We start from the raw sequence: 114651 nt of genomic DNA on the forward strand, positions 1-114651 counted from the left end.
CGTTAAGAGTGAAAAGGGACCAGAGATGAGCATCATCGAACCATCCGATATCGGGTTTCAGCCTGCGCATCAGGCTCAATTTGGTCATGCGATGCACGGCACCTCAACTCAATCCTACATCAGACAGTCCCGTGCTGCGCGGCGTCTGGCGGATCTGGCCCGTTCCACACCGTTGAACCTACAAGTGCAGGCCAATTGGCCGGTCCGCTCCATCCTGCTACGCATTCTTGGTGGAGGGATGGTGCTCGGCTCCACCGGGCTGTGGCTGCTGCCCGATGCTGGGGTCGATCCGCAGATGTCGTTGATCCGGATCGGGGTTTCCATCGCCTTCCTCTTTGTCGGGCTGATCTTGCTGACCACACATCATCCCGACAGTCAGCCGGAGGCGTGTTTCGACCCGGTCCGTTGCGAGCTGCGGATTCTGCGCAAATCCCGTAGTGGTGCCCCCCGCGTTGTCCTGCGCCGCAGCTACGCCAGCCTTGGCGGTGTGCGCCTTTCGGCCAATGCCATTGCGGTCCTCGACAGCGACGGGTCCGTTTTGATGGAGTTGCCGATCGACAGCACCGACACCCGTTTGCGGCTGCGCGATCAGCTCAATGGCGCTTTGCCCATTCTCAGCTGACCACTCACTAAGAAGCCGGCCTTATAGGTGGTGCCGTTGCTGCTCTGCCTCGGCCCATATCGTGTCACTATTCTGTGCCGCCACCCATCACAACTGCGCGAGAACCTGCCACTCTGCACAGATGCAGCTTTGGTTGTTCATCTGAACACAGATAGTGTTGGGTTTTGCGGGCTTCCCTTTCGGGCGAGAAAATCCTCAACTGGGAAGCGATGTTACACGGTCCAATGGAGCCAAGATTATGAAAACCACTCTTCTCGCTGCCGCCCTGATGGGCGCTGCCGCCACTACCGCTTTTGCCGCACCCGAAGCCTATAATCTGGATGCGAGCCACAGCCAGGTGGTGTTCAGCTACAACCACCTTGGGTTCTCGACGACCTATGGCATGTTCTCCGGGTTCGAGGGTGAGATTGCCTTTGATCAGGAAAACCCCGAAGCGTCCAGCGTCTCGGTCTCAATGCCGGCAAAATCGATGCTGACCGGTTGGGAAGGGCGTTTTGATCATTTCATGTCGAAGGATTTCTTTGGCGCTGATGACAAGGAGATGATCACCTTTACCTCCACCGGTATCAAGGTGACTGGCGAGAATACCGCCGAAATCACCGGCGATCTGACCCTGAACGGCGTCACCAAATCCGTGGTTCTGGACGCCAAGCTGAACCAGGTTGGTGATCACCCGATGGCGGGCAAGCCCTGGGCCGGTTTCGACGCCACCACCACGCTGCTGCGCTCCGACTACGAACTGGGCAAATTCGCCCCCTTCGTCAGCGATGAGGTCGATGTGAAAATCTCGGTTGAGGCAATGAAAGCCGAATAAGCCGGATGCCCGACGGCGGAATCACAAGACCCGCCGCCCAACAACTTGAAACCGCTGCCCCGACGGGGTGGCGGTTTTTGTCGTTGGAGCATGATGGTCCGCTGTGAGCCCAAAATTACAAAGCTCAAAGAGTGGCCATTTGGTCTTCTAACAGCTTTCCCCAAGTGAAGATTTCAAACGTCCTATGCTCTGGAAAGTAGAACGGATCATTGGTCACCAATTCTTCAACTTCTGCTTTACTGTCGACTTCAACGACCCATAAGGCTCCACAAAAAGCACCGTCAGGGTCAGGTTTCAGCCCACCACCTATCAGTAATTCAGGGTGTTTTTTCGCGTATGCCACGTGCGCGTCCCGAAGGTCCTGCCGTGATCGCACAGCAAGCATGTCTGCGGTATCCGTAAAGATTACAACCCAGCGTGTCATTGGCATCTCCTTCATTTGAGATTTACGATACCTTGCCCTGAAATCTGGAAGTAGGGCCAGTTCGTGTTCCTCGTAACTCCATGTCCTAAAGGCAGAGAAGTCCGCTCAGCCGACTTTGACCTCTGGTTTCGGTCCCGGTTTGGTACGCTGGCGCGGCCAACGGCGGCAGTGAGCCCAAAGTGCCGACCTATTGCGTCGCAGCTTATGTCCGCAATAAACTCCCAGAACCGGCAGATGCAAGTTGACGCAAAGTATATGGAGGCCGTAGCTAGTGACCGTTGAAGCAATTGAGAATCTCGCTGACTTTGTTGTTTGGTCCCGAAAGTGCTCAAAAAAATTTGGACTTCGACGCGCTACTCTTGAAGTTTGCTTTAGGGGTCAATCACTAACGGACTGGACACTGAAACCCAGCTTATACAGGGGGTTTGTCCCTCCAGAACTTGAACGCGAGCTTATCAGAGACTTCAAAACGCATGCTTCCGAGTTCTTGAGCAGCGATCAACGCTCAGACGTTGACTGGTTGTTTCTCGCTCAACACCATGGTGTCCCAACACGTCTCTTAGACTGGACCCTGAACCCTTTGGTCGCCCTTTATTTTGCTTGTGAAGACCACACACGCGGAGAAAACGGCAAAGTGTTCGCGTTAAACGCTTGGGAACTCAATAAAACCTCGTGTGGTATGCAAGCTGTGCCTGCTACAGACTCCGAGGTTTTTCAAGACTATGTCTTGCCGCTGAACGACAAAGCGGTTCAGCGGACCGTTCGCGCTCAGCAGCCTTTGGCCGTTCGTCCAAACTACCTGTTTCGTCGCTCAAACGCACAAGCTGGTTCGTTTACAATTCATGGATCAAAAACACAGGCTTTGGAGAAGACCCAGTTCGTTAGAAAAAACCACCAAGCTTGCTTGGCCCAAATTGAGATCAAAGGTGAGAAGAAACTCAATTTATTGAGAGAACTATATTCCTTTGGTATTCATAGGCAGTCACTGTTTCAATCAATAGACTCAGTAGGTGATCGGGTTAAGTTTCGATATTCAAACGACTACTTCGACAAGCGTAGATGAGGGAATAGGCTTCTCCTGGCCGGTGCCCGATGCTTCTCGAGAGGCAAGCAGCCATTGACCTCTATGGCCCAAATGGCAGCTTTGTCCGCATAGCTGACCAAGACACTGTATGGATACCCTCATCCATCAGCAGTGTGCCTGCTACAGCCCCCTCAGGGCGCGCGGCTGGCGGTCAGGTCGACGGCGATTGTCACCGCATAGGCCAGCGAGCCTTCGTCCTGCACACCGCGTCCGATGTTGAAATCCAGCCGGTTCACTTCGGCGCTGCCGGACATCACTGCGGTGTCACCGTTCAGATTGAGCGTGAAGGGCAGGCTCAGCGGCACCTCCTGGTCGCGGATGCGCAGGGTGCCGTCAGCGACATAGCCCTCCGCCAGCCTCTCAATCTCGGCACGGAACTCGGCGGTGGGGTAGCTGGCACTGTCGAAATAATCCGGACCCATCGCCTGATCGGTGACCGATCCCAGCATCAGCGAGGGGATTGCCACGGAGACGGTGACCGTGCCTGCCGGGCCGGGGGCGTCTGGCTCCTCAAACGCGATGCTCGCCTGCCATTGGTCGAACTGGCCGCGCACCTCGCTGCCCATCTGCACGATGGCAATGGCGAGAGTGCCGTCCTCAACCACCCAGCTACCAGCGGGCAGCGCCTCAGCGGGGGCGGCATCTGTGGCGACATCGTGGGTATGATCATCTCCGTGGGCGGCAGTGTCGGCTGGCCCATGGCTATGCGGCGCATAAAGTCCGAAGGCGCCGCCACCCGCCAACACCAGAACCCAGATCACCAGCGCCATAAGAAACGGCAGGGTACCATGAGGCGTCTCGGCCTTGACGGTGACCTTAGGCGTGCGCCCCGGCAACATCCGGCGCAGGGTGGCGTCACGGTCGACCACCTCATGTTTCAGGGCACCAGCGATATGCAGCCCCAGCGCCACCGCGAGGATCCAGACAAACAACCAGTGCAACCCGCCGAACACCGCAGCCACCGCCTCCGATTTCGGCACGAACGGCAGGCTCTGGCCAAAGGGCCACCAGATCGGCGCAAAACCTGTGGTTGCTGCATGGTGGATCCAGCCCGTCAGCGGTGCGGCAACCAGCGCACCGTAAAGCAGCCAGTGCACCACCTCCGCCAGCACCGTCTCAGCCCGTCGGTCGGGGTGGAGAGCGACTGGCTTGGGCTGGCTCAACGCCCAGAGAATGCGCAGGAGCGCAGTCAGAAACAGTGCCAGCCCCAGTGTTTTATGCAGTGAAAATAATAGCGCGGCGCGGGTTAGCGTGGCCTGTGATCCGTCAAAATCGGCGCTCTGGATATGATGCGCCAGATCATTGGCGAAGTACCCCAGCGGAAACACCGCCAGCATCAACAGGGCGGTCAGCCAGTGAAACCCCTTGGCAACGCTGCCATAGTGATGGGCGGTGTTGTGGCGGGCGACGGGAGAGCTGGCAGGGGAGGACACGTCAGGGAAAACCTTCTCTTCAAGAGTGACAGGATCACCCTATCTTCTCAGCCGGTTGAGACAACACGCATCTCTGTCACCTGATGCACAGGCTTGGTGCATCCGCGCAAGGCTGTGCTTGTACGCAGCGTCACCTGCGTCTAAACCCGGTGCAACGCAGATGTGCAGAGAAGATGAGGTCTCAGATGACAATTGCATTCGTGTTTCCAGGGCAGGGCGCGCAGACCATCGGCATGGGCAAGGCTCTCGCAGAGGCTTATCCGGCGGCCAAAGCGGTTTTTGACGAGGTGGACACCGCATTGGGCGAGGCGCTGAGCCAGCTGATCTGGGAGGGGGATATCGAAACCCTGACCCTTACGCAGAACGCCCAGCCGGCCCTGATGGCCACGTCGCTCGCTGTCATGCGCGCGCTGGAGGCTGAAGGCGTCAGCATCGACAAGGCCGCCTTTGTTGCCGGTCACAGCCTCGGCGAATATTCCGCATTGGCCGCAGCAGGGGCGATTTCGGTGGCCGATACAGCACGCCTGCTACGCACTCGCGGACAGGCGATGCAAAGCGCCGTACCAGTGGGTGAGGGCGCAATGGCCGCCATTCTGGGGCTGGACCTTGAGGCCGTGCGTGCCGTCGCTGAGGAGGCCGCACAAGGCGAGGTCTGTCAGGCCGCCAATGACAATGATCCGACCCAGGTGGTGGTCTCCGGCGCCAAGGCTGCCGTGGAACGCGCGGCTGAAATCGCCAAGGAAAAAGGCGCCAAACGGGCAGTGATGCTGCCGGTCTCGGCACCGTTCCATTGCGCGCTTATGCAGCCTGCCGCCGATGTGATGGCCGAGGCGCTGGCTGATGTGGCCACTACATCTCCCGCGGTGCCGCTGATCGCCAATGTCCGCGCCGATGCGGTGCGCGACCCGGATGAGATCCGCAAACTGCTGGTCGAACAGGTGACCGGATCGGTGCGCTGGCGCGAAAGCGTGCAGACCATGGCCGCAAAAGGTGTCACTGAATTTTGGGAAATCGGCGCGGGCAAGGCGCTCTCCGGCATGATCCGCAAGATTGACCGCAGCTTGACCAGCCGTCAGGTCGGTACGCCCGAGGATGTGGCTGCCATTACCGCGGGCTGAACGCGGAATTTTCATTAAATTCCGGCCCGTTTTTTCCAAGAAAACGGCGAACTGCGGGCCGGGGATGAGACAAAGGAAAACCATATGTTTGATCTGACTGGCAAATCTGCCCTCATCACCGGCGCGTCCGGCGGCATCGGTGGTGATATCGCCCGCGCGCTGCACGCAGCCGGTGCCACTGTAGGCCTCTCTGGCACCCGCGAGGCGCCGTTGCAGGAGCTGGCCGCCGAGCTTGGGGAGCGCGCGCATGTGCTGCCCTGTAACCTTTCCGATGCGGAGGCGGTCGAGGCGCTGCCGAAACAAGCCATCGCGGCGATGGGGTCCGTTGATATTCTGGTCAACAACGCGGGCATCACCCGCGACAACCTCTTTATGCGGATGAAGGATGACGAGTGGCAGAGCGTGCTTGAGGTGAACCTCACCTCCACCATGCGCCTGTGTCGCGGCGTGCTGCGCGGCATGATGAAGGCACGCTGGGGCCGGATCATCAATATCTCCTCCATCGTCGGGGCAACCGGCAACCCAGGTCAGGGCAACTATGCCGCCGCCAAGGCCGGTATGGTTGGCATGTCGAAATCGCTGGCCTATGAGGTCGCCAACCGTGGCATCACCGTGAATGCGGTGGCGCCCGGCTTTATCGCGACCGCCATGACCGACAAACTGAACGACGCCCAGAAAGACGCGATCCTGACCCAGATCCCCAGCGGACGCATGGGCAACCCTGAGGAAATCGCCTCAGCCGTGTTGTATCTGGCGAGCGCGGAAGCAGGCTATGTCACTGGCACCACGCTGCATGTGAACGGCGGTATGGCGATGCTCTGATCCGGGGGCTGATAGCTCTTTGGATGAGGCGCCAGAGGCCCGAGTCAGTTGCCCGTCTCCGGTTCGTCCGGCGGCGGGTTTTTCATTGTAGACGCCCGCTTCAATCGAGTGGATATGTGACGCGGATATCTCAGGACTCGTGCCAGATCCCGGCCCGCCTCGGTGGCGATTTGCCGGAGATTTCGGGTCATTTTGCGATGGGTTTGCGTATGATTGCCGGGAGTATCGGGCAAAACGCTGCCTTGTGGTCCGGTGTGTCCGGCTGAAACCCGCTGAAAAATAATGCAAAAATTGCGCCTGTGGCCGACATGGGATGAAAAACATCGCATACAAGTCTTGCATGTGCCGCCGCCTGTGGCCAAATGCTCATCCTGTTGCCTGAGCCTCAGGTAACAGGCTTTGGGTTGACGGTCGCAGTGATGCTGCGAAATCGTTTGCCTCTGCGTCGGTCTGTGTTATAGGCGGCGCATATTTGCCATCTGCGGGTCCCTGCCGGACCGGCAGGGGGCATGTTCCGCTGTGCGGGACACGATCGCCCGCATCGGGCACAACCACGCCGCCCCGAGCGGGCAAGGGCAGAACCGGGCGAAGGCCTGACAAACCGGGCGAATGCCTGAAAAGATGAGGAATTGACATGAGCGACGTCGCAGACCGCGTAAAAAAGATCGTTGTGGAACACCTGGGTGTTGAAGAAGACAAAGTGACCGAGAACGCGTCGTTCATCGATGATCTGGGCGCAGACAGCCTGGATACCGTTGAGCTGGTCATGGCCTTCGAAGAAGAGTTCGGCATCGAGATCCCCGATGACGCAGCCGAGACCATCCAGACTTTTGGCGATGCGGTGAAGTTCATCAGCGAAGCTTCCTGATCCCACCCAATCGGTGACGATCACAGACGGCGCTTTCCAAGCAGGAAGGCGCCGTTTTGCATTTGTGGCCGTTTCCGACCCATGCGAGGTCGGGTTTTCTCCTTAGGGGTGATCAGTCTCCGTGCTAGCCTTGGTGAAACTGCCGACGACAGGAGGGCATAGCGATGATGATCTACCCCACGATGGAGCTGAAGGACGGGCGCTGCGTGACGCTGGACAAGGGGCGGCTTGATACCGCCATGATCTGGCATGTGGACCCGGTGGCCACCGCTTGCAGCTTTGCGGCCGATGGCGCCGAATGGATGCATCTGACGGATTTTGATGCCATTGAAGGCGACAACCGCAATGCTGAGCTGGTGGAGGAAATCATCCGCACAGCGGGCATTCCCGTGCAGCTGGGCGGTGGGATGCGCAGCCGCGAACATGTCGAACATTGGATCGACAAGGGGGCAGGCCGCGTCGTGGTTGGCACATTGGCCGCGCAGGATCCGGAGGTGGTGCGCGCCTTGACCCGTCTTTACCCGGATCAGATCGTGCTGGCGGTGGATGTCTGGGAAGGTCAGGTGATGACCGATGGCTGGCGTCAGGCGGGCTCTTTCTCGCCTGAAGGCTTTATCGACGCCTTTGCCGATTGCCCCTTTGCAGGGATCATCATCACCGACATCGAAAGCGATATGAGTGATGTTGAGGCGCAGCTTGGCCTGATCGCCGGACTGGCAGAGAAGGCCCGCACGCCGGTGATCGCCAGCGGTGTCGTGCGCACCGCCGATGATGTGGCGCGGCTGAAATACATCGGCTCGGTCTCCGGGACACTGGTTGGACGGGCGCTGTTCCGCAAGACATTGACCCTGACGGAGGCATTGGAAGAGGCGGCCCCCAGCCGCGAACCCGTGGCCGAGTTCCGCTGATTGGGTTAGAAACGAGCTAAGATCAGGCGAGGGTTAGCGCCAGGTCAAACGTCGAAGCTCCAGAGAGGCTGCGTAGGCGACTGCGCAGCCTCTCGTCGTCTTACGTTGCTGGTCGCTGTCGCAGGTGTGGCTCATCCAGCGTCAGGAGGGCAGCGATGGTCTGAGTTCTGCGCGCCCGGGGTGTCAGCCGGAGACCGCGCTGTTTGGCTCCAGATCGGGTGACCTGTCGCCGCGCGCGATCCCACGCTTGGCAGATGACGATGCCCGGCGGAAACCAGCCAGTTGCCTTACAATATCTTTGGACAATCGATCCTTGAACTGAATGCCGAAATAATTGGCATTACACCATTGGATCTGGCCAGACAGGTCAACCTGAGGCACATCCTTGGGTAGATTCAACGAGATCATTTCCCCGACTGCACCGACGATATCGGATTTGATCTTTGCCCCTTCTTGACTGATGTCCAGTAGTGTGGCGTCTGCTTCCTCTTCTGCGTACAGCAGATGGCAGTCCAGATTGCAGGTATGCCGCTTGCGCCGCCGCTTCAGCGTGGTCATGCGTCGCTCAAACAGGATAAAGCAAAGCGCTCCCAGCGCCACCAATCCCAATGAACCCACCGCCGCAGTTGTGCTGGAAATTTGCCCAAGGGCGGGCAGCGCCCCCAGATTGCCCCCCATGTTTTCTTTTTTATGGGCATTCTGGCAAGGCATGCGGGCAAGCTCCCGACGGTAGGCCGCCAGCGTTTCACGGGCGAACAGCTTAACCGACGTCCGCTCTGCTGTACGCCGATCCTTGATTGACAAAACCCGTAGCAGGCTGCGCTGCTGGGCGATCAGATTGTTGGTGGCCTTGGACAGTTCACGCAGGTTTTCGCGCTGCATCCCACGCTGCAGCTCCGTCTTGGAGGTATTGGATAAAAATCGCTCCAGCTCCTGCACGGCGCGCGAATTGCGGCCGGTGCGCAGATATCCCAGCATGTCCTCACTTGCGAGAGTCAGGGTCATCAATTTATTGAACACCCGACACTCCCGGGCGGCGAGCGGTTCAACGCTCAGGAAAAGAGCAGTCACGATCACAAGGGCGAATAGGCTCACCCCCCACACGCACGAAGGTCGGCGGTGTGCCGTCCGCCGACCCTTCCGCAAATCGGGGTCTGATGACGCGGGGCGCCTGAATAATAAATGTATTTTCACCATTTACGCCTTGCCCCAGAGCCGTAGATCCAGACTTTGCGCCCTGCCAGGCAGGCGCGCATGCTGCGTCGCAGGTGTCGTTGAACCGGCATCACCCGGTGAGACGCGCTGCGAAACACCTTAAGAGTATATGCGTGGAGTTAATTGCAATCTAAGAGTGTCATTAAAATAGCGTGAAACCGCGCAACTGTTCCGGCTCTTGCACCTTTGCGCCAATCCAAGCTATTTGGTGACAAATTGCCGAGGCAAAGGAGGGCAAGAAATGCGTCGAGTAGTAGTCACCGGGCTGGGCCTGGTCACACCGCTGGCCAGCGGCGTCGAAGAAAGCTGGTCGCGGTTGCTGGACGGGCAGTCCGGCGCGGGTCCGATCACGCATTTTGATGCGGTCGAAAGCGGCGTTGCCACCACATACGCTTGCGAGGTTCCGCGCGGCGATGGCTCCGAGGGCACCTTCAACCCCGACGATTGGGTCGTGAAGAAAGACCAGAAAAAGATTGATGATTTCATCCTCTACGGCATCGCTGCCGCAGATATGGCTGTGCGCGATGCGGGCTGGACGCCTGAGGATGAGGAAAGTCGCCTGCGCACTGGCGTTATGATTGGCTCCGGTATCGGTGGTCTCAGCTCGATCGCGGACACCGCGGTGATGATCAAGGAGAAAGGCCCCCGCCGGGTCTCGCCCTTCTTCATTCCGGGCGCACTGATTAACCTGATTTCCGGTCAGGTCTCCATCCGCTTTGGCTTCAAGGGGCCGAACCACTCCGTTGTGACCGCCTGTTCCACCGGCGCCCACGCCATTGGCGATGCGGCCCGTCTGATCAAATCCGGCGATGCCGATGTGATGATCGCAGGTGGCGCCGAAGCGGCGATCTGTGAGATTGGCATTGCGGGTTTCAATGCCTGCAAGGCGCTGTCAACCAAACGTGCGGACGACCCCAAGGCCGCTTCGCGCCCCTACGACGCAGACCGCGACGGGTTTGTTATGGGCGAGGGTGCGGGCATCGTGGTGCTGGAAGACTATGAGCACGCCAAGGCCCGCGGCGCCAAGATCTATGCCGAGGTTCTGGGTTACGGCCTGTCCGGCGATGCCTACCACATCACCGCACCGTCCGAGGACGGCGAAGGCGGCGAACGTTCCATGCGGGCGGCGCTTGCCAATGCCGGGCTTGAGCCGAAGGACATCGACTATATCAACGCCCATGGCACCTCTACGATGGCGGACACCATCGAACTGGGCGCGGTTGAGCGGATGATGGGCGATGCCGCAGGTAAGGTCACCATGTCCTCGACCAAATCCGCTACGGGCCACCTGTTGGGGGCGGCAGGCGCGATTGAGGCGATCTTCTCCATTCTGGCGATCCGCGACCAGGTGGCCCCGCCCACCATCAACTTAGACACTCCGGCTGTGGAAACCGCCGTTGATCTGGCCCCCAATGCCAAGCGTGAGCGCGAGATCAATGTGGCGCTGTCCAATTCCTTTGGGTTTGGCGGCACCAATGCATCGGTCCTGTTCGGAAAGCCTGAGTGATGTGGCGCAGCCTCGCCTCTAATATGCTGACGGTCCTGGTGGTGATGCTGTTCCTTCTGGGCGGCGTCATCCTCTGGGGGCAGTCGCAATATACCTCGGAAGGTCCGCTGGAGAGCGCGATTTGCCTGCGGGTGCCGTCTGGCTCCAACATGTCGCGGGTCAGCCGTGATCTGGAAACCCAGGGTGCCATCAATTCTGGGCCGCTGTTCCGTGTTGGGGTGCGTTATGCCGAGAAAACCGGTGAGCTGAAGGCCGGCAGCTATCTGGTGCCAGCTGGCGCCTCGATGGAAGCCATCGTCGATCAGATCACCCGGGGCGGCGCCAGCAGCTGCGGCACTGAAATTGTCTATCGCGTGGGCGTGACCCGCGTGCTGGCAGAGGTGCGCGAGCTGGATCCGGCCACCAACCGCTTTGTTGAGCGCGCGGAATTTGTGCCGGGTGTCGATGAGGTGCCCGCTGTCTACAACGAGAAGAAAGCCGACGCCGACACCCGCTACCGCATTGCGCTGGCGGAAGGTGTCACCAGCTGGCAGGTGGTGGAATCGCTGAAGGCGATGGATATCCTCGAAGGTGAGCCAGGCGACCGCCCGGCGGAGGGGATGCTGGCACCGGACAGCTATGAGGTTTCCCCAGGGGACAACCGTGCTGAGATTCTGGCCGAGATGCAGGAACGTCAGGTGCTGCGCATCAATGCTGCCTGGGAGAGCCGCTCGGACCGCGCGGCGGTCACCAGCCCTGAGGAGATGCTGATCCTTGCCTCGATCATCGAAAAGGAAACCGGTGTTGCCGAAGAACGCCGTCAGGTGGCCTCGGTCTTCACCAACCGTCTCAATCGCGGCATGCGGCTGCAGACGGACCCGACAGTGATCTATGGCGTGACCAAGGGGGAGGGCGTGCTGGGCCGTGGTCTGCGCCAGAGCGAGCTGCGCCGGGCAACCCCCTGGAACACCTATGTGATCGAAGGGCTGCCGCCGACCCCTATCGCCAATCCCGGCATGGCCAGCCTTGAGGCAGCGGTGGACCCCGATCAGGGCGATTACCTGTTCTTCGTCGCGGATGGCACCGGCGGTCACGCCTTTGCGGTCACTCTGGAAGAGCACAACCGCAATGTTGCCAAATGGCGCGAGATCGAAGCCGAGCGCAACAGCAACTGATCGCAACCGCAGCATAAAATAAATCTGGAAAGGGACGCTTTGGCGTCCCTTTTTTCTTGCGCGCACCCGTTAACTCTATCGTAGGGAAATCAGGTGTTTCCTTAATAAATTCGGCGGCTTGCGCCCGATACTTCAGGTGGTGAATTTTGACTTTTGCGCTGCTTTATGCCATGCTCTCAGGGTAGCTGGAAAACTGACTGATCCGCCATGCGGAGGCCTCATCTGGGCCTGCGCATCTGGCTGGGTCCGTGGTTTTGCGGATGGAGGTCCCATCACTATGAGGCCCCAACCATGAGCAGTTACACACCGGAAAACCGGCTGGCAAAAACCGCCGATCTTCTGTTCTCACTCCACAGCTCCATTGAACGGCTCCGTCAGGAGGCGGAGCAGATGCTCGAACGGCTAGCCTGCGATGCAGAGGAGGGCAGCAGCACTCCGCGCATCGCCAAATTGGAAAGCCTGATCCGTGACAGCCAGAAAGTGGAGAAAACCCTTGTCGAACAAAGTGAACAGCATCAGGCCGCAGCCGGGCTCGACATCGAGAGTGCCCGCAGCGAAATCGAAGACCGGCTGGCTCGCCTGCGCGCCAGCCTCGACACAGACGATGTTTCTGGACCGGCTGAGTGATCATGACCTCTGCGCGATGCCCTATCTCTTTGATCTCTGGGCGCTGCCACATCAGCTGCCACCAGCGGGCGACTGGCGCAGCTGGGTCTTTCTTGGCGGGCGGGGGGCTGGAAAAACCCGTGCCGGCGCCGAATGGGTGCGTACGCTGGCCGAAGGGCCAACACCCTTGTCCGCTGGTCGCGCCCGCCGCATCGCGCTCCTTGGGGAAACCTACGATCAGGTGCGTGATGTCATGGTACAGGGCGACAGCGGCCTTCTTGCCTGTACGCCCCCCGATCGGCGCCCGACGTGGAAAGCCACCGAACGACGATTGATCTGGCCCAACGGGGCGACCGCACAGGCGTTTTCCGCCCATGACCCGGAGGCGCTGCGCGGCCCGCAGTTTGATGCCGCCTGGGCGGATGAGCTGGCGAAGTGGAAACGCGGGCAGGACAGCTGGGATATGCTGCAATTTGCCCTGCGCCTTGGCGATGATCCGCGCGTCTGCGTGACCACAACGCCGCGCAATGTGGGCGTGCTACGCGACCTCCTCGCCAGCCCTTCGACCGTGCAGACCCATGCCGCAACGGAGGCCAACCGCGCCAATCTCGCGGCTTCTTTCCTTGAGGAGGTGCGCAACCGCTATGCGGGGTCCCGCCTTGGTCGGCAGGAGCTGGACGGCATCCTGTTGCAGGATGTTGAGGGCGCGCTTTGGACCAATGCGGGGTTGGTTGCCGCGCAGATCGCAAAGGTCCCAACACTGGACCGGGTGGTGGTGGCGGTGGACCCGGCGGTGAGCGCGGGCAAACACTCCGACGCCTGTGGCATCGTGGTGGTGGGCGCAACCCTGCAGGGTCCGCCACAGGACTGGTGCGCCTATGTGCTGGCCGATTGCACGGTGCAGGGCGTCGGCCCGCTCAGCTGGGCGCAGGCTGCCATTGATGCGCGTGACCGCTACGGTGCCGACCGGGTGGTGGCGGAGGTCAATCAGGGCGGCGCGCTGGTCGAAAGCCTGCTGCGCCAGATTGATCCGCTGGTGCCCTTCACCGCGCTTCACGCCAGCCGGGGCAAGGGGGCGCGGGCCGAACCAGTCTCCGCACTCTATGAGCAGGGGCGGGTGCGCCACCTGCCGGGGTTGGGCGCGCTAGAGGATCAGCTCTGCCAAATGACTCCGCGCGGCTATCTGGGGCAGGGATCGCCTGACCGGCTGGATGCGCTGGTCTGGGCGGTGAAGGAGCTGATCCTGACCCCGGCCAACCGCCACCGAATGCCCCGCGCCCGCATGTTGTGAGCTGACCATGCCCCCACCGACAGCCCCGAAACGCCCGCAGTGATGCGGGCGTTTTTCGTTTGACCACAAAGGTTTGCCTCGGGTGTTGCGCGCCCGGCGCACGCCTTGCTCAAATCTTATTCAATTCCGGCCGTCATAAAGGATTGCAGCAAACAGGGGGCGGGATTTGCCCGGTCCCGCAAGTTCAAGCAAAGGAGTGGCCCATGGTCTTTGACCTCCTGCGGCGCAAGCAACGGCCCGTCGAAACCAAGACAAGCGCCGCCGCCCGTGTGGTGGCTTGGCATGGCAGCACCGGTGGCACAGGTTGGAGCCCGCGCGACAGCAGCTCATTGACGCGTAGTGGGTTTGCCGGCAATCCGGTGGGCTACCGTGCCGTCAAGATGATCATTGAGGCCGCCGCCGCGCTGCCGCTGGTGTTGCAGGATGGCACACAGCGCTACGACAGTCACCCGTTGCTGGCGCTGCTGGCCCGGCCGAATGCCGCCCAGGGCCGGGCCGAGCTGCTGGAGGCGCTGTTTGGCCATCTGTTGCTCTCTGGCAATGCCTATATCGAGGCGGTCTGTGACCCCGACGCGGGTTCCGCGCTCCCGGTTGAATTGCACGTGCTGCGCCCCGACCGGATGAGCGTGGTGCCCGGCAGCGATGGCTGGCCAGTGGCCTATGATTACAGCGTGTCGGGTCGCAAACACCGCTTTGATGTGACCATGCCCTGCGCTCCGATCTGCCATCTGCGCAGTTTTCATCCGCAGGATGACCACTACGGGTTGTCCCCGATGCAGGCAGCCGCCATGGCGGTGGATGTCCACACCTCCGCCTCGCGCTGGTCGAAGGCGCTTCTGGACAATGCAGCCCGCCCCTCTGGTGCATTGGTCTGGACCGGAAGCGATGGTCAGGGGTTGATGGCGGAGGATCAGTTTCGCCGCCTAAGTGATGAAATCGAAATGAATTTCCAGGGTGCACGCAACGCGGGCCGTCCGATGGTGCTGGAAGGCGGGTTGGATTGGAAGCCAATGGGTTTCTCGCCGTCGGATATGGAGTTTCACCAGACCAAGGACGCCGCCGCCCGCGAGATTGCGCTCGCGCTTGGGGTGCCGCCGATGCTGCTGGGACTGCCCGGCGATGCCACCTACGCCAATTACCAAGAGGCCAATCGCGCCTTTTATCGTCTCACCGTCTTGCCGCTTGTGACCCGCGTGGCGGCGACCCTGTCGGATTGGCTCTCGCGCTATCAGGGGGCTGCGGTGACGCTGAAACCGGATCTGGATCAGGTGTCTGCATTAGCCTCCGAACGCGAGGCGCAATGGCGCCGGGTTGCCAGCGCCGATTTCCTGACCGTGGCGGAGAAACGCCGCCTTCTGGGCCTGCCGCCACAAGAGGAAGGGGACCGCGATGACTGAGATCCCGATCCCGCCGTTTGAATGTTCTCCGGGGCTGCGGCTCTCCGCCCATGAACGCATCGCTGAGATTCAACGAGAGGCGATGAATCGTCGGCTCGACCGGCTGGAGATGATGATGGAACGGATGGAAAAGCGGCTCTGGCTCACTGTCTACGGCGTAGCCGCTGTCATTCTGGCACAGGCGTTCCAGTCCTTTCTGGTGGTGCAGTAATTTACATGAATTCAATCAGATATAAGGGGAAGGTGATGCGACATGATGAGCATCTGGAACATAAATTCGCGCGCTTCGGCGAGGATCTGACCATCGGGGATGAGACCGACGATATGGTCACCATCAGCGGCTATGCCAGCCTGTTTGGCCGGGTTGATAACGGCGGCGATCTGGTGCAGCCCGGCGCTTATCAAGCCTCGCTGGAACGGCTCTCCAGGGCCGGGATTGCGGTGAAGATGCTCTGGCAGCACGACCCGGCGCAGCCGATTGGCGTCTGGGATGAGGTCCGCGAGGATGCCCGTGGCCTGCATGTCACGGGCCGTATCCTGACCCGCACCCAGAAGGGGGCGGAGGCGGCAGCGCTGATTGGTGCCGGCGCGCTGGATGGTCTCTCCATCGGCTATCGTACCCGCCGCGCCACGGCGCGCAAAGGCGGCGGTCGCTGTTTGGCGGAACTGGACCTCTGGGAGGTGTCGCTGGTGACCTTCCCGATGCTGCCCACCGCCCGGGTAACCGCCACCGCACAGCCCGTGACAGCCGCCAAATCGACGTCCGCGGAGCCGGATCTGAGCGATCCCGGCGAGACACCGCAGATCTGGCGCGAGGTGATCGAGATGCTGCGCAACGGCGCCAGTCTCGCACCCCTCGGCTGAGCACAGCGCCGTTTCCCGTCTTCTCCAACCGACCCAAAGGACTGACAGATGAGCCACACCCAATCCCATAGCGACCCAACGGCCCACCCCGATGCGGCCCCGCAGGAGGTCAAGCAGGCCGTTGCCGACTTCGTGCATAATTTCAATGGGTTCAAAGACAAAATTACCCTGAAACTGAAACAGACAGAAGAGCGTATGACCATGCTGGATCGCAAATCTCACTTTGCCAATCGCCCCCCGCTTGCCGCCGCTGATGCGGGCGCGGCCCCCCATCAAAAGGCGCTGGATGCCTATCTTCGTTCCGGCGATGATGCCGCCCTGCGCGGTCTTGATCTGGATGCCAAGGCGATGAACACCACCGTCAATGGCGATGGCGGCTATCTGGTGGATCCGCAGACTGCCGAGAGCGTGAAAGCGGTGCTCTCCAGCACCGCCTCAATCCGGGCTGTGGCCTCCGTGGTGACGGTGGAGGCGACCTCTTATGACGTGCTCATTGACCATGGCGATGTGGGGCACGGCTGGGCCAATGAGACCGGCGCCGTGACCGAAACATCCACCCCGGTGATCGACCGGATCACCATCCCGCTGCATGAACTCAGCGCGCTGCCCAAGGCCTCACAGCGGCTGCTGGATGACAGTGCCTTTGATATCGAGGGCTGGCTGGCAGGACGTATCGCAGATAAATTCTCCCGTGCGGAGGCCGCCGCCTTCATCATGGGGGACGGTAATGACAAGCCAACCGGCATCCTCTACCACCCGGTGGTGGCCAATGACAGTTGGAGCTGGGGCAACCTCGGCTATATCACCACCGGTGTTGAGGGCGATATCGGCGATGGCGATGCGATCATTGATCTGGTCTATGCGCTTGGCGCGCAGTATCGCGCCAACGCCAGCTTTCTGATGAATTCCAAAACCGCAGGCCTGCTGCGCAAGCTGAAGGACGCTGATGGCCGCTTCTTGTGGTCCGATGGTCTGGCTGCAGCGGAACCGGCGCGGCTGATGGGCTATCCCGTTGTCATTGCTGAGGATATGCCCGACGCGGATGTGAACGGCTATGCCGTGGCCTTTGGCGATTTCGTGGCCGGCTATACCATTGCCGAACGCCCGGATCTGCGGGTGTTGCGCGATCCCTTCAGCGCCAAGCCGCATGTGCTGTTTTATGCCACCAAACGTGTGGGCGGCGATGTCAGCGATTTTGCTGCCATCAAACTGCTGAAATTCGGCCTGAGCTGACGCTTGGACCGATGGCGGGACTGGTTCTCCGGTTCCGTCTGCGGATGCGCGCCCCGGCCACTGTCGTCCAGCTGCTCCCCTTCCGTCCCACGGCAGCAGCCCGGCGCGCATCCGTGCCTCAATCCGATCCACCAGACGCAGCCCCGCGCGAGTAGCCCCTGAAAGAACAGCCGTTGGAGTGAAATGATGATGTTAAGCGAAGTGACACCGGTGCCAGAGGCAGCCCTGCCGCAAGAGGCGTTCAAGGCGCATCTGCGTCTGGGCACCGGGTTTGATGAGGCGGGTTTGCAGGAGGCGGTATTGATCAGCTTCCTGCGCGCGGCCATCGCGGCGATTGAGGCACGCACCGGCAAGGTATTGCTGGCGCGGGATTTTCTGCTGACGCTTTCGACCTGGCGCGATCCGCAGGTGCAGGCCTTGCCGCTGGCGCCGGTGCAGATGATCCAATCGGTCACGCTGGTTGGCTCCGACGGGGTCGAAGTGCTGCTGGAGGCCGGGCGCTACCGGCTGGAACCGGACAGCCAGCAGCCCCGGCTGCGCCCGGTTGGTGGGCCACTGCCGGTGATTGCCAGTGGGGGTGAACTGCGGATCCTGATCCGGGCCGGCATGGCCAACAGCTGGGCGGCGCTGCCCGGTGATCTCGCCCAGGCGGTGCTGATGCTGGCGGCGCATTACTATGAATTCCGCGATGATACCCGGTTGCAGGGCGGGTGCATGCCCTTTGGTGTGACCAGCCTGATTGAGCGTTACCGCGCCTTGCGGGTGAGCTTGGGGGTGGGGGCTGCTGGGGACCGTGGCTTTGGCGGTAACTTCGGGCCGGGAGCAGACGCATGAGCCGCCGCACCACCGCGCGCCGCGCATCCGCCGCCACACCACGTCTCAACCGCTGTCTGGCGCTGGAAGATCCACGCCGCACCTCGGACGGCGCGGGCGGGTTTCTTGAGGCGTGGCAATTGCTTGGCCACCATTGGTGCGAGATGCGCGCGCTCACCGGGCGCAGCACCGATCAATCCGGCACCAGTCTTTCGTTACAACGCTATCGGATCACCCTGCGCGCTCATCCCACTGGCAGCCCGGCCCGGCCACGTCCCGACCAGCGCCTGCGCGATGGCGCCCGGATTTTTCGCATCGATGCGGTGGCCGAAGGCGACCCCGATGGCCGCTTCCTGACCTGTTTTGCGACCGAGGAGACAAGCGCATGACCTATGCCCTGGCCCTGCCATTGCAGGAGGCGCTGTTCCAGCATCTGAGCGCCGACCCCGATCTGACCGCAGCGCTGAATGGCGCAGTTTATGATGCGCTGCCTGCCGGCACGCTACCGCAGACCTATGTGACCCTCGGCCCGGAGGAGGTGCGCGACCGCTCAGATCGCAGCGGCGCCGGCGCTCATCACCGGGTGGAGATCAACGTGCACACCGATACCGCCGGCTTTGCCGGGGCCAAGGCGATCGCGGCCTTGATTTGCGATAGCCTGACGGCGGCTGCGTCAGCGCTGACCCTGTCACGCGGGCGGCTGGTGGGGCTGTGGTTTGAGCGCGCAAACGCCAGCCGCAACACCTCCGGTGGCCGTCAGATCCGCCTGCGTTTTGCCGCGCGGCTGGAGGATATCTGACCGTCCAAAATAAGAGGTAATACAAATAAATCAGATAATTGCGCATCACAGTTGATGTTTTTGCGCCGTGCTGCCTGCCTTTTCAACCATAGGAGATCACCACAATGAGTGTCCAAAATGGCAAGGATCTATTGGTCAAAGTCGATATGACCGGCGACGGTCAGTTCGAAACCATCGCGGGGCTGCGCGCCACGCGTATCAGCTTCAACGCTGAAAGCGTCGATGTCACCAGTCTGGAAAGCCAGGGAGGCTGGCGTGAGCTGTTGTCCGGCGCCGGGGTGCGTTCGGCCAATATCTCCGGCTCTGGTATTTTTCGCGACGAAGGCACCGATGAGAGGGCGCGGCAGCTGTTCTTTGACGGGCTGACCCCGGCATTTCAGGTGATCATCCCCGATTTCGGCATTGTCGAAGGCGCGTTTCAGGTGACCGCCTTGGAATATGCCGGCAGCCACAATGGCGAGGCGACCTATGAGCTGTCGATGGCCAGTGCCGGGGCGCTAGTCTTCACGGCCATTTAAGGGAGGCGGTGCGGATGGATCCCCATGTGCAGACCGGCTCTGGTGCCAATCCCCACACAGGCGAGGTGGCGCTGGGGATCAACGGCCAGATGCTGCCGCTGAAACTGACCCTTGGCGCACTTGCCGCTTTGGAGTGCGAGTTGCGGACCGGGTCGCTTATTGACCTCGTGACCCGGTTCGAGGGCGGCGGCTTCTCCGCGGCCGATGTGCTGGCGCTGCTGGCGGCAGGGTTGCGCGGCGGCGGTCACACCCTCAGCGCTGCCGAGCTGGCCGCTGTCGATATTGACGGCGGCCCGATGCAGGCGGCGCGGGTCGCTGCACAGCTCCTGGCGCGCAGTTTTGCGCTGCCGGAACTGGTGACCCCATGACGCCCCAGCAGCGCCCCACAGATGGACAAGGAGCCGGGCTTGATTGGCCGGCACTGATACGAGCGGGGCTGGTTGGGCTGCGCCTCACGCCAGATCAGTTCTGGCGCCTCACCCCGGCAGAACTGCGGTTGATGCTGGGACAGGACATGGGCGCGGTGCCACTGGGCCGGGCGGGTCTGGATCAGCTGATGCAGGCCTTTCCCGACCCCGCAGCGCCAACACCCAAAGAAACAGGAGCAGTAAGCGATGAGTGACACAGGACTGAATGCGCTGGACCAGCAGAGCGAGGCGCTGAGCGACAGCCTCGGCGATGCGGCAGGTATGGCGGCCACATTCGATGCGGAGCTGCGCCGGGTGCGCGCGGCCTTCGTCGCCACTGGCAAGGATGCCGAGACATTGGAGCGCGGCATGTCCAAAGGGCTGCGCCGCGCCTTTGACGGGGTGGTGTTTGACGGCATGAAACTCTCCGATGCGCTGGACACCATGGCGCAATCGATGATCCAGACCACCTATTCGACCGCCATCAAACCCGTGACCAGCCATGTGGGCGGGCTGCTCTCTGACGGGGTGGGTAAACTGATGAGCGGCATTCTCCCCTTTGCCGATGGGGCGGCGTTTTCGCAAGGAAAGGTGATGCCCTTTGCCAAAGGCGGTGTTGTGACCGGGCCGGTGAGTTTTCCGATGCGCGGCGCAACCGGCCTGATGGGAGAGGCAGGCCCGGAGGCGATCCTGCCGCTGACGCGCGGCGCCGATGGCGCGCTGGGGGTACGCAGCCAGGGCGGCGGCGGCACCTCCGTTGTGATGAATATCCAGACCCCGGATGTGCAGGGGTTTCAACGCAGTCAGGGCCAGATTGCCGCCCAGCTGAGCCGCGCCCTCACGCGTGGCAATCGCAACCGCTGAACCGGAGGGCAGCAGATGAATTTTCACGAGGTCAGATTTCCCGCGTCGCTCAGCTTTGGCTCCATTGGCGGGCCGGAGCGCCGCACCGATGTGGTCACGCTCGCCAATGGGCATGAGGAACGTAACACCCCCTGGGCCCACTCACGCCGCCGCTATGATGCGGGGCTGGGCCTTCGGGGGCTGGAGGATATCGAGGCGCTGATCGCCTTTTTCGAGGCGCGGCAGGGCCAGATGTATGGATTTCGCTGGAAGGATTGGTCGGATTTCAAATCCGCCCGCGCCACGCAGGAGGTGGCCTTCGATGATCAGGTGATTGGCATGGGCGACGGGGAACAGCGGGTGTTTCAGCTGAGCAAGACCTATCGTTCCGGAAGCTATGCCTATCAGCGCCCGATTGCGAAACCAGTGGTGGGCAGCGTGCGCATCGGGATTGAGCAGGACGCCCTGCAGGAGGCGGTGGATTACACGCTCGACAGCACGCTGGGGACGATCACGCTGGCGCATCCGCCGGAGGCCGGTCTGGCGGTGAAGGCAGGGTTTGAATTTGATGTGCCGGTGCGTTTTGACACCGACCGCATTCAGACCAGCGTGGCGTCCTTTCAGGCGGGCGACGTGCCCAATGTGCCGGTGGTGGAGGTGCGGGTCTGATGGCGGGGGTGAGCGAGGCGTTTCAAACTCATGTAGCAGGCGGCCTGACTACGTTGTGTCGCTGTTGGCTGGTCACCCGCAGCGATGGGGTACAGTTCGGCTTTACCGATCATGATTGCGATCTTCGGTTCGAGAGTGCCGCAGAGGGCGAGGCTGGTCTGTTGTTTCGCGCAGGCACTGGCCTGACCGCGCGCAGCCTGCAACAGGCCACCGGGCTGGCGGTAGACAACACCGAGGCGCTTGGCGCGCTGAGCGATGCCGCCATCCGCGAGGAGGAGATCGAGGCCGGGCGCTTTGATGGCGCGGAGGTGCGCTGCTGGCTGGTGAACTGGGCTGATGTCTCGGTCCGCTGGTTGCAGTTTCGCGGCAGTTTCGGCCAGATCCGCCGTGCCGGTGGCGCCTTTGAGGCGGAGCTGCGCGGCCTCACCGAGGCACTCAATCAACCGATGGGGCGGATTTACCAGAAACCCTGCACGGCGGTGCTGGGCGATCGGGCCTGCCGCTTTGATATGACCACACCGGGCTATGCGCTGGAACGGGCCGCAGAGGAGATCCGCGAGGGGCAGTATTTCAGCTTTGCCAGCTTGCCAGGGTTTGAGCCGAACTGGTTCACCTCTGGCCGCCTCACGGTGATGAGCGGGGCGGCCAAGGGCCTGTGGGGCTGGATCAAACAAGATCGCCAGCAGGTCGGGCGGCTGGGACAGGACGCAAACGCGCCGGATCCGAATGTTGACCATCGCCAGCTGACCCTGTGGGAGCCGTTGCGCGGCAAGGTTCGGCCCGGCGATCTGCTGCATCTGGCGGCGGGCTGTGACAAGCGGCTGAAGACCTGCCGGTTGAAGTTCAACAATGGTGTCAACTTTCAGGGCTTTCCCGATATTCCCGGCGAAGATTGGGTGATGAGCGTGCCCCGTCAGAGCGGCACAAATACCGGCGGCAGCCGCAGATGAGTGGCGCGACGGGGGTATCCCGCACCGAATTGGTCGCGGCAGCACGGGGCTGGCTGGGTACGCCTTATGTGCATCAGGCGGCCACACGCGGAGCGGGGTGTGATTGCCTTGGCCTGATCCGGGGGCTCTGGCGCGAGATCTACGGGCAGGAGCCTGAGGCAGTGCCGGGCTACACGATGGACTGGTCCGAACCTCAAGGTGAGGAGGCATTATGGCAGGCCGCGCTGCGCCATCTCACGCCCAGACCCCTCACCGATGCGCGCGTGGGTGACGTCATCCTGTTTCGGATGCGCCGGGGGGCGGTGGCCAAACATATCGCGCTGCAAACCGAAACCGGCGCCATGCCGCGATTTATCCATGCCTATAGCGGCCACGGGGTGATTGAAAATGCCCTGAGCCACCCGTGGCACCGGCGGATCGTGGCGCGGTTTTCCTTTCCTGATGTTGATGCTGATGAGGTGACGTGATGGCGACCATTCTTCTTTCTGCGGCGGGGGCAGCACTTGGCGGCTCGGTTGGCGGGGCTGTGGCGGGCCTGTCGTCGGTTGCGATTGGCCGCGCGCTTGGCGCCACGGTTGGCCGCGCGATTGACAGCCGCCTGCTGGGCGCGGGCAGTGAGCCGGTGGAGACCGGTCGGGTGGAACGGTTTCGCCTGACCCATGCCAGTGACGGCCAGCCAATTGCGCAGGTTTATGGCCGGATGCGGGTGGGCGGACAGGTGATCTGGGCGTCAGAGTTCCGCGAAACCTCCACCACCAGTGGCGGCGGCAAAGGCGGCGGTGCGCGCCAGCCCAAGGTGACCAGCTACAGCTATGATGTCTCGCTAGCGGTGGCGGTCTGCGCCGGGGAGGTGGCCTCCATCGGGCGGGTCTGGGCCGATGGTGAGGAGGTGGCGCCGAAGGATCTGAATATGACCGTCTATCGCGGCACCATGGATCAGCTGCCCGACCCGGTGATGGAGGCGGTGGAAGGCGCGGGCGAGGTGCCCGCCTATCGCGGCACCGCTTATGTGGTGATGGAGAGCCTTGCACTGGAACGATTTGGCAACCGGGTGCCGCAGTTTTCTTTTGAGGTGCTGCGGGCGGAGCAACCCACCTCCACCACCTATGATCAGGATCTGGCGCAACTGGTCCAAGGCGTGGCGCTGATGCCGGGAACGGGGGAATACGCGCTGGCGACAACGCCGGTGCATTACGATCATGGGCCGGGACAGGCCAAACCCGCCAATTCGCACAGCCCCTCGGGGGAGACGGATCTGGTGACCTCGCTCACCACATTGGGGGAGGAGCTGCCCGCCTGTGGCGCGGCCTCGCTGATTGTGTCGTGGTTCGGCGATGATCTGCGCTGCGGGGATTGTACCATCAAACCCAAGATCGAACGCCAGCATATCGAGGGGGCAAATATGCCCTGGTCCGTCGCGGGGCTGAGCCGGACCGAGGCGGAGCTGATCGCGCGGCAAGAGGACCGGCCGATCTATGGCGGCACCCCCACCGATGCTTCGGTGATTGAGGCCATTCGCGCACTGCAGGAACAGGGCAAGCGGGTGATGTTCTACCCGTTTATCCTGATGGATCAGATGGCGGGCAATGACCTGCCTGATCCCTGGAGCGATGAGGTCGGTCAGGCGCATCTGCCCTGGCGCGGGCGGATCACCCTGTCGCGGGCACCGGGACAGCCCGGCAGCCCCGATGGCACGGCTATGGCACGGGATGAGGTGCAGCAGTTCTTTGGCACAGTGACGGCGGCGGATTTCACCGTGGCGGACGGTGCTGTCAGCTATAGCGGTTCGCTAGAGGACTGGGGGCTGCGGCGGTTTATTCTGCACAACGCCGCGCTTTGTGCGGCGGCGGGCGGGGTTGAGGCGTTTTGCATCAGCTCTGAGATGCGTGGGCTGACCCAGATCCGCGACGAGGCGGGCTTTCCCGCGGTGGCGGAGCTGCGCGCGCTGACGCAGGAGGTGCGCCAGATCCTTGGGCCAGACACCAAGATCGGCTATGCCGCCGATTGGTCGGAATACTGGGGCTATCAAAGCCCGGAGGGGGATCGCTATTTCCACCTTGATCCGCTGTGGGCGGATGAGGAGATCGACTTTATCGGCATCGACAACTACATGCCGCTGTCCGACTGGCGCGAGGGGGAGGATCATCTGGACGCCAAAGCGGGCACGCCCAATATCTATGACCTCAGCTATCTGCGGGCCAATGTCGAAGGCGGCGAGGGCTATGACTGGTATTACCACTCACCCGAGGCGGAGGCAGCCCAGATCCGCACGCCAATCACCGATGGGGCTTATGATGAGCCGTGGATCTGGCGCTACAAGGATATTCGCAACTGGTGGTCGAAACCGCATCACGACCGGATCAACGGGGAACGTGCCGCACTGCCCACCGCCTGGGAGCCTGAGAGCAAGCCGATCTGGTTCACCGAACTGGGCTGTGCGGCCATCGACAAGGGGACCAATCAGCCCAACAAGTTTCTGGACCCCAAAAGCTCGGAATCAAAGCTGCCGAAATTCTCTGACGGGCAGCGAGATGACATGATGCAACTGGCCTATCTGCGTGCCCTTCTGGGCTATTGGGGGGAGGCGGGGAACAACCCGGTCTCAGAGGTCTATGGCAAGCCGATGCTGGACATGTCCAACGCCTATGTCTGGGCCTGGGATGCGCGGCCCTTTCCAACCTTTCCCAATGCGGTGGAGGTCTGGAGCGACGGCGAGAATTACCTGCGGGGGCATTGGCTGAATGGGCGGGTGGGGCAGCGCACGCTGGCCTCGGTGCTGGAGGAGATCTGTGCGGCCTCAGGTGTGAGGGCGATTGATGTGAGTGACCTGCCTGCGCTGGTGCGGGGCTATGCAATCAGCGATGTCGGCGAGGCCCGCGCCGCCCTGCAACCGCTGCTGTTGCGCCATGGTGTCGATGCCATCGAACGCGACGGGGTGTTGCGGTTCCGCCTGCGCAACGGCCGACAGGATGCCACGCTGGATCTGGCGCATCTGGTCGAAGGTCAGGAGCTGGACGGGGTCATCGAACAGACCCGCGCTCCAGAGGCGGAGCTGGCTGGCCGTATGCGGTTGCGCTTTGTCGAATGGGGCGGGCGCCATGATCTGCGCGGCGAGGAGGCGATCCTGCCCGATGAGGCCACCCATGCCGTGAGCGACAACGAACTGCCAATGGCCCTCACCCGCGCCGAAGGGCGGCAGGTGGTGGACCGCTGGCTGAGCGAGGCGCGCATGGCCCGCGATACCCTGCGGCTGGAACTGCCGCCCTCCGCCATGGCGCTGGGCGCGGGGGATGTGATCCGCCTGCCGCTTGCGGGGGCGGTTGCCGAACCCGGCGCGGACAGTGGTGCGCAGGCGCGTTACCGGATTGACCGGGTCGAACAGGGCGCGGCGCAGCTGATCGAGGCGGTGCGGATCGAGCCGGAGAACTACCAGCCCGCGCCGGTGCCGGAGGAATTGCCCGGTGTTACCGCTTTTGCAGCGCCAGTGCCGGTGCTGCCGCTGTTCATGGACTTGCCGCTGATCAGCGGCGATGAGGTGCCCCATGCGCCGCATCTGGCCGTCACGGCGCAGCCCTGGCCGGGGTCTGTGGCGCTTTACGCTGCGCAAAGCGATGCCGACTACCTGCTGGAGGAGGTTCTGGCCGCGGCCTCTACCATTGCCATCACCAATACCGCACTGTCTGCGGGCGCGCTGGGCCGTTGGGAGCGGGGGGCAGATCTGGAGGTCGATATGATCTCCGGCCAGTTCCAGAGCCGCGACCGGATGGCGGTGCTGAATGGCGCCAATCTGGTGGCGATCGGGGATGGCACCCCCGGCAATTGGGAACTGATGCAATTTGCCGAGGCGGAGCTGATTGCGCCGGGGCGCTACCTGCTGCGCGACCGGCTGCGCGGTCAGCAGGGCAGCGATGCGCGGATGCCGGTGTCCTGGCCCAAAGGGTCCTATGTGGTGGCGCTGGATGGCACACCACAGCAGATTGCGCTGGCCGCCAACCAACGGGGGCTGAACCGCCATTACCGCATTGGCACCGCCCGGCGGTCCTATGATGACCCGAGTTATCTGCATCTGGAGGCAGCCTTCGCGGGTGAGGGGCTGAGGCCTTATGCGCCGGTACATCTGCGCCAGCAAGGCGCGCTGGGCTCTGGTGCGGTCGGGCTGAACTGGATCCGCCGCAGCCGCATTGATGGTGATCGCTGGGATCTGGCGGAGATCCCCTTGGGCGAGGATCTGGAGCGCTACCGCCTGCGGGTGCTGCGCGGCGGTGAGGTGCTGCGCGAGGAGCTGCTGGACCGTCCGGTCTGGAGCTATCCGCCAGCGGCGCAGGTGGCGGATGCAGTTTCACCCGGCGACCGGGTTGAGGTGGCGCAGGTCTCGGCCCGCTACGGTGCCGGGGCGGTTTCTGCCCTGCGGCTGGTCTGAGGAGGGGCGGGGATGCGACGGCCTGTCCTGCCCGGCGACATCACCAGCACCGCCCGCGCCCTGCTGGTGGTGGCCCCGGCGCAACGGCGCGCGCTGTGCCAGCGGATCTTTGCCGGGGCCGGGCAGGCGCTGCGCCATACGCGCCGCACCCGGCGGCTCTGCCCGGATTGGGGGGATGGCTCTCTGAGTGCGGCGGCGCGGAAATTCACGCTGGCGGATGAGCCGTTTTATGATGCGCCGGAGTACCTGGTCTGCACGCGGCTGGTGCTGGCCCATCTGGCCCGGCATATCCGCCTGACGCAGGAAGGTGATGATGCCTTCTCCCATGAGATCTGAAACTTGTGAAGGCTTCAAAAGGCGGAGAACCCGGGCTGCACAGGTGGTTTGCGCAGCTGCGCGCCTGCGGGAAAGCCGCCCTGATGGCAATGAAAACAAGGGGCTGGCAGTGTAAACCGATCTGACAGATCAGAACAATCAACAGATCCGATGGCTGTCATCACGGATTTGCGGTTGGCCTTTTTGCGCTTACACAGGTATTCTGGGCGCCAGCACAGGAGGCAGAGCCATGCTTGAGACGCGCCACGCCGTCAGTTCCGTTGATCCGGTTTGGGATCAGATCACCACCGAGGCGCAGGAGGCCGTGAGGCGCCAGCCGTTGATGGGCGGGCTGATTCATGCCTGCATCCTGCATCACACCTCGCTTGAGAAGGCGCTGTCCTATCGCATCGCGGCGAAGCTCTGCTCGAATGAGATGTCGATGGTGATCCTGCGCGAAATCGTGGACAAGGCCTATGGGGAAAACCCGGATTTGATCGCCGCTGGACGGGCCGATCTGATGGCCGTCTATGAACGTGATCCGGCCTGCCATCGCCTGTTGCAGCCGATCCTCTATTTCAAGGGCTATCAAGCGGTGCAATGTTACCGGGTGGCCCATTGGCTGTGGACCCAAGGCGATTACGACCTGTCCTATTTCTTCCAGATGCGAATTTCCGAGATCTTTGGCGTCGATATCCATCCGGCGGCGCGGATCGGCCGGGGCATCATGATTGACCACGCCCATTCCATCGTTATCGGTGAGACGGCTGTGGTGGGCGACAATGTGTCGATGCTGCATTCGGTGACCCTGGGCGGCACCGGCAAGGAAGAGGAAGACCGCCATCCGAAGATCGGCGATGGTGTGCTGATCGGGGCCGGTGCCAAGGTCCTGGGCAATATCAAGGTCGGCCATTGCAGCCGCATTGCGGCCGGATCCGTCGTGCTTCAGGAGATCCCGCCCTGCAAGACCGTGGCGGGCGTTCCGGCCAAGATCGTGGGTGAGGCGGGCTGTGATCAGCCCTCGGTGAGCATGAATCAGGTGCTCGCAGGCGGCAAACCCCCACAGTAACGCGGCTCTGTTTGCCTGAGACGGGGCAGCGGCCTGCCTCAGGCGCGCGGCTGTAGCTGCGGTGTCGCCAAGTGAGTATTTTTGGAAAGATGACGATGAAGAGGGGGCGACGTGGTCGGCCCCTTTTTTCGTGGGCTGGGCGGAGTTGTGCAGTTAATCGCAGGGGTGTTGCTATCGGCGTTTTTCGTCGGTGGCCGGGACGTCATAATGCTGTCCTCGTGTCAGCCCCATTTGCGATGTTGTACTCGGAGTGAATGGTGTAATTGGGCTGGCTGCGATCAATGAGCGGCTGCGACAAGTCGCGGTATCGCAGCAACCCTGCTGCCGCACCGCCGCATGGCAGCAGTGAGTCCATATCGACTGATGCTGCAGACCCAACAAAGGTCCGCTAGCGAGTTTCCGTCAAACTTGCCCAGTAATCAGGGATCAACTCAATCGTTTTTTTCAATTCCGGATCGCCTGCAGTTATTTGCTCACGGCGAACGCCTAGGGTGGCGCTTACTCTATTCGCTAACTCGAAAACAAGACGGCAGGTTACGCCTTGCCTGTCAGTTTCGGCCGGGTCGGGGCTATAGAAACATGTGACCCGTCCAGGCCCGAGCGCAGTGTCAGAGTATTGTGCGGTCAGTTCCGGTTCGTCTCGGTCAGATGGGCCAGGCGTCGCATCTCTACGTAGTTCAAATTGCATCGTCGGTATGTCGCGGCACCAGATACTATCGGCCTGATCTGGGCGGATTTCGCGACACCAATGATCCACTTTTTCTTGCGTGAGGCAGTAGTCGTTTCCCGAGCGACAGTCGTGCTCTACAGGTGAAACGTTGATGGTTCGAAAATTGATAGGGTCGCGACGTTCATGCAGGAGTACGTCGTTTGGCTTGGTGAAACCGGAAACGGGGTTGGTTAGGTTTGTTGAGCATCCGAATAGCCCAGCTTGAACATCCGGCGCACAGTCGTCGAATACGTGGAGGCGAGGACTCGCTGGAAAAGCAACCTGATGCTCCGCCAAGGTGCCCGTGAAATCCGCGCGGATGATTTCAGCGGCCCGAACATCTTGATCCTCAGCTAAATGGCGCTTTGCTATTTCACGCTGCGCGACTGGCCAAAGTGTTAGCGATGCTGTCAGCCCCAGGATTGCAATCCCAGTTGCCCATGAGGCCCACCTTGATCGCTGGTGCCCGATCCACAACACAATCGAAGCGCCAGCCATGCCGAGTGCAGCGCTGCTTGCCACAAATGGAACTAGCATGATGGGTCCAAGCGCGAAGAAAGCAAAGTTCAGAACCGAACCAATGCCCTGCACAGGAGCATTGGCTGGTCCCAGCAGCAAAACCAAAGGGACGACACCCAATATTACTCCCCAGTTGAGAGCTTTGCGCGGGTTTCGAATAAACCGCAGAGAAAGTACAAACCCGATGAGAAATCCAAGAAAAATATATAGAAGCATGTCGACCAATAACACTCTCGTAGGGCCGATACGCAAGGACTATTGGGTCTTTGACGAGCCCCAGTGTTCAAGAGCAGTCATTGGCGCAGCCGCAGCGAAAAGGCGCTTCGTCCGCGGAGTGGAGATCACATGATATTTAGCCGGTACAGGCAGAGCGCGTCCGGAGCGCGCGCTTCGGATACTGGTGCACACCCAATTTCGCCTCTGGTCTATCGCGGGATGCCCTTGTGGGCCATCTACACAGGTGCTGCCAACCCAACACCCGAGCCGTATAAAAAAGGACCGGAGCACTGCCCCGGTCCCTTCTATGTCTCCGTTGATTTACGGGGTTCAGGCCAGCATCATCATCGGGTTTTCGAGATTGTCCTTGATCGCGTTCAAGAGTTCCGCGCCAAGGGCGCCGTCGATGACGCGGTGGTCGACGGACATGGTCACGGACATCACGGTGGCCACGGCGAGTTCGCCGTCCGCACCCACAACCGGTTTCTTCACCCCGGCGCCCACGGCGAGGATGCCTGCGTGCGGCGGGTTCACGATGGCGTCGAAATTGTCGATGCTGAACATGCCGAGGTTGGAGATTGCGAAGGAGCCGCCCTGATATTCATGCGGCGCGAGCTTGCGGTCGCGGGCGCGTTTGGCGAGATCTTTCATCTCGGTCGAGAGGGTCGATAGCGATTTGGTGTCGCTGTCCTGCAAGACCGGGGTGAACAACCCGCCCTCAATGGCGACGGCGACGGCCACATCGGAAGATTTCATCTTCAGCACGCGGTCCCCGGCCCAGACGGCATTGGCGTCCGGCACGGCCTGCAACGCCAGGGCACAGGCCTTGATGATGAAATCGTTGACCGAGAGTTTGACGCCGCGGGCCTCCAGCTGTTTGTTCAGCTCGCCGCGGAACTTCAGCAGGGCATCCAGCTGGATGTCGCGGCGCAGGTAGAAATGCGGCACGGTCTGCTTGGCCTCGGTGAGGCGGGCGGCGATGGTCTTGCGCATGCCGTCCAGCTTGACCTCTTCAAAGGTGCGGCCTTCGTACATGCGGGCGACCTGATCGGCAGAGGGGCCTGTGGAGGCCGCTGCAGCCGGGGCTGCGGCGGGTGCAGGAGTGGCGGCTGCCGGGGCTGCGGCGGCCTGGGGTTTGGCGTTTTCCACGTCGGCCTTCACGATGCGGCCACGGGGACCGGAGCCTGTGAGGGCTGCGAGGTCCAGACCCTTGTCAGCCGCGATGCGGCGCGCAAGGGGGGATGCAAAGATGCGGTTGCCATCGGCACCCTGCGGGGCTGCCGGCGCGGGTGTTGCTGCGGCAGCGGCCTGAGCGGGCGCGGGAGCAGTGTCCTCGGACGCCGCAGGGGCGGCCTCGTCTGCTGCGGCTGCAGGGGCAGCCGGGGTGGTGCCGATGTCATCGGCGCTTTCGCCCTCTTCCAGCAGCACAGCGATGGGGCTGTTGACCTTCACGCCTTCGGAGCCTTCGGGGATCAGGATCTTGCCGACCACGCCTTCGTCGACGGCCTCAAACTCCATGGTCGCCTTGTCGGTTTCGATTTCCGCCAGCAGGTCGCCGGAGGCGACAGTGTCGCCTTCCTTCACGAGCCATTTGGCGAGCGTGCCTTCCTCCATGGTGGGAGAAAGCGCGGGCATCAGGATTTCTGTGGGCATCGCTGTCTCTCCTTACCGGTAGGTCACTTGTTTCACCGCTTCGATCACCTCATCGGTGGTGACCAGCGCGTGTTTTTCGAGGTTGGCGGCATAGGGCATGGGCACATCCTTGCCGGTGCAGGTGATGACAGGAGCGTCGAGGTAGTCGAACGCCTCCTGCATCACCACGGAGGAGATGTAGCTGCCGACGGATCCCTGCGGCCAGCCTTCCTCAACGGTGACCAGACGGTTGGTTTTCATCACCGATTTGATGATGGAGCCGGTGTCCATCGGACGCAGGGTGCGCAGGTCGATGACCTCCGCGGAGATGCCGTCCTCGGCCAGTTTCTCGGCCGCTTCCAGCGCATAGGTCATGCCAATGCCGAAGGAGACGATGGTGACATCCTCGCCCTTGCGCCAGATCCGGGCCTTGCCAAAGGGCACAGTGTAGTCATCCAGCTTGGGCACATCGAAGGATTTGCCATAGAGGATCTCATTCTCGAGGAAGATCACCGGGTTGTTGTCGCGGATCGCGGTTTTCATCAGACCTTTGGCGTCGGAGGCGGAATAGGGCATTGCCACCTTCAGGCCGGGGATCTGCATGTACCAAGCGGCGTAGTCCTGGGAGTGCTGGGCGCCGACGCGGGCCGCAGCACCATTGGGGCCACGGAACACCATGGGCGCGCCCATCTGACCGCCGGACATATAGAGCGTCTTGGCGGCGGAGTTGATGATGTGGTCAATCGCCTGCATGGCGAAGTTGAAGGTCATGAACTCAACAATGGGACGCAACCCGCCAAAGGCCGCGCCAGTGGCGATCCCGGCAAAACCATGTTCGGTGATTGGGGTGTCGATCACGCGTTTGGCGCCGAATTCATCCAGCAGCCCCTGGGAGATCTTATAGGCACCCTGATATTCGGCGACTTCTTCACCCATCAGGAAGACATCATCGTCGCGGCGCATCTCTTCGGCCATGGCGTCGCGCAGCGCTTCGCGCACGGTGGTCTGCACCACCTCGGTGCCCTCTGGCCAGTCGGGGGTGTCATCCACCTCCGGTGCGGCGGGAGCCGCGGCAGCAGCCGCGGGGGCCGCGGGCGCCGAAGGTGCCTCTGCCGTCGGGGCTTCATTGCTGGCCGCCGGGGCCGGGGCGGCATCGGGGTCGTAGCTTTCGCCATCCTCCAGCAGCACGGCGATGGGGCTGTTGACCTTCACGTTTTCGGTGCCCTCGGCGATCAGGATCTTGCCGACGGTGCCTTCGTCCACCGCCTCAAACTCCATCGTGGCCTTGTCGGTTTCGATCTCGGCCAGGATATCGCCGGAATTTACGGTATCGCCCTCTTTGACCAGCCATTTGGCCAGGGTGCCTTCCTCCATGGTCGGCGACAGGGCGGGCATCAGGATTTCAGTTGCCATATCGTGTTACGTCCCCTCAGGCGGTTTCTTGCGGCAGTTCGTCCGCATAAATATCGGTCCAGAGTTCTTCGAGCGCCGGTTCCGGGCTTTCCTTGGAGAAATCTGCGGATTTGTTGACGATGTCCTTGATCTCTTTGTCGATCGCCTTGAGGTCATCCTCGGTCGCGTGCTTGCCGGTGAGCAGCATATCGCGGACCTGTTCGATGGGATCGCGTTCCTCGCGCATTTTCTGCACCTCTTCGCGGGTGCGGTACTTCGCGGGGTCGGACATGGAGTGACCACGGTAGCGGTAGGTCTTGACCTCAAGGATATAGGGGCCTTTGCCCGCGCGGCAGTGGGCGACGGCGCGTTCGCCGGCCTCTTTCACCGCCAGCACATCCATGCCGTCCACTTCTTCACCCTTGATGCCGTAGGCCTCGCCGCGTTTCCACAGGGCAGGGGATTTGGTGGAGCGCTGCACCGAGGTGCCCATGGCGTATTGGTTGTTTTCAATCACGAAAACCACCGGCAGGTCCCAGAGCTGGGCCATGTTGTAGGTCTCATAGACCTGACCCTGGTTGGCCGCGCCATCGCCGAAATAGGCAAATGTCACGCGGTCGTTGCCTTTGTATTTGTCGGAGAAGGCAAGACCTGCGCCCAAGGGCACCTGTGCGCCGACGATGCCGTGGCCGCCGTAGAAATGTTTCTCCTTGGAGAACATATGCATGGAGCCGCCCTTACCCTTGGAATAGCCGCCTTCGCGACCGGTAAGTTCCGCCATCACACCATTGGGGTCCATGCCACAGGCCAGCATATGACCGTGGTCGCGGTAGGAGGTGACGCGCTTGTCGCCGTCTTCTGCGGCGGCCTCAAGGCCAACCACAACCGCTTCCTGACCGATATAGAGGTGGCAGAAGCCGCCAATCAGACCCATGCCATAGAGCTGGCCGGCCTTTTCCTCGAATCGCCGGATCAGCAGCATCTCGCGGTAGTATTCGGTCAGCTCTTCGGCAGAAACGTTTGGTTTCTTGACACTTTTTCTCGCAGCCATAGTGGCGGGCTCCCCCTTAAGGCTAGATAGTTTAATGCTAAACTAGTTCATAATGGATTTTGTCACGTCATGCGAGTGTTATTATGACGTGCCGTCACCAAGGGGTAAAGGCGATGGGGGCTTTCGTCTCAGACGGTGGGCGAGCGCGGGGTGTTGCGCGAGGGGACATACGGGACTGTGATCCTGCGCCCAAAGGGGCAGGCGCCCGGGCCGGACCGCAAAGCAAAACGCCCGCAAGCGAGGCTGCGGGCGGTGCTACATCGTCGATTGTGCTCTGGTCAAAGAGCTGCTTAGCGGATGACAATCTCATCGGCGCGCAGCAGGCCGAGGACCGAGCGGGCCTGCTCATCCAGCAGATCCAGATCGAGGTAGTCATCCGACAGCCGGTGGGTGAGATTTTCCATCTGCGCGGTTTCGCGTTTCAGCTGGTCGAGATCCTGACGCAGCGCTTCGGCCTCGGCCTGGATCTCGACCCGCCTGAATAACCCGAAGTCCCCCTGCACAGCGGCAAAGGTGAAATACGCGCTGAGCGCAAATGCAATCGTTGAGAAAACGAATGCGCCGAGAGAGGGGCGGGTGCTTCGGGTCACGGTGGATAGCCTGTATGATCTGCTGCTCAAGTCTTGCGCCAGTTTGTCCGGCGTCTGCAACAATACTGCCACAGCCATATGGTTTGTGAAACGTAAAAATTGTTAATTTTGAACATTATCAGTCAAATTCACACCCCAACCGCGTGGCTGGGGTATGAATGGTAAACAGATGGTTAACGCCCGTCGCGGATTGTCGCGATCTTAACCTTTTGGGGCGGCGAAGGGGTCAGGTCGATGACTGACCCCGCGCCTGATTCAGCCTTCGAGGGCGGCAACGCCGGGCAGGGTCTTGCCCTCCATCCACTCCAGAAAGGCGCCGCCGGCAGTGGAAATATAGGTGAAATCATCAGCGGCCCCGGCCTGATTGAGGGCGGCCACGGTGTCACCGCCGCCTGCAACGCTGACTAGCGCGCCGGCTTTGGTGAGGCCGGCGGCCTGCTGGGCGGCGGCGTTGGTGGCCGCATCAAAAGGCGCGATCTCAAAGGCGCCCATCGGACCGTTCCAGATCAGCGTTTTGGAAGCGGCGAGCGTATCGGCGGCAGCGGCGACGGTCTGCGGGCCTGCATCGAGGATCATCGCATCGGCCGGGCAGGCGTCTGCGGCGACGGTTTCATTCTCGGCGCCTGCTTTGAATTCGCGCGCGACGACAACATCGACGGGCAGGAGGATCTGGCAGCCTTGAGCCTCTGCCTTGCTCAGGATCTCGCGGGCGGTATCGGCCATATCATGCTCACAGAGGGATTTGCCCACATCGATGCCCTGTGCCGCGAGGAAGGTGTTGGCCATGCCGCCGCCGATCACCAGATTGTCGACCTTACCCACGAGATTGCCCAGAAGTTCAAGTTTGGTGGAGACCTTGGCGCCGCCAACAACGGCAGTGACCGGGCGCTGGGGCTGGCCAAGCGCGGCTTCCAGCGCGGTGAGTTCAGCCTGCATCAGGCGACCGGCGCAGGCAGGCAGCAGGCGGGCCAGCGCCTCGGTCGAGGCATGGGCGCGGTGGGCGGCGGAAAACGCATCATTGCAGTAGATATCGCCCAGTTTCGCAATCTCTGCCGCCAGATCGGCGTCGTTCTTTTCCTCGCCCGCGTGGAAACGGGTGTTTTCCAGCAGCAGCACGCCGCCTGCGGGCAGGCCCGCAACAGCGGCATCGGCAGCAGGTCCACGACAATCGGCGACGAAGGTCACCGGCGCGCCGAATGCGGCCTCAAGTGCCGGGACCAGTGGGCGCAGCGACATCTCTGCGACGACCTTGCCCTTGGGGCGGCCAAAATGGGCCAGCAGAATTGGCGTGCCACCGGCGGCGAGGATATCCTTGATCGTGGGGGCGACGCGCTGAATGCGGGTGTCATCGGTGACGCGGCCATCCTCAACCGGGACGTTGATATCGACGCGCACCAGAACGCGTTTGCCTGCAAGGTCCATCGTGTCGAGTGCGGTCCAACCCATGGTCATATCCTTCTTTGGTCTTGGTTTGAGGCGTCGGCTGCGGAAACTGCGCCGCAGGCGGTGTTGGCGCGATGTTTCGGGGCTTTTTGCCGCCCAGTCAATGCTCCGTGACCAAAGCTCCCTTGGCAATTGCGGGCGCTGGCCTTAACTATCGGGCAAATGCAAAGAACAGGAGCGCCACATGGCCGAGATCAAAGACCCCGAAAACACCATCATCATGGAGCTGAAAGACGGCAAGGTGGTGATCGAACTGCTGCCCGACGTGGCCCCTCAGCACAGCGCGCGTATGAAAGAGCTGGCCCGTAGTGGCGAGTATGACAATGTGGCGTTTCACCGGGTGATCGATGGCTTCATGGCGCAGACCGGCGACGTGCTGCACGGCGATATGGAAGACGGGTTCAACCTGCGCATGGCGGGCACCGGTGGCTCTGATCTGCCGAATGTTCCGGCGGAATTCTCCAAGCTGCCGCATGATCGTGGCACGCTGGGGGCGGCGCGGTCGGCCAATCCGGATTCGGCCAACTCGCAGTTCTTCATCAACTTCAAGGACAACCACTTCCTGAACGGTCAGTACACCGTTTATGGCCGCGTGATCGAAGGCATGGAACATGTCGACGCCATCACCCGTGGCGAGCCGCCTGCGAACCCCGACCGCATGGTCAGCGTCAAGGTGGCCGCAGATGTATAAGCTGGCAGCCGTTTTTGCGCTAATGGCGGGTCCGGCACTGGCCAGCGGTCTGGAGATCGCGGTTGAGGGCGAGGGCGCCAATGGCACCATCAAGATCGACCTGTTTGAGGATGTGGCCCCCAAACATGTGGAGCAGATCACCGCGCTGGCTGCAGAAGGCAAATATGATGGCGTGGTGTTTCACCGCGTGATCGAAGGCTTCATGGCGCAGACCGGTGATGTGGAATTCGGCAAGCTGGGTGGCGACATGCGCCGCGCGGGCATGGGTGGTTCTGAGCGGTCGGACCTGCCGGCCGAATTCTCCGATCTGGATTTTGATCGTGGTGTGGTCGGCATGGCCCGCTCGCAGAACCCCGACAGTGCGAATTCGCAGTTCTTCATCATGTTTGCCCCCGGGCATTTCCTGAACGGTCAATATACCGTTGTGGGCAAGGTGACCGAGGGCATGGAGGTGGTTGATACCATCAAACGTGGTGGCGGTCAGAACGGCGCCGTTGTGGGCCAGCCTGACGTGATGAAAACGGTCACTGTGACTGAATAAGCCTTGGCGCGCGTGATCTGGTGATCCGCAGGAGTAATTCGAACGGCCCGTACCCTGGTGGTGCGGGCCGTTTGCTGTTTGCCGCCTGTCACGGGCTTGTGCGGTGCATGTGAGGCGGATTTGCGGCAGGCTATACGCGCGAGTGGCTGGGGGGCGATCGCGGCCGCAGGGAGGAGGCGAGAGATGACGCAGAGGGTGGCAAAACACGCATCTGTTCTGTCGGGGCTGTTTCTCTGTGCATCCCTGATGATGGCTTATGCGGATCCGGCCCAATGGGTGCGGGAGTGGCCGCAAACGGATTTCCAGCGAACATCTGTGGTGGATTGGGCGGAGATCAAATCTGGTGGGCCGCCAAAGGATGGCATTCCGGCGCTGAACGATCCGGCGTTTCACGCTGCGGCGCAGGCCAAAGGGCTGAGCCGTGCGGAACCGGTGGTGGTGCTGGATCTGCCAGGGCAGGCGGCACGGGCCTATCCGCTGCGCTATCTGATCTGGCATGAAATCGTCAACGACCGGGTGGGTGGCATGCCGGTTGCAGTGACCTATTGCCCCCTGTGCAATTCGGCGATGAGCTTTGATCGGCGGGTGGCCGGTCGCACCCTCAGTTTTGGGGTTACGGGCAAGCTGCGCCAGTCCGATATGGTGATGTATGACCGCGAGAGCGAGAGCTGGTGGCAGCAGGCCACCGGAACGGGCATCGTGGGGAAAATGACGGGCCAAGAGCTGCGGCAGCTGCCGAGCTGGCTGGACAGCTGGCAGGGGTTTCGCGCCGCCTATCCAGAGGGGCTGGTGATGGCGGAGCCGCGTCACAACCGCAGCTATGGCCGTAACCCTTATCAGGGCTATGACCGGTCGAACTGGCCGTTTCTTTATGATGGCACTCCACCACCCCATGGCATCGCTCCGCTGGCCCGCGTCGTGCGGGTGGGCGACCGAGCCTGGCCGCTGTCACGGCTGGCGGAGGCGGGTGAAATCGAAGAGGTGGGTGTGACGCTCAGCTGGCGGGCCGGGCAGGCCTCGGCGCTGGATGCGGGGCACATTGGCAAGGGGCGCGATGTCGGCTCGGTCCGGGTGCGGGGGCGTGACGGCGCTGATCTGCCGCATGATGTGATGTTTGCCTTTGCCTATCACGCCTTCTGGCCCAAGGGGCACTGGATGCTGGAGTAAGAGGCGGCGCTGTGGGCTGGGCATAAAAAAGGGCGCACCAATAAAGGCGCGCCCAAGGCCATATTCTGAGAGCGGTAACTGATCAGAACAGGAAGTTATCCGTATCCATCAACTGGTCGACGGTGGTGCCTTCAACCAGAATTGAGGCATTGGCGAAGGTGATGTGCACATTCTCACCCAGCTGCTCAAAGCCGAGATGCTCGATGCGGTTGGCGCCACGAGTGATCTGGATCAGATCCTCGCCGAGCGTGAAATCCGTGATGGTGTCATGGCCGTTGTTGCGGGCAAAGACGAATGTATCGCCGCCGCTGCCGCCGGTCAGCCGGTCATTGCCATATTGACCTATCAGCCGGTCGGCGCCATCGCTGCCAAACAGCGTGTCATGGCCGCGCCCGCCGATCAGCAGGTCATTGCCCGCATCGCCGCGCATCACATCATGGCCAGCCCCGCCACTGAGCCTGTCATGATCGGCGCCGCCGGTCAGCGTGTCATTGCCCCGTCCCCCGACAAGGCTGTCATTGCCATCGCCACCAGACAGCAGGTCACGTCCACGCCCGCCGTTGAGGCTGTCATCGCCCGACCCGCCCTCCAGCGTATCGACGCCATTCCCGGCCTTCAGCGTGTCGTTGCCCGCATTGCCGCTCAGACTGTCGTGGCCGCTGCCGCCGATCAACAGGTCATCGGCATTGTCATCCGGCCCCACGTCATTGTCGCCGCGCAGGGTGTCATTGCCCGCGCCGCCAATCAGCGTGTCACTGCCGAGGCTGCCGCGCAGATTGTCATCGCCCGCCTTGCCGGAGAGGTGATCATCATCAAGCCCACCATCAAGGAAATCGTCATTCTTGCCCCCGGAAAGCCGGTCTTCCCCGCCGCCACCCAGCAGAAAGTCCTTGCCCGTACCGCCGGTGATTGTGTCATTGCCGCCCCGGCCATGGATCATGTCTGAAACGCTGGCGTTATCTGCATTGGTGCTGATCAGGGCCTCATCCGCGCTGCCGCCTTCCTGAATGTGCAGAGTCTGATTGGTGAGCCGCACCGTTTCCACGTCAAAGAGCATGTCACGCCCTTTGGTGGTGGTCAGCAGCGCCCCGGCGCTGTCGCCAAAGGTGAAACTGTAAGTTTGAACACCGTCGCCCAGAACCAGCTCATCCTGACCGGCGCCGCCAAAAATGGTGTCATCGCCGTCGCCGGCACGGAACGTGTCATTACCGGCAAACCCATTGATCCTTTCGCCGCCGTTCCAGGCTGAGGAGATGATGTCATCCCCGGAAAGAGCCACCGCGAGCAATGCGTAGAGATCCCCATCTGCAATCATCTGCGAGGGCAGGGTAAAGCCGCTTACCGACATGATCAGCGACTGGTCATAAAACAGACCAAAGCCATTGAGCGGGCTGTCGGGGCTCAGATTGCCGCTCTCATCAAAGCTGAAGCTGCCCTGAAACACCATGACAAACGCACCATATTGCACCGCGATCTGGGTGTCTGTAGCGCTGAGAACCGCGACCTTGGTGAAATCGAAGTCACTGAAATCGAACGGCGGCGCCACATTTGACGCGGCCGTGACGAGAAGTTCTGCCATGGTCTGACCTACTGCTTGAATGCCTGATGCATCTTTTCGATGCTTTTGCGGTAAGCCTAGGCGGGAGACTTTGATCTGGGAAGGTTGCTGTTAATGAATTCTTAACCTTTGTTAAGCCTGTTGCGAAAATTCTTCACACCTGGATTGGTCGGCGTGGCCTTGACGAATAGGAAAAGGCGCACCCCTTGCGGGATACGCCTTTGATTTCGGGGATCAGTGGTCTCCGGCACAGAAGGGGCCCGACACAGAGATCAGAACAGGAAGTTGTCCGCATCCTCAATCTGCGCCAGCGTGCTGTTTTCGAGCAGGATTGTCACATCGGCAAAGGTGATCTGCACATCGGCGCCTTGGGTGGAGAAGGTCAGGTCATCCATTCCGTCGGCGCCGCGACCGATCTGGATACGGTCCTCGCCGACAGTGAAATCGGTGATGATGTCGGTGCCATAGCCGCGATGAAAGACAAATGTGTCGGCATGAGTGCCGCCGGTCAGGGTGTCATTGCCCTCTTGGCCGATCAGTCGGTCCTGCCCGCCATCGCCATAGAGACGGTCATTGCCCCGACCGCCAAGCAAGCTGTCCCAGCCGGAATTGCCGCGCAGTACATCATGACCGTTCTGCCCACGCATATTGTCGTTGCCGCCACCGCCGATAAGCTTGTCCCCATGGGAGCCACCAACGAGTGTGTCATTGCCCAGATCGCCAGCCAGCCAGTCGCGACCGGTGCCACCGAGGAGGACATCTTGCCCATCGCCGCCCTTGAGCGTGTCGTGACCCTCACCACCCAGAAGATGGTCGCTGCCGTCTTCACCCAGCAACATGTCACGCCCTGAGAGACCAGAGAGCGTATCGTTGCCGCGTCCGCCGAGCATCATGTCGCTGCTCAACTGAGCATCCCGGTCGCCGCTCAATGTACTGCTGGAACTGCTGTCGGTACGCAGCGCGAAGGTGCGATTTGCAAATTCCAGCTGTTCAATCGAATAGAGAGTGTCACGACCATCCGCTGATTCCAGCGTGACGATGCCGTAGCTCGAGGACACCGTGGCTCGACCGAAGTTGTCGTGGACGATCATACGGTCAGTGCCGCTGCCGCCGTTCAAATAGTCATTGCCAACGCCCAGACTGATGACATCGTCACCTCCGTATGCCAGCCAACGGTTTCCTTCGACCATGTTGGAGGTAATTGTATCATCGCCTGTCAGTATGGCTGCTTCCAAGGCTGCTCCGCTTGACGTGCCGAAGCGATAAAAACTCATTGAAAAATCGCTCAAGACGTAGACCGGCGTGCCATTGGAATTGACGGCCATCGACTCAATCGTCCAGAGATATGGGGAGGAGGCCGCGAAGTTGCCTGTAAGCGTGATGCTGGTGCCAGTGGGGCTGGTAAAAAACAACTGATTGACTGACCGGCTGTTCAGGCTTGCGTCGTCAAAGCCTAGGTCGCTGAAGTTATTCAGCGACAGCGTACCTGTCGGGTCATTTACGGTAAAAATAGCCATTGTCTAAAATATTTGTCCTGTTTGCGGTGGCGGTAGGCCTGATGCCTGCAAATTTACCTATTCCCTACATTCAGCAACTTATAGGTGCAAGGTCCAGCATTTCAGGTGGTGCGTCCTCCCCACGCGACGTTGCGTTCGCTTGGCCTATGTGACTTGGTGATGATATTGGATCCAAATACTCTTTTCATACACAAAAAACGCCGCAGGGCGTGACCTGCGGCGTTCGTGTTTTACCAGGGGCCCGAGGGCCGTGCGCGATTAGCTGTCGGATTTATGCGCCGCGGTGGCTGCGGAGACGGCGGCTGAGGGGGCCGGTGCCGGGGCAGCGGCGCGGGGCGCTGCGGCTTTGCCGGGGTTCAGCGGATCGTCCTGACGCTGAACGGAGCCTTCAAAATGGGCGCCGCTCTCAATCGCGATGGTTTTGTGAATGATGTCGCCTTCAACGCGGGCGGTGGAGGTCAGGCGCACCTTGAGGCCACGCACACGGCCAACGATACGGCCGTTGATCACCACGTCATCAGCGGTCACTTCGCCTTTGATGGTCGCGCTTTCACCGATGGTCAGCAGATGGGCACGGATGTCACCTTCGACGGTGCCTTCGACCTGAATGTCACCGGTGGTCTTGAGATTGCCGGTGATGTGCAGATCCGAACTGAGCACGGATGCCGGGGGCTTTGCCTTGGGGGCGGTTGCCTTGAAATCGCTGGCGGGCGGAACCGGAGCGGAAGACGGCGCAGGTGCCGCAGGGGTTGCTTCGGCCACTTTCTGGCCGGGCTCGTTGATTTTGCTCTTAGAAAACATTTCTCGCAGCCTTGATATAGATCATCGGGTTTACGGGGTTGCCATTGACCCGAACCTCATAGTGGAGGTGGGTCCCGGTGGACCGTCCGGTGTTACCCATATCACTGATGTGATCCCCGCGCGAGACCCTTTGACCGACCTTAACGCGGATGTTTGAGTTATGGGCATATTTCGTCTCAATGCCAAAGGCATGTTGAATTGTAACAAGTTTTCCGTAGCCGGATTGCCAGCCCGCGTGGGTCACAACTCCATCCGCGGTGGCGAAGATATCGGTGCCGGTGCGGCCCGCGAAATCGGATCCCTTATGCAGCCGGCGACCGCCTGTTTTGGGGTCACGGCGATAACCGAAGCCGGAGCTGCGGCGCACCAAATTCATGTTTACCGGCGAGGCAAAAGGCGCTTTCTGTGCGGCCAGGCGATAGAGGTTCAGCTTGTTCATCTGGCGCAGCAGATCATTGGCGCGCAGTTCCTCGCGGGTGGGTTCCTCACCGCGGGTGGACAGGGCTAAAGGGCTGAGCGGACCGCCCTGACCGCTGTAGCCGCGCCGCACCTGCTCCAAGATGCGGTCGGTGGGCATACCGGCGCTGCGGAACATTTTGTCCAGCGGCGCGACGGAGACTTCCATTGCCTCTTCCAGCTGACGGAAAATCTGGTCGTTGCGCTCATCCAGCAAGCGCAGTTCCAGTTCCAGCGCGTCGCGCTGTTCGAGGGCGGATTGGGCGTTGGCCTCAATCTGGTCGCGCTGTGCGGCCGTTTCAGCCAGCGCGTCGGCCATGAATTCCATCTGGACCGGGGCGCTGACGGCCATCATCTGAGCGGGGCTGTCAGCGGCGGTTTCCTGCTTTAGCGCCACCAGTGCGTCGCGTGCGGCCTCACGGTCTTTCATGGTCTGGCGCAGCGTGGTCTGGATCACCTCGATCCCGGTTTCGAGTTCCCGGCGGTGGGTTTCGGAGGCCAGCAGCTCCGATTGCATGGAGGAAATCTGTGTCAGGGCGGCGTTGAACCGTTCCTGGGCGGCCAGCGCCTCGGCGGCGCGGTCGTCGCGTTCGCTTGAGAGCGCATTGAGCCGGGCGCGGTAGGTCATCTGATCGCGTTTGGCCTGCTCACGGAAATTGCCGGAGCCGATGCTGTCCATCAGCACAATAGCGGTGGCGACAATGGACCAGGCGACCAGCAGCGCCATGCCTGCAAAGGCGAAGAGTTGGGTTTCTGAGCGGAGCCGAATGAAGCGCGTGTCTGAGTCGGACTTGAGGAACACCCGCCGTTCCGGAAAGCGGCGTTCGAGAAATGCGTGAATTTTGATTGCCAGACGTGTCCGCACACTTTGGTCCTTAGTCCTGCCCCAGTTGTGGCGCTGCGGTCCCCGGCGCTCCTCCTGCCGGTTTCATATGGACAGATCCGGTCCCATCGGAGCTGTCCTGATTGCAGTGCCAGGCCGCGTTAGCGCGCCATGGCGAAAGGGAATAGCCAGCCGGATGGGTTTGGGCAAGCCTGTTGACCCAGTGTTCGGCGGGTCCGCGCGGAAACGGCGCGGTAGCTGCTGGGATTGGACGCGAAATGAGCGAAAATTCGCCGATCTCTGTCAAGATCGACCGCATAATGATAGCGCAGGCGGGCCGTCGGCGACCGTAAAAAAGAACAGCCCGCCGATGATAGGCAGACCGATTTTATCTGTGACGGGCAAAGGTTTCGCGGCATTATCGGGGCCTGGTTGTGGCCCGTCGGGGTTAGCGCAGTGCCGGTGGTTTGACAGGAATTTCATCCGCCAGTGGCCAGTAGAAATCTGGCGGGATGCCGGCCTCGGCGCGCTTTTCCTCGTTAAAGGGCGGTTTCAGATGGCCGTGGAAATATCTGCCCACGAGGTCATGAAACACCTCCTTCGGGTCCAGATTGTCGCGCCCGCAGAGGAAGTGGAACCATTTCGAGCCATAGGCCACATGGCTGACTTCCTCTGCGTAGATCACCTCCAGCGCCTCAACCGCCTGGGTGAGCTTTGCCTTGCGGAAAACCTCAATCATGCCGGGGGTGACGTCCAGCCCGCGGGCCTCAAGCACCATGGGTACGACGGCGAGGCGGCCCATCAGATCCTCGGCGGTGTCTTCAGCGGCGCGCCACATGCCGGCATGGGCCGGCAGTTCACCATAATGGCTGCCCAAGGCCTCAAGACAGTCGCACATCAGGTTGAAATGTTTGGATTCTTCATCCGCCGCTTTGACCCAATCGTCAAAGAACCCAAGCGGCATTGGCACATGTGAGAAGCGCGCAATGATATCCCAGTGCAGGTCAACCGCATTCAGTTCAATATGGGCGACGGCATGCAGCAGCGCCTTGCGCCCGGCCTCGGATCCGGGGCGGCGGCGGGGCACATCGCGTGGGTTCAGCAGTTCAGGTCTGTCGGGGCGCGCGGGGTGCAGCGGCGGGTTGGCAGTGCCGACCTCGATCTTTGCCGCATCACCTGCGCGATAGGCAAACCAGTGCGCGGCGTGGCGGCGCGACAGCGCGGTCTTCTCGCGCCCGTCAGCGGTGGTCAGCACCTGCTGCGCCATTTGCGCAAGGCTGAGCGGGTTGTCAGGGCTGTCTGCGTTGATCTCTGGGGCGTCGCTGGTCATCTTCGCGGATCCGTTTCGGGGTGGGCTGTTTGTGGCCATTCCCTGCCACCGGGCACGCCGACCTGCAAGCGGATAGGCAGCCCTGCGCCCGGTCAAGGGCGCATATGCAGGGCCACCTGAATGGCGATCAGAGCGCCTTAGCAGCCTCCAGCACCTCGGCGACATGGCCGTCGACCTTCACTTTGCGCCAGATCTGGGCGATTTTACCTTCGGCATCAATGAGGAAGGTCGAGCGCTCGATCCCCCAGTGTTTTTTGCCGTACATGTTCTTTTCTTTCCAGACGCCATAGTCCTCGCAGGCGGTGCCATCGGCATCGGAGAGCAGCGGCGTGGTCAGGCTGTGTTTGGCGACGAATTTATCGTGTTTGGCAACCGGATCCTTGGAGATGCCGTAAACTGCGGCACCAGCATCGGCAAAGGCTTGCAGGTGTTCGGAAAATCCGATGGATTCCTTGGTGCAGCCCGGAGTATCATCGCGGGGGTAAAAGAACAGCACGACGGCCTTGCCGCGCAGCTCCTCCAACGTCACGGTGCCGCCGCCATCGCGGGGCAGGTTAAAGGAGGGTGCGGGGTCTGAGGGGGCGAGCATAAATCGAGGTCTCCAAAACGGTTTCGCAGGGTTTGCGTGACATAGTTAGGCCATCACAGGCAAAGGGAAAGCAAGGATTAAACCAGCCTCACCCACAGCGGTGGATCCTGAACAGGAGCCATCTTCCTCTGCGCCGGTGGATGCCGCGCAGGATGTCGGGCCCATTGGGGCAGCGGCTGCGGAGGGTGTGGCTGTTGCAAAGGCGGTGCCGCCGCCGGAGGATGTGGTGTTTTTCGGCCCGGATGAGGAGGTGCCGGAGGTGACAGAGGCGCCCGAAGGGCAAGAGGCTGAGGCCGAGCGCAGAATGCGGGACGAGGCGGTGCCGCTACCGGGGCCACAACCGTCCGATGGCATTTCTGCCGGCGATCTAGTCAAGCCTACTGAGGAGGATGCAGACCCAGTGGCTGCTTCCGCGCCACAACCCGCGCCGGATGCCAGAACAAAACCAAAATCCCGCATCCTGCGCCGGATGCTGCGCAGTGCAACCATCACCGCTGTGGTTCTGGCGATGCTGGCGGGTGCTGTGGTGTTCCTGGGGCTGGGGACGCGGTTTGACGCGCCGGATTGGCTGCGCGACCGGGTGGAGCGGCGAATTGAGCGGCATCTGGGCGGGTTGAGCATTGAATTCGGGGCCATTCATCTGGTGGTGAACCGGGGCTGGCGGCCCCGTATCAGCCTGCGTGATGTAACCCTGCGCGATGAAACCGGCGCGCGGGTGGCGCGGCTGGCGGATGCGCAGGCCTCGCTGGCGATGCGACCGCTGCTGCGGGGGCAGATCCGCCCCAAGACCATCATGCTAAGCGGGCTTTATGGCACCCTCAGGCGGGACAACAGCGGCGGTCTGGCGCTGAGCCTGGCCGAGGGGGAGGCACCGCTGCGGCAGGCCGCCACCCTGCCGGCGCTGATTGAGCAATGGGACAGCCAGCTGGAGCTGCCGGTGCTGTCGGCGCTGGTCGAGGTTGAGACCGAGGCGCTGACCTTGCGCTACGAGGATGCGCGTTTGGGGCGGGTCTGGACGCTGGATGGCGGCAGTATTCGTATGAACCGCAGCGGTCAGGATATCGAACTGGCGGCTGGGTTCTCACTGCTGAGCGGGCGCGATTATGTTGGCACGGTTGAGGCGAACTACAGCTCTGCGATTGGCGACAAGGCGGCAGAATTTGGCGTGCTGGTCAATTCTGTGGCCAGCAAGGATATTGCCGCACAGAGTGCGGCCCTCGGCTGGTTGGACGTGCTGGACGCGCCGATCTCAGGCTCCCTGCGCGGCGCGATCCGCAGTGATGGCGCGTTACTGCCGGTGTCAGCCAGCCTGCAGATTGGCGAGGGGGTGATCCAGCCCACCGCCGCCACCCGGCCGGTGCCGATTACCGGCGCGCAGAGCTATTTCACCTATCTGCCGGACCGCCAGGAGCTGCGCTTTAACGAGCTGTCGGTGAACAGTGGCTGGGGCTCCGGCACCATGGAGGGGCGGGCGCGTCTGATCGGGGTGGAAAACGGCCAACTGACGGATCTGGTGGGGCAGCTGCGGTTTCAGGACCTGAGCCTTAACCCCGCGAAACTCTATGATACGCCGCTGGATCTGGCCGGGGTGACAGCGGATTTTAAGCTGGAGATGGCCCCGTTCCGCCTGCGACTGGGCGAGATGCTGGTGCGAGACGGGGACACGCGGATCCTGCTGGACGGCGAAATTTCTGCCGGGCAGGCGGGCTGGGACTATGCGCTGAACGGGCGGGCCAATGGCATGTCGGCTGACCGGTTGAAGGAGGTCTGGCCGGTGGCCGCACCGCCAAAACCGCGCGAATGGGTGCGCGAGAATCTGCTGGCGGGCTATGCGCGCGATGTGAATTTTGCCATGCGTGGCAGCGGAACGGCGAAACCCTTTGTCTATCTGGATCTGGCGTTTGAAGATGCGGCGGTGAAATTCCAGAAATCGCTGCCGCCGCTGCGCGAGGCCGCCGGGCAGTTCAGCCTCTATGGCAACCGGTTGGTAGTCATGGCGACGAAGGGTTGGGTAACGGCGGATCAGGGCGGCCGCGTCGACGCGGCGGGCACTTCCTTCATTATCCCCGATACCTCGGTGAAGGATGGCGCGCCGGGAATTGCCCGGATTGAGGCTGCGGGGCCGGTGACGGCGGCACTGTCGCTGCTCAACCGTCCGCCGTTGTCGGTGATGGATAAGGCGGATCTACCGGTGGATCTGGCCTCCGGTCAGGTGGCACTGAGCGGCACGCTGTCCCTGCCGCTGCGCAAGGGGGTCACACCTGAAGAGATCACCTATCACTATACAGGTCGGATCCGCGATGCAGCCAGTGATGTGCTGGTGCCGGGGGAGAGCCTCTCGGCAGAGGTGCTGAGGCTGAGCGGCGATCAGGACCACGTGCAGATCGAAGGAGACGGCGCGCTGTCGGGGGTGCCGGGGAGCCTGATCTGGCGGCAGGCCGTGGGTCCGGCAGCGGAGCGGGCTATTGCCGCGGCGGCGGGTCAGGCACCGCCGGTGCGGGTCAAAGGCACAATTGAGCTGTCGCAGGACACTGTTGATACCCTTGGCATTGGCTTGCCGAAGGGGTCGGTCTTTGGTCGCGGTGAGGGCCGCTATGACGTGGTGATCAACAAGGGCGCGGCGCCGAAGCTGACCTTGGAGAGCGATCTGGCGGGGCTTGGTCTGCGGATTCCGGCGCTGAGCTGGCGGTTGAGCGAGGCGGGCACGGGGCGGCTGCAACTAAGCGCGCTATTGGGGGAGACCCCGCAGGTGGAGGCGCTCACGCTTGAGGGGGCGGGGCTGCGGGCATCGGGTCGGGTGACGCTTCAGCCCGGCGGCGGTCTGGAGCGGGCTCGGTTCGATCAGGTTGAGCTGCGCAACTGGTTCCGTGGCACGGTCGAACTGGTCGGGCGCGGCAGTCGTGCGCCTGCAATCAACGTGCTGAACGGGGTGCTGGATCTGCGACAAATGCCGGACGGATCCGGTGGCAGTGGCAGCAGCGGTGGCAGCTCCGGGGGAGCGGGCCCGATCACGCTACAACTGGACCGGATGCAGGTCACTGATAGTATTGCGCTCACCGGCTTTGGTGGGCGGTTTTCCACCACGGGTGGGTTGAATGGCAACTTTACCGCCGCGCTGAACGGACAGACCGGCGTTAGCGGTGTGGTGGTGCCGAAGGATGGCGGTTTTGCCACCCGGATCCAGTCAGAGGATGCAGGCGGGGTGTTCCGCGCGGCGGGTGTGTTGCGGCATGGGTCAGGCGGAACGTTTGATATGTCGCTGGTGCCTGCCCCCGGCGCGCCCGGTGAGTATGACGGCCAGATTGAAGTAAGGAACACACGTATCAAGGACGCGCCATCAATGGCGGCGCTGCTCAATGCAGTGAGCGTGGTTGGGCTGATTGATGCGCTGGCCGGACAGGGCATTTTGTTCACCACAGTAGAGGCGAAGTTCCGGCTGGGGGCGACCCATCTGATCGTCCATGAGAGCAGCGCGGTGGGACCGTCGATTGGTCTCTCCATGGATGGTAATTATGATCTGGAACGCAGCGTGCTGAACATGCGGGGGGTCATCTCACCGATCTATTTGCTCAATGCGGTGGGTCGGGTGTTCACCCGCAAGGGTGAGGGGCTGATTGGCTTTGCCTTCACCTTGAAGGGGGCGGCGGATGATCCGCGCGTACAGGTAAACCCGCTGTCGGGACTGGCACCGGGGATTTTCCGCGAACTGTTTCGAGGTCCGGCGCCGAGACTGCCGGGGGAGGACCCCCCCAGCACCGTGGTGCCACGGGCCGAGCGTGACCGACCAAGCTATTCTGTCTCTCCGGGTGAGGATCGCTGAGATCAGCGGTTTGCAGCAGGGGCTGCGCGCGGCGGGAAAACCTGTTGGCCAAGTGCGGCGCAACCGCCTATATCGCAGCTTATGAAACTCAGTGATTTTGACTTCGACCTCCCCGATGACCGCATCGCAACCCGCCCGGCGGTGCCGCGCAGTTCTGCGCGGCTCTTGGTGGCGGAGGGTGACCATATCAGCGATGCCCGCGTGGCCAATCTGGGCCAGTGGCTGCGGCCCGGCGACCGGCTGGTGCTGAATGATACCAAGGTGATCCCCGCGCGCCTCAGCGGGTTGCGCCACCGCGACACCGCACAGGGGCCGATGGCGGCGAAGGTAGAGGTGACGCTGCTGGATCCGGGTGCCGATGGCAGCTGGGCGGCGCTGTTGAAGCCGTTGAAGAAGGTCAAGCTGGGCGAGGAGATCATTTTCTCCGATGCGCTGAGCGCGACACTGGAGCGGATTGAGGACGGGCAGGGCCATCTCAAGTTCAATCTGAGTGGGACCGATTTTGATGCCGCCTTGGCTGAAGCCGGCGCGATGCCTCTGCCGCCTTATATCGCAGCCAAACGGCCCGCGGATGAGCAGGATAAGACCGACTATCAGACCGTCTGGGCGCGCAACTCAGGCGCGGTGGCAGCCCCTACGGCATCCTTGCATTTTGACGATGCGCTCTTGGCGGAACTGCAGGCCAAGGGGGTCGAGATCAGCTATGTGACGCTGCATGTGGGCGCAGGGACCTTTCTGCCAGTGAAGGTGGAGGATGTGACCACGCACCGGATGCATGCCGAATGGGGCCGCGTCAGCGCTGAGGCGGCAGCGGAAATCGCTGCGACCAAGGCGGCAGGCGGGCGGGTGATTCCGGTTGGCACCACGGCGCTGCGTCTGATCGAAAGTGCGGGTCAGTCGGGTGCGATCCAGCCCTGGGAGGGGGATACGGATATCTTTATCTATCCCGGCTTCACCTTCCATGTGGCGGATGCGCTGATGACCAATTTCCATCTGCCGAAATCGACGCTGCTGATGCTGGTGTCGGCGCTGATGGGACAGGACCGAATCCGGGCGATTTATGATCATGCCCTGGCTGAGGACTACCGGTTCTTTTCCTATGGTGATGCGTCGCTTTTGATCCCGCCGATGGCGGAGATGTCGCAGACCTGAGGCGCAATTTCAGCGAGAAACCGTATTCACCGGCCTGACCTAAAGTTGGGCCGGGCAGTGTTGTCACCGGGTCTGCGATGAGCACACCCGGTTTTTGGTTCTCTTGGTCATGAAAATGCCAAGGGATTCCGTTCATAACGGGGCGCGGTGATGGCGCTGTCCGTGACCAGTTCAACAACCCCAACGAGGGGCCAGGGCCTGTTAGGCGTGCTCTGGCACAGACAAGCAAAGTAGGAGAGACGGGCAATGTGGCAGGTGCTGTCGAGCGCATGGGCGCTGCTGTTGGGTATGGGGATGCTGATGATCGGCAACGGTCTGCAGGGCACGCTCCTTGGTGTGCGGGGGGATATCGAGGGATTCTCCACGCTGCAGATGTCCTTTGTCATGTCCGCCTATTTTGTGGGCTTCCTCGGCGGGTCCCGACTGGCGCCTGAGATGATCCGTCGGGTGGGCCATGTGCGGGTCTTTGCGGCGCTGGCGTCGTTTATTTCAGCGGTGATGATTCTGTATCCCGCGATCACCAACCCGGTGGCCTGGATGCTGGGCCGTGTGGTCATCGGATTCTGCTTTTCTGGCGTGTATGTCACCGCAGAGAGCTGGCTCAACAACGCCTCCGACAATGCCAATCGCGGCAAGGCGCTGTCGCTTTACATGATTGTGCAGATGGTCGGTATTGTCAGCGCGCAGGCGCTGATGCTGGTGGGCGATCCCTCCGGTTATGAGACCTTTGTGATTGCCTCGGTGGTGGTTTCTGTCTCCTTCGCGCCGATTCTGCTGTCGATTTCGCCGACGCCTGCCTTTGACCGGACCAAGCCGATGTCGCTGCGCCAGCTGATGGACGCCTCGCCGCTGGGCTGTGTCGGCATGTTCTTGCTGGGCGGTGTGTTCTCGGCCCAATTCGGCATGAGCGCGGTCTATGCGGCCTCTGCCGGGCTGAGCCTGACGCAGATCTCGATCTTTGTCGCGACCTTCTATGTGGGGGCCGTGGTGATGCAATATCCGCTGGGCTGGATGTCGGACCGGATGGATCGCCGGGTGCTGATCCTGTTTGGCGCGGCGGTTGCGGGGGGTGCGGCCATCGGCGCGATGCTGCTGGGGGCGCAGTTCAACTTCCTGCTGGTTGCGGCCTTCCTGATTGGCGGCATGACCAACCCGCTTTACTCATTGCTGATTGCCCATACCAACGACTACCTCGACTATGATGACATGCCGGCGGCCTCTGGCGGGTTGGTGTTCATCAACGGGCTGGGGGCTGTGGCCGGACCACTGATCACCGGTTGGATGATGGGTGACAGTGTGTTTGGCGCGCCGGGGTTCTTCCTGTTCATGGCGGTACTGCTGCTGATACTGGCGGTCTATGCCGGCTATCGCACGACTCAGCGTCCGGCCATTCCGACCGAAGAGACCGGGATCATGTCACCAATGGCACCAACCGGGTCACCTGTTGTGGTTGAGTTTGCCCAGGAATATGCAATTGAGACGGAGATCGAGGAGCAGGAAGCCGCCGCTGAAGCTGGGTGATTGCGCTAACTGGCGGGATTTGTGGTGAAATTTTCACGAAACTGTCGTGTATGACGCAAATCGTGACGGGCTTCCCCTTGTAAAATCTCTGCAAAAGCGTCTGAATTTCAGGACGGTATCTATGTGGAGGCAGACCTATGACAGGTCCTGAGGAGATCCTAGACTTCTGGCTCGTGAGCACGAGTGAGAAGGGCTGGTATATGCAGGATGACGCGCTGGATCAGGAGATCCGGCGCCGGTTCGAGACGACGTGGGAGGCTGCCTGCGAGGGCAAATGCGACCACTGGCGCAGCGGGCCGAAGGGGGTTCTGGCCTATATCATCCTGACCGATCAGTTCCCGCGCAATATGTTCCGGGGGCAGGCGCAGGCCTTTGCCACGGATACGCTGGCGCTGGCGGCGGCGAAATGCGCGATCAGCAAGTCCTGGGATTTGAAGATCGACGAACCACAACGGCAGTTTTTCTACCTGCCGCTGATGCACTCAGAGAACCTGTGTGATCAGGAACGCTGTGTGCGGCTGATGCTGGAGCGGATGCCCAAGAACGGTGCCTCCAACCTGCTGCATGCGCGGGCCCACCGCGAGGTGATCCGGCAGTTTGGCCGCTTCCCCTATCGCAATGAGGCGCTGTCACGCAGCAGCACGGCGCCTGAAATGGATTACGTGATGGCTGGCGGCTATGGCAGCACCATGCGCAGTTTGCAGGCCGCAAGCTGAGGTCGTTGCTTTCGGGCTTGCCTGAAACGCATCCTGCCCTGACACTGGTTTTGCGCCGCGCCCCAAGGACCGGGGTGCGGCGCTGCTGTTTCTTGCATGGCTGCTATGAGCCTTCACTGGATGATTGCAGTGCAGCGAGAAATAGTTTAACGGTGAACTAGTTTTTGATCCAGCTTGGCGAGGAACCACCATGGCCGCAGAAACCTATGACGTGATCGTAATCGGCGCAGGCCCGGGGGGCTATGTGGCTGCCATCCGCGCTGCTCAGCTGGGGCTGAAGACCTGCATCGTCGAGCGCGAGCATATGGGCGGCATCTGTCTGAACTGGGGCTGCATTCCCACCAAGGCGCTGTTGCGGTCGTCTGAAGTGTTCCACCTGATGGAGCGGGCCAAGGATTTCGGCCTCAAAGCCGACAACATCGGTTACGATCTGGACGCGGTGGTGAAACGCTCTCGCGGGGTGGCGAAACAGCTGTCCTCGGGCATTGGTCATTTGATGAAAAAGAATAAGATTGCCGTTGTCATGGGCGAGGCGACGCTCCCGGCCAAGGGCAAGGTCTCTGTCAAAACCGAGAAGGGCACGCAGGAGCTGGCGGCGAAGAATATCGTGCTGGCCACCGGTGCGCGCGCGCGGGAGCTGCCGGGGCTAGAAGCGGACGGCGATCTGGTCTGGACCTATAAGCATGCGTTGGATCCGGTGCGGATGCCGAAGAAGTTGCTCGTCATCGGTTCCGGTGCAATCGGCATCGAATTTGCCAGCTTTTACAATACGCTGGGCGCTGACACGACTGTTGTTGAAGTCATGGACCGGGTGCTGCCGGTGGAAGACGCGGAAATTTCTGCCTTTGCCAAGAAGGCCTTTGTCAAACAGGGCATGAAGATCATGGAGAAAGCCATGGTCAAGCAGCTGGACCGCGGTAAGGGCAAAGTCACCGCCCATATCGAGGTTGGCGGCAAGGTCGAGAAACAGGAATTTGACACGGTGATTTCCGCCGTGGGCATTGTTGGCAATGTCGAAGGGCTGGGGCTTGAAGAGCTGGGCGTCAAGGTCGACCGCACCCATGTGGTTACCGACGAGTACTGCCGCACGGGCGTCGATGGCCTCTATGCCATCGGCGATATCGCCGGTGCGCCCTGGCTGGCACATAAGGCCTCCCACGAGGGCGTTATGGTGGCCGAGCTGATCGCGGGCAAACATGCGCATCCCGTAAAGCCCGAGAGCATTGCCGGCTGTACCTACTGCCATCCGCAGGTTGCCTCCGTCGGCTATACCGAGGCGAAGGCCAAGGAACTGGGCTATGACATCAAGGTCGGCCGCTTCCCCTTCATCGGCAATGGCAAGGCGATTGCGCTGGGTGAGGCAGAAGGCATGGTGAAGACCATCTTTGACGCCAAAACAGGGGAACTGCTGGGCGCCCATATGGTTGGTGCGGAAGTGACCGAGATGATTCAGGGTTATGTGGTCGGCCGCCAGCTGGAAACCACCGAAGAAGACCTGATGAACACCGTCTTCCCGCATCCGACGCTCAGCGAAATGATGCATGAGAGTGTACTGGATGCCTTTGACCGGGTGATCCATATGTAAGCTGGTCTTGGCCCGCTAGATTGAGATGACAGGAACGCCCGAGGCATCGCTTCGGGCGTTTTTCTGTGTGGTTTTTTGGACTGAGGCGTTCAGCCTGTCTGGCGCTTCGCTGTCAGGCGGGGTATGTCCTGCGCTTCGGCCGGTCCTGGCGGATTTCCTGCGCAAGGCGCAATTGCATTGAGGGCAGCCCCATGAACACACCCCATATCCGTGAACCACAGACCCGCTGGGGTGTGGTGATGATAATCTGGGCCGCCGGTCTGGGCGCTGCGGCGCAATATGGCAAGATCGCGATCATCTTTGACCAGCTAAGCCTGCTATATCCGGTGGCGGGGTCCACGCTCAGCCTAGTGGTCACCATGGTCGGTGTGCTTGGCATTCTGCTGGGCGTGGTTGCGGGCGGGTTTGTCGCCTCCTTCGGGTATCGCCGCAGTCTTGTGTGGGCGCTGTGGATCGGGGCGGTGATGTCGGCGCTTCAAGCGCTGCATCTGCCCTATGGTCTGTTTCTGGCAACACGGCTGATCGAAGGCCTGTCGCATTTGGGGATCGTGGTGGCCGCCCCGACGCTGATCCCGCAGATCTGCAGCCCACGCCATCGCGGCACCGCGCTGTCGATCTGGAGCACGTTCTTTGGTGTCTCCTTTGCGCTGCTGGTGTGGTTTGGCCTGCCGTTGGTTGCGGGGTTTGGCCTGTTGTCGCTGTTTGGCGCCCATGGGCTGATGATGGCGTTGCTGGCACTCGTGCTGGGACATGTGTTGAAAACGGTGCAGGTGCCCCCCCGTTTGCCGCTGGCCAAGCTGGCGGACCTACCAGCGCTGCATCTGGAGATCTATCGCTCCCCGGCGAAAGTGGCCCCGGCGGCGGGCTGGCTGTTCTACACCACCTGTTTTGTCGCCTTGCTGACGGTGCTGCCGCCGCATCTGGATGCAGCCACGCGCGTGGGGGTGATCAGCGCCATGCCACTGGTCAGCATCGCCACTTCAATGACGCTGGGCGTCTGGCTGCTGCGGCGGATGGCGGCTGTGCGCGTGGTGCAGGCGGGGTTCCTGCTGGCCGCTGGTGGTGCAGTCTGGCTGCTGCTGACGCCCGGTCTGCCGCTGGCTTGCATGGCGCTGGCGGTGGCCTTTGGGCTGGTGCAGGGGGCGAGCTTTGCCTCCGTGCCGCAGCTGAACGCCGAGGCGGCGGAGCAGGCGCAGTCCAATGGCGCGATGAGTCAGGCGGGCAATCTGGGCAATGCGGTTGGCACACCGCTGATGGTGGCCGCGGTTGCCTTTGGCGGCTACCACGGGATGATGACCATGGCGCTGATGCTGTTCGTCGGGGGCTTTGCCGTACATGGAATGCTGGCCCGTCGACGCGGGCAAACCGCAGCAATCTGAGCGTGTTCGCGCTCCGTTCTCATTTTTCTATTGGAGACTCGGCGCGCAGTCCCTATCTGTAGGGTCGGACACCACCCGCAAGGGCGGGTGGCGTTGAATTTGGGGGCAGTATGGCTGAGTTGAAATCGATCGAAGTGCGCGGTGCGCGCGAGCACAATCTGAAAAACATCGACGTGGATATTCCCCGCGATCAGCTGGTGGTGATCACCGGATTGTCTGGGTCGGGCAAATCCAGCCTCGCGTTTGATACCATCTATGCCGAGGGTCAGCGCCGCTATGTCGAGAGCCTGTCGGCCTATGCGCGCCAGTTCCTTGATATGATGGAAAAGCCGGATGTGGACCACATCAGCGGCCTATCTCCTGCGATCTCCATTGAGCAGAAGACGACCTCGAAAAACCCGCGCTCCACCGTGGGTACGGTGACCGAGATTTACGACTATCTGCGGCTGCTGTTTGCTCGTGCCGGCACGCCTTATTCGCCTGCTACCGGCCTGCCGATTGAGGCGCAGCAGGTGCAGGATATGGTGGACCGGATCATGACGCTGGAGGAGGGCACCCGTGGCTTCCTGCTGGCTCCGATCGTGCGCGACCGCAAGGGCGAGTATCGCAAGGAATTCCTGGAGCTTCGCAAGCAGGGGTTCCAGCGGGTGAAGGTTGATGGCGAATTCTATGAGCTGGACGAGCCACCGACATTGGACAAGAAATTCCGCCATGACATCGATGTGGTCGTCGACCGTCTGGTGGTCCGTGAGGGATTGGAGACCCGGCTGGCCGACAGCCTGCGCACCGCGCTGGATCTGGCGGATGGGATTGCCATTCTGGAGACGGCCCCTCGCGCGGCGGAGGGTGAAGAGACGCCGGAACCCGAGCGGATCACCTTCTCTGAGAACTTTGCCTGCCCGGTCAGTGGCTTCACCATTCCTGAAATTGAACCTCGGTTGTTTTCCTTCAACGCGCCCTTTGGGGCCTGCCCGGAGTGTGACGGTCTGGGGGTTGAGCTGTTCTTTGACGAGCGGCTGGTGGTGCCGGATCAGAGCCTGAAGATTTATGACGGGGCGCTAGCGCCCTGGCGCAAGGGGAAATCGCCCTATTTCCTGCAGACCATCGAGGCGATTGCCAAACATTATCAGTTCGACAAGAACACCAAGTGGAAGGACCTGCCCAAGAAGGTGCAGGAGGTGTTCCTGCGCGGCTCCGGGGATGAGGAAATCAAGTTCCGCTACGATGAGGGTGGCCGCGTTTATGAGGTGACCCGCGTGTTCGAAGGGGTGATCCCCAATATGGAACGGCGCTATCGGGAGACCGATTCCAGCTGGATCCGGGAGGAGTTCGAACGCTATCAGAACAACCGCCCCTGTGGCAGCTGTGACGGCTATCGCCTGCGCGAGGAGGCTCTGGCGGTGAAAATCGCAGGGCTGCATGTTGGGCAAGTGGTGCAGATGTCGATCCGCGAGGCATTGGCCTGGATCGAAGATGTGCCAAACCACCTGTCGGCACAGAAACAGGAAATCGCCCGCGCCATCGTGAAGGAAATCCGCGAACGGCTCGGCTTCCTGAACAATGTCGGTCTGGAATATTTGACGCTGAGCCGCAATGCCGGGACCCTGTCCGGCGGTGAGAGCCAGCGGATCCGGCTGGCGTCGCAGATCGGCTCCGGCCTGACCGGCGTGCTCTATGTGCTGGACGAACCCTCCATCGGCTTGCACCAGCGCGACAATGACCGCCTGCTGGAGACGCTGAAAAACCTGCGGGATCAGGGCAATACGGTCATCGTGGTGGAACATGACGAGGACGCGATCCGCGAGGCGGACTACGTCTTTGATATTGGGCCAGGGGCCGGGGTACATGGTGGCCAGATTGTGAGCCACGGCACGCCGGAGGTGGTTGCTGCTGACGAAGGCTCGATCACCGGGCAGTATCTGTCCGGCAGCCGCGAAATTGCCGTGCCATCCGTACGGCGCAAGGGCAATGGAAAATCGGTGAAGGTCGTGAAAGCCACCGGCAACAACCTCAAGAATGTCACGGCGGAGTTCCCGCTGGGCAAGTTCCTCTGTGTGTCCGGGGTGTCAGGCGGGGGTAAGTCCACGTTGACCATTGAAACCCTGTTCAAGACCGCGTCCATGCGCCTCAACGGCGCGCGTCAGACCCCGGCGCCTTGCGAGACCATCAAGGGGCTGGAGCATCTGGACAAGGTGATCGACATCGACCAACGGCCGATCGGGCGCACGCCACGTTCAAACCCGGCGACTTATACCGGCGCCTTCACTCCGATCCGTGAGTGGTTCGCCGGGCTGCCGGAGGCGAAGACGCGGGGCTACAAACCGGGGCGCTTCTCCTTCAATGTCAAAGGCGGTCGCTGTGAGGCCTGTCAGGGTGATGGTGTCATCAAGATCGAAATGCACTTCCTGCCGGACGTCTATGTGGAATGCGAGACCTGTAAGGGTGCGCGTTACAATCGCGAGACGCTGGAAATCCAGTTCAAGGGCAAGTCGATTGCCGATGTGTTGGATATGACGGTGGAGGATGCGCAGCAGTTTTTCCAGGCGGTGCCGTCGATCCGGGACAAGATGGACGCGCTGATGCGGGTGGGCCTTGGCTATATCAAGGTGGGCCAGCAGGCGACCACCCTGTCGGGCGGGGAGGCGCAGCGGGTCAAACTGTCGAAGGAGCTGGCCAAACGCTCAACCGGGCGGACGCTCTATATTCTGGATGAGCCCACGACGGGTCTGCATTTCGAAGACGTGCGTAAGCTGTTGGAAGTTCTGCACGAATTGGTAGAGCAGGGCAACTCTGTTGTGGTGATCGAGCATAATCTTGACGTGATCAAAACCGCTGACTGGATCATTGATATCGGCCCGGAAGGTGGCGATGGCGGCGGTGAGATCGTGGCGGCAGGCACGCCAGAGAATGTGGCCGCAGCAAAGGGCAGCCATACCGGTCATTACCTCAAAGAAATCCTCGACGCTCGCAGTCTCGCGGCGGAGTGATCCGCCGCAGGTTTTGCGGTACCCCTCGGCGGGTCTGAGCCCACAAAACGAAGCGCCGCCGACATTCTGTCAGCGGCGCTTTCCACAGAGCTGGATTGGGACGGTGCAGCACCCATCGGGGGGGTGGGGGAGAGCCTGCGACCGAGGATGTGCAGGCGGCAGATGCCACGAACCAAAGTCTTTAATCCAATTGGCGTGGAAGTCTTCTTTTCAGAAGCCAAACGAACCTGTGTAAATGCGACGAAATAGACGAAACCGGTGGGGGGATCAGTGTCGTTTCTTACGTATTCGCAAAGGATCGCTTCTGTTAATTGTTTCCTTTCCCATTCTGTTTCCATTGTTAAGTCCCACAGGTTATCGGCCTGATGCCAATTGACAGGTGGTGTCCGGATTGCTTCCAGAGGGAGGGGCCGTTTCTAGCCGCATCGTCAGGGGTGATCAGATATGTCGTTGATCTAATGGTAGGTTGGCATATGGGTTTTCATGCGTCTAGGAAAAAGTTAACGCGTGCGGCGGCGTAAAAATGAGAATTTTATATTTCTTAACCGCGACCTGTCGTGATTGTTGAATTGTTAACGAATATTTCTCGACCAGATGCTGAGGTTTTTACGGCGGTTTATTCAGGAAAAGGCAGCTGGTGTATTTACCGTGTTAAACGCCAATTTAATGCAAAACGCCGCAACCCGGTCATGGGATGCGGCGATTTAAATTTTTTACGAAAGCGCGCGGATCATCAGGATCACAGCGGCCCCCCTTTTGTCGGTGGGCGGTGCCGCTGCGGTGACGCCGGATCAGTCGTGGCGGCTGCGCCCCTCAAAGCGGGGCAACATGGCGCTGAAATCCTTGCCTTCGCCGCCTTCTTCCTCAACAAACATGGAATAGAGCGCCTGCGCCAACGCCCCCATCGGGGTGTCTGCATCCGCACTATGGGCGGCTTGCTCTGCCAGGCGCAGGTCCTTCAGCATCAGCTCAGCAGCAAACCCGGGCTGGTAGTCATTGTCGGCAGGCGATTGCGGCCCGACGCCGGGGGCCGGGCAATAGGCGTTCATCGACCAGCTATAGCCCGAGGAGGTGGAGACCACATCGAACATCTTCTGCCGATCGAGGCCCAGTTTGTCGGCCAAGGCAAAGGCCTCGCAGGTGCCGATCATGGTGATGCCGAGGATCATATTGTTGCAGATCTTCGCTGCCTGACCCGCGCCGGCCTCGCCGCAATGCACGGCCTTCTGCCCCATAATGTCAAACAGCGGTTCCGCCGCTGCAAAGGCTGCAGCGGAGCCGCCGGCCATAAATGTGAGCGTGCCACCTGAAGCGCCGCCAATACCGCCGGAGACCGGGGCATCGACAAACATCAGGTTGGCGGACCCTGCCTGATCAGCCACCGCACGGGCGCTGTCGACATCAACGGTGGAGCAATCCACCAGTGTGGCGCCTGCGCTCATGGCGGGGATGACGTCATCTGCTACCGTGCGCAGGATCTGACCATTGGGCAGCATGGTGATCACCACCTCGGCGTCGGCCGCGGCCTCCGCGGCGGAGGCGGCCATGGTTACGCCCTCAATGGAGACATCAGCCATGTCAAAGCCGGTGACGCGGTGGCCCGCCTTGGCGAGGTTGGCCGCCATCGGGCCACCCATATTGCCCAGGCCGATAAATCCGATGTTCATGTGTTCTCCTCCTCAAACTGCAGCGTCTGCGTCGCCAGCGGCATCAGCATCTGGCTGACCGCCGTGGCAGGCACCGCGCCGTCGGCATATTGCCATTTAGGCTGGCGGTCCTTGTCGATGATTTGGGCGCGGATGCCTTCCAGAAAGTCGCCTTTCTCCATAGCACGATGGGTGAAGCGGTATTCCAGTTCAAGCGCCTTGCGAATGCCTATGGTGCCAAGGCGCAGCCGGTGCAGCATCTCAACCGTGGCGGCCATCGACAGCGGGGCATTGCGGTGCAGAGTTTTCAGCGTCTCATCGGCGAAGGTGCTGTTGTCCCGATCAAGCGTGGTTAGAATATCGCCCAGCGTCTCACCGGCGAAGCAGTGGTCGATGGTGTCGCGCAGCGCCTCCAGACGACCCTTGGGAGCGGCTTTTGCGGCGTTCGCAAGGAGATCGGCGCGGCCGGAGTGTTCCAATTCGGCAATCAGATCTGGCCAGCGGGCTTCGGGGATGTAGTGGTCCGCAAAGCCTGCGTAAATCGCGTCCGCCGCAGACATCCGTGCCCCGGTGAGGCCGAGGTATTCTCCCAGCCGCCCCGGCGCCAGGGCCAGCATCAAGGTGCCGCCAACATCGGGGATAAGGCCAATGCCAACCTCGGGCATGGCGATCTTTGTGCTGTCGCCAACAATGCGATGGGTGCCGTGGCAGCCGAGACCGACACCGCCACCCATGACAAACCCCTGAAGGAAGCTCACCACCGGTTTGGGGTATTCGAAGATCCGCGCATTCATGCGGTATTCATCACGCCAGAACCGGCGGCCATAGTCATAATCGCCACTGGTGCCAGTCTCGTAGAGTTCAGCAATGTCACCGCCGGCACAGAAGGCTTTCTCGCCCTCGGCGTCCATCACCACCAGATCAACGGCATCGTCCTTGGCCCAGGCCTTCAGCGCGGCGTCGACGGCCATGCACATGTCATAGCTCAGCGCATTAAGCGCCTTGCTGCGGGTGAGGGTGATCCGCCCGGCGCGGCCGGTGACGCGGATATCAATATCGCTCATGGCTGCCTCAGTGGTTTTCGGCCAGAAGATGGCGCGCGGTGATCACGCGCATGATCTCATTGGTGCCCTCAAGGATCTGATGGACGCGCAGATCACGCACCAGTTTTTCGATCCCGTAGTCCGCGAGATAGCCGTAACCGCCATGCAGTTGCAGGCATTGATCAACGACCTTGGATCCGGCTTCGGTGACGAATTTCTTCGCCATGGCGCAGTGTTTTGACGCATCGGGCGCGCCCTGATCCAGCTTCCACGCCGCCTGACGCAGGAACACGCGGGCCGCCTGAAGTTCGATTTCCATATCCGCAAGGCGGAATTGCAGGCCCTGAAACTGATCAATGGGTTTACCAAACGCCTTGCGCTCGGACATATATTGCAGGGTCATGGTCAGCGCCTGCTGGGCCGCGCCGAGGGAGCAGGAGGCGATGTTCAGACGTCCGCCATCGAGACCTTTCATCGCGTAGGTGAAGCCCTTGCCCTCTTCTCCGACCAGATTTTCGGCGGGGATTTTGCAATCGTCGAACTGAACCTGGGCAGTGGGCTGGCTCTTCCAGCCCATTTTATCCTCAAGCCCGCCAAAGCTGAGGCCCGCGGTGCCGTCTTCGACATAAACGGTGGAGACACCTTTGGGACCGTCTTCGCCGCTGCGGACCATGCAGACATAGGCGTCGGAATAGCCGCCGCCGGAGATGAACGCCTTGGTCCCGTTGAGGGTGTAGCCCTCATTGGTTTTGGAGGCGCGGGTTTTCAGCGCCGCAGCATCAGAACCGGAACCGGGTTCCGTGAGGCAGTAGCTGAGCACGGTCTTCATCGACAGGATATCAGGCATGATCCGCGCCTTCATCTCGTCGCTCGCAAAACTGTCGAGCATCTTGGCGCACATGTTGTGGATCGACAGGAAGGCTGCCACCGACGGGCAGGCCATCGACAGCGCTTCAAACACCAAGGTGGCATCCAGTCGGGACAAGCCCGCGCCGCCGGTCTCCTCGGAAACATACAGCGCGCCAAAGCCCAGCTCCCCGATCTGCGGCCAAAGAGATTTCGGAATGGTGCCCTCGGCCTCCCACTGGCGGGCGAAGGGGGCGATATGCTCCTGTCCAAAGGCGAAGGCCATATCGAAAATGGCGGTCTGTTCCTCGGTCAATGCGAAATCCACAGCGTGTCCTCCCTCGTGTGAACGCAGCCCGGCCCGGATATGACCCGCCGGAGTCGTCATGAATTGAACGGTTGTTTATTTTTTAGCGACCCAAGGGCATCAGGGCAAGCCGCAGCGGTGCAAAGCTGCAGTGCAGAAATATCGGTGTGATCCGGGTTTTGCAGCGCGGGCAAGTTCATTGCTGCAAGGAGAAGCCTCAGCCCCTGAGTGAACCGTTTCTTAGGTATTTTCTTTCAAACTGACCGAAATTTATCAAAAACCGTGGCGCATTGCAGCCGCGGAGGATCAGCTGAGGGCAGACTTTCGATGAACAAGCCATTGCGTACCAAACATCTTTCGAACTCGGCGCGTCGCAAACTGGAAGCGGAGATGCAATCGCCAGCAGTATCCCTCAAGGCAGAGGCTGGCCAGGCCTTCATCGAAGGTGACTACCAGCGTGCGCGTGAGTTGACGACGCAGGCGCTGGTCTTCGAGCCGGATAATGCCACGCTGCATGCGGAGATTGCGTCGAGCTTCATGCAGGAAAAGAAATACGAACTGGCACTAAAGCACCTGATGGGCGCACTGAAACTGGAGCCGACCAACCCCAAATGGCTGAGCGCGATCGGGACCATCTTGTTTCTGATGGATAAGCTAGCTGATGCGGTTGGTTTCTTCGAGGCAGTGTATCAGCTGGATCCGGAAAATGCGATGAACGTCTCGCGTTTGGTGCAATCGCAGATGAACCTTTGCGACTGGACCGTTTATGAAGACCAGAAAAATAAATTGAGAATTCTGGACAACGACCCTGCCAATGGGGATCCATTCACCACGCTTTTGTATGTCGATGACGCGGCATTCCAGAAGAAACGCGTGGTTATGAAAACAAAGAAGAAAGCGACAATTTCGGCACGGAAGGTTGCGCGTAAATTCGACCGTACTCCGGTTTCGGATAGAAAAATCCGCGTGGGGTATTTCTCCTGTGATTTCTTCAACCACGCGACAATGTTCCTGATGGCGCGCCATTTTGAGCTGCATGACCGGGATAAATTCGAAATCTACATCTACGACTATAGCGAAGAACCGGATAATGTGATGCGTCAGCGTGTGCTGCGCTCAGCCGATTTCTATCGGAAGATCCAAGGTGTGAAAGACGAAGATGTCGCCGAACTGGCGCGAGCGGATGGCCTTGATATCGCCATTGATTTGAAGGGCTACACCAAGCATGCCCGGCCCGCGATTTTTGGGTTTCGTGCAGCGCCAGTGCAGATTTCATATCTGGGCTATCCAGGCACAACTGGCATGCCGACGATGGACTATTTCCTTGCAGATCCCATCACTGTCCCAAAAGAGGGGCGGCGCCATTTCTCAGAGAAAATCCTCTATATGCCGAACTGTTATCAGGTGAATGATAACAGTCGAGAGCATCCCGAAAACCGCCCAACACGGGCCGATATGGGGCTGCCGGAAGAGGCAGTTGTGTTCTGCGCGTTCAACAACCACAATAAGGTTACCCCGGTCGAGTTTGATATCTGGATGGATCTGCTGAAGCAGGTGGACAACAGCGTTCTGTGGTTCCTGGCTGCCGCTGATGTTGTGCGTGCCAATATCCTGAAGGAAGCTGCGGCGCGCGGTGTGCCTGCGGATCGCATTGTTTTTGCTGGCCGGTGCAGCACGCCTGATCACGTGGCCCGTCTGCCTCTGGCTGATATCTTCCTCGACACATTTGCCTGTAATGCCCACACCACAGCGAGTGAGATGCTGTGGTCTGGTGTGCCTGTGGTCACCAAACCGGGGGAGCAGTTTGCCGCCCGTGTTGCGGCCAGCATTGTGACGGCGGTTGGTTGCCCTGAGCTGATTGCCGAAACGGATGAGGCGTATCGCGCATTGGCACTGCGTCTGGCCACCCGGCCTGAGGAGCTTAAGGCGCTGCGCGAGAAGCTTGCTGCGAATATCTCTACCACGCCGCTTTATGATACTGAGCAATATGTTCGGGATTTCGAGGCGCTGATGGAAAAGGCGATCCTGCGCTATGATGACGGTCTGAAACCGGATCATCTTAGCCTCGCTGACGGCAAGGTCTAACCTCCGCGAAGACGCAAGGTGCGTTGCGACCAGGCACGGGCTGTCTGCTGTTGGATCCCGCGTTGGGGGTGATCAGACTGACCACATAAAAAGCGCGTCCCGGAATGCCGGTGCGCGCTTCGCTGAGTTGCAGTCGACTGGTTTCTGCTGCTTGAGGTTCGACCTTGGCAGATAGAGCCGCGTTGGTGGCATCCCACGTTATGCGCTGGCGAATAGGCAGCGGGTCTATCTGCTGGGCTTCGTCGACGTCTAAAGCAGGCGCACCTGGGTGCCGACCTGGACCATTTCATAGAGCGCTTCGACGTGCTGATTATAGAGGCCGATACAGCCGGAACTGCTTTGCCGTCCGATCTTGCGGGTATCATGGGTGCCATGAACCAGATAGGCGGGCCAGCTGAGGTACATGGCGCGGGTGCCCAAGGGGTTGCCAGCGCCGCCATCCATCCGCAGGGGCAGCGAAGGGTCGCGTTCGCGCATCGAGGCTGTCGGCGTCCAGCTCGGGTTCTTGGCCTTGCGCACCACCTTGGTGTAACCGCGCTTGGTCAATTCCTCTGTCATCGGCACGGAGGAGGGGAACAGCCGGTAGGTGACCCCATCACCGCCCCAGTAGTGCAGCGCGCGCGAGGAGATATCGGCCAGCATACAGCCGACGCCCAGCTCATCAAAATGGTCCTGCCAAGCCTGCTGCTGGAAGGAAGAGATGTTGCGTTTTACCGGGATTTCGGTCTCGATCTTTGGCTCTTCCACCGGGAAAGCGTCGCTGGATTGCGCGCGCAGCAGGGTCGGGGTGGCCAATGTGGCACCAAGCCCGGACAGGGCGGCGCGGCGGGTCATATGAAGTTTGCTCATGGTATCCTTCGGCGGTCTGCTCGGACATGCGGCCTTTAATTAAGCATGGCACCGCGATTTCCTAGGGGCCGGGCGGTGATTTTCGCCAGCCTCACAGGGTTGTGTAACCTCAGGATGCCACAAATGGCGAAATCCCGCCGTTGTGACTGATAGCAGGCGGGATTGTCCGCCCCAGCTGGCAACGATCAGCCGTAGAGCTGACGGACCTGCGCGAAGGACAACAGGCGTTTGCTGTTCTCATCCCAGAGATGCAGCCGGGCGTTTGCGAGGCTTTCGCGGATGGTCATCCGGTTGCCCTCGGCCAGTTCTGCATGGTCGCGCAGCACCTGCGGGAGGCGGTAGAAGGGGATACGGCTGTAGAGGTGGTGCACATGGTGAATGCCGATATTGGCGCTGATCCATTGCAGTACAGGGGGCAGCACGTAATGTGAGCTGCCGTGCAACGCTGCGTCATGCAGTTGCCAGTCCTCTTCCTGTTCCCACTGGGTGGTCTCGAACTGGTGCTGAACATAAAACAGCCACAGCCCGGCGGTGGCCGCAAGCAGGGTCGCTGGGACGAAGATCAGCAAAAGCGGCATCAGCCCGCCGAAATACCAGATCGCGGCCAGCGCAATCACGATGGTGAGATTGGTGCCCATCGCGCTGATCCAGTAACGGGCCTGTCCCATCAGACCATAGGGAATACGGTTCTGCAGGAAAAACAGATAGCCAGGCCCGATAGCAAACAGGGTGACCGGGTGGCGGTAGAGCCGATACATCAGACGGCCCCAACGGCTTTCGGCGCGGTATTCGGCAACGGTCATTGTATGGATATCGCCCATGCCACGTTTGCCAAGGTTGCCATGGGTGCTGTGATGGATCGAATGGGTGCGGCGCCAGACGTCATAAGGCGTGAGAGTCAGTACACCGATGATGCGCCCGACCCAGTCACTGAGCCGCCGGTTGCTGAAAAACGAGCCATGGCCGCAATCATGCTGAATGGTAAAGAGCCGCAGAAGGAAGGCCGCGATCAAAACCGAAAGGCCCAGTGTCAGCCAGTAGCTGACCGAGAGTGACCACCAGGCCAGCGCCCAGAGCAGCACAAAGGGGACAACGGTGACGGTCAGTTCAAACAGGCTGCGCAGCATATTGGGCTCGCGGTACTGTGCGAGGATCTTGACCCAATCACGCGCCGTCTTCTCAGCCATCTGCGGCCCGTTCTGCTTTTGGGACATACTTATCTGCCTGTCGTTTCACTGCCTCTGGCAGACCGGATAGACTACCGGTGGTATTGAGCAAGTAAAATCCGTGCCAAATGCGATGAAATCACGCGCAAGTGCAAAGAAATACAGGGAGTGCGGCGCGGCAACACCAATTGCAGACACATGCAATGCAAAAAGGCCCCGGCAGCGCCGGAGCCTTAAATTGCAAGCGGATTGACTTAAAAATCAGTCCATCGCCTTGAAGTTGAATTCGCCACCTTCTTTGATGCCCGAAGGCCAGCGGGAGGTCACGGTTTTTGTCCGTGTGTAGAACTTGAAGCTGTCCGGGCCGTGCTGGTTCAGGTCGCCGAACATGGATTTCTTCCAGCCGCCGAAGGTGTGATAGGCCAGCGGCACAGGGATCGGCACATTGATGCCCACCATGCCGATATTGACGCGGGACGCGAAATCGCGCGCGGTGTCGCCGTCACGGGTGAAGATCGCGGTGCCGTTGCCGTATTCGTGGTCCATCGCCAGCTTCAACGCTTCCTCGTAGGTGCTTGCACGTACTGTGGACAGCACCGGGCCGAAGATCTCCTGCTTGTAGATGTCCATATCGGTGGTGACATGGTCAAACAGATGCGCGCCAACGAAGAAGCCGTCCTCATAGCCCTGCAGTTTGAAGTCGCGGTTGTCGACAACCAGCTTCGCCCCCTGATCAACACCAGACTGGATCAGGCCCAGAATGCGCTCCTTGGCGGCTGCGGTCACAACCGGGCCGAGGTCGACGTCGTCGCCTGCGGTGTAGGGGCCGACTTTCAGCTTTTCGATGCGCGGGATCAGCTTTTCGATCAGCTTGTCGGCGGTTTCCTCACCGACGGGAACGGCAACCGAGATCGCCATGCAGCGTTCGCCAGCCGCGCCAAAGCCTGCACCGACCAAGGCGTCTGCGGCCTGATCGAGATCGGCATCGGGCATGACGATCATGTGGTTCTTTGCGCCGCCAAAACACTGGGCGCGTTTGCCGTTGGCGGTGGCGCGGGAATAGATGTACTGCGCAATCGGGGTGGAGCCCACAAAGGACACGCCCTGGATGATTTCACTGTCCAGAATGGTATCAACCGCTTCCTTATCACCGTTCACCACCTGGAATACGCCTTCGGGCAGGCCGGCCTCAACGAACAGCTCGGCCAGCATCAGCGGCACGGAGGGGTCGCGTTCAGACGGTTTCAGCACCACAGCGTTGCCGCAGGCCAGCGCCGGGCCGACGTGCCACAGCGGCATCATGGCCGGGAAGTTGAAGGGCATGATGGAGCCAACAACACCCAGCGGCTGACGCATGGAATACATGTCGATGCCGGGGCCTGCGCTATCGGTGAATTCCCCCTTCAGCATTTGTGGTGCACCGATGCAATATTCGACCACTTCCAGACCACGCTGAAGGTCGCCCTTGGCATCCGGAATGGTCTTGCCGTGCTCACGGGAGAGCGCCTCGGCCAGCTTGTCCATGTCGCGGTTCATCAGCGCGACCATTTTCATCATCACGCGGGCGCGTTTCTGCGGGTTGGTGGCGCCCCAGGCCGGCTGCGCGGCAGCGGCTTTTTCGATCGCATCGGTGGTTTCCGCAGCGCTGGCCATCGGGCACTGATACTGCACGTCGCCGGTTGCGGGGTTGAAGACATCGTCAAACCGGCCGGAAGTGCCGGAGACCAGTTTGCCGTTGATAAAGTGGCCGAGCTCTTTCATCGGATCCTCCTCTGTTCATCTTGGCGATATCCTAGGCTTGCAAAAAACACTGGAAAAGAGGAAAGATCTCAAAGAGGCTTTGCAGGAACGCAAAGGTTAACAGAATGTTGACGGCAGGAGGAGGGAAAGCTCATGGATCCACAATGGGATGACATGCGGGTGTTCCTGGCAGTTGCACGGGAAAGCAGCCTGTCAGGGGCTGGGCGGATCCTGAAAATGGACCCGGCCACCGTAGGTCGGCGGATTTCCCGCTTTGAAGAGGCGCTGGATACGCCGCTGTTTGTGAAATCGCCGCAGGGCTATGCGTTGAGTGCAGCCGGAGATCGCCTGTTGGGTCATGCCGAGGCGGCAGAACAGGCGATGCGCGCGGGGCAGGAGGCCTTGGTTGGTCCCAGCGACACGCTGTCCGGGCAGATCCGTATCGGGGCGCCGGATGGCAGTGCCAATTATCTGCTGCCGCAGGTCTGCGCCAAGATTGGCGCCGAGAACCCGGATTTGGATATACAGATCGTTGCTCTGCCGCGGGTCATCAACCTCAGCCGTCGCGAGGCTGATATGGCTGTGACGGTCAGCGCGCCCACAGCAGGTCAGTTGCTGGTGCAAAAGATCACCGACTACAAACTGCACCTGGTGGGATCACGTCACTATCTGCGCGAACATCCGCCGATCAACACGTTGGAAGATCTGAAAGACCACAAGATGATCGGCTATATCCCAGACATGATCTTTGACCGTGAGTTGGATTACCTCAATAACCTCGGCATCGAACGGGTGGCGCTGGCCTCCAACTCGGTGTCGGTGCAGATCAAACTGGCGGCGGAGGGCACCGCGCTCTGCGTGGCGCATGATTTCACGCTGCCGTCGCATCGCTCCCTGCGTAAGGTATTGACCGACAAGATCAGCCTCAGCCGCAGTTTCTATCTGGTGCGTCATCAGGGAGATCAGCGCAGCGATCGGCTCAATCGGTTTGCCCAGGCGTTGTCAAAAGGCATACGCGACGAAGTGGTCAGGCTGGAAGGCTTGACTTGATGCCGCGATAGGGCAACCCTTGGTGGTACGCAAGAAAATTACAAAAAGGAGCGCCTATGCTGGTTCAATTGATTCTGAAGTCCAAGGCTAGCTCTGGGGTGGTTACCATTGCTCCCGAGGCAACCATATCTGAGGCAGCCAAGCTGTTGGGCGATCATAAGATCGGGACCGTGGTGGTCTCCAGCGATGGCGAGACCGCGGACGGGATCCTGTCCGAGCGCGATATCGTGCGGGAACTGGCCCGCAGTGGCTCCGGCTGTCTGAGCAAACCCACCAGTGAGTATATGACCCGTAAGCTGGTCACCTGCACCAGCCAGTCCAACGTCGAGGATGTGTTGAAACAGATGACCGAGGGACGGTTCCGCCACATGCCAGTGGTGGAAGACGGCAAGCTGATCGGTCTGGTGTCGCTCGGCGATGTTGTGAAGGCACAGCTGGCTGAGGTTGCAATGGAGAAAGATGCCCTTGAAGGCATGATCATGGGTCACTGACCCTACGCTTCGATGGCGGCCAAAGCCTGTGTCGAAGCCCTGACGTCACGGCGCAGGAGCGGCTCGGTATTTCCACGCTCTTGCGCCCCGATGACAAAAATGTTTGCTTGCGCGCATCCACCCAGCAGGCAGGAGAGGCCCCATGCGTATTGGCTTGTATCCCGGCACATTCGATCCCATCACATTGGGGCATATAGATATTATCCGCCGGGCCAGCGCTCTGGTGGACAAGCTGGTGATCGGCGTTGCGATCAACCGCGACAAGGGGCCATTGTTTTCGCTGGAAGAGCGTGTCGCCATGATCGAGGCGGAATGTGCCAAGCTGAGCGAGCAGACCGGCACCGAGATTGTCGCCCACCCGTTTGAGAACCTGCTGATTGATTGTGCCCGCGACGTCGGCGCGCAGATCATTGTTCGAGGTCTGCGGGCGGTGGCTGATTTCGAATATGAATTCCAGATGGTCGGCATGAACCGGGCACTCGACAGTTCGATTGAGACGGTATTCCTGATGGCCGAAGCGCGGCATCAGGCGATCGCGTCAAAACTGGTGAAGGAAATTGCGCGGCTGGGAGGTGATGTCTCCACATTCGTGACGCCTCTGGTCGAAAGCGAGCTGCGCCGTCAATTGGGCAAGTGACGCGCGCCACATTGATCGGATGCCAGGGCGGTCCCATTCGGGGCCGCTTTTTGTTGTCTGTCCGAAAGATCAGCGCCAGAAGGCGATCCAATCGATCAGTTCAAACAAGCGTTTGCCCAGAAAAACCATATGTTCAGTGCCAAACAGCCAGAGGTCCACGGCAACCGCGGTCAGGATCAGCAGCGCAAGAAAGAGGGCAACTTTGTTGGTCATGATCCCGGCTCAAAACAAGATACGCCCGGCCAGATATGCCTGACCGGGCGGTGTCTTACAAGTCGCGACGCTGCCAGAGGGCGCGCTAGGCCTGCGTCAGGATTTAGCCCAGACGTCCCATTGCAACGGCCACGTCCGCCATCCGGACGGAGAACGCCCATTCATTGTCATACCAGGCCAGAACGCGCACCAGACTGTTTTCCACCACGCGCGTCTGATCCGGAGCAAAGATCGAGCTGTGTTCTGTGTGGTTGAAGTCAATCGACACCAGCGGCGCAGGTTCATAGCCGATCACGCGGGACATATGGCCCTTGGCGGCTTCGCTCATGATGGCGTTGATCTCGGTCACGCTGGTCTGCTTGCTGGCGCGGAAGGTCAGATCCACGGCGGAGACATTCGGCGTCGGCACGCGGATCGCGGATCCGTCAAGACGGCCCTTGAGGTTCGGCAGCACCTCACCCAGCGCCTTGGCAGCACCTGTGGTGGTCGGGATCATCGCCATCGCGGCGGCACGGGCGCGGTAGAGATCGCTGTGGCGGCGGTCCAGGGTTGGCTGGTCCCCGGTGTAGGCGTGGATCGTGGTCATGATCCCGCTTTCAATGCCGACAGTTTCATCCAGCACCTTGGCAAGCGGGGCCAGGCAGTTGGTGGTGCAGGAGCCGTTGGAGATCATCCGGTCGCCGGCGCGCAGCTTGTCGTCGTTGACGCCGAACACGATGGTCTTGTCGACATTGGTGCCGGGTGCAGACAGCAGCACCTTCTTGGCACCCCGTGCCAGATGCGCCTTCGCCTTCTCGCCGTCGTTGAACTTGCCGGTGCATTCCAGCACAACGTCACAGCCAGACCAGTCCAGCTCATCCATGTTGTAAGTGGAGAACATCTGCATGTCGCCCCGGCCTAGGTTCATGGTGTTTTCACCCAGGGTTACCTCACCGGGGAAACGCCCATGCACGGAGTCGTATTTCAACAGATGTGCCGCGGTCTCCAGCGGGCCGGTGGCATTCACCTTGACCACTTCGATATCGTCCCGGCCAGAGGCTGCGATATGCGCCAAGGTGCAGCGGCCGATGCGGCCAAACCCGTTGATCCCGACTTTGATGGTCATATGCGTATCTCCAAGCGAGCAAGAATTGCCCTCGCTATAGCGACCATTCCCCCGGGTCAAAAGCTTAAAAATGGCTTTATTCCAGACTGTTAGCGCAAAACTTAACTGATTGCGGTAACAGAATTGACTGATTGCGATAACGTATCCGTCGGTGTGTGACTGTATAAGATCACAACGTTTGGCGCAGAGCGGGAACAAACGGGCCGCTCAATGTCTTGTACCTGATAGACGATAGGATAGGGTGGGCCAAAATGCGCGCGAATGGAAAAGGGGACCGGGTATGAGCGGTTTGTTGGCTTTGCTCGATGATGTGGCAGGCATTGCAAAGGTGGCCGCAGCATCAGTGGATGACGTGGCGGCGGCGGCGGGGAAGGCCGGGGCGAAAACTGCTGGCGTGATCATCGACGACGCGGCAGTGACACCCAAATACCTGCAGGGCTTCGCCCCGGCGCGCGAATTGCCGATCATCTGGCGCATCACCCGCGGGTCGCTGTTCAACAAATTGATCTTGCTGATGCCGGTCGCCATGTTGCTGGCCAATTTCGCGCCCTGGCTGATTACGCCGCTGCTGATGCTTGGCGGATCCTATTTGTGTTTTGAGGGAGCGGAGAAGATTTTTCACGTGCTGTTCCCGCACGCAAGCCACGCGGTCCACGAAGATATGAGCGTCAAGGATCCCGGCCATCTGGAAGAGCAGAAGATCAAGGGCGCGATCAAGACCGATTTCATCCTGTCCGCCGAGATCATGACCATCGCGCTGGCCGCGATTGAGGCGCCGAATGTCTGGATGCAGGCGGCAACGCTGGCGGTGGTTGCCATCGGGGTGACGCTGGCGGTCTACGGCTCAGTCGCAGTGATCGTGAAGATGGACGATGTGGGGCTGTATCTGGCGGGCAACGCACCAACGCCCATCGGGCGCGGGCTGGGCCGTGGGCTGGTGAAATTCATGCCGGTGCTGATGTGGATCCTGTCGGTGGTCGGCACCGCAGCGATGCTCTGGGTTGGCGGCTCCATCATTATCCATGGGCTGGAGGTGCTGGGCTTTGGCTGGCTCGGTCACCACATTCACGACTGGGCCTATGCCGTAGGTCACGCGGTACCTGCTGCATGGGAAGGTTTCGCCGAGTGGAGTGCCAAGGCAGCGATGGACGGTGTGTTCGGGCTTGCCTGGGGGCTGGTTCTGATCCCGCTGGCGACGAAGGTTGTGGGGCCGGTGATTGCGGCGATTTCAGGGAAGAAGGCCAGCCACTGACCAGAAGGCCGGTGCAAAGCACGATCAGCGCTCACCCTGTGGGGTGGGCGCGGGTGAGTGTTCGCGATTGGAGCTATCCTGCCAGGGCGACCTCTAGCCGCCGCGTTGAAGTATCTCGGCAACATCTATCAGCTTTGCAGCGCGTTCACATAGGCACTCAGCTTCATTTTGGTCAAGCTGCGTTGCTGTAGGCTTTGGCCCCATTCGGTTTCAGAGCCAGTAGATAACTAGGGCTGCAAACGCGATTGTTGACAGGAAGACTTATGAGCATCTGACGTATCGTGCCGCAACCCGCCGTCAGTCCTTCAGCCTGCTGAACATACTCCCAATCACTACCCAGGAGGGCATCGCGATTGATGAAGGTAATTCCGCTCAGAACACGCCGGTCACCGCCCCGCAGCTTGCGGTTGGCCTTCGGTACATAAGGTTCAAGATGGGTTATCTGTGCATCCGTCAGGCAGAAAAGATCAGACATATCGCCCCGCGTATTTTGAACTGTGGATTACGCTACCACCAGTAATCAATGTATCCTAAGCCTGTTTTACAGCCGCCGTTAGCTCGGTTGCAGCATGTTCGCTTACGGATCTCTTGAACCAGCAAGGCCCGCTCAGAGCTGACTTTCACGCATCGCACGTTTGAGCCGATCTGGCTCATTGGCGTTTCTAGCCGCTCGCTCGCAGCATACTGGATATCTCAGATGCAGAAAATTGCTCGCTGCCCCGTGGGGCTCAATGTGTCGACTGATCAGGGTTTCGGCATAGGTTGACCAGTGCAGGCTCAGGGACCGAACTTTGTCGGTACTGACCGCCTACGCGGAATGGTTCCACAATAGCGCCGACTTTGTAGCCGGTAGCGGGCCTGCCAGGGCACTGGTCAGCAAAAGCCCTATACCCTTGAAAGTGTCCGCTCCATCAGGTGATACCCTGTTGGAGCAATCTGTTCACGAAATTCAGGATCATGACTGACCAGTAGAACCGCCTGGTCAAGCTCTTTCAGAATCTCAGCCAGCCGCGCATAATTTTCTGGATCCAGTGCATTGGTCGGCTCATCCAATATCAGCACTTCCGGTTCCATTGCCAGAACCGTAGCCAGCGTCACCAGCCGTTTCTCACCGCCCGACAGCTTGTGGGTGACCCGGTCGCGCAGGTGCATCAGCCCCAGGCGAGACAATACTGCGTCAACCACCGCCAGGGCTTCCTGCTTGGATTTGCCCAGATTCAGCGGACCGAAGGCGACATCCTCGGCCACAGTCGGGCAGAACAGCTGGTCATCGGCGTCTTGGAAAACGAACCCCACACGGCGGCGGACTTCGTGAAAGTCCGGTTCACTGCTGCATGGTTTTCCAAAAGCGGTGACGGTGCCGCGATCGGGGGCAATCAGTCCCATAATAATTTTCAGGAGCGTCGATTTTCCTGCCCCATTTGGCCCGACTATCGACAGCCGTTCTCCCGCTTTCAGCGTCATCGAGGCGCCTTCCAGCACCGGATCAAGCCCAGGGTAGGCAAAATGAATATCATTCAGATCAAGAAGCAGCATAGGCGGCCTCAGCCAAGATCAGGGCAGTTAGGGCGGCGGAAAGCGCCGCGACGAAGAACCAGTCGGCTCGTCTCATACTGAAGTTCTCCAGCAGAATGATGCGGCCTGAGAACCCCCGGCATTTCATCGCTGCCAGAATGCGTTCCGACCGTTCGATGGCGCGCACCAGCATCATGCCAACCAGATAGCCGTAGCTGCGGTAGGTATGCCAGTTGGTGCGGGGACGGAAGCCGCGCAGTTTCATCGAGGTGCGCAGGCGCTGGTATTCCTCGCGCAGGACGTCGATGTAACGGATGGTGAACATCATCAGATGCACCAGCCGCTCTGGCGTTTTGAGGGCAAAGAGAGCATGCCCCATCGTCACAGGTTCCATGGATCCGACCAGCGTCATGACGGCGAGGATGACGGCATTTGCGGTCAGGGCAATCTCGGCCGCGCGGAGCAGGCCCTCCAAGCTTGCTTCCAGTCCCCATACAGAAAAGACTGGGCTGCCGGGAACAGTGAACGGCAGCAGCACCAGCATGAAAATGATGAAACTGTCCATCATCGCCATCCGCTTCAGCGTTTTCCGCGGCGGCAGACCGGAGAAGGCCAGCAGCCACATCGACAGGCCAAGCGCAGCTGACAGCACCCAAAGGTTGCTGAGCGAGACCACCACGACGGCATAGACCGCAGTCATTACGATGCGCATCCGCGGGTCAAGCGCGGTGACCTTGGCGCGGAATGCGCCGGTGCCGCCCAGCGGTTTTTCGTCGCCGGTCAGTACATAGGTCATGCGCTGCTGCCAATCTTGCGCCGCGCGGCGATGTAGAAGCCCAGTCCGAACAGCCCGAAGATATAACCAATGCCGCCAAGAATAGATTGGAAATCCGACTTGTTCTTAAACGCGGTCAGCTCCTGCCGGAGCGGGCGCAGTTCATTGCGCATCATGGTGGCAAGCTCAGCGCGGGCTTGGTCGGACAGGCCTGCAGCCGTGGCAACCGACGGGACTACAGCGGTGCTGGTCGCCGCCGCAGGCGCTGTCATGCTTTGGCTTTGGCCCATAATCTGTGCGACCTCTGCGGCGTCCATGATGACTTCGGCAACATGGCCGGCACCAAGGTCGCCGCGAAAGATATGCGTCACCGGTTCTGACGGGGTGAACAGGAAGAAACCGTCAGCGTTGGTCCTGGTTTCACCCAGTTTGCCGCCAGCTTCGTCAAAAACCTCTATCAGCAAGTCCGGAGCCATATCTCCGTTGGAAAAGCCGACTTCGCCCTCAATGTCTGATCCCGATGGAAACACCGAGGAAATCACATTGTGCGCCAATGCCGGCAGTGGTGCAAGCAGGGCTAGGATCAGCACGCAGGAGCGGATCATGCCAGGCTTCCTTTCGTGTCAAAAAACAGTTCGGGCTTCACCCGGCGGGCCAGAAAAATGGCGGCGCCGGACAAAAGCGCCTCGATCAGCATCACCGGGATATGGGAAAAGAACACAAGCTTGGCCGCCAGGATGAACTCGTCACCGGACAGCATCAGCGATACCGCAACTGCAAGGGTCGTGAGGGCAATTGCTGCACCGCCGCCGATGCCGCCCCAGATTGCGCCCTGCAGCGGTGAGCCGCGCGCCACCAGCGGGCGAAACATCAAGCCGACAAGAACAGCGGGCAGGGCAATATTCACGGCGTTCACGCCCAATACGGTCAGCCCGCCGAAGCCGAAGAAGACCGCCTGCAGGAGAAGCCCGACAAACAGGGCCGGGAAGGCAGCCCAGCCCAGCACCAGCCCTGCAAGCCCATTCAGGATCAGGTGAACCGAACTGGGCCCGATCGGGACATGGATCAGGGAGGCCACAAAGAAACTGGCCGACAGAACACCTGCCGCAGGAATACGCTCCAGCGGCAGGTTGCGCAGACCCATGGCAATACCGCCGACGGCGGCAACAGCGCCGCCGATCACAACCGGGTTCGACAGTGCGCCGTCTACGATATGCATAGGGTCAGTCTCACTTCAGCTCTTCAGCGTGGATCCACAGCACAGCATCCTGGCTGAGTTCCTTGCCCTCATGCTCTGTCGCCGGACCGGACCCCAGAGCCGCAAAACCCCAGTAGCCTGCTTTTGGAATACCAAAGGAGAACACGCCGTTCTGGTCTGCGATGGCAACAATCGCACCGCCTGGCATCTCACCCACGGTGGGGCTGGTGGTGGAGAATTTATCGAGATCTGGCTCCGCCGCCATGAACTCGATTTCAATCTCGGCACCGGAAACCGGCTTGCCATCTGCCAGAACCTGGCCGGAGAAGGTGGAGCCGACGATGACGTTGTAGGGCTTGTTCAGCGGCAGAATCTCGGTCGCGAGGCCCGCGGGCTGGTCCCAGTCGGTGGGCAGCGTATTGCGGTTCAGAACAACCTTGGAAATCTGCTGGATGTAGATGTCTTCGCTTTCCTCATAGTAGGGTGCGGGCACAGTCACCACGACATAGTCACCCGAGCGCTTCACCGGCACGGACGCCTTATAGGCAGAAGCCTCGTTTTCAGCGCCTTTGAAAATGGCGGCTTCGAGGCGGTCCGACAGGTCGGTTTTCTCGCCCTTGTGGATCATGAAGAATTCTTCCGGCGTGCCCATGTCCATCGCATGGCCGTTCGCCATCGGGTGCCAAAACACCAGCCCCATCGGTACGTCGCCGGGCTTCTCGATCAGCACGCTTTCGGTATAGTTTAGCTGGAAATGCGCCGACGCAGCGGCGGGAAGTGAAATGGCCAGAGCAGCGGCAAGGTAGTTCAGTTTCATATCGTCCTCATTCGACGATGCAGGCGCACCCGCAATCAGGAATGAACAACGGGGAGTAGTGGCACGGGATAGCCTGAACGGCACACGCGCCAGACGCGCACCCCGGCGTCCGGTGGAAAAGGGCCGTCGCCCCGCAAGCGGAGCCTAAGCCCTTGTGTCCGGCAGGTCTCCTGACTCGCGGGTCTTGGTTCGGCTGGCCTTCCCGGGACAGATCCCAGTGGCGTATTCAGCGTCACTCACCGCTCACAGTTGCGGGGGCAGTCACGGATTTGGTCCCTTTTGGGTACGCCGCACCGTGTTCCCTATTTCTTCCGCTGCGCATTGAAACACTCACGGAACCGATCACTCTCGCTGAATGGCAAACGGGAATTTCTGAGTCAAGAGAATCATAAGCTGTTCAATTGGGCGATCGGGGCCGATGGTCTTTTTTCCTGCAGCGGCGCAGGGATCGACAGGCAGATATGTTCTGATCAGAGGGCCACGGAAACGTTGCCCCTAGCATTTTGTATGCCCAATCAATCATCCTCACTTGAAAACTGGAAAGACGAATTTGGTGATATGGATGCCAAACCGGGGGTGTTTTCTCCTCAGGTTGGGAATTCTCCCGCTTGACAGAACAATTCCTGGTTGCCTAAGTCTTGGCCATTCTGGTCCGGCTGGGAGACCACCCGGTTAATAGGGAACACGGTGAGGTGTAGCCAAAAGGCGCCGATTCAGTGACTGCCCCCGCAACTGTGAGCGGAGAGCAATGCTGCGATATGCCACTGCCCGAGGGGCGGGAAGGCGCGGCAAAGCCTCGACCCGCGAGTCAGGAGACCTGCCAGGATGATCACCCTGTCCGGGTGCGGGGCGCGCCAAGGACAACGGACTTCCGTAGTGGTGGCAGTTTTCACCGTCTGCGGGGGCAAAGCCTTCCAAAGACCAAAATTTTGAACGTGCTGCCCGGCATGGGCAGTCGCTTGGCCTGCGCTTGCTGCGCGGGCCGGGAGGAATGGAATATGCGCAAGGTAAGCTTGTCTCTGGCCGCCATCCTGGCCGCCGTCCCTGCAATCGCAACCGCTCAGGATGAAGACGTCACCAATCTGGCGGCGATCATCGTCTCCGGGGGCTTCACCCCGGTCGAGGCCCAGCAGTACGGCCGCTCAGTCTCAGTCCTGACCAGCGAAGAGATCAAAGATCGCGGTATCACCACGGTCCAGGATGCGCTGCGCTCAGTCCCCGGCCTGATGGTGAATGGCTCCGGCGACAGTTTTACCCAGGTCCGCATCCGGGGTGCCGAAGCCAACCACACGCTGATCCTGATTGACGGCGTCGAAGCCTCGGGCGGTGACAGTGAGTACATTTTGTCCGGTCTGGACACTGCCAATATCGAGCGGATCGAAGTTCTGCGCGGCCCCCAGTCGGTGTTCTACGGCTCCAACGCCTCGGCCGGTGTGATCAACATCATCACAAAGTCCGGCGGCATCGGAACAGAATACGGCGGCAGCGCGGAAGCGGGGTCCGACGGCTACCGGGCCTCGGCCCGGGTTTCGTCGCGGACCGAGCGCGGCGGTATCGCCTTAAGCTTCGCCCATGACAATGACGACGGCTATGACACCTCGGGCGATGGCGGTGAAGAAGACGGCATCCGCCGCAATACACTGCAATTGAAAGGCGACTACCTGGTTACCGACCGGCTGAAACTTGGCTTTAACTTCCGCACGTCCGATGAACGCTATGACAGCGATCGCACCTCATTCACCGCAACGGATGCGGTCAGCTATGTCGTGGATGATCCAACGCAATTCAGTGACCGGGATGAGCAACTGGCGCAGGTCTATGCTGAACTGGACACATTGGGCGGGCGTCTGAAGCACCGCCTGGCAATCGAACGCACTGACTTTGACCGGTCCTTCAATGGCGGCACGCCGACTGAAACCACGACCGAAGCTGCAAAATACCTGTTGAGTTTTGGCCTGAGCGGACAGCGGGCCGATGAGGCAGATCATCTGCTGAATGCCATGCTGGAATGGGAGGAAGACAGCAGCAGCTCCAACCCGGCCTTCGCACGCGAAACCAAGTCGTTTGCTCTGGAATACCGCGGCAGCTTTGCCAATGGCCTCGATCTGCAGCTCGGGGTGCGTCACGATAACAACAGCGTATTCGAAGACGCCACTAGCTGGACTGCCAGTGTTTCCTACACCTTTGCCGGCAGCGGCGTACGCCTGCACAGTTCGGCTGGAACCGGTGTTGTGAACCCCTCTTACTTTGAGCTGTTTGCAAACAGCTCATTCGGCTCCACCACCTACCTCGGCAATCCGAACTTGCAGCCGGAGGAAAATCGCAGCTTCGATTTCGGGGTTGAAGTGCCGTTCCTTCAAGGGCGCGGTCTGGTTGATTTAACGTATTTCGACGAGACGCTGACAGGAGAGATCGAGAGCTACATGGTGAATGCAACCACGTTCTCCTACCGCAACCAAGCCGGTGACAGTGATCGCAAGGGTGTTGAATTGGCGGCAAGCCTGGAAGCCAGCGAATACCTCGATCTGCGCCTGTCCTACACCTATCTGGATGCCACCAACCCTAACGGCTCGGTCGAGATCCGTCGCCCGGAGCACGAGCTTTTGCTGAGCGCCACACTGGATATTTTCAATGGCAGCGGCTCTGTTACTGCGGACATCCGGCATGTGGCGGGTAATTGGGACAGCCAGTTCTTCGGCTCTTATGCGACAGCTGAGCTGCCGGACTACACCACCGTCGATGTCGCTGCTCAGTATGAACTGACAGATAACGTGGTGCTGACCGGGCGTGTCACCAACCTGTTCGACGAGGACTACGCGGACGTCTGGGGCTACGCCAAACGCGGTCGCGCGGCCTATGTCGGCCTGCGGGCTTCGTTCTGACCCATGCGCAGGCTGCCCGGCATAGCTCTGGCCCTTTTGTGGGCCGTCACTGATGCTTTTGCAGGGCCGTCGCGCGTGGTGTCGATGAACCTTTGCACGGACCAGCTGGCGATGCTGCTGGCAGCGCCCGGCCAGCTGGCCTCGGTCTCCTACATCGCGCGGGACACGCGCGCCTCGGCTATGGCTGACGCGGCCATGGCTTATCCCGCCAACCACGGGCTGGCCGAAGAGATTTATCTGCTGCAGCCCGATCTGGTGATTGCCGGCGCCTATTCGACACCTGCCACCACGGATATGCTGCGCCGTCTTGGCGTGCCGGTGGTGGTGTTCGAGCCCGCCAGCTCGCTGCAGGATGTGCGCGCACGTATCTTGCGGATGGGTCAGGTTCTGGGCCGCGAAGAAGCGGCCCGCGCACTGCTGGCGGACTACGACCAGCGGCTGGCAAAGCTGGAGCAAGCAGGGCCGGAGGCGCCACGCGCCGCGCTCTATGCCGCCAACGGGTTCACTTCCGGCAGCATGACACTGGCGGGCCAGATCCTGCGCGCGGCGGGGCTGCGCAATATCGCGGATGAGCTGGGGTATGCGCACTCCGGTAGTATGCCGTTGGAACTGCTGGCAATGGCGGCGCCCGAATTGCTGATCGGCACGTCGCCCTATCCGCGCGCCTCGCGCAGCGAGGACAATCTGGCGCATCCGGTGGTGCGGCAGCTGGCTGGCCGCAGCGGCGCCGGGCAGATGCGCGATGCGGATTGGGTTTGCGGCACCCCGCATGTGCTGCGTGCGGTGGAAAGTCTGGCCGCAGAGCGCCGCCTGTTCATGGAGAAGGAGAGCCGGGAATGACCCGTCTGATGCTGGTTCTGGCAGTAGCGGTGCAGGCACTGTTCCTGCTGTCGCTCACGGTGGGGCCGGCTGATGTGGGCGCGCGCGAAAGCCTGGCCGCTCTGTTTGACGAGGGTTACGGGCCGCTTACCCTGGTGATGCGGGAAATCCGGCTGCCGCGTGCGCTGCTGGCGGTGATCATCGGCGGCGGACTGGGGCTGGCGGGGGCGGCGATGCAGGGCTATCTGCGCAACCCGCTGGCTGAACCGGGACTGATCGGTGTGTCCTCCTCGGCGGCGTTGGGGGCAGTGCTGGCGATCAACACCGGCTTGGCGGCCACGCTGACACTGGGCCTGCCTCTGGCGGCGCTGGCGGGTGCCCTGGGTGGGGTGTTTCTGGTGATGGCGCTGGCCGGGCCGCAGGGCGGCTCGCTATCTCTGATACTGGCAGGGATTGCGATTTCGGCGATGGCAGCGGCGCTCACGTCGCTGGTGCTGAACCTGTCGCCCAACCCCTTTGCCGCCAATGAGATTGTGTTCTGGATGATGGGCTCGCTGGCGGACCGTTCGATGCTGCATGTCTGGCTGGTGCTACCCTTTGCACTATCGGGGGGCGCGATCCTGCTGACACTGGCGCGGGGTCTGGATGCGCTGACCCTGGGCGAGGATGCGGCGCAGACCATGGGGATGAACCTGAACCGGCTGCGGCTGCTGCTGGTTGTCGGGACGGCCGCCATTGTCGGCGGCGCCACTGCTGTGGCGGGCGCTATCGGCTTCATCGGCTTGGTGGTGCCGCATATCCTGCGCCCGTTGGTTGGCGGCCAGCCGTCGCGGCTGTTGTGGGCCTCGGCGCTTGGCGGCGCCATTATGCTGCAACTGGCTGACATTGCGGTGCGGATCATCCTGCCGTCGCGGGACCTCAAGCTGGGAGTGGTCACCGCCCTGGTCGGCGCGCCGCTGTTCCTGCACCTGATCTACAAGACGCGGAAGGGGCTGGCATGAGCGTGCTTTCGGTCCGGAACCTCTCCGTTACCTTGCGAAACCGCCCGGTGCTCGGCGATGTGTCGATTGACATCCAAGCAGGTGAGTTCGTCGGCCTGCTGGGGCCGAACGGCGCAGGCAAAAGCAGCCTGATGCGCGCCGCCCTGGGGCTGATCCCGGCGCAAGGGCACAGCACGCTGGCGGAGATGAGTGCCGCGGAACGCGCCCGCGCGGTAGCCTGGATGCCGCAATCGCGCGAGATTGCCTGGCCGATCCCGGTAGAGCGGCTGGTGGCACTTGGCCGCCTGCCGCATCTACCTCAGGGGCTGCGGCTGCCGCCTGGTGATCAGGCGCTGGTCGATCAGTCGATTGAGCGCATGGGGCTCGGCCCGTTCCGTCAGCGCGCCGCATCCCGCCTCTCCGGCGGCGAGCAGGCCCGCGCGCTGATTGCCCGTGCGTTGGCGCAGGACACGCCGCTGCTGATGGCGGATGAACCCGCCGCCGGGCTGGATCCGGCGCACCAGATCTCCACCATGGAGGTCTTTGCCAGCCTCGCTGCCGAAGGCCGGGCCGCGCTGGTCTCGCTGCATGATCTGGGGCTGGCGGCGCGCCATTGCACAAGGCTGATCCTGCTGGCCGAGGGCCGCATCCTGGCCGACGGGCCACCCGCCGAAGTGCTGACACCGGACTTGATGGCGCGCGCCTTCGGCATCTCGTTCTGGCATGAGACAACGGCGCAAGGGCCGGTGTTCCAGCCGCTGGAGGTTCTGTGATGGGCACGGTCACTCTGGACCGCCCCTGGATCGAGTTTGACCTCGGCGCCGAGGTGCAAGTGCTGAGCTGGGCTGTGAACCGCCCCGGCCTTGTGACCGCCCGCCGCATCCTGTGGCGCGAAGTCCGCAACAGCGACCTGCCGTGTGATCTGGATGTCGCCGAGTGGTTCGCAGGTGAACTGTTGCAGAGGGGCTGCGAGGATGCCGTGGCCTTCCTGACCTCGCGGGATGTGCGCCGCTATTGCGAGGCCTCAGCCACTGTAGAAGGCATCAGCGCTCAGGCGGTGGCCACTGTCGGCCTGTCCAATGCCGAAAAGGCCGGCAGCCGGATGGATTACGCCAGCCGCAACTGGGGCACCATCAATGTCGCCCTGCGCCTCTCCCAAGGGCTGGCCCACGCCGCGCTGATCGAGGCGATGAGCATTGCGGTCCAGGCCCGCACCGCAGCAGTGATGGACGCTGACATCATCTTGCCAAACGGAACGGCGACCGGCACTGGAACCGACTGTGTCGCGGTGGCGGCACCGGCTGGTGCAACCCCTTATGCCGGGCTGCATACCGCCACCGGCGAAGTCATCGGCAAAGCCGTTTATCAGGCCGTCCACACCGGCGCCTTGGAATGGAAAACAACCAACAGGAGGGCAGCACATGCCTGAGCTTCAACAGGTGCTGAAAGACGCGCTGATGCAAGAGGATTGCGGCTGGAACATGGGCTCGTTCGGCGCCATTGCCGAGTTCCACCATGTCTATGGCGATCCGGCCCCGCAGGAGCATGCCGGGCTTATGCAGGTAACCCCCCGTGGCGGCGTGCGCATCGATACCCTGGAGGGCGTGCGCCCGGTCGCCTATGAGACGCTCAGTCCAAAGCCGCACCGCTGGACGCAAGCCGTGTCGCTGTGCCTGCCGCATGACGCCGCCGCGATGAACCAGCGCGGTGCGCTGACCGCGCTTGGCCCCGACGAAGATGCGCTACGAGACGAAGACCGCGGCGCCCAGTTGTTCGACATGGGGCTGGGCCAGTACCAGGCGGATTTCTGCATCCGCACCGCCGATCCCGAACTGCTGGAAGTTCTGAACGAAAACGCCGGCAGGTCGCTATTTGAGCACGGCAACCCGGCGATGGGGGCAATTTTAAAGCACCATCCGCACCGGGTGCTGCTGACCCGCCTCGGCCGGGTTGAGGTCTATCAAATGATCGGTGGTCCCGACACCGGCGGCAAATCCCCCGAAGGCCCGCACACCCATGTGCTGCCCAAACTGTTGCGTGCCGAGCGCACCCATTCCGCCAACACGCCCATCCCCGAAGGCTGGGTGCCCTGCTGCGGCGTCCATCCTGAGAACCCGGCGATAGGCCGCCTGGGCGAGGAAAAGGTCTTCAACCGCGCCGCCTTTGACGCGTTTCAGAAACTGCTGAGCACTTGGGGCGCCGAAGCATACTGCCAGGGCAAGCAGGCGGTCTGGGAGCTGCTGAAGACGGAGCTTCCGGCTGAGGATGCCGTAGAGCCCGACACCCGCGAAGGCCGGGCCGGCTGGCGCAATGGCATCCGGCAATGGCAGGTGCTGCACGGCCCGAACCGGCTGACCGAGGCTTACGCCGAACGCTTTGACCGCGGCACTGAGCAAACTGACCCGGAAAACCCGGGCCACTGACGGAGGCTGCGATGACCCTTGTTCTTTTCCTCGATCTCGTGGCCCGCAACGGACTCGCACTTTAGGTGATCGCGACGATGTCCTGATGGCTTCCACTGTGGTGGACGCCGTGCCGTTTTAGATGATGCGCGAGGGCGGCATGAAGGCTGCTGGCTTAGGTAGCAGCGGCAGCGAGCAAGTGGCACTGGCAGCCCCCCGGCTGAGCCACCGCAGCAGCTTGCCCCGACTGCTGCTCCGGCTGTGCCTTCTGTCCCGCAAGCGTCGGCACTGTCAGGTCACCTGTGATTGCCGCTGCATCCGTTACGAACACAGCACAGCTGCGCGGTAAGTACCAACGTCCCACCACGTTCGCCCGCAGCAGCGCAACCTCTCCATCTCGCGACGCCCAAACGGAAAGTATGCAAGAGCAAGCTGTCGGCAGCCGCCGCCAACAGGCTGGCGTAGATGCCCCGCCACCAGATTTCGAAGCCTCACGGCCAGTCTCAAGAACGGCTGGGACGCAGCAGTCATCTCGCGGATCAGGTGGCAGAAACGCTCGCCACGCGGCGGAGGGGGAGTACCGTTGAACCTGACGGTGTCAGCCCAGGGGTGTATTTTGTCCGCTCAGCTGTTCTCCTGGGGGACTTTGCAATGGCGGTTTAGCAGGGGGGCGTTGCGTGCTCCTGAGCAGTCTGCCAACTCTTGCTTTGCAGGAAACATTGCAGCTCCTCCTCGTTCATGCGAACGCTTTCAGCGTTTCATAAAGCTCAGGTTCAATCGGAATGCCCTGTTCTGTCAGACGCAGTTTGTTCGCCTCGCGCAAGGCGTTCGGTAGGCAGGCACCGTCTTGATAGATGATCGGGGCTAGAGGCGCGGTGATCGTCTGATCGAAACTGCCGCCAAATAGTCTACCCGGATCGAAGACCACAAAGAACCGGCGGTCGTCCGTAGGGTTGCGCCATTACCCGTAGAAATCCCCTGGTCCGACCCCCGGTTGGCCTCCGGCCGGTCCCGCATCGCACTTCGAGCAATAGGATGATGCTGAACCCCTTGACCCGCCGGCAGGAGCGATTGAACTGGCTAGCCTGGCCTTTGCTCCTTGGCCGCGAGATCAGGTGCCTGAACCCTGCGTCAATAGCAGGGTGGGTAAACTCGATGCTGTGGGTCACGCAGTGCCTGCCGCCTGGGCGGGCTTTTCCGAGTGGAGCGTCAAGGCTAAGATGGATTGGGTGTTTGGTGTGGCCTGGGGGCTGGTTCTGATCCCGCTGGCGACCAAGGTTGTGGGGCCGGTGATTGCGGCGGTTTCAGGGAAGAAAGCTGCGCACTGATCGCCTACCGATGACTGGAACGATGTCTGTTGTGAGCCCAGACCGGACTTTTCGCTTCTGTGCTGCGTGCGCTCGCAGCACGGAAACGTCTGCCGTTGCGAAAATCTGGATGCGACGATGCGGCGTTAGGAGCGGACGTTTTCACCGCTAACAGTAGTCTCGGATGGGCAGGCACTGCATTGCGCACAACGCAGTCATTCTTCTGACATCTTCGAATGACAATAGCGTTGATACGACCAAATTCCTATTAAAGATCATTCTACGAACGCAAGGATAACAAAAGAGTGAAAGATTGCACAAAGCTTATAGTGTTCAAGACGTTGGGGCTGTCTTTCGTGAGTTTATCAGCTCTACTCGTATTGGGGTTTGGTGCAATAGCCGAAACTTGTGTGGCAGCAAACGGTGCTAGCCGTGAGGGGATTACGATTTGCGACTTAGGGGTGCTGCCAGGAGGAAAATCGAGCTTCGCGAATGCGGTCAGTGAAGACGGATCCACGATCGTTGGCGTGAGTGGCTCGTCTCAAGGAGATCGCGCATTTCTATGGACTGAAGAAGGTGGGATGATTAGTTTGGGAACACTCCCTGGAGGTTCCGAAAGCCAGGCACAAGATGTGAACGCTGACGGCAGTGTTATCGTAGGAAGCAGCGATACCGCCGAAGGACAGCGCGCTTTCATTTGGACCAAAGAAACCGGAATGCTCGTCCTTGATGACACTATGATGGATATTAAATCATCAGCTAGGGCGGTCAGTGCCGATGGAACGGTCGTGGTGGGATCAACGGGCGGCACCGCTGACCGCAGGGCATTCCGTTGGACCAATGAAACCGGAATGAAAATAATTGGCACCGAAGAGCTGGGCAAAGATAGTGCCGCGCTTGGTGTGAGTGACGACGGTACCACAATTGTCGGTAGGGTGGATTTTAAAGCGTTCCGTTGGAATGAGGCGCAGGGGATCGCCCTGATGGCACCAGAAGAAAGTTCGGTGGCCTTTGATGCATCCAATGACGGGACGATAATCGTTGGCGGTATGGGGCCTGTTTATAGCAAAAGGAAAGCCGTCCGATGGAACAAAAGCGGCGCGGGCCAAGATGTTTATTCAAATCCCGATAGCCTGCGCTCTACGGCGCTCGACATTAGCCCAGAGGGAAAGGTCATCGTTGGAGCGATAGATAGACACACGGCCTACATAAAAAGGCACGATGAAGAACTGACTATCCTTGGCGGGCTGAACAGGGGTGATGCCGATTTTGTTAGTGATGTAGCTAAGGGAAGCGGCTTAGGCGGCACCATCATAGTTGGATCGTCAACAGGTTATCACGGGCACCGTGCCGTCCGATGGCTACTTTCGGAGTGAAACAGCGACGGGCCGGTTTAGCTCTGGCACTTGATCTCGGATTTCGATGGCTGCTTCGGTGAAATGCGCTGAATCGAGACGAAAAGCCTGCTGCAACTGCGAGGTAATGCTACGCTAGCGAAATTGGAAAATCTAAGGTCGCTTTGTCCGCGATCCGTGAGTTCGTCCACCGCTAAAATTTGCGCTTGCAGCGAATGTCGGCAATACGGGCGCGACCGTAGCATTCCGAGAACGTGCTCAAAGTCGGCTTTGGGTCGCCTCGCGAGGGCGACCCGAGATTGCTAGATTTCAATGGTCTCGGCAATTGTTAGCGCGTCCTCCAGTTCGACGCCTAGATATCGGACTGTGCTGTCCATCTTGGTGTGTTCAAGTAGAAGCTGAACTGCACGCAAGTTGCCTGTCTTCTTGTAGATCTGGGGCACCTTCGTTCGCCTCATCGAATGTGTGCCATATGCGCTCGCCTCAAGACTGATTGATGTGACCCAATCGCGGACAATCCGCGCATACTGGCGTGCTGAAATATGCAGGCGCTCGTGGAAGCGGCTAGGCCAGAGGTACTCCGAACCGACCATAAGCTCATCTTCCATCCACTTCTCGACTGAAGCGCGTGTTCCTTCAGATATCTCAAACCGCACAGGCTTCTGAGTTTTGCTTTGCAGGACAGATGCTCGTTCCTTGATCTGACCTGAAGCCATGACATCGACGACTTTCATCTTCACCAGATCACAGCTGCGCAGCTTGCTGTCGATCGCCATGTTGAACAGTGCAAGATTGCGATGGTTTTCGGCCAATTCAAGTCGAACACGGATTGCCCAGACATGCTTCGGCTTCAGTGGCCGTTTCTGGCCAACGATGCGGCCTTTGTTCCAGGCCGGGCGAAGTGCGCGAATGGCTGGTAGGTTTGGTGTTTCCATGACTGATCCTCCAATCCACCATGCCCTCCACAACGACAACCCGACGTTGACGAGGTACCATATCACGAGATTGCTGCGCTACCTTCGAGGTCGGCAGAGGGCCCAGTTTGGCCGATGCTGCGGGATGGACGAACTGGCGCAATGCGCAGATAGAGACCTTTGCAAAGCCGTTAGATCCGCTGAGACCGTTCGTTGTAGTTGGCAATACTAGAGCCGACACTAAACGCTCAAGATCAAGCCAGGAACCGTCAAGTGGATAGCTCGCTTAGTCTAAGCGACCGCCGCTTGGCGGCGACTAGCGTTGCACAGTCCAACCAGAAGTGCTTACAAGTCAGCAAGCAGACACGACATTTTGGGCCTTTCACAAAATATTCCTTGTGGGGAATACTCGCGACTACTACAAACAGAATAAATGAGAGGTGAATAAAATGGGCAAGCTCCAAGGCAAGGTTGTAGAGGTTCGAGCATCGAGCTTGGATGAGCAATCTCCGAAGATTGGTGAGGCTCTCAAAGAGATTCGGAAACTTTCTGGATTGACGCAAGCCGAAATGGCCGAACTGCTAAATGTTGGACAGGCTTCCGTATCAAAATTCGAGAAGGGCCGCACCGATATGCAGCTCTGCACAGTCCAGAAGTACGTGGAAGCGCTTGGCGGGACACTTCGCGTGAGTGCAGCCTTTGATGCCGGTAGCTCGTTGTGTCTACACGTGCGCGAAGCGTTTGATGTTGAGCTTGACCATGAAGACCAACTGGTACTTCCGATTTTCACTGAAGAACCATTTCGACCTCACAGGGATGTTGTGCTCAGTATTCGACCGAAGTTTAGTAGCCGCATAATGTCGGGTGAGAAGACTGTTGAGCTACGGCGCAGGTTTCCTAAATCTGCGCCAAAAGGCACAATTGCATACATTTACTCGACATCTCCGGAGCGCGCGATGGTTGGGGTGGCGGAGATTTCGTCCGTCAGGAAATTAGCCATCGAAGAAATTTGGCGACGTTACGCAGATGTGGCATTCATTGAGCGGCCGGAATTCGACCGCTACTTTGAAGGTCTTGATGAGGGTTTTGCTCTTGAGTTTGCAAATGCCCGACCGTTCGAAACACCTTTAGAGCTTACCGACCTAAGAGAACGATTTGGCTTTGAGCCCCCCCAATCATTTTTGTATGCTAAACGCGATCTAAGAAAGTTCCTAAAAGATGAGCACTCAGTCGTATCTCATTGATACGAACATCATCATCGGCCTTGAAGACAATCACACCGTCAAACCCGCCTACGCCAAGTTTTCCCAGCTGGCGGCAAAGCACAAAGTTGATGTCTTAGTTCATGAAGCTGCACGCGATGATATTAATCGCGACAAGGATGCGGCCCGCCGCGCTATTTCGCTGAGCAAGGTCGACAAGTTTCAGATCCTAGAAAAGGTCAAGGGAGTAACCAAAGACGATCTTCAGCAGGCATTCGGCAGGATCCGAAAACACAATGATGAAGTCGATGCCATCCTGCTCCATGCGCTCTCCATTAATGCCTCAGACTTTCTTGTAACGGAGGATCAGGGGCTTCACGAACGAGCGCAAAAACACGCGCCGGACCTCGCTAACCGCGTGTTGTTCATAGCCGACGCGGCTCAGCTCCTTACAACAACCTACGAACCGCGCGCCGTACCCATCCGGCATGTTGCGGATGTTTCTGCCCATACGATACCGATTACCGACAGTTTTTTTGACAGTCTTCGAGAAGGGTATCCTGAGTTCAATGATTGGTGGAAGACGAAATGTGTAGCGGAACGGCGCCCTTGTTGGGTCGTATATGACAACGATGAGATTGCCGGTCTGATTGTCCGCAAGGACGAAACCGGATCTCAAACCGACGCAACGCGCAAAGCGCAAAAGATATTGAAAATCTGTACTTTCAAGGTCAGCCCAGAAAAAAGAGGTATCAAATTGGGCGAGCTGCTTCTCAAGAAAGTACTGTGGTTTGCGCAAAAGAATGCCTATGACTTGGCTTATTTGACGGCATACCCGGATCAAGATGCTCTTATCGCCCTGTTAGAGTTCTATGGATTCGAGAAGACTGGAACCAAGGGTTCAGATGGTGAACTTGTTCTCGAACGTTCGTTCTCGAATACACAACTGACCCGTATCGATGGCACCTCAGTCTACGAAACAGATCGAAGAAGCTATCCGCGTTTTGTTGCCGATGCGGGCGTACGTGGTTTTGTTATTCCAATCAAAGAAGACTACCATGACGTTCTTTATCCAGACCTTCGCGATGCGCGTCAGCCGGATATGTTTCGCGACACCAGTCATGGCGCCGGTCCAAAACGGCCAGGTAACACCATTCGAAAGGTTTACCTCTGTCGCGCGCCATCAAACCTTGGTGCGCCGGGATCAGTTTTGTTTTTTTATAAAGGAAAATCGATTGAAAATCCGTCCCAAGCACTAACGGCGGTTGGTATTCTTGACGATTTTTCGCTCGCAACGTCAACGAAAGACCTTATGAAGCTGACTGGTGGTCGGTCTGTTTATAGCGAAAGAGAACTGGAGGACTATCAAGCTACGGCCGATGATCCAGTGAAGGTCATAAATTACCTGCTCGTCGATTACATTGATCCGCCGATCTCGCTGGAAGAGTTGCACGATACTGGGATTTTTGGGGGACACCCGCCACAATCAATCGTCGAGTTGCGGGGTCGGCGACTTCGCGAAGCCTTGGATCGCTGCAACTTTGGGTTCCCGCTTTGACGCGTAGAGTTGGCATTGTTGCCGGTATTTCCGGAGTTGGGAAGACGTGGCTACTCAAGAAAGTAGGCACGGCTATCCCGATGCAAATTCTCTCTGCAAGCACTCTGATCCGCGACTCACTCGTGCAGAAGGAGGAACAATTGACGCCCTAGGACCACCTTCGCGCTCGCAACATTGTCGAAAACCAAGCTGCTCTGATCGAAGCGTTCAACCGATACGTTGATCCTGATACGACTCTCGTCATTCTGGATGCACATGTTGTCATTGATACTCCCGATGGGTTGGTTCATATCAGCTCTGATGTTTTTCGCGAGATAGCCCCCGACTTCGTGGTCTTTGTGAAAGGTGAACCTCGAAAGATTCACCGAAACCGTGAATGTGATGCGAGCCGGTCCCGACCCGAGCGGAGCGTCGATCATCTAGAAAAACAGCAAGAGATCGCAATCACGGCTGCGCGCGATATCTCAGATAACTTGAGCATACCAATCTATTTTGTGAACGGTGGCGATGAAGAGGCGCTAGCCCGAGTCTTGACCGTCGCTCAAAAGGTTAATCCCGATGTCTGACAACAAATCCATAGCATTTTGGTGCGAACGTGCGGCCGCCGACGCGGCAGTCCAGACGGAGTTTCATGTCAATCTCTGGCATTTTTCAGGTACCAAACGCCGCGACTTTATTGAGATCGGGGTAATGCCCAGCGACGCGTCGGCATTGTCGGCAATCCGAATTTTTGTTCCCTTTCCGTTGCAACGTGAAGATATTCAAGACCTTGGGCCTGAGTTTGCATCTACTGAACTTGCGCAAGGTATTTTCAACGAAACCTTATCTTCGACAAAGAAACCGAACGGCAAGTCTGTAGAGTTGAAAGTCGGTGCCAACAACTATTGCCATGTCCATCTCTTCTCACCTGAAGACGGCTCAATCGATCCTTGCGAACTCAACGTTGTGGAGAAGGACGGGGGTACTCTGATCTCGATTACATCAATGGCATTGGGGTCCCTTGCAAGACAATCCAACGGCAACCCAGAAAGTGGTTATTTTCGCCTAAGGCTCCTGCCGCCCAAGCACGATACCCGCCCGTTTGTGACCGCAATCAAACCAAAAGACAGAGCCTGGACCAGCGGCTTTGAAGAGATCGAGTACATCGATTGTCGCTTAAACGAAGCTCGCACACTTCCAACGTCAGTCGAAGCATCAGCAGATGCCGCTCAACATGGTCTTGCTGATGTTTCTCGTATCGTATTCCTAGCCGTCGTCCCCGTGGCTTCATCGATCACATCATCCCATGCCGAGTGGCACAAAAGCCGTTTACTCGAAACCCAGATTTGGAAGGACTATGTCCCCCACGGCTTGGAAGATGGGATGGTAGTTTATCACTGGCGCAAAAAGTTCGAGGATAGGGGGCAAAATACGCTTCAGGGCTTTTCAGCTTTCGTGAAGTTGCAGACCAGAAAGACCAGCCTGATGGTCATTGGCATATACGTTTTGGTCGCGCTCGCACTTGGTGTCGTTGGCAGCTTGACGGCGAGCGCTGTTCAATGGTGGGTCGGTGGCGCTGGTGGCTCATAAGCAATCAGCTTTTTGAACGACTGCAACTGAAAACCAACAGTCTAATTTCTGCACTCACAACGTATGTCCTCATTGGGCTGGCTGCGGTGATGCCACGATAGGCGCAAGTACGGGATCTACTGCAGTTTGGTGCTGCAACGCCGCAACTCCGGTTTGAGCCCAAACCTGTTGTCGCGTATGTCACCCGAAAGCGATATTAATTCGGCATGACGATTCCATCTTACATTCAGGGCTTACGCCGAAAGATCGGTCATGACCGTCTCCTAATACCGTCAGTTGCGGCCATCATTCATGATGATGTAGGGCGACTGCTGTTGCAGCGGAAAGCCGGATCTGAAGGTTGGAGCTTGCCCGCCGGTGCAATTGAACTTGGGGAGCCTCCTGAAGCAGCCCTGAATCGAGAAGTGTTTGAAGAGACGGGTTTTAAGGTGATTTCGGCATCGCTCACTGGCGCGTTCGGGGGCAATGAATTTAGGTATACCTATCCGAATGGGGATCGCGTCGAATACACCGTGCTGTTGTACCGTTGTCGTGTTGAGTTTCCGGCAACAAAGCCTGTAGACCCCGAAACAGTAGAACTGCGTTATTTCGGTATAAATGATGCGCCGTCATTAGCCCTACCTTATCCTCAGTCTGCTCTGTTTGGATAACAGCAAAGTCCCGCACAGCAGCCATTCCACAACAATAAGGGCACCCGGTTGGGTGCCCTTCCTCTTTTTGCGTTGTAGCGTTTGTTAACCCAGCAGCTCTTTCACCTTCGCGACGGTGTTCTCTGCCGTGATGCCGAACTTCTCGAACAGCTCGCCAGCGGGGGCGGAGGCGCCGAAGCGGTCCATGCCGACGAAACCGGCTTTCTTCTCCTGGCCGCGTTCGCCCATCAGCAGGCGATCCCAGCCGCCGGCGCGCATGGCGGCCTCGATCCCGACGCGGACGGGGCCTGCGGGCAGGACCTTGCGGCGGTAGGCTTCGTCCTGCTCTGCGAACAGTTCCATGCAGGGCATGGAGACGACGCGGGTGCCGATGCCCTCCGCTTCCAGTTTCGCCTTGGCGTCCAGTGCGACGGAGACCTCGGAACCGGTGGCGATCAGGATGACCTGACGCTTGCCCTCGGCTTCGGCCAGAACATAGCCACCCTTGGCTGTGAGGTTGCTGAGCTTATGCTCGGTCCGCACGGTGGGCAGGTTCTGACGGGTCAGGGTCATCACCGAGGGGGTGTCCTTCGCGGTCAGGGCGATTTCCCAGGCCTCTGCGGTCTCCACGGTGTCGGCGGGACGGAACACATAGGTGTTCGGAGTCGCGCGACAGATCGCCAGATGTTCCACCGGCTGGTGGGTCGGGCCGTCTTCGCCGACGCCGATCGAGTCATGGGTCATGACAAAGACGGTCGGGATCTTCATCAGCGCCGCCAGACGCATCGCGGGGCGGGCGTAGTCGGTGAAGCAGAAGAAGGTGCCGCCATAGGGGCGCATGCCGCCGTGCAGCGCCATGCCGTTCATTGCGGAGGCCATGCCGTGCTCACGGATGCCCCAGTAGACATAACGGCCCTTGCGGTTGTCCGTGTCAAAGATGCCCAGATCGCCGGTCTTGGTGTTGTTGGACCCGGTGAGGTCGGCCGAGCCACCCACGGTTTCCGGCATGATCGGGTTGATCACTTCCAGCGCCATCTCGGAGGATTTCCGGGTGGCCACCTTTGGCTGGGTCTCGGAGATCTGCTTTTTCAGCGCCTTGACTGTGGCGGAGAGTTTCTTCGGTGCATCAAGGTTATAGGCGCGGTTAAAGCGGTCCTGTTTCTGCTGGGAGGCTTCGGCAAAGCGGGCTTCCCAAGCTTCGCGTTCGGATGCGCCGCGCTGGCCAATGGCTTCCCATTGGGATTTGACGTCTGCGGGCACATCAAACGGGCCTGTGGTCCAGCCATATGCCGCCTTGGCGTCCCGCATCTGGTCCGCATCTGTCAGCGCGCCGTGACCCTTGGAGGTGTCCTGTGCGGCGTGACCCAAGGCGATGTGGGTTTTGCAGGCGATCATCGAGGGTTTCTTCGATTTCTTCGCGGCGGTGAGCGCCTCGTCGATGGCCTTGGGGTCGTGCCCGTCGATTTCGATGACCTGCCAGCCGGAGGCCTTGAAACGCTGCACCTGATTGGTGCGATCGCTGAGTTCAACGGTGCCATCGATGGTGATGTTGTTGTTGTCCCAGAGCACGATCAGCTTGCCCAGGGAATGACGGCCGGCAAGACCAATGGCCTCCTGGCTGATGCCTTCCATCAGGCAGCCGTCGCCTGCGATCACATAGGTGTGGTGATCGACCAGCTTGCGGCCATACTGCGCGCGCTGCATTTCCTCTGCCATGGCAAAGCCGACAGCATTGGCGATGCCCTGACCCAGCGGGCCAGTGGTGGTTTCCACCGCATCAATCAGGAAGTTTTCCGGATGACCGGCAGTCAGCGCGCCCATCTGGCGGAAGTTCTTCACCTGATCCAGCGTCACCTGCGCGTCACCCATGAGATAGAGCAGCGAATAGATCAGCATGGAGCCGTGACCGGCGGACAGGATAAACCGGTCGCGGTCGGGCCACTGGGGATTGGCCACATCGAATTTCATGTGTTTTTCAAACAGGACGGTGGCGACATCGGCCATGCCAATCGGCATGCCGGAATGGCCCGAATTTGCCGCAGCAACGGCATCAAGGGTCAGGGCACGGATGGCCGCGGCCTTGGTCCAATGTTCGGGGTTTGCGTTGCGCAGGGCTGTCAGATCCACTGGATTTTTCCTCTGGGTTTTCGGCAGACTGAGCGCTCAATAGCAGTGATATGGCAAAGATCAAGCGTTTGCGCGGCTTCCTGCGCGAAGTTGACGCTGCAAGTGGTTGAAAGCAAACAGGGGGTAATTTATCCCTGCATGAACTAAGCTGGATGTGTAGCGTCAGATCCGCCTTGATTCGCGCCCTGGATGCAAAGCAGGCCGCCGAGGGGGGGACAAGAGCGCGGCACATGGGACCGGCGGACAAGACCGGCAGACACTCACGGGGTCGTAAAGGGGCAGGCATGGAGCAGATCGAAGAATTGCAGGGTCGGATCCTGGCGGCAATGGATCGGATTGGAAGCGGTGCTGCGGCGTTGCAGACCAATGCGCGGGCCTCGGCGGAAGCGCATGCGCAGGCCCAGGCGGAGGCGCAGTCCAAGACGGATGCTGCACAGAATGACCTCAGCCGCGCGCTGGAAGAGGAAAAACTCGCCAATGCCCAGCTGGAAGAGCGGCTGAAAGTGCTGCGTGCCAAGCTGGAAGAGGCCGAGGCACAAGCGCCCCCGGCTCCCGGCGCCGATATCGGCGAACTGGCTGCGCTGCAATCCGAGGTGGAGTTGCTGCGCAATGAGCTGAGTAATACCAGCGAGAAAGACGCGCTGAAGGCAGAAGTGGCGCGGCTGAAACAGGAAATGGAAGTTCAGGGCAACGAGGCGGCCACTGCACGCGAAGCCCTGCAGGACGAGCTGGACGAGGCGCAGGCCTCGCTGGCGCGAGTGCAGGAAGAACTGGCCGAACAACCGGATGATCTGGGGGCGGCGGTCGACACCGCTGCACTGGAGGCCGAGACAGAGGCGTTGCGGCACCAACTTGAGGCCGCACAGTCTGACGCCGCGCGTGCCACAGCCGCGCTTGCGGAACGCCCCGCAGGCCCGAGTGCTGAAGACATCGTGCAGCAGAATGAAACGCTGTTACGTCTGGATGCGACGCTGCAAGAGCTGCGGCAGAGCAATGATCAGCTGCGCGCGTCCAATGCGGCCCTGCGGGAGGCGAATGCAGCGGGCGTTGGCGACGCGTCGTTGATTAACGCGGCGCTTCAGGCAGATATCGATGCTTTGACCGCCGCACGGGCCATTGATCAGGCTGAGGTCAATGCTGTATTGGCCAGGCTGGAGCCGCTGCTCGGGGCAGAGGCGACCGTCGCCGACCCGACTGAGGCGCCAGTTGCAGACACCGCAGTCATGTCCGCTACGCCGCCGCCGCTTACTGCCCAGCCCATGCCCGAAGGGGAGGAAATCTGATGCCCGAAGTCACTATTCATATCGGGGGTCGCGGTTTTGAAGTCTCCTGCCAGGAGGGAGAAGAGAGCTATCTGCATTCCGCCGCCAAAATGCTGGATGATGAGGCGCAGGTGCTGTCCGACCAGATTGGGCGGATGCCTGAGGCACGGATGCTGTTGATGGCGGGGCTGATGCTGGCGGATAAAACGGCGGCTGTTGAGGACCGCATCAAGGAGGTCGAGGCAGAGCTGGCGGAACGCAATGCCGAATTGGCGGAGCTGCGCGCAGCGCCAGCACCGGAGCCGGAACGGATTGAGGTGCCCGTTGTGCCACCATTGGTGACCGAGACATTGGCAGAGCTGGCCGCGCGGACCGAAGCGCTGGCGCAGGAGCTGGAAGAGCAAACCGCAGCAAGCTAACGGGTCCAGCCAGAGAGTTATTACATGATATAATCACCGCAGGCTTCTGGGTTTGCGGTGATTTTTTATATGGACGGCCTTATCGTCCAGACATGAAGTCTAGCAGTAGCGTGCCGAGCAGCTGGGCAAGGGCGGTCTCTGCCACGTCCTCTCCGACAATGTCCGCAACAGCCCGACGATATGTCGACAGTGCAAGCTGCATCGCCTCATCCGCGGCGATCTCCTCGGCGGATTTACCGCGCAAATAATCGAAAATCAGCGCCATCTCCCGGGCAAAGCCCGGTTTTAGCATGTCCTTTAGCTGCGCCAGTTTCTGTGCCTGGGTTGCATCCGGCGCTGGAATCAGCGCGGTCAGGGACCCCATCACCTGATGCGTGCAGGCCAGAAACAACGCCTCCTTGGTCGGGAAATAGTGATAGAGCGCGCTTTTCGACAGGCCGAGATGCGCGGCAATCTTGCGCATACTGCTACCGGCATAGCCATGGTGCGAAAAATACTCTGCCGCACGGCGGGCGAGGTCCTGGCTGTGGGCGTCGTGGTCAACAATCTTCGGCATTATTTCGTCCATATGGTCGAAATAGAATTGACAGAGCCCAGACGAACTGTCCAATAGTTTTTGTAGACCAATTGGACGAAATACCCGCCAGATCCGAAGTATGGACGCGGCGGAAATCACGAAGGGACATTCGAATGAGCAGCAGCTATGGCGGTGTTGACCGCTCCCATGGGCGGTCGTTGCGCAGCAAACTGTGTTTTGCAGCCTTGCATGCCGGATCGGTGTCGGTCTGTCTCTGGCTGGCATTTGGCGGGGCGGGCTGGCCGGATCCCATGCGTGCGAAACTGCTGGCCGGGGCAGCTGTGCTGTATTTTCTGCGCCATCTGGTGACGCTGTTTGTTCTGCTTCAGCGGAAGGTCGATCTGTCTGAGGGACTAGGGCTGGCGGCGTTTATGGCGGTTTTCGAGATTGGGTTTCTGCTGTTGGGCGCGGGGATGATCTCCGGCGAGGCGGCGCCGTTTGGTCCATGGGACATTCTGGGTGGCGTGCTATTGCTGATCGGATCCGCAATCAATACCGGGGCCGAGCTGCAGCGCTGGCAGTGGAAAAAGCGTCCAGAGAGCAAGGGGCATTGCTACACCGGTGGGCTGTTTGCCTATGCGATGCATGTGAATTACCTTGGCGACAGCATTCTGTTCACCGGATGGGCCATCCTGACAGCCTCGCTTTGGGCGGCAGTGGTTCCAATGCTGATGACCGGCATGTTCATTTTCTACCATATTCCGGCGTTGGACCGGTATCTGGCGGATCGCTACGGGGCGGAGTTTCGCGCCTATGCTGCGCGGACGGCGAAATTCCTGCCATTTGTCTATTGAGGTGGCTCGATCGCAAAGCCCCGCCAGAGCGCAAAAAAGCCTGCCACGCAGACCGTGGCAGGCTTTTTCATTGTGGTGCTGAGCCAATCACTTCGGATCGGCTGCTGCAAAATCAGCCGTTGGCTTCGCGGATTTTGTCAGCGGCGTCCTTGTCGAAGGCAACGCCGTTTTCAGCAAACATGCCGTCCAGCTCACCAGAAAGGGTCATCTCGGTGATGATGTCGCAACCGCCCACAAACTCGCCTTTGACATAGAGCTGGGGGATCGTCGGCCAGTCGGAATAATCCTTGATGCCCGCGCGGAGTTCCTCATCAGCCAGCACATTCACATCGGTGTAGTCGACGCCAATGTAATTCAAAACGCCGGCCACGCGGGAGGAGAAGCCACATTGCGGCATATCCTTGGTGCCCTTCATGAAGAGCACGACATCGCTGGCTTTGACGGTTTCGTCGATGCGGGTTTTTACGTCGGTCATATTGCGTTTCCTTTTGGCGGATGGGCCGATGGTCCGTTGGCCGTCATATAGGCACAAAGAGAGGGATTGCCAATCGGCACTGGGGAATTCGGGTGGCGCTGTTACTTTTTGCCCTTGGGCACAAAGAAGCGGGCGTATGCGTCCGGGTCCTTGGGCACCTTCCAGGTCCGCATTGAACCACCGCCCATGCCTGACTGATAGTCCGAGCGTAAGGTGTGGTAATCTGGATCGGTCTCATCCTCTTCAATCGGCGCACGGCGCTGGCCAATCAGCGCGACAAGCGCGGTCATGACAACAATGCCGAGGATCAGAAGGGACATGAACAGCGACATGGCGGGCTACTCGGGCGCCTTGGTGGTCAGGGCGAGGGCGTGCAACTCTCCGTTGGCGCCATCCATCTTGCCCTTCAGCGCGGCATAGACCGCGCGCTGCTGCTGGACACGGTTCTTGCCGCGAAAGCTCTCGTCGATGACCATCGCGGACATATGCACACCGTCATGGCCGCCAACCTGAATTTCCGCATCTGGAAAACTCTCGCGCAGCAGGTCTTCGATTTCTTGGGCTTGCATCGGCATTGGGGGGATGTCCTTATTTCTAGCTTATGGAAAATGTAGGGTGCTGCAGGGACCTCTGCAAGGCGGATTAGCCGCGCGGCACCACATAGGGTGCAAGGCGCGGCACGAACTCAGGAACCTGCGCCAGGGCGGCCTGCACCTCCGGTTCCTCGAAATCCCAGATCGAGGTGCCGTCGCGCACGGCAAGGGTCTCACTCAGGCGGGTCAGCTCCGCCCGCAGTGCGTCGGGAAGTGTCAGGGCGGCGGCCGCCTGCAAGATCAGCAGCGCCTCATGGATGGGGCGCAGGACACGCAGGGCATGGGTCATATGTGGTAGGAGGTCAGGATCGTCGCGCCATGTCTCGCCCTGAAACAGCACCTCGGTCACCCGCTGCCCGGCGCCAGCGCAGGAATAGGCGATACAGCCGCCAAATCCACGGGTGTCCAGATCGGCATGAATGGTGCAGTTGAAACAGGAGGGCGAGAGGTTGGGGCAGGGGTGGTCCGTCTCCTTCAGGATCGCAAAATCCTCGTCTTCCTCAAACGGGTAGGCCACACAACAAAGCGCAGCGCAGCGGCTGCAATCGGCTGTCAGTTCGGGGAAGTCGATCTGTGCTGACTGGCCGGGCAGGGGCATTGGGTCACCTGAGAGAGGTCAAAAAAAGGGGTGGGATGACGCCGCCATCCCACCCGGTATTCGAGTGCTGAGGACTATGCCCCAACGCTGGCTGCCCTTAGGCCACAGCAGCGGCAAAGCTCGAGCGGAAGACGTCTGCCAGTTCGGTCAGAGGCGCCTCTGAGCCGCCGATCTTCACCATGTCGCCGCCGAATTTGCCGACGCTGGTGACCGTGACACCGGCCTGACCTGCGGCCATCATCAGTGCCTCGGCCTGATCGAAGTTGCAGGCCACCAGATAGCGCGCCTGATCCTCACCAAACACGGTCGGGGTGTCGCCCGCGTCGATCTGCACGCCAACGCCGGCGCCTTCGGCCAGTTCAAAGGCTGCCATGGCCAGACCGCCGTCACCGAGGTCTGTGCAGGCTTTGATCAGCTCACGGTTGGCGCGGATGAATTCACCGTTGCGCTTTTCGGCGTCCAGGTCCACCGCCGGTGCGTCGCCGTCCTCGCGGTTGAACACTTCGGCCAGCAGTGCCGATTGGCCAAGATGGCCGATGGTGTCACCGATCAGGAGGGCGATGTGACCGTCACGGACTTCGCCTGTGATGGCTTCCTCGCCCGCAGCGATCAGGCCAACCGCGCCAATGGTGGGCGTGGGCAGGATGCCCTGACCGTCGGTTTCATTGTAGAGTGACACATTGCCGGACACGATCGGCATATCAAGGGCTGCAACCGCCTCGCCGATGCCTTTGATGGCGCCAACAAACTGACCCATGATTTCGGGCTTCTCAGGGTTGCCGAAGTTCAGGTTGTCAGTTGTTGCCAAGGGCTTGGCGCCAACAGCTGTCAGGTTGCGATAAGCCTCGGCCACCGCCTGTTTGCCGCCCTCGAACGGGTTTGCCATCACGTAGCGCGGAGTCACATCAGAGGTGAAGGCCAGCTGTTTGTCGGTGCCATGCACGCGCACAATACCGGAGCCTGCGCCGGGGCGGCGCGCGGTGTCGCCCATGACCGTGGTGTCATATTGCTCATAGACCCATTGTTTACCGGCATAGTTGGGGCTGGAGATCAGCGCCTTCAGACCGTCAATTGGATCAATGCTGGGCACATCCGCGTCGGTGAGGGCCTCAGGCGCAGGCGTCTCTACCCAGGGACGGTCGTATTCCGGCGCGGTGGAGGCCAGTTTCGACAGAACCAGATCAGCCTTCACTTCACCATTGTGCAGGATCAGGAAGCGGTCTTCGGCGATGGTCTCGCCCACGATGGCGAAATCCAGGTCCCATTTCTCGAATACCGCACGTGCCTCGGCTTCCAGATCTGGCTTCAGCACCATCAGCATGCGTTCCTGAGATTCCGACAGCATCATTTCATAGGCTGTCATGTTCTCTTCGCGCTGCGGTACGTCTTCGAGGTTCAGCTTGACGCCCAGCTTGCCCTTGTCGCCCATCTCGACGGCAGAGCAGGTGAGGCCTGCGGCGCCCATGTCCTGAATGGAGATCACAGCACCAGTCTGCATCAGCTCCAGCGTGGCTTCCATCAGGCGTTTTTCGGTGAAGGGGTCGCCGACCTGAACGGTGGGGCGTTTTTCTTCGATGGTGTCGTCGAATTCAGCGGAGGCCATGGTGGCACCGCCAACGCCGTCACGGCCGGTTTTGGCACCGAGGTAGACAACCGGCATGCCGACGCCGGAGGCGGCGGAGTAGAAAATACTGTCAGTTTTGGCGAGGCCGGCCGCAAAGGCGTTTACGAGACAGTTGCCATTGTATGCGGGGTGGAAGCGGACCTCGCCGCCGACGCACGGCACGCCGAAGCAGTTGCCATAGCCGCCGATGCCCTCAACCACGCCATTGACCAGCTGGCGGGTCTTGTGATGGGACGGCTCGCCGAAGGACAGCGCGTTCATTGAGGCGATGGGCCGTGCGCCCATGGTGAAGACGTCGCGCAGAATGCCACCCACCCCGGTCGCCGCACCCTGATAGGGTTCGATATAGGAGGGGTGGTTGTGGCTTTCCATTTTGAAAACAACGGCATCGCCGTCGCCGATATCCACGATCCCTGCGTTTTCTCCGGGGCCACAGATCACTTGCGGGCCGTCGGTTGGCAGGGTGCGGAGCCATTTTTTCGAGGATTTGTAAGAACAGTGCTCATTCCACATGGCCGAGAAAATGCCCAGCTCCGTGAATGTTGGCTCCCGCCCGATGATTTCGAGGATCAGATCGTATTCCTCGGGCTTCAGCCCGTGGTTGGCAATCAGTTCAGGCGTGATGGCGGGTTCTTGCATCCGTGTAACGTCCCCAATGGCTGCGATTGCGCGCCTTTTAGGGCAAGGAGGGCCAAGGGGGAAGGAAAAAGCGCAAGGCGACTGCTGGCGATTTGGCGCGCTGCGTCACTGGAGGTGGTCAGATATGGAAAAGGGCCAGAGCCGCTGCGGCTCTGACCCAAATCTGATCCCCGGCCCCGCACGATGCGGGGGTGATCACTGTCTGACAGTGCCGCTTAGTTCAGGACGGAGCCATCAGTGAGCTTGTCGGGGTTTTCGTTGGCGTAGGTTTCCAGCATGGTCCGCAACTCACCCGTGGTCTGACCCATGCGCAATACGCCGTCGGTTTCCCACATGCCATCAAGGTTGAAGCGCAGGCCGCTCAGCTTGTCAGAGAAGCTGTCGCGGAATTCCACCAGAATTTTGCGATCGGGACCCGGCTCTGTACCGACCTCGACAACCTTGCCGAGGAACACGCCGTTCACGTCAACCACGGGCGCGCCCATAAATTCGATATTTTCCTCAAGGAATGTTTCGCCCGCATCATTCGGGGTGGCGTTTTCGGTCAGCACTTCAGCGCTGGCGGCGCCGGTCATTGCGATCAGGGCGGCGATAGAGGTCATGCGAAGCATTTTTGCTCTCCTTCAAGTCAGATACATCGTTGTCTTGTGTTCTGGCTACTCAACGGGATGTGTCAGTCGAAGGTTCCTGATTTTTTCGAAATTGGCTGGCTAATATGCGGTTGTTAACCGAATTATCATCATTCAACCCTCTGATAAAGATCATTAAGTTAGGCTTCTGTGGTCAGGAGAAATATGTGCCATCAGAATAGTGGCGACGACGGTTTCCCTGCCGATGGGCGCAGCATCTATACGTGAAGGGGCTGTAATTCCGGCAGTGGGGGTGAAATTTTCAGCAGTCAGATGACTATCACATGCGAGAGCCAACCGAGACTGGATCAGCTGGTTGACGGGCACGCGGATAGTTGTGACGCTTCAGATGCGAATATCGCCAGACTTGGGTCATAGAACGAGTATCGGCCAAAAAAAAGGCCGAGCACTAAGCTCGGCCGAAGTCCAACAGGGAGGTATGAAGGGCGACAGTGTCGCTGCCTTCGAGAGTTGATTTAGGGGTGCATTGCGCCCCGATCAAGGGCAATCAGACTTGGAAAATGGCAAGGCCGCCATGCATTTTTTGCATGGCTCGACACATGTCATATTTTGCCCAGTTCTTTCATATGCTTGCGATGTGCAATAATCTCATTCTGGACGAAATCCCGGAATGCGGAAATCCGCCGGGAGTGGCGCAATTCTTCCGGGTAGGCGAGATAGACCGGCACATCGCTGGTATCCTCTTCCTGCAGAACCGGCACCAGATCAGGGAAATCCTCGGTTACGTAGTCCGGCAACACCCCAATCCCGAGGTCATGAATCACGCCCTGTAGCACACCAAAGTAATTGTTCACTGTCAGCAGGGAGGATGGGTTATGCGTCATGAGTTTCTGTACCAGAACAGCGGCAGAGCCAACCTGAGCAGAACGCGGGTTCTGGCAGATCAGCCGGTGATCAACGATATCTTCCGCTTGTTCCGGCGCGCCGTTGCGTTCAACATATCCGCGTGAGGCATAGAGCTTCATCTGTACGGTCATCAGCCGCTTGCGGATCAGATCCGCCTGGCTGGGTTCCTTCATGCGGATGGCGACATCGGCCTCGCGCATGGGCAGGTCCAGCACACGTTCCTCAAGCATCAGATCGATTTTCAGATCCGGGTATTGCTCATAAAGCTTGGTCAGGCGCGGTGCGAGCCAGAGCGTCCCAAAGCCAAAGGTGGTGGTGACGCGCAGCTCTCCGAATACCTCTTCTTCGCTGTCGCGAATGCGGGCGGAGGCGGCCTCAAGCCGTTTTGACATGGATTTGGTGGCGTCAAACAGCAGCTCCCCCTGTTCGGTTAGAATCAACCCCCGCGCGTGGCGGTGAAACAGCGTTGAACTCAGGCTTTCCTCCAATGCGCGAATCTGTCGGCTGACCGCCGATTGCGACAAGTTCAGCTTGTCGCCTGCGTGGGTCAGACTGCCTGCGTCCGCCACTGCGTGAAATATTCTGAGCTTATCCCAATCCATACCCGTCACTTTCGATGCCTCTGTTGCAGCCTATATGAAATGTATCGAAACTTTCAATTTGATAGGGGGGTCAGAAACATATTCCGGCAAAAAACAGTATACAGGTCAGCAATTATGACCTAATATCATGTCAAGAAGTGCAAGCTAATCGAGGTTGGGGAGGCCCAGGATGAGCACGCAGAAAATTTCTCTGAACGACAAATTTGACCTGACAAAATCGCAGGTGATGCTGAACGGCACGCAGGCGCTGGTGCGCCTTATGCTGATGCAGAAACACCGGGATAAGGCCGCGGGGCTGAATACGGCCGGTCTGGTCACCGGCTATCGCGGCTCACCCCTTGGTGCGGTCGATATGCAGATGAAGCGGGCCGAAAAGCATCTGACCGCCAGCGATGTTACCTTTCAGTATGGTTTGAACGAGGATCTCGCCGTGACCGCACTCTGGGGCGCGCAGCAGGCTGAGGTCCGGGGCGAGGGCAAATACGACGGTGTCTTTGGCCTTTGGTATGGCAAGGGACCGGGGGTCGACCGTTCCGGTGATGCGATCCGGCACGCCAATATGGCGGGCTCCTCCAAACACGGCGGTGTTCTGGTTGCCATGGGCGATGACCACACCGGTGAAAGCTCCACCGTGTTACACCAGTCGGAATGGTCGCTGATGGATTGCTACCTGCCCATCGTCAGCCCCGCTGGCGTGCAGGAAATCCTGGATTATGGCGCCTATGGTCTGGCGCTCAGCCGTTTCTCGGGGCTCTGGGTCGGCCTGAAGACGATGAAAGACACGATCGAGGTCACCTCGGTCGTTGATGGCGATCCGGACCGGATGAAGCTGGCCACGCCGGAGTTTGACATGCCGGCAGATGGGCTGAACATCCGTCTGGATGACGACCGGTTCCGGCAGGAAAACCGGATCATTGACTACAAGCGCTTTGCGGCGGAGGCCTTCAGCCACGCCAACAAGATGGACAAACGCATGTGGGGCAAACCCGGTGCCAAGATCGGTTTTGTTGCGGCGGGTAAGAACTGGCTGGATCTGGTCCATGCCATGTCGCTGTTGAACATCGATGAAACCATGGCCGAACGGCTAGGCATTACCACCTATAAGGTCGGCCAGACCTGGCCCTTGGACATGAAGGGGTTCAATGCCTGGGCCGAAGGGCTGGACCTGATTGTTGTGGTTGAAGAAAAGCGCAAGCTGATAGAGATTCAGATCAAGGAAGCCATTTTCGATGACCGTCGTGGCCGTCGTGTCTATGGCTGGTACAAAGGCGGGGCAGGGGCCATGCACCGTGAGGAACTGTTCCCGACCAAATACGCGCTCGACCCGATCATGATCGCGGAAAAGCTGGGCCAGATCCTGATCGAAGAGGGGCGTGAGACGGAGGCCATCCGGGCTGGTCTTACCGCGCTGGATGATGCCAAGCGTGCAGATAACGCCGAAGAGATCGCCGCCCGCCTGCCTTATTTCTGCTCGGGCTGTCCGCATAACTCCTCCACCAAACTGCCAGACGGCAGTCGCGCCTATGCGGGGATTGGCTGTCACTTCATGGTGCAGTGGATGGACCGCGAAACCACCGGCTTTACCCATATGGGGGGCGAGGGTGTGAATTGGGTCGGTGAGGCGCCATTCTCCACCCGAAAGCACGTGTTCCAGAACCTTGGCGATGGTACCTACAATCACTCTGGTGTGCAGGCGATCCGTGCGGCGCTGGCTGAAGGGACCAACATCACCTTCAAGATCCTCTATAATGACGCCGTCGCCATGACGGGCGGGCAGGAGGCCGAAGGTGGGCTGACTGCGCATCAGATCGCGCATGAGCTGACAGCCATGGGAATGAAGACCATCGCCGTGGTCTATGACGAGAAAGAAGACGTCGACGCCAAGCTGTTCCCGGCCGGTATGCGGATGCATGAACGGGCGGAGCTGATGGCGGTGCAAAAGGAAATGGAAACGGTCGAAGGCGTCTCTGCCATCATCTACATCCAGACCTGCGCCGCTGAGAAACGCCGCCGTCGTAAGAAGGGGCAGTTCCCCGATCCCGATCAACGCGTGTTCATCAACTCGGACGTTTGCGAAGGCTGCGGTGATTGTGGCGTTCAGTCCAACTGTGTGTCCATCGTGCCAAAGGAGACCGAGTTGGGCCGCAAGCGGGCGATTGACCAATCGTCCTGCAACAAGGATTTCAGCTGCGTCAAAGGTTTCTGCCCGTCTTTCCTGACCATTGAGGGCGCAAAAATTCGTAAGGAGCCAACCGCCGCTCTGGATCTGCCGGACCTGCCAAAACCCGACCTGCCCAGCATCACCGGCACCCACAACGTTGTGATCACCGGGGTTGGCGGCACTGGCGTTGTCACCATCGGTGCGGTGCTGGCGCAGGCGGCGCAGATTGATGGCAAGGGGGCTGGCATGATGGAGATGGCCGGCCTCGCCCAGAAAGGCGGCGCGGTGCATATCCACTGCCGGATCGCCAACAAGCCCGAAGATATCAGCGCAATCCGTGTTGCCACTGGTGAATGTGATGCGCTGATCGGAGGTGATCTGGTAGTCTCTGCCGGGGCAAAAACCATCGGCTTGATGAAAACCGACAAGACCGGTGCGGTGGTGAACAGCCATGAGATCATCACCGGGGATTTCACCCGCGATACCGATTTTCAGATCCCCAGCGACCGCTTGCAGGTCGCGCTTGAGGCCCGGCTACGGGATCGGCTGGACCTGTTTGATGCCTCTGAGCTGGCGCGCGCCAGCATGGGGGATTCCATCTTCTCCAACATGATGGTGTTCGGGGCGGCCTGGCAACGCGGTCTGCTGCCGATCAGCCTTGAGGCTATTCAGGAGGCGATCACGCTGAATGGCGCAGCGGTGGAGCGCAATCTACGCGCCTTTGACATTGGCCGCTGGGCGGTGCTGTACCCGCAGGAGGCTGCGCGCCTGTCGGAGCCGAATGTGGTTGAGCTGCCAAAGACCGTTGAGGAACAAATTGCCTTTCGCAAGGGGCATCTGACCGACTATCAGGGGCAGCGTCTGGCCAAGCGCTATGGCAAGATGCTGGATGGCATCGCTGATAAGTCGCTGCAAGAGGCGGTGGCCAAGGGCTACCATAAGCTCCTGTCTTACAAAGACGAATACGAGGTCGCGCGGCTGTTGCTGTCGAGCCGGGAAAAGGCCGAGGCAGAGTTTGAGGGCGATCTGAAGATTTCCTATAATCTCGCGCCGCCAATGCTGACCGGCAAGGATCCCGACGGGCGGCCGAAGAAGCGCAAATTTGGCCCCGGTCTGGAGCGCGGCCTGCGGCTGCTGGCGAAGTTCAAAGGTCTACGCGGCACGCCGCTGGATGTGTTTGGCTATACCGCTGAACGCAAAATGGAGCGGGCGCTGATTGCGCAGTATGAGGCCGACATGAAGGAATGGCTGCCCAAGGCCAGCCCCGAAATCATGGCGCCGCTGATTGCGCTGGCGGAATTGCCGTTGGAGATCCGGGGCTTTGGTCCGGTGAAACAGGCCAATGAAGCCAAGGCTGCAAAACGCCGCGAGGAACTGCTGGCCGCATTGCGTCATGGTGGCACCGAGTTGAAGACCGCCGCAGAGTAATCGACTGTATCCCCTAGGGTCAGGACCCATAAAACACCAAAAGAACGCTCCGGTTTGCCGGGGCGTTTTTGTTTGCTCCATCGCGTAGGACCAGAAAGACACAGGATGGCGGGCGGGCTGTCGTGTGGTTGTTACCTCGGTTGTGCAAACTGGCATACCGGCTCTATAGCCGAAATCGGCAGCAGGCTGCCCCGACGTAAGACCGCGATTGAGATCACGAGGCCCATCCCATGTTTCCCACCCGCAGCACGCACGGCAACATGAAAACCCATTCATCCGGGAGTATTTCGCGGCGCGAGGCGATGCGCAGCGCGCGCGATCTCTCCTATGCGCATTCGGCTGAAACACGGCCGGGGCGCGCGATGATCCGGGTGATGGAGAACGCCACCGGTCGGCTTCAGCTGATCAAACGCGCCGAAGGCTATGAGGCGGATGTTGCAGCGGGGCAGAGTTTTTGGAATGTCATGCGCGCGCGTTACGGATTGCAATTGGAGGTGGTGCGCGGCGCGCGCTCTCATATCCCGCAAAATCAGCCTGTGGTGGTGATTGCCAATCATCCTTACGGTATTCTGGACGGGCTGATGCTGGGGCATATCCTGTCTGAGGCGCGCGGTGATTTCCGTATTCTGGCCCATCAGGTGTTTCGCAAGGCTGATGATCTGTCCCGCGTCATCCTGCCGATTGATTTTGCCGAGACCAAGGCGGCGCTGAAAACCAATCTTGAGACCCGCAAGGCGGCTTTGGAGTATCTCGGACAAGGGGGCGCCATCGGGATTTTCCCCGGTGGCACCGTATCCACCGCCGCGCGGCCTTTTCTGCGGCCAAAGGTGCCGCCTATGGACCCGATGTGGCGCGGCTTTACAGCGCGGATGATTGCCAAATCCCGCGCCGTTGTGGTGCCCATCTATTTTGACGGCCATACCTCCCGACTGTTCCAGATGGCCAGTCATTTACACCCGACCTCGCGTATGGGGCTGTTAATCAAGGAGTTTCGCAAGCGCGTCGATACGCCGGTACGCGTCTCTATTGGAACATCGATCTCGCGCGATGTTCTGGACTCGCTAGCAGGTGACGCAAAAGCAATGATGGATTTCCTGCGCAAAGCCACGTATGAGCTGTCACCAACGCCACTCAAATCCTATGACTACGGATATGAGTTCGAGGAGAAACACCGCGCCTGAGCGCACAGCGAGAGAGACAGATGGCTGTAGGTATCTTTGATTCCGGCCTTGGCGGGCTGACCGTGCTGAATGCCGTGCAGGAGCGGCTCCCGGATGTGGACTTCCTCTACTATGCGGATAGCGCTCATGCGCCTTATGGTGTGCGCGATGCCGAAGATATTTATCAGCTGACCAAAGCGGCTGTTGAGGATATGTGGTCCAAGGGCTGCAATCTTGTGGTCCTGGCCTGCAATACGGCCTCTGCGGCGGCGCTGCGGCGGATGCAGGAAGCCGGTGTCCCCGAAGGCAAGCGTGTGCTGGGCGTTTTTGTGCCTCTGATCGAGGCGCTGACAGAACGGCAGTGGGGGGACAACTCCCCGCCGCGCGAGGTGGAAACCAAACATGTCGCGCTTTTTGCGACCCCGGCGACCGTTGCCAGCCGTGCGTTTCAGCGTGAGCTGGCGTTCCGCGCCATTGGCGTCGATGTGGAGGCGCAGGCCTGTGGCGGTGTGGTCGATGCGATCGAAGATGGCGATATGATCCTTGCCGAGGCGCTGGTGCGCAGCCATGTTGATGCGCTGAAACGCAAAATGCCAGAGCCGCAGGCCGCGATCCTTGGCTGCACCCATTACCCGCTGATGGAAGAGGTCTTTCAGGCCGCACTTGGCGCGGATGTTCAGGTGTTCAGCCAGGGCAAACTGGTTGCCGACAGTCTGGCGGATTACCTTAAGCGTCACCCGCAGATGATGGGGCAGGGGCAAGGGGGGTATTACACCACCGGTATGCCCGCTCGTGTCAGCGACCGCGCGACGCAGTTCTTGCGACGAGAGATGATCTTTCAGGCAGCTTAAGCGCAAACGCCCCGGAACCTTGCTTCAAGCTTGTTCTAGGTCAAAGTGCGCAAGGCTCTGCCCCTTTATTTCTCTCCGTAGATGGTTGCGGAACCGACATATCACATCGAAAGACGAGGTCTGACATGACCCATAAAGTAGCTATTCTGGGCGCCTCCGGTTACACGGGCGCCGAACTGGTGCGGCTGATTGCCCAGCATCCCAATATCGAGATCGCGGCCCTCTCCGCGGAGCGCAAAGCCGGTATGACCATGGCCGAGGTGTTCCCGCATCTGCGCCATCTGGAGTTGCCCCGGCTTTGCAAGATCGGTGAAATCGACTTTTCTGGCATCGACCTGTGTTTCTGCGCCCTGCCGCATAAGACCAGCCAGGAGGTGATTGCCGCCCTGCCGCAGGATCTGAAGATCGTCGACCTGTCGGCGGACTTCCGGCTGCGCGACCCGGATCAGTATGAAAAATGGTACGGCAACCCCCACGCCGCGCTGGCGCAGCAGGAAGAAGCAGTCTACGGCCTGACCGAGTTTTACCGGGACGAGATCAAATCCGCGCGTCTGGTGGCCGGCACCGGCTGTAACGCTGCGACGGGGCAGTTTGCCCTGCGCCCGCTGATCGCGGCCGGGGTGATTGATCTGGATGAGATCATTCTGGATCTGAAATGCGCGGTCTCTGGCGCGGGCCGGTCGCTCAAGGAAAACCTGCTGCACGCCGAGCTGAGCGAGGGCTACCACGGCTATGCCGTCGGCGGCACCCATCGGCACTTGGGTGAGTTTGATCAGGAGTTCAGCAAGATCGCAGGCCGCCGGGTCAAGGTACAGTTTACCCCGCATCTGGTGCCCGCCAATCGCGGCATTCTGGCGACGGTCTATGTCAAAGGGGACGCGCAGGCGATCCATGACACCTTTGCCAAGGCCTATGAGGATGAGCCGTTTATTGAGCTGCTGCCCATCGGAGAAGCGCCCTCAACCCGGCATATCCGTGGCTCCAACTTCTGCCACATCGGGGTAGCGGCGGACCGGATTGAAGGCCGCACGATTGTCATCACGGCGTTGGATAACCTGACAAAAGGTAGCAGCGGTCAGGCCTTGCAGAATGCCAACCTGATGTTAGGTGAGGAGGAGACAACCGGGCTGATGATGGCGCCGCTGTTCCCCTAACGACCCAAAGGTCTGGCGCAACATGCGCCGGACCCACACCTTAAGAGGCCGCGATGAAGTCACTGAAAAAACAGCGCCGCATCCAGATCATCGCGCTGACCACCGTGGCACTTGTGGTCGCCACGGCGCTGATTGGCTATGCCATGCGTGACGGGATCAATTTCTTCCGCTCCCCCAGCCAGGTGATCGCTGAGCCGCCAGAGGCCAGCGAGGTGTTTCGCATCGGTGGTCTGGTGGAAGAAGGCAGCATCATACGCGGTCAGGGCGAGACGCTGCGCTTTGTGGTGACAGACGGCGGCGCCTCTGTGCCGGTGACCTATACGGGCGTTCTGCCCGATCTCTTCTCCGAAAACCAAGGCATGGTCGGTACCGGTCGCTACGTCAATGGCACCTTTGAAGCCTCCGAAATTCTTGCCAAACATGATGAAACCTACATGCCGAAAGAGGTTGTCGACGCGCTGAAAGAGCAGGGCGTTTACCAAGAGCCGGAAACCTAAATTCCCTCTGCACGAGCGCGCACCTCAAGGGTGTTGCGCCCTCAGCGCGCGCTTAGGTCCAGGTGCGCTCATTTTTGACTGTCATGCTGGTGTCCCACTCCAATTGAAGGGACTGACCCATGCAAGACATCAAGGCCATCGCTCAGGAAATCGTTGCCCGCGAAGGCGGCTATGTTGACGACCCGGATGATCCGGGTGGGGCCACCAAACATGGCGTGACATTGGGAGCGCTACAGCGTCTTGGCATGGATCTGACGCGCGATGGCCGTATCGACAAGGCGGATGTGGCCGCTGTCAGCCAGGCGCAGGCCGTGGACCTCTATATCCGTCACTATTTCAACAAACCGCGCATCGCAGCCCTGCCGGAAATGCTGCACCCCTCGGTTTTTGACATGTATGTCAACGCCGGGGCCAATGCGGTGCGGATCCTGCAACGGCTGCTGGTGCAGATGGGATATGAGCTGGCGGTGGATGGGCGGATTGGTCCCAAAACTGCCGGGGCTGCCCGCGCTGCGGCCAAGGTTGGCCGGGTGGCGCTGCGTGATGCCTATGGCGTGGCCCGGCGCAACTATTACTTCCGCATCGCCGATCGTCGCCCGGCCAGTCGCAAATACGCGCGCACCCGCAAAGGCGGCAAAGGCGGCTGGATCCTGCGGGCAGAGAGTTTCATCTCGCCGCGATACCACCTGAGCGAGGCCGAATTTCAGGCGCGGGTGTCGTCATGGGGCTGATTGCGGATGTGTTGCGGGGCCTGTTCGGGCGGGAGCGCAATGTGGTTGCCGAAACGCTGGAGGTGTTTCGCGAAAATGCAGAAGCCGGTGCGGTGCGGGATCACGCCAGCCGGGCGGATGCGCTGGCGCAGTTTACAGCGGAATTCGCCCGCAGTCAGGCCGGGCAGGGCCCCGTTAGCCGATTTGATCGCTGGATGGATGGCGTGAACCGCATGCCACGTCCCTTGCTGGCACTGTCGACATTGGCGCTGCTCGGCTCAGCCATGGTGGACCCATTGTGGTTTGCCGCCCGAATGCAGGGGCTGGCACTGGTGCCGGAACCGCTCTGGTGGCTGCTTGGGGTCATTGTTTCATTTTACTTCGGCGCGCGTCAGCAGTTGAAAAGCCAAGGCTTCCAGCGTGAGATTGCCGCCAGCCTGGCACAGGCCCCCGCCGTGGCGGCAAATGTGTCCCGGATCAATGAGCTGCGGGCGTCTGAGCCTGCGGCCCCCGATATAGATCCTGAATATGAACTGGTTGAAGATAGTACTGTAACTTCAAATTATTTAAAAGAAAATCCAGCTTTGGATGAGTGGGTTGAGCTATCAAAGGTGGCCAAGTGAACGGTTGTTACGGGCTGTTCTCAGAGGCACATAGGCCGAGACACTGCGGCGTGAGGACGCGCCGATTGCGATTGGCGGCCTTGCCGGATCGCCCTATAGATAGGCTATGATTACAGAACTCGGTCACTTCGCCCTTATCCTCGCTTTTGTGATTGCCATCGTCCAGATGGTGGTGCCGCTGGTTGGCGCCCATTTCCGCTGGCCGGGCTGGATGTCGGTTGCGGAGCCCGCCGCGCAGGCGCAGTTCTTCTTTACCGGCTTTGCCTTTGTGGCGCTGATGTGGGCGTTCATCACCTCCGACTTCTCGCTGCGGCTGGTTGCGCTCAACAGTCATTCGGCGAAGCCGATGCTCTATAAAATCTCTGGCACCTGGGGCAACCACGAAGGCTCGATGCTGCTGTGGGTGCTGATTGTCAGCCTGTTCGGGGCGGTGGCCTCGGTGTTTGGCAACGGCTTGCCACCAACACTGAAGGCGCGAGTGCTCGCGGTGCAGGCGGCGATTGGTGTCGCGTTCTTTGCCTTCATCCTGTTCACCTCGAACCCGTTTCTGCGTCTTGCGGTGCCGCCGTTTGACGGGCAGGGGCTGAATCCCCTGTTGCAGGATCCGGGCCTCGCCTTTCATCCGCCGTTTCTCTACCTCGGGTATGTGGGCCTGAGCATGGCGTTTTCCTTTGCCGTTGCGGCCCTGATCGAGGGCCGTGTCGATGCCGCTTGGGGGCGCTGGGTGCGGCCCTGGACGCTGGCGGCGTGGATCTTCCTCACCATCGGTATCGCGCTGGGGTCCTGGTGGGCCTATTACGAGTTGGGCTGGGGCGGGTTCTGGTTCTGGGATCCGGTTGAGAACGCGTCCTTCATGCCCTGGTTGCTGGCGGCGGCGCTGCTGCATTCCGCCATTGTGGTTGAAAAACGCGAGGCGTTGAAAAGCTGGACCATCCTGCTGGCGATCCTGGCCTTTGGCTTCTCCCTGATCGGCACATTTATCGTGCGCTCCGGGCTGTTGACCTCGGTCCATGCCTTTGCCAGTGACCCGGAACGTGGGGTGTTCATCCTCTATATTCTGGCGTTTTTCACCGGTGGCGCGCTGTTGTTGTTTGCGCTGCGCGCACAGGCGATGCAGGCCAAAGGCGTCTTTGGTCTGGTAAGCCGCGAAACCGCGCTGGTGGCCAATAATATCCTTCTGGCGGTGAGCTGCTTTGTCGTCTTCTTCGGCACGCTCTGGCCGGTGGTGGCCGAGATGGCCTTTGACCGCAAGCTGAGCGTCGGGCCGCCGTTCTTCAATGCAGCCTTCACCCCCTTCATGGTGGTGCTGGGGGCGATCCTTCCGGTGGGCGCGATGCTGCCGTGGAAACGCGGTCTGCTGGGACGCACGGCCTGGCGGTTGCGCTTTGTCTTTGCGCTGGCCGTCGCACTTGGCGTGCTGGCCTGGGCGATGCAGACGGGGCGCTCCGGGCTGGGGCCGATCGGGTTGTTTATCGGTGTCTGGGTGGTCGTCGGCGCTTTTGCGGATCTTTGGCTGCGGGGCAGTGCGACCGGGCGTTGGCAGCGTCTGCTGCGCCTACCGCGTGCCGACTGGGGCAAGGCGCTGGCTCATGCAGGTCTAGGGGTCACGATCTTTGCCATCGCTGGGCTGACCGCCTGGCAGGATGAGGATATTCGGATTGCCGAGATAAACCGGCCCTTCAACGTCGGGGCCTATACGCTGGAGTTGCAGGATGTGCGCCGCGTGCAGGGCCCTAATTACCTCAGCACGATGGCGGATATCGAGGTGACACGGGCGGGGCGTTTCGTGGCGCTGCTGAACCCGGAGAAACGGGACTACCCGGTTTCGCGCATGCCCACCACCGAAGCCGCAATCGACTACCGGTTCCTGCGGGATCTCTATGTGGTGATCGGCGACCAGCAGGCCAATGGCGGCTGGACGGTACGGACCTATATCAAACCGCTGGCCAATTGGATCTGGGGCGGCTGCCTTCTCATGTCGCTTGGCGGTCTGCTGAGCCTGACGGATCGGCGGTTCCGCGTTGCTGCCGGTGCGCGCCGTCGCCCGCGTGAAGGAGTGCCAGCGGAATGACACATGCGTTTCTTGCCCGGCTGTTGCTGTCGTTGACGCTGCTGGCCCCAATGGTGGTGACTAGCACCCCGGCGCTGGCGGTCGAACCCG

105 protein-coding genes, 2 pseudogenes and 2 riboswitches (1 of these 109 running past the window's edge) are annotated in these 114651 nt (G+C 60.3%); of the genes and pseudogenes, 68 read left to right on the top strand and 39 right to left on the bottom strand.

All coding sequences use genetic code 11. The features are described 5' to 3' along the window. The first annotated feature begins 25 nt into the window (after positions 1 to 25). On the top strand, positions 26 to 622 hold the full coding sequence (locus GAL_RS07480) for a hypothetical protein (protein WP_040103985.1): 597 nt from the start codon (positions 26 to 28) through the stop codon (positions 620 to 622). A gap of 238 nt (positions 623 to 860) precedes the next feature. Further along, entirely contained in the window at positions 861 to 1436 is a 576-nt protein-coding gene (locus GAL_RS07485; RefSeq protein ID WP_014874883.1) for a YceI family protein, read from the top strand. A 124-nt stretch (positions 1437 to 1560) separates the two neighbouring features. Here GAL_RS07485 and GAL_RS07490 read toward each other — a convergent pair whose 3' ends face one another. Then, positions 1561 to 1860 carry a YciI family protein gene (locus GAL_RS07490; RefSeq protein ID WP_024096979.1) on the bottom strand — a complete coding sequence of 100 codons (300 nt, stop codon included), beginning with the start codon at positions 1858 to 1860 and terminating at the stop codon, positions 1561 to 1563. A 271-nt stretch (positions 1861 to 2131) separates the two neighbouring features. Here GAL_RS07490 and GAL_RS21925 point away from each other — a divergent pair, with 271 nt between their 5' ends. Beyond that, on the top strand, positions 2132 to 2923 hold the full coding sequence (locus GAL_RS21925; protein WP_024096980.1) for an FRG domain-containing protein: 792 nt from the start codon (positions 2132 to 2134) through the stop codon (positions 2921 to 2923). Positions 2924 to 3075: 152 nt separating this feature from the next. Here GAL_RS21925 and GAL_RS07500 read toward each other — a convergent pair whose 3' ends face one another. Continuing rightward, positions 3076 to 4377, bottom strand: coding sequence for a cytochrome b/b6 domain-containing protein (locus tag GAL_RS07500; protein WP_024096981.1), 1302 nt, complete (start codon positions 4375 to 4377; stop codon positions 3076 to 3078). 185 nt (positions 4378 to 4562) lie between these two features. Between GAL_RS07500 and fabD the strand changes: the two genes are divergently transcribed. From fabD to GAL_RS07520, 4 genes are all read left to right on the top strand, one after another. Then, entirely contained in the window at positions 4563 to 5495 is a 933-nt protein-coding gene (gene fabD, locus GAL_RS07505; RefSeq protein WP_024096982.1) for an ACP S-malonyltransferase, read from the top strand. 84 nt (positions 5496 to 5579) lie between these two features. Next, positions 5580 to 6317, top strand: a complete 738-nt coding sequence (fabG, locus tag GAL_RS07510; protein ID WP_024096983.1) for a 3-oxoacyl-ACP reductase FabG — start codon at positions 5580 to 5582, stop codon at positions 6315 to 6317. A 634-nt stretch (positions 6318 to 6951) separates the two neighbouring features. Continuing rightward, entirely contained in the window at positions 6952 to 7185 is a 234-nt protein-coding gene (locus tag GAL_RS07515) for an acyl carrier protein (protein ID WP_005982462.1), read from the top strand. Between the two features lie 164 nt (positions 7186 to 7349). Further along, entirely contained in the window at positions 7350 to 8093 is a 744-nt protein-coding gene (locus GAL_RS07520; protein WP_024096984.1) for a 1-(5-phosphoribosyl)-5-[(5-phosphoribosylamino)methylideneamino]imidazole-4-carboxamide isomerase, read from the top strand. A 183-nt stretch (positions 8094 to 8276) separates the two neighbouring features. On the opposite strand, the gene GAL_RS07525 is transcribed toward GAL_RS07520, so the two are convergent. Beyond that, positions 8277 to 9290, bottom strand: coding sequence for a PilZ domain-containing protein (locus GAL_RS07525; protein WP_024096985.1), 1014 nt, complete (start codon positions 9288 to 9290; stop codon positions 8277 to 8279). Between the two features lie 259 nt (positions 9291 to 9549). Between GAL_RS07525 and fabF the strand changes: the two genes are divergently transcribed. The 21 genes from fabF to cysE all read left to right on the top strand — a co-directional run bounded on the left by fabF (position 9550) and on the right by cysE (position 28163). Then, positions 9550 to 10815, top strand: a complete 1266-nt coding sequence (fabF, locus tag GAL_RS07530) for a beta-ketoacyl-ACP synthase II (protein WP_024096986.1) — start codon at positions 9550 to 9552, stop codon at positions 10813 to 10815. Beyond that, the gene (mltG, locus tag GAL_RS07535; RefSeq protein WP_024096987.1) at positions 10815 to 11969 is read left to right on the top strand and encodes an endolytic transglycosylase MltG; all 1155 of its coding nucleotides are present in this window, start codon (positions 10815 to 10817) and stop codon (positions 11967 to 11969) included. The genes fabF and mltG overlap by 1 nt, the downstream gene beginning before the upstream one ends. A 291-nt stretch (positions 11970 to 12260) precedes the next feature. Next, complete coding sequence (locus GAL_RS07540) at positions 12261 to 12596, top strand: hypothetical protein (RefSeq protein WP_024096988.1); 336 nt, start codon at positions 12261 to 12263, stop codon at positions 12594 to 12596. Then, entirely contained in the window at positions 12574 to 13866 is a 1293-nt protein-coding gene (locus GAL_RS07545) for a DNA-packaging protein (RefSeq protein WP_024096989.1), read from the top strand. The genes GAL_RS07540 and GAL_RS07545 overlap by 23 nt, the downstream gene beginning before the upstream one ends. A 203-nt stretch (positions 13867 to 14069) precedes the next feature. Next, positions 14070 to 15263, top strand: coding sequence for a phage portal protein (locus GAL_RS07550; RefSeq protein ID WP_024096990.1), 1194 nt, complete (start codon positions 14070 to 14072; stop codon positions 15261 to 15263). Beyond that, positions 15256 to 15474, top strand: a complete 219-nt coding sequence (locus GAL_RS07555) for a GTA head formation protein, RCAP_rcc01685 family (protein ID WP_024096991.1) — start codon at positions 15256 to 15258, stop codon at positions 15472 to 15474. The genes GAL_RS07550 and GAL_RS07555 overlap by 8 nt, the downstream gene beginning before the upstream one ends. 35 nt (positions 15475 to 15509) lie before the next feature. Continuing rightward, positions 15510 to 16127, top strand: coding sequence for an HK97 family phage prohead protease (locus tag GAL_RS07560; protein WP_024096992.1), 618 nt, complete (start codon positions 15510 to 15512; stop codon positions 16125 to 16127). A 48-nt stretch (positions 16128 to 16175) separates the two neighbouring features. Next, on the top strand, positions 16176 to 17360 hold the full coding sequence (locus GAL_RS07565; protein WP_024096993.1) for a phage major capsid protein: 1185 nt from the start codon (positions 16176 to 16178) through the stop codon (positions 17358 to 17360). A gap of 186 nt (positions 17361 to 17546) precedes the next feature. Beyond that, complete coding sequence (locus tag GAL_RS07570) at positions 17547 to 18194, top strand: head-tail connector protein (RefSeq protein ID WP_024096994.1); 648 nt, start codon at positions 17547 to 17549, stop codon at positions 18192 to 18194. Then, positions 18191 to 18562 (top strand): head-tail adaptor protein, encoded by a 372-nt coding sequence (locus GAL_RS07575; protein ID WP_024096995.1) that lies wholly within the window; start codon positions 18191 to 18193, stop codon positions 18560 to 18562. Before GAL_RS07570 ends, GAL_RS07575 begins: the two co-directional genes overlap by 4 nt. Continuing rightward, a complete protein-coding gene (locus tag GAL_RS07580) occupies positions 18559 to 18972 on the top strand; it encodes a DUF3168 domain-containing protein (protein ID WP_024096996.1) in 414 nt (137 codons plus the stop codon). Before GAL_RS07575 ends, GAL_RS07580 begins: the two co-directional genes overlap by 4 nt. Positions 18973 to 19076: 104 nt before the next feature. Beyond that, a complete protein-coding gene (locus GAL_RS07585) occupies positions 19077 to 19490 on the top strand; it encodes a phage major tail protein, TP901-1 family (RefSeq protein WP_024096997.1) in 414 nt (137 codons plus the stop codon). Positions 19491 to 19504: 14 nt separating this feature from the next. Further along, complete coding sequence (locus tag GAL_RS07590) at positions 19505 to 19858, top strand: gene transfer agent family protein (protein WP_024096998.1); 354 nt, start codon at positions 19505 to 19507, stop codon at positions 19856 to 19858. Further along, positions 19855 to 20112 carry a rcc01693 family protein gene (locus GAL_RS07595; protein ID WP_024096999.1) on the top strand — a complete coding sequence of 86 codons (258 nt, stop codon included), beginning with the start codon at positions 19855 to 19857 and terminating at the stop codon, positions 20110 to 20112. The genes GAL_RS07590 and GAL_RS07595 overlap by 4 nt, the downstream gene beginning before the upstream one ends. After that, positions 20105 to 20761 (top strand): phage tail tape measure protein, encoded by a 657-nt coding sequence (locus tag GAL_RS07600; RefSeq protein WP_024097000.1) that lies wholly within the window; start codon positions 20105 to 20107, stop codon positions 20759 to 20761. Before GAL_RS07595 ends, GAL_RS07600 begins: the two co-directional genes overlap by 8 nt. Positions 20762 to 20776: 15 nt before the next feature. Beyond that, positions 20777 to 21409 (top strand): DUF2460 domain-containing protein, encoded by a 633-nt coding sequence (locus GAL_RS07605; protein ID WP_024097001.1) that lies wholly within the window; start codon positions 20777 to 20779, stop codon positions 21407 to 21409. Continuing rightward, positions 21409 to 22359 (top strand): DUF2163 domain-containing protein, encoded by a 951-nt coding sequence (locus GAL_RS07610; protein WP_024097002.1) that lies wholly within the window; start codon positions 21409 to 21411, stop codon positions 22357 to 22359. The genes GAL_RS07605 and GAL_RS07610 overlap by 1 nt, the downstream gene beginning before the upstream one ends. Continuing rightward, complete coding sequence (locus tag GAL_RS07615) at positions 22356 to 22826, top strand: NlpC/P60 family protein (RefSeq protein ID WP_024097003.1); 471 nt, start codon at positions 22356 to 22358, stop codon at positions 22824 to 22826. The genes GAL_RS07610 and GAL_RS07615 overlap by 4 nt, the downstream gene beginning before the upstream one ends. Next, positions 22826 to 26779 carry a baseplate multidomain protein megatron gene (locus GAL_RS07620; protein ID WP_024097004.1) on the top strand — a complete coding sequence of 1318 codons (3954 nt, stop codon included), beginning with the start codon at positions 22826 to 22828 and terminating at the stop codon, positions 26777 to 26779. Before GAL_RS07615 ends, GAL_RS07620 begins: the two co-directional genes overlap by 1 nt. A gap of 12 nt (positions 26780 to 26791) precedes the next feature. After that, on the top strand, positions 26792 to 27115 hold the full coding sequence (locus GAL_RS07625; RefSeq protein ID WP_024097005.1) for a DUF7742 family protein: 324 nt from the start codon (positions 26792 to 26794) through the stop codon (positions 27113 to 27115). 229 nt (positions 27116 to 27344) lie between these two features. Beyond that, positions 27345 to 28163: a serine O-acetyltransferase gene (gene cysE, locus GAL_RS07630; RefSeq protein WP_024097006.1), complete on the top strand. Its 819-nt coding sequence runs from the start codon at positions 27345 to 27347 to the stop codon at positions 28161 to 28163. 388 nt (positions 28164 to 28551) lie between these two features. On the opposite strand, the gene GAL_RS07635 is transcribed toward cysE, so the two are convergent. From GAL_RS07635 to GAL_RS07660, 6 genes are all read right to left on the bottom strand, one after another. Continuing rightward, a complete protein-coding gene (locus tag GAL_RS07635; protein ID WP_145957934.1) occupies positions 28552 to 29616 on the bottom strand; it encodes a hypothetical protein in 1065 nt (354 codons plus the stop codon). Positions 29617 to 29937: 321 nt separating this feature from the next. Beyond that, positions 29938 to 31260 (bottom strand): pyruvate dehydrogenase complex dihydrolipoamide acetyltransferase, encoded by a 1323-nt coding sequence (locus tag GAL_RS07640; RefSeq protein ID WP_024097008.1) that lies wholly within the window; start codon positions 31258 to 31260, stop codon positions 29938 to 29940. 12 nt (positions 31261 to 31272) lie between these two features. Continuing rightward, the gene (locus GAL_RS07645) at positions 31273 to 32652 is read right to left on the bottom strand and encodes a pyruvate dehydrogenase complex E1 component subunit beta (RefSeq protein ID WP_024097009.1); all 1380 of its coding nucleotides are present in this window, start codon (positions 32650 to 32652) and stop codon (positions 31273 to 31275) included. Between the two features lie 16 nt (positions 32653 to 32668). Next, positions 32669 to 33682, bottom strand: coding sequence for a pyruvate dehydrogenase (acetyl-transferring) E1 component subunit alpha (pdhA, locus tag GAL_RS07650; protein WP_024097010.1), 1014 nt, complete (start codon positions 33680 to 33682; stop codon positions 32669 to 32671). Between the two features lie 290 nt (positions 33683 to 33972). After that, positions 33973 to 34272, bottom strand: coding sequence for an FtsB family cell division protein (locus GAL_RS07655; RefSeq protein ID WP_040104009.1), 300 nt, complete (start codon positions 34270 to 34272; stop codon positions 33973 to 33975). Positions 34273 to 34527: 255 nt separating this feature from the next. Next, positions 34528 to 35718, bottom strand: a complete 1191-nt coding sequence (locus GAL_RS07660; protein ID WP_024097012.1) for a phosphoglycerate kinase — start codon at positions 35716 to 35718, stop codon at positions 34528 to 34530. A 181-nt stretch (positions 35719 to 35899) separates the two neighbouring features. On the opposite strand from GAL_RS07660, the gene GAL_RS07665 reads away from it, so the two are divergent. From GAL_RS07665 to GAL_RS07675, 3 genes are all read left to right on the top strand, one after another. Then, positions 35900 to 36406: a peptidylprolyl isomerase gene (locus GAL_RS07665; protein ID WP_024097013.1), complete on the top strand. Its 507-nt coding sequence runs from the start codon at positions 35900 to 35902 to the stop codon at positions 36404 to 36406. After that, positions 36399 to 36947: a peptidylprolyl isomerase gene (locus GAL_RS07670; protein ID WP_024097014.1), complete on the top strand. Its 549-nt coding sequence runs from the start codon at positions 36399 to 36401 to the stop codon at positions 36945 to 36947. Before GAL_RS07665 ends, GAL_RS07670 begins: the two co-directional genes overlap by 8 nt. A 246-nt stretch (positions 36948 to 37193) precedes the next feature. After that, entirely contained in the window at positions 37194 to 38114 is a 921-nt protein-coding gene (locus GAL_RS07675) for a DUF3179 domain-containing protein (protein WP_407674848.1), read from the top strand. An 82-nt stretch (positions 38115 to 38196) separates the two neighbouring features. Here GAL_RS07675 and GAL_RS07680 read toward each other — a convergent pair whose 3' ends face one another. The 6 genes from GAL_RS07680 to GAL_RS07705 form a co-directional block, all read right to left on the bottom strand. Then, the gene (locus GAL_RS07680; protein ID WP_024097016.1) at positions 38197 to 39693 is read right to left on the bottom strand and encodes a calcium-binding protein; all 1497 of its coding nucleotides are present in this window, start codon (positions 39691 to 39693) and stop codon (positions 38197 to 38199) included. A gap of 251 nt (positions 39694 to 39944) precedes the next feature. Then, a complete protein-coding gene (locus tag GAL_RS07685) occupies positions 39945 to 41189 on the bottom strand; it encodes a calcium-binding protein (RefSeq protein WP_024097017.1) in 1245 nt (414 codons plus the stop codon). A 258-nt stretch (positions 41190 to 41447) separates the two neighbouring features. Further along, positions 41448 to 41990 (bottom strand): bactofilin family protein, encoded by a 543-nt coding sequence (locus tag GAL_RS07690; protein ID WP_024097018.1) that lies wholly within the window; start codon positions 41988 to 41990, stop codon positions 41448 to 41450. Next, positions 41980 to 43311, bottom strand: coding sequence for a M23 family metallopeptidase (locus GAL_RS07695; RefSeq protein WP_024097019.1), 1332 nt, complete (start codon positions 43309 to 43311; stop codon positions 41980 to 41982). Before GAL_RS07695 ends, GAL_RS07690 begins: the two co-directional genes overlap by 11 nt. A 406-nt stretch (positions 43312 to 43717) precedes the next feature. Then, positions 43718 to 44599 carry a ferritin-like domain-containing protein gene (locus tag GAL_RS07700; RefSeq protein WP_024097020.1) on the bottom strand — a complete coding sequence of 294 codons (882 nt, stop codon included), beginning with the start codon at positions 44597 to 44599 and terminating at the stop codon, positions 43718 to 43720. 127 nt (positions 44600 to 44726) lie between these two features. Next, on the bottom strand, positions 44727 to 45188 hold the full coding sequence (locus GAL_RS07705; RefSeq protein WP_024097021.1) for a peroxiredoxin: 462 nt from the start codon (positions 45186 to 45188) through the stop codon (positions 44727 to 44729). A 100-nt stretch (positions 45189 to 45288) separates the two neighbouring features. On the opposite strand from GAL_RS07705, the gene GAL_RS07710 reads away from it, so the two are divergent. From GAL_RS07710 to uvrA, 7 genes are all read left to right on the top strand, one after another. Next, a complete protein-coding gene (locus tag GAL_RS07710) occupies positions 45289 to 49008 on the top strand; it encodes a YhdP family protein (protein WP_024097022.1) in 3720 nt (1239 codons plus the stop codon). 81 nt (positions 49009 to 49089) lie between these two features. Further along, complete coding sequence (gene queA / locus GAL_RS07715) at positions 49090 to 50160, top strand: tRNA preQ1(34) S-adenosylmethionine ribosyltransferase-isomerase QueA (protein ID WP_024097023.1); 1071 nt, start codon at positions 49090 to 49092, stop codon at positions 50158 to 50160. Positions 50161 to 50406: 246 nt separating this feature from the next. Next, positions 50407 to 51681, top strand: a complete 1275-nt coding sequence (locus GAL_RS07720; protein WP_024097024.1) for an MFS transporter — start codon at positions 50407 to 50409, stop codon at positions 51679 to 51681. A 137-nt stretch (positions 51682 to 51818) separates the two neighbouring features. After that, entirely contained in the window at positions 51819 to 52397 is a 579-nt protein-coding gene (locus tag GAL_RS07725) for a DUF924 family protein (RefSeq protein ID WP_024097025.1), read from the top strand. Positions 52398 to 52587: 190 nt separating this feature from the next. Further along, positions 52588 to 53982 carry a dihydrolipoyl dehydrogenase gene (gene lpdA, locus GAL_RS07730; RefSeq protein WP_024097026.1) on the top strand — a complete coding sequence of 465 codons (1395 nt, stop codon included), beginning with the start codon at positions 52588 to 52590 and terminating at the stop codon, positions 53980 to 53982. Between the two features lie 128 nt (positions 53983 to 54110). Further along, on the top strand, positions 54111 to 55361 hold the full coding sequence (locus GAL_RS07735; protein WP_040104010.1) for an MFS transporter: 1251 nt from the start codon (positions 54111 to 54113) through the stop codon (positions 55359 to 55361). Between the two features lie 110 nt (positions 55362 to 55471). Further along, on the top strand, positions 55472 to 58348 hold the full coding sequence (gene uvrA / locus GAL_RS07740) for an excinuclease ABC subunit UvrA (protein ID WP_024097028.1): 2877 nt from the start codon (positions 55472 to 55474) through the stop codon (positions 58346 to 58348). 791 nt (positions 58349 to 59139) lie between these two features. Here the strand turns inward: uvrA and mmsB are convergent. The 3 genes from mmsB to GAL_RS07755 are packed head-to-tail and all read right to left on the bottom strand — an operon-like array spanning position 59140 to position 62211. Further along, entirely contained in the window at positions 59140 to 60015 is an 876-nt protein-coding gene (mmsB, locus tag GAL_RS07745) for a 3-hydroxyisobutyrate dehydrogenase (RefSeq protein WP_024097029.1), read from the bottom strand. Then, positions 60012 to 61058, bottom strand: coding sequence for an enoyl-CoA hydratase/isomerase family protein (locus tag GAL_RS07750; RefSeq protein WP_024097030.1), 1047 nt, complete (start codon positions 61056 to 61058; stop codon positions 60012 to 60014). Before GAL_RS07750 ends, mmsB begins: the two co-directional genes overlap by 4 nt. A gap of 7 nt (positions 61059 to 61065) precedes the next feature. Further along, a complete protein-coding gene (locus GAL_RS07755) occupies positions 61066 to 62211 on the bottom strand; it encodes an acyl-CoA dehydrogenase family protein (RefSeq protein ID WP_024097031.1) in 1146 nt (381 codons plus the stop codon). A 306-nt stretch (positions 62212 to 62517) separates the two neighbouring features. Here GAL_RS07755 and GAL_RS07760 point away from each other — a divergent pair, with 306 nt between their 5' ends. Further along, positions 62518 to 64275 (top strand): O-linked N-acetylglucosamine transferase, SPINDLY family protein, encoded by a 1758-nt coding sequence (locus GAL_RS07760; protein ID WP_024097032.1) that lies wholly within the window; start codon positions 62518 to 62520, stop codon positions 64273 to 64275. Between the two features lie 249 nt (positions 64276 to 64524). Here GAL_RS07760 and GAL_RS07765 read toward each other — a convergent pair whose 3' ends face one another. From GAL_RS07765 to GAL_RS07775, 3 genes are all read right to left on the bottom strand, one after another. After that, positions 64525 to 65124, bottom strand: a complete 600-nt coding sequence (locus tag GAL_RS07765) for a L,D-transpeptidase (RefSeq protein ID WP_024097033.1) — start codon at positions 65122 to 65124, stop codon at positions 64525 to 64527. Between the two features lie 185 nt (positions 65125 to 65309). Beyond that, positions 65310 to 66338, bottom strand: a complete 1029-nt coding sequence (locus GAL_RS07770; RefSeq protein ID WP_024097034.1) for a fatty acid desaturase — start codon at positions 66336 to 66338, stop codon at positions 65310 to 65312. Positions 66339 to 66551: 213 nt separating this feature from the next. Then, entirely contained in the window at positions 66552 to 68051 is a 1500-nt protein-coding gene (locus GAL_RS07775) for a CoA-acylating methylmalonate-semialdehyde dehydrogenase (protein WP_024097035.1), read from the bottom strand. A gap of 132 nt (positions 68052 to 68183) precedes the next feature. Here GAL_RS07775 and GAL_RS07780 point away from each other — a divergent pair, with 132 nt between their 5' ends. The 3 genes from GAL_RS07780 (at position 68184) to coaD (ending at position 70208) form a co-directional block, all read left to right on the top strand. After that, positions 68184 to 69080, top strand: a complete 897-nt coding sequence (locus GAL_RS07780) for a LysR family transcriptional regulator (protein ID WP_024097036.1) — start codon at positions 68184 to 68186, stop codon at positions 69078 to 69080. A 56-nt stretch (positions 69081 to 69136) separates the two neighbouring features. Further along, entirely contained in the window at positions 69137 to 69571 is a 435-nt protein-coding gene (locus GAL_RS07785; RefSeq protein WP_024097037.1) for a CBS domain-containing protein, read from the top strand. Between the two features lie 142 nt (positions 69572 to 69713). After that, complete coding sequence (coaD, locus tag GAL_RS07790; protein ID WP_024097038.1) at positions 69714 to 70208, top strand: pantetheine-phosphate adenylyltransferase; 495 nt, start codon at positions 69714 to 69716, stop codon at positions 70206 to 70208. A 69-nt stretch (positions 70209 to 70277) separates the two neighbouring features. Here coaD and GAL_RS22645 read toward each other — a convergent pair whose 3' ends face one another. Further along, a complete protein-coding gene (locus GAL_RS22645) occupies positions 70278 to 70421 on the bottom strand; it encodes a hypothetical protein (protein ID WP_024097039.1) in 144 nt (47 codons plus the stop codon). A gap of 103 nt (positions 70422 to 70524) precedes the next feature. Then, positions 70525 to 71526, bottom strand: coding sequence for a type I glyceraldehyde-3-phosphate dehydrogenase (gap, locus tag GAL_RS07800; protein WP_024097040.1), 1002 nt, complete (start codon positions 71524 to 71526; stop codon positions 70525 to 70527). 280 nt (positions 71527 to 71806) lie between these two features. Here gap and GAL_RS07805 point away from each other — a divergent pair, with 280 nt between their 5' ends. Beyond that, the gene (locus GAL_RS07805; protein WP_024097041.1) at positions 71807 to 72778 is read left to right on the top strand and encodes a DUF808 domain-containing protein; all 972 of its coding nucleotides are present in this window, start codon (positions 71807 to 71809) and stop codon (positions 72776 to 72778) included. A 328-nt stretch (positions 72779 to 73106) separates the two neighbouring features. Here GAL_RS07805 and GAL_RS22775 read toward each other — a convergent pair. The 6 genes and pseudogenes from GAL_RS22775 to GAL_RS07835 all read right to left on the bottom strand — a co-directional run. Further along, positions 73107 to 73253 (bottom strand): annotated as a pseudogene (locus GAL_RS22775) (IS5/IS1182 family transposase); the annotation flags it as partial. Positions 73254 to 73663: 410 nt separating this feature from the next. Continuing rightward, positions 73664 to 74314 (bottom strand): energy-coupling factor ABC transporter ATP-binding protein, encoded by a 651-nt coding sequence (locus GAL_RS07815; RefSeq protein WP_024097043.1) that lies wholly within the window; start codon positions 74312 to 74314, stop codon positions 73664 to 73666. After that, positions 74301 to 75089, bottom strand: coding sequence for a cobalt ECF transporter T component CbiQ (gene cbiQ / locus GAL_RS07820; RefSeq protein WP_024097044.1), 789 nt, complete (start codon positions 75087 to 75089; stop codon positions 74301 to 74303). The genes GAL_RS07815 and cbiQ overlap by 14 nt, the downstream gene beginning before the upstream one ends. Further along, entirely contained in the window at positions 75086 to 75673 is a 588-nt protein-coding gene (locus tag GAL_RS07825; RefSeq protein ID WP_024097045.1) for a hypothetical protein, read from the bottom strand. The genes cbiQ and GAL_RS07825 overlap by 4 nt, the downstream gene beginning before the upstream one ends. After that, the gene (gene cbiM / locus GAL_RS07830) at positions 75670 to 76287 is read right to left on the bottom strand and encodes a cobalt transporter CbiM (protein ID WP_024097046.1); all 618 of its coding nucleotides are present in this window, start codon (positions 76285 to 76287) and stop codon (positions 75670 to 75672) included. The genes GAL_RS07825 and cbiM overlap by 4 nt, the downstream gene beginning before the upstream one ends. A 10-nt stretch (positions 76288 to 76297) precedes the next feature. After that, complete coding sequence (locus GAL_RS07835; protein ID WP_024097047.1) at positions 76298 to 77083, bottom strand: DUF4198 domain-containing protein; 786 nt, start codon at positions 77081 to 77083, stop codon at positions 76298 to 76300. Between the two features lie 143 nt (positions 77084 to 77226). Continuing rightward, a riboswitch (cobalamin riboswitch) is annotated at positions 77227 to 77441 on the bottom strand. 273 nt (positions 77442 to 77714) lie between these two features. Continuing rightward, positions 77715 to 77922, top strand: a riboswitch (cobalamin riboswitch). Positions 77923 to 78081: 159 nt separating this feature from the next. On the opposite strand from GAL_RS07835, the gene GAL_RS07840 reads away from it, so the two are divergent. The 8 genes from GAL_RS07840 to GAL_RS07875 all read left to right on the top strand — a co-directional run bounded on the left by GAL_RS07840 (position 78082) and on the right by GAL_RS07875 (position 86849). Further along, positions 78082 to 79965, top strand: coding sequence for a TonB-dependent receptor plug domain-containing protein (locus GAL_RS07840; protein WP_024097048.1), 1884 nt, complete (start codon positions 78082 to 78084; stop codon positions 79963 to 79965). 84 nt (positions 79966 to 80049) lie between these two features. Further along, the gene (locus GAL_RS07845; RefSeq protein WP_244462743.1) at positions 80050 to 80805 is read left to right on the top strand and encodes an ABC transporter substrate-binding protein; all 756 of its coding nucleotides are present in this window, start codon (positions 80050 to 80052) and stop codon (positions 80803 to 80805) included. Beyond that, positions 80802 to 81785, top strand: coding sequence for a FecCD family ABC transporter permease (locus GAL_RS07850; RefSeq protein WP_024097050.1), 984 nt, complete (start codon positions 80802 to 80804; stop codon positions 81783 to 81785). Before GAL_RS07845 ends, GAL_RS07850 begins: the two co-directional genes overlap by 4 nt. Then, positions 81782 to 82537: an ABC transporter ATP-binding protein gene (locus GAL_RS07855; RefSeq protein WP_024097051.1), complete on the top strand. Its 756-nt coding sequence runs from the start codon at positions 81782 to 81784 to the stop codon at positions 82535 to 82537. The genes GAL_RS07850 and GAL_RS07855 overlap by 4 nt, the downstream gene beginning before the upstream one ends. Next, complete coding sequence (locus GAL_RS07860; RefSeq protein ID WP_024097052.1) at positions 82537 to 83193, top strand: adenosylcobinamide amidohydrolase; 657 nt, start codon at positions 82537 to 82539, stop codon at positions 83191 to 83193. Before GAL_RS07855 ends, GAL_RS07860 begins: the two co-directional genes overlap by 1 nt. Then, positions 83186 to 84187 carry a DUF6925 family protein gene (locus GAL_RS07865; RefSeq protein WP_024097053.1) on the top strand — a complete coding sequence of 334 codons (1002 nt, stop codon included), beginning with the start codon at positions 83186 to 83188 and terminating at the stop codon, positions 84185 to 84187. Before GAL_RS07860 ends, GAL_RS07865 begins: the two co-directional genes overlap by 8 nt. Before the next feature lie 1151 nt (positions 84188 to 85338). Then, positions 85339 to 85494 carry a hypothetical protein gene (locus tag GAL_RS22470; protein WP_407674844.1) on the top strand — a complete coding sequence of 52 codons (156 nt, stop codon included), beginning with the start codon at positions 85339 to 85341 and terminating at the stop codon, positions 85492 to 85494. Between the two features lie 284 nt (positions 85495 to 85778). Beyond that, positions 85779 to 86849 carry a hypothetical protein gene (locus GAL_RS07875; protein ID WP_024097055.1) on the top strand — a complete coding sequence of 357 codons (1071 nt, stop codon included), beginning with the start codon at positions 85779 to 85781 and terminating at the stop codon, positions 86847 to 86849. Between the two features lie 281 nt (positions 86850 to 87130). On the opposite strand, the gene GAL_RS07880 is transcribed toward GAL_RS07875, so the two are convergent. Further along, on the bottom strand, positions 87131 to 87763 hold the full coding sequence (locus tag GAL_RS07880; protein WP_024097056.1) for a tyrosine-type recombinase/integrase: 633 nt from the start codon (positions 87761 to 87763) through the stop codon (positions 87131 to 87133). 428 nt (positions 87764 to 88191) lie between these two features. Here GAL_RS07880 and GAL_RS07885 point away from each other — a divergent pair, with 428 nt between their 5' ends. From GAL_RS07885 to GAL_RS22195, 5 genes and pseudogenes are all read left to right on the top strand, one after another. Continuing rightward, entirely contained in the window at positions 88192 to 88986 is a 795-nt protein-coding gene (locus GAL_RS07885) for a helix-turn-helix domain-containing protein (RefSeq protein ID WP_024097057.1), read from the top strand. Further along, positions 88961 to 90502 (top strand): GNAT family N-acetyltransferase, encoded by a 1542-nt coding sequence (locus GAL_RS07890; RefSeq protein ID WP_024097058.1) that lies wholly within the window; start codon positions 88961 to 88963, stop codon positions 90500 to 90502. Before GAL_RS07885 ends, GAL_RS07890 begins: the two co-directional genes overlap by 26 nt. Positions 90503 to 90672: 170 nt before the next feature. Beyond that, positions 90673 to 91068: pseudogene (locus tag GAL_RS22960) on the top strand (AAA family ATPase); the annotation flags it as partial. After that, complete coding sequence (locus GAL_RS07900; RefSeq protein WP_024097060.1) at positions 91061 to 92071, top strand: hypothetical protein; 1011 nt, start codon at positions 91061 to 91063, stop codon at positions 92069 to 92071. The pseudogene GAL_RS22960 and the gene GAL_RS07900, both read left to right, overlap by 8 nt. Before the next feature lie 206 nt (positions 92072 to 92277). Then, the gene (locus tag GAL_RS22195; RefSeq protein ID WP_024097061.1) at positions 92278 to 92721 is read left to right on the top strand and encodes an NUDIX domain-containing protein; all 444 of its coding nucleotides are present in this window, start codon (positions 92278 to 92280) and stop codon (positions 92719 to 92721) included. Between the two features lie 84 nt (positions 92722 to 92805). Here GAL_RS22195 and tkt read toward each other — a convergent pair whose 3' ends face one another. Next, positions 92806 to 94827 carry a transketolase gene (gene tkt, locus GAL_RS07910; RefSeq protein ID WP_024097062.1) on the bottom strand — a complete coding sequence of 674 codons (2022 nt, stop codon included), beginning with the start codon at positions 94825 to 94827 and terminating at the stop codon, positions 92806 to 92808. 284 nt (positions 94828 to 95111) lie between these two features. Between tkt and GAL_RS07915 the strand changes: the two genes are divergently transcribed. Beyond that, entirely contained in the window at positions 95112 to 96110 is a 999-nt protein-coding gene (locus GAL_RS07915; RefSeq protein WP_040103990.1) for a coiled-coil domain-containing protein, read from the top strand. After that, positions 96110 to 96508, top strand: coding sequence for a cell division protein ZapA (locus GAL_RS07920; RefSeq protein WP_024097064.1), 399 nt, complete (start codon positions 96110 to 96112; stop codon positions 96506 to 96508). Before GAL_RS07915 ends, GAL_RS07920 begins: the two co-directional genes overlap by 1 nt. A 79-nt stretch (positions 96509 to 96587) precedes the next feature. On the opposite strand, the gene GAL_RS07925 is transcribed toward GAL_RS07920, so the two are convergent. After that, positions 96588 to 97064 (bottom strand): TetR/AcrR family transcriptional regulator, encoded by a 477-nt coding sequence (locus GAL_RS07925; protein WP_024097065.1) that lies wholly within the window; start codon positions 97062 to 97064, stop codon positions 96588 to 96590. A gap of 134 nt (positions 97065 to 97198) precedes the next feature. On the opposite strand from GAL_RS07925, the gene GAL_RS07930 reads away from it, so the two are divergent. Then, positions 97199 to 97879, top strand: a complete 681-nt coding sequence (locus GAL_RS07930) for a DUF1295 domain-containing protein (RefSeq protein WP_024097066.1) — start codon at positions 97199 to 97201, stop codon at positions 97877 to 97879. Positions 97880 to 97991: 112 nt separating this feature from the next. Here the strand turns inward: GAL_RS07930 and grxD are convergent, their stop codons facing one another. From grxD to GAL_RS07965, 7 genes are all read right to left on the bottom strand, one after another. Further along, on the bottom strand, positions 97992 to 98354 hold the full coding sequence (grxD, locus tag GAL_RS07935; protein ID WP_024097067.1) for a Grx4 family monothiol glutaredoxin: 363 nt from the start codon (positions 98352 to 98354) through the stop codon (positions 97992 to 97994). A 101-nt stretch (positions 98355 to 98455) separates the two neighbouring features. Continuing rightward, entirely contained in the window at positions 98456 to 98686 is a 231-nt protein-coding gene (locus GAL_RS07940; protein ID WP_024097068.1) for a hypothetical protein, read from the bottom strand. A gap of 6 nt (positions 98687 to 98692) precedes the next feature. After that, a complete protein-coding gene (locus tag GAL_RS07945) occupies positions 98693 to 98929 on the bottom strand; it encodes a BolA/IbaG family iron-sulfur metabolism protein (protein WP_014874813.1) in 237 nt (78 codons plus the stop codon). 67 nt (positions 98930 to 98996) lie between these two features. After that, positions 98997 to 99545: a hypothetical protein gene (locus GAL_RS07950; protein WP_024097069.1), complete on the bottom strand. Its 549-nt coding sequence runs from the start codon at positions 99543 to 99545 to the stop codon at positions 98997 to 98999. Positions 99546 to 99642: 97 nt separating this feature from the next. Beyond that, on the bottom strand, positions 99643 to 101808 hold the full coding sequence (purL, locus tag GAL_RS07955; RefSeq protein WP_024097070.1) for a phosphoribosylformylglycinamidine synthase subunit PurL: 2166 nt from the start codon (positions 101806 to 101808) through the stop codon (positions 99643 to 99645). A 215-nt stretch (positions 101809 to 102023) separates the two neighbouring features. Beyond that, on the bottom strand, positions 102024 to 102419 hold the full coding sequence (locus GAL_RS07960) for a CBS domain-containing protein (RefSeq protein ID WP_024097071.1): 396 nt from the start codon (positions 102417 to 102419) through the stop codon (positions 102024 to 102026). A 581-nt stretch (positions 102420 to 103000) separates the two neighbouring features. Beyond that, on the bottom strand, positions 103001 to 103906 hold the full coding sequence (locus tag GAL_RS07965; protein ID WP_040103991.1) for a LysR family transcriptional regulator: 906 nt from the start codon (positions 103904 to 103906) through the stop codon (positions 103001 to 103003). Between the two features lie 169 nt (positions 103907 to 104075). Here GAL_RS07965 and GAL_RS07970 point away from each other — a divergent pair, with 169 nt between their 5' ends. The 9 genes from GAL_RS07970 to GAL_RS08010 all read left to right on the top strand — a co-directional run. Continuing rightward, on the top strand, positions 104076 to 107495 hold the full coding sequence (locus tag GAL_RS07970; RefSeq protein WP_024097073.1) for an indolepyruvate ferredoxin oxidoreductase family protein: 3420 nt from the start codon (positions 104076 to 104078) through the stop codon (positions 107493 to 107495). 260 nt (positions 107496 to 107755) lie between these two features. After that, complete coding sequence (locus GAL_RS07975) at positions 107756 to 108676, top strand: lysophospholipid acyltransferase family protein (RefSeq protein ID WP_043939828.1); 921 nt, start codon at positions 107756 to 107758, stop codon at positions 108674 to 108676. Positions 108677 to 108696: 20 nt separating this feature from the next. Beyond that, positions 108697 to 109506 carry a glutamate racemase gene (locus tag GAL_RS07980; protein WP_024097075.1) on the top strand — a complete coding sequence of 270 codons (810 nt, stop codon included), beginning with the start codon at positions 108697 to 108699 and terminating at the stop codon, positions 109504 to 109506. Positions 109507 to 109631: 125 nt separating this feature from the next. Further along, complete coding sequence (gene argC, locus GAL_RS07985) at positions 109632 to 110660, top strand: N-acetyl-gamma-glutamyl-phosphate reductase (protein WP_024097076.1); 1029 nt, start codon at positions 109632 to 109634, stop codon at positions 110658 to 110660. 53 nt (positions 110661 to 110713) lie between these two features. Continuing rightward, positions 110714 to 111157, top strand: coding sequence for a cytochrome c maturation protein CcmE (gene ccmE, locus GAL_RS07990; protein ID WP_024097077.1), 444 nt, complete (start codon positions 110714 to 110716; stop codon positions 111155 to 111157). 119 nt (positions 111158 to 111276) lie between these two features. Continuing rightward, positions 111277 to 111888, top strand: a complete 612-nt coding sequence (locus GAL_RS07995) for a holin-associated N-acetylmuramidase (protein ID WP_024097078.1) — start codon at positions 111277 to 111279, stop codon at positions 111886 to 111888. Next, complete coding sequence (locus GAL_RS08000; RefSeq protein WP_024097079.1) at positions 111879 to 112490, top strand: holin family protein; 612 nt, start codon at positions 111879 to 111881, stop codon at positions 112488 to 112490. The genes GAL_RS07995 and GAL_RS08000 overlap by 10 nt, the downstream gene beginning before the upstream one ends. Positions 112491 to 112596: 106 nt before the next feature. Beyond that, positions 112597 to 114561 carry a heme lyase CcmF/NrfE family subunit gene (locus tag GAL_RS08005; RefSeq protein WP_024097080.1) on the top strand — a complete coding sequence of 655 codons (1965 nt, stop codon included), beginning with the start codon at positions 112597 to 112599 and terminating at the stop codon, positions 114559 to 114561. Next, positions 114558 to 114651 carry the 5' end (the start) of a cytochrome c-type biogenesis protein gene (locus GAL_RS08010; protein WP_024097081.1) on the top strand. The gene runs 401 nt beyond the window's last position, so the window shows 94 of its 495 coding nt (coding positions 1-94); its start codon is at positions 114558 to 114560; its stop codon lies beyond the right edge, outside the window. Before GAL_RS08005 ends, GAL_RS08010 begins: the two co-directional genes overlap by 4 nt.

Origin of the sequence: Phaeobacter gallaeciensis DSM 26640, from assembly GCF_000511385.1 — a bacterium.
GTDB classification, from domain to species: domain Bacteria; phylum Pseudomonadota; class Alphaproteobacteria; order Rhodobacterales; family Rhodobacteraceae; genus Phaeobacter; species Phaeobacter gallaeciensis.

Bases quoted from the DNA above. Each gene is read 5' to 3' on its own strand.
- cbiM (WP_024097046.1), bottom strand. From the start codon at position 76,287: ATGCATATCGTAGACGGCGCACTGTCGAACCCGGTTGTGATCGGCGGC.
- GAL_RS07665 (WP_024097013.1), top strand. From the start codon at position 35,900: ATGGCCGAGATCAAAGACCCCGAAAACACCATCATCATGGAGCTGAAA.
- GAL_RS07860 (WP_024097052.1), top strand. From the start codon at position 82,537: ATGGGCACGGTCACTCTGGACCGCCCCTGGATCGAGTTTGACCTCGGC.
- GAL_RS07675 (WP_407674848.1), top strand. From the start codon at position 37,194: ATGATGGCTTATGCGGATCCGGCCCAATGGGTGCGGGAGTGGCCGCAA.
- cysE (WP_024097006.1), top strand. From the start codon at position 27,345: ATGCTTGAGACGCGCCACGCCGTCAGTTCCGTTGATCCGGTTTGGGAT.
- GAL_RS07930 (WP_024097066.1), top strand. From the start codon at position 97,199: ATGAGCAGCAGCTATGGCGGTGTTGACCGCTCCCATGGGCGGTCGTTG.
- GAL_RS07920 (WP_024097064.1), top strand. From the start codon at position 96,110: ATGCCCGAAGTCACTATTCATATCGGGGGTCGCGGTTTTGAAGTCTCC.
- GAL_RS07485 (WP_014874883.1), top strand. From the start codon at position 861: ATGAAAACCACTCTTCTCGCTGCCGCCCTGATGGGCGCTGCCGCCACT.
- GAL_RS07965 (WP_040103991.1), bottom strand. From the start codon at position 103,906: ATGGATTGGGATAAGCTCAGAATATTTCACGCAGTGGCGGACGCAGGC.
- grxD (WP_024097067.1), bottom strand. From the start codon at position 98,354: ATGACCGACGTAAAAACCCGCATCGACGAAACCGTCAAAGCCAGCGAT.
- mmsB (WP_024097029.1), bottom strand. From the start codon at position 60,015: ATGAACATCGGATTTATCGGCCTGGGCAATATGGGTGGCCCGATGGCG.
- GAL_RS07880 (WP_024097056.1), bottom strand. From the start codon at position 87,763: ATGGAAACACCAAACCTACCAGCCATTCGCGCACTTCGCCCGGCCTGG.
- lpdA (WP_024097026.1), top strand. From the start codon at position 52,588: ATGGCCGCAGAAACCTATGACGTGATCGTAATCGGCGCAGGCCCGGGG.
- GAL_RS08000 (WP_024097079.1), top strand. From the start codon at position 111,879: ATGGGGCTGATTGCGGATGTGTTGCGGGGCCTGTTCGGGCGGGAGCGC.
- GAL_RS07480 (WP_040103985.1), top strand. From the start codon at position 26: ATGAGCATCATCGAACCATCCGATATCGGGTTTCAGCCTGCGCATCAG.
- GAL_RS07590 (WP_024096998.1), top strand. From the start codon at position 19,505: ATGGATCCCCATGTGCAGACCGGCTCTGGTGCCAATCCCCACACAGGC.
- GAL_RS07595 (WP_024096999.1), top strand. From the start codon at position 19,855: ATGACGCCCCAGCAGCGCCCCACAGATGGACAAGGAGCCGGGCTTGAT.
- GAL_RS07555 (WP_024096991.1), top strand. From the start codon at position 15,256: ATGACTGAGATCCCGATCCCGCCGTTTGAATGTTCTCCGGGGCTGCGG.
- GAL_RS07960 (WP_024097071.1), bottom strand. From the start codon at position 102,419: ATGCTTCGCATGACCTCTATCGCCGCCCTGATCGCAATGACCGGCGCC.
- GAL_RS07750 (WP_024097030.1), bottom strand. From the start codon at position 61,058: ATGAGCGATATTGATATCCGCGTCACCGGCCGCGCCGGGCGGATCACC.
- GAL_RS07945 (WP_014874813.1), bottom strand. From the start codon at position 98,929: ATGCCGATGCAAGCCCAAGAAATCGAAGACCTGCTGCGCGAGAGTTTT.
- GAL_RS07525 (WP_024096985.1), bottom strand. From the start codon at position 9,290: ATGGTGAAAATACATTTATTATTCAGGCGCCCCGCGTCATCAGACCCC.
- GAL_RS07550 (WP_024096990.1), top strand. From the start codon at position 14,070: ATGGTCTTTGACCTCCTGCGGCGCAAGCAACGGCCCGTCGAAACCAAG.
- GAL_RS07515 (WP_005982462.1), top strand. From the start codon at position 6,952: ATGAGCGACGTCGCAGACCGCGTAAAAAAGATCGTTGTGGAACACCTG.
- GAL_RS07840 (WP_024097048.1), top strand. From the start codon at position 78,082: ATGCGCAAGGTAAGCTTGTCTCTGGCCGCCATCCTGGCCGCCGTCCCT.
- GAL_RS07970 (WP_024097073.1), top strand. From the start codon at position 104,076: ATGAGCACGCAGAAAATTTCTCTGAACGACAAATTTGACCTGACAAAA.
- GAL_RS07685 (WP_024097017.1), bottom strand. From the start codon at position 41,189: ATGGCTATTTTTACCGTAAATGACCCGACAGGTACGCTGTCGCTGAAT.
- GAL_RS07700 (WP_024097020.1), bottom strand. From the start codon at position 44,599: ATGACCAGCGACGCCCCAGAGATCAACGCAGACAGCCCTGACAACCCG.
- GAL_RS07950 (WP_024097069.1), bottom strand. From the start codon at position 99,545: ATGCCCCTGCCCGGCCAGTCAGCACAGATCGACTTCCCCGAACTGACA.
- uvrA (WP_024097028.1), top strand. From the start codon at position 55,472: ATGGCTGAGTTGAAATCGATCGAAGTGCGCGGTGCGCGCGAGCACAAT.
- GAL_RS07640 (WP_024097008.1), bottom strand. From the start codon at position 31,260: ATGCCCACAGAAATCCTGATGCCCGCGCTTTCTCCCACCATGGAGGAA.
- mltG (WP_024096987.1), top strand. From the start codon at position 10,815: ATGTGGCGCAGCCTCGCCTCTAATATGCTGACGGTCCTGGTGGTGATG.
- GAL_RS07560 (WP_024096992.1), top strand. From the start codon at position 15,510: ATGCGACATGATGAGCATCTGGAACATAAATTCGCGCGCTTCGGCGAG.
- fabD (WP_024096982.1), top strand. From the start codon at position 4,563: ATGACAATTGCATTCGTGTTTCCAGGGCAGGGCGCGCAGACCATCGGC.
- GAL_RS07785 (WP_024097037.1), top strand. From the start codon at position 69,137: ATGCTGGTTCAATTGATTCTGAAGTCCAAGGCTAGCTCTGGGGTGGTT.
- GAL_RS07890 (WP_024097058.1), top strand. From the start codon at position 88,961: ATGAGCACTCAGTCGTATCTCATTGATACGAACATCATCATCGGCCTT.
- GAL_RS07545 (WP_024096989.1), top strand. From the start codon at position 12,574: ATGTTTCTGGACCGGCTGAGTGATCATGACCTCTGCGCGATGCCCTAT.
- queA (WP_024097023.1), top strand. From the start codon at position 49,090: ATGAAACTCAGTGATTTTGACTTCGACCTCCCCGATGACCGCATCGCA.
- GAL_RS07615 (WP_024097003.1), top strand. From the start codon at position 22,356: ATGAGTGGCGCGACGGGGGTATCCCGCACCGAATTGGTCGCGGCAGCA.
- cbiQ (WP_024097044.1), bottom strand. From the start codon at position 75,089: ATGACCTATGTACTGACCGGCGACGAAAAACCGCTGGGCGGCACCGGC.
- GAL_RS07600 (WP_024097000.1), top strand. From the start codon at position 20,105: ATGAGTGACACAGGACTGAATGCGCTGGACCAGCAGAGCGAGGCGCTG.
- GAL_RS07925 (WP_024097065.1), bottom strand. From the start codon at position 97,064: ATGCCGAAGATTGTTGACCACGACGCCCACAGCCAGGACCTCGCCCGC.
- GAL_RS07625 (WP_024097005.1), top strand. From the start codon at position 26,792: ATGCGACGGCCTGTCCTGCCCGGCGACATCACCAGCACCGCCCGCGCC.
- pdhA (WP_024097010.1), bottom strand. From the start codon at position 33,682: ATGGCTGCGAGAAAAAGTGTCAAGAAACCAAACGTTTCTGCCGAAGAG.
- GAL_RS07725 (WP_024097025.1), top strand. From the start codon at position 51,819: ATGACAGGTCCTGAGGAGATCCTAGACTTCTGGCTCGTGAGCACGAGT.
- GAL_RS07575 (WP_024096995.1), top strand. From the start codon at position 18,191: ATGAGCCGCCGCACCACCGCGCGCCGCGCATCCGCCGCCACACCACGT.
- GAL_RS07645 (WP_024097009.1), bottom strand. From the start codon at position 32,652: ATGGCAACTGAAATCCTGATGCCCGCCCTGTCGCCGACCATGGAGGAA.
- GAL_RS07855 (WP_024097051.1), top strand. From the start codon at position 81,782: ATGAGCGTGCTTTCGGTCCGGAACCTCTCCGTTACCTTGCGAAACCGC.
- GAL_RS07900 (WP_024097060.1), top strand. From the start codon at position 91,061: ATGTCTGACAACAAATCCATAGCATTTTGGTGCGAACGTGCGGCCGCC.
- GAL_RS07865 (WP_024097053.1), top strand. From the start codon at position 83,186: ATGCCTGAGCTTCAACAGGTGCTGAAAGACGCGCTGATGCAAGAGGAT.
- GAL_RS07540 (WP_024096988.1), top strand. From the start codon at position 12,261: ATGAGCAGTTACACACCGGAAAACCGGCTGGCAAAAACCGCCGATCTT.
- GAL_RS07580 (WP_024096996.1), top strand. From the start codon at position 18,559: ATGACCTATGCCCTGGCCCTGCCATTGCAGGAGGCGCTGTTCCAGCAT.
- GAL_RS08005 (WP_024097080.1), top strand. From the start codon at position 112,597: ATGATTACAGAACTCGGTCACTTCGCCCTTATCCTCGCTTTTGTGATT.
- GAL_RS07690 (WP_024097018.1), bottom strand. From the start codon at position 41,990: ATGTTTTCTAAGAGCAAAATCAACGAGCCCGGCCAGAAAGTGGCCGAA.
- gap (WP_024097040.1), bottom strand. From the start codon at position 71,526: ATGACCATCAAAGTCGGGATCAACGGGTTTGGCCGCATCGGCCGCTGC.
- GAL_RS07680 (WP_024097016.1), bottom strand. From the start codon at position 39,693: ATGGCAGAACTTCTCGTCACGGCCGCGTCAAATGTGGCGCCGCCGTTC.
- GAL_RS07815 (WP_024097043.1), bottom strand. From the start codon at position 74,314: ATGCTGCTTCTTGATCTGAATGATATTCATTTTGCCTACCCTGGGCTT.
- GAL_RS07760 (WP_024097032.1), top strand. From the start codon at position 62,518: ATGAACAAGCCATTGCGTACCAAACATCTTTCGAACTCGGCGCGTCGC.
- GAL_RS07940 (WP_024097068.1), bottom strand. From the start codon at position 98,686: ATGTCGCTGTTCATGTCCCTTCTGATCCTCGGCATTGTTGTCATGACC.
- GAL_RS07770 (WP_024097034.1), bottom strand. From the start codon at position 66,338: ATGTCCCAAAAGCAGAACGGGCCGCAGATGGCTGAGAAGACGGCGCGT.
- GAL_RS07720 (WP_024097024.1), top strand. From the start codon at position 50,407: ATGTGGCAGGTGCTGTCGAGCGCATGGGCGCTGCTGTTGGGTATGGGG.
- GAL_RS07845 (WP_244462743.1), top strand. From the start codon at position 80,050: ATGAACCTTTGCACGGACCAGCTGGCGATGCTGCTGGCAGCGCCCGGC.
- GAL_RS07980 (WP_024097075.1), top strand. From the start codon at position 108,697: ATGGCTGTAGGTATCTTTGATTCCGGCCTTGGCGGGCTGACCGTGCTG.
- GAL_RS07585 (WP_024096997.1), top strand. From the start codon at position 19,077: ATGAGTGTCCAAAATGGCAAGGATCTATTGGTCAAAGTCGATATGACC.
- GAL_RS07975 (WP_043939828.1), top strand. From the start codon at position 107,756: ATGAAAACCCATTCATCCGGGAGTATTTCGCGGCGCGAGGCGATGCGC.
- GAL_RS07805 (WP_024097041.1), top strand. From the start codon at position 71,807: ATGAGCGGTTTGTTGGCTTTGCTCGATGATGTGGCAGGCATTGCAAAG.
- GAL_RS07620 (WP_024097004.1), top strand. From the start codon at position 22,826: ATGGCGACCATTCTTCTTTCTGCGGCGGGGGCAGCACTTGGCGGCTCG.
- GAL_RS22645 (WP_024097039.1), bottom strand. From the start codon at position 70,421: ATGACCAACAAAGTTGCCCTCTTTCTTGCGCTGCTGATCCTGACCGCG.
- GAL_RS07850 (WP_024097050.1), top strand. From the start codon at position 80,802: ATGACCCGTCTGATGCTGGTTCTGGCAGTAGCGGTGCAGGCACTGTTC.
- GAL_RS07835 (WP_024097047.1), bottom strand. From the start codon at position 77,083: ATGAAACTGAACTACCTTGCCGCTGCTCTGGCCATTTCACTTCCCGCC.
- GAL_RS07885 (WP_024097057.1), top strand. From the start codon at position 88,192: ATGGGCAAGCTCCAAGGCAAGGTTGTAGAGGTTCGAGCATCGAGCTTG.
- ccmE (WP_024097077.1), top strand. From the start codon at position 110,714: ATGAAGTCACTGAAAAAACAGCGCCGCATCCAGATCATCGCGCTGACC.
- GAL_RS07605 (WP_024097001.1), top strand. From the start codon at position 20,777: ATGAATTTTCACGAGGTCAGATTTCCCGCGTCGCTCAGCTTTGGCTCC.
- GAL_RS07705 (WP_024097021.1), bottom strand. From the start codon at position 45,188: ATGCTCGCCCCCTCAGACCCCGCACCCTCCTTTAACCTGCCCCGCGAT.
- fabF (WP_024096986.1), top strand. From the start codon at position 9,550: ATGCGTCGAGTAGTAGTCACCGGGCTGGGCCTGGTCACACCGCTGGCC.
- coaD (WP_024097038.1), top strand. From the start codon at position 69,714: ATGCGTATTGGCTTGTATCCCGGCACATTCGATCCCATCACATTGGGG.
- GAL_RS07570 (WP_024096994.1), top strand. From the start codon at position 17,547: ATGATGTTAAGCGAAGTGACACCGGTGCCAGAGGCAGCCCTGCCGCAA.
- GAL_RS22195 (WP_024097061.1), top strand. From the start codon at position 92,278: ATGACGATTCCATCTTACATTCAGGGCTTACGCCGAAAGATCGGTCAT.
- GAL_RS07775 (WP_024097035.1), bottom strand. From the start codon at position 68,051: ATGAAAGAGCTCGGCCACTTTATCAACGGCAAACTGGTCTCCGGCACT.
- GAL_RS07780 (WP_024097036.1), top strand. From the start codon at position 68,184: ATGGATCCACAATGGGATGACATGCGGGTGTTCCTGGCAGTTGCACGG.
- GAL_RS07825 (WP_024097045.1), bottom strand. From the start codon at position 75,673: ATGATCCGCTCCTGCGTGCTGATCCTAGCCCTGCTTGCACCACTGCCG.
- GAL_RS07490 (WP_024096979.1), bottom strand. From the start codon at position 1,860: ATGACACGCTGGGTTGTAATCTTTACGGATACCGCAGACATGCTTGCT.
- GAL_RS07565 (WP_024096993.1), top strand. From the start codon at position 16,176: ATGAGCCACACCCAATCCCATAGCGACCCAACGGCCCACCCCGATGCG.
- GAL_RS07765 (WP_024097033.1), bottom strand. From the start codon at position 65,124: ATGAGCAAACTTCATATGACCCGCCGCGCCGCCCTGTCCGGGCTTGGT.
- argC (WP_024097076.1), top strand. From the start codon at position 109,632: ATGACCCATAAAGTAGCTATTCTGGGCGCCTCCGGTTACACGGGCGCC.
- GAL_RS07670 (WP_024097014.1), top strand. From the start codon at position 36,399: ATGTATAAGCTGGCAGCCGTTTTTGCGCTAATGGCGGGTCCGGCACTG.
- GAL_RS07915 (WP_040103990.1), top strand. From the start codon at position 95,112: ATGGAGCAGATCGAAGAATTGCAGGGTCGGATCCTGGCGGCAATGGAT.
- purL (WP_024097070.1), bottom strand. From the start codon at position 101,808: ATGCAAGAACCCGCCATCACGCCTGAACTGATTGCCAACCACGGGCTG.
- fabG (WP_024096983.1), top strand. From the start codon at position 5,580: ATGTTTGATCTGACTGGCAAATCTGCCCTCATCACCGGCGCGTCCGGC.
- GAL_RS07660 (WP_024097012.1), bottom strand. From the start codon at position 35,718: ATGGGTTGGACCGCACTCGACACGATGGACCTTGCAGGCAAACGCGTT.
- GAL_RS07520 (WP_024096984.1), top strand. From the start codon at position 7,350: ATGATGATCTACCCCACGATGGAGCTGAAGGACGGGCGCTGCGTGACG.
- GAL_RS07995 (WP_024097078.1), top strand. From the start codon at position 111,277: ATGCAAGACATCAAGGCCATCGCTCAGGAAATCGTTGCCCGCGAAGGC.
- GAL_RS07610 (WP_024097002.1), top strand. From the start codon at position 21,409: ATGGCGGGGGTGAGCGAGGCGTTTCAAACTCATGTAGCAGGCGGCCTG.